The sequence below is a fragment of the Roseibium algae genome (assembly GCF_037783265.1).
Taxonomy (GTDB): Bacteria; Pseudomonadota; Alphaproteobacteria; order Rhizobiales; family Stappiaceae; genus Roseibium; species Roseibium algae.
Genome location: NZ_JBAKIA010000004.1, coordinates 402,228 through 515,496 on the forward strand (window position 1 = coordinate 402,228; position 113,269 = coordinate 515,496).

The following is a 113,269-nucleotide window of genomic DNA, read 5'->3' on the forward strand; positions in this document are numbered from 1 at the left end:
ACGGAAGTTCTGATGACGATCATCGGGTTTATGGTGCTCTATTCGGTGCTTCTGGTGATCGAAGTCAAACTGATGCTTAAGTATATTCGAAAAGGCCCTGATGACGGAGAGCTGCCAGGAAACGCTTCGGCGCAGACTGTTGCTCCAGTAGCCATCGCAGCGGAGTAGCCTGATGATCCTCCATGAACTGATCGATTATTCCACGCTAAAGCTGATCTGGTGGGCCCTTTTGGGCATCATATTGATTGGATTTGCGGTGACTGACGGCTTTGATATGGGTGTTGGTGCCTTGTTGCCTTTTGTCGCTGAAACGGACGTTGAACGGCGTGTTGCCATCAACACAATCGGCGCGACCTGGGAGGGCAACCAAGTTTGGTTCATTCTCGGGGGCGGTGCGATTTTCGCAGCTTGGCCGCCGCTTTATGCCATCAGCTTTTCCGGCTTCTACCTGGCGATGTTTATCGTTCTTGCTGCGATGATCCTGCGGCCGGTTGCGTTTAAATATCGCTCAAAACATCCTGATCCATCCTGGCGGTCCCGCTGGGACTGGGCTCTGTTTACCGGCTCCTTTGTGCCTGCATTGGTTTTCGGTGTTGCGGTCGGCAATGTTCTTCTTGGGGTGCCTTTTAGCCTCGATCAAGATCTGCGCATGACTTATCACGGCTCGTTCTTTGACCTGTTCTCTCCGTTTGCATTGCTGTGCGGACTGTTGTCCGTATCCATGCTGGTGATGCACGGCGGCGCATGGCTTGGAATGCGGGCCGGTGGCATCGTTGCCACGCGGGGGCGTCGATATGGCAGCTTTGCAGCTGTGGCAGCCTTGGTACTGTTCGCTCTGGGCGGCTGGCTTATTGCCAATGGTTTTGTCGAAGGCTATCGGATTACGTCGGAAATAGACCCGAATATGCAGGCCAACCCATTGGCCAAACAGGCCGTGATTGAGGGGGGCGCATGGATGACCAACTACGCGTCTTATCCTTGGATGATGATTGCTCCTGCACTTGGGTTTCTGGGTGCATTTGGGGCATTGATCGGACTGCAGACCCGGTTTGAAGGCCTGACTTTCCTGTGCTCAAAGGCCTCGGTCTTTGGCATCATCTCGACGGTTGGCCTGTCGATGTTTCCATTCTTGTTGCCAAGTTCTGTCCAGCCGGAAGCCAGCCTGACTGTTTGGGATGCACCTTCCAGCCATGCGACACTGTTCAATATGTTGGTGGCTACAGCCATCTTCCTGCCGCTGATCCTCGTTTACACCGCCTGGGTCTATAAGGTGTTGTGGGGCAAGATCGATGAAGAAACAATCGAGCGCGACCATGATACGGCGTACTGAGGAGATATGAGATAATGTGGTATTTTGCCTGGATTCTCGGTATGCCGCTGGCAGTCTGTCTTGCCGTGTTGAACGCCATGTGGCTGGAAATGCGCGAGGATGATCATGAACGGCGCGAGAGGAAAGACGCTGTTTAACGATGCTGTTCAAAGACCCGAATAAGGGGTCTGTTTTTAAAGAAAACCATACAAAAGCGCCTCAATTCGGGGCGCTTTTGTCGTTTCCAAGGCACCTCAGCATCAGCGGTTCATCTTGCCGTCCTCCGGGAAGGTGTGTTGTGTTTTTGCCACAATTCCGAAACGCCTTGTTAATACATGCATTTTTGACTCAACAAATTATATTTATGAGTATAAAACTCACCTTAAATTAGGCCTTGGTTAAGACACAATTACCAGGGCCAGCGGGTTATTTAGAGCTCGTTCGCCAGCCAGTCTGGGGAGGTTGTGCCTTCCTGGTTGCCAGCGTTTTCCCAATTTTATCTACAAACAAGGACTGCCAAATGACGCATCATGCGCGCATGGCGATGCTGCTCGCCAGCACCATCATCGGAACACTCGGAACTGCCAACATCGCTAGCGCCCAAGACACTGCTGTGCTTGAGAAAATCGTAGTAAAGTCTGGTGAAGACGAAGCGGAATTGTCCGGCGCGACAGTGGAGACGATTACGAGTGAGGAACTTCAAGAGCGTCAGATCGAGAGTCTGAGTGACCTGTCCAAACTCGATCCAAGCGTCGACTTCAATGAGGACAACGGCAGTGTCAACATTCGCGGCCTGGACGGATCTCGCGTGTTGACAACTATTGACGGTGTACCTGTGCCGTGGATGAACGAGCCGGTATTTGGCGCCTCGGGCGGTGTCAGCACCTTCGGCTTCGACACCCTGTCTCAGATCGATATTCTGAAGGGGAGCGACTCTTCACGCTACGGCTCTGGTGTGCTTGGCGGTATGCTTGGTCTACGCACAATATCTCCAGACGATATCATCCGGGAAGGAAAAACCTGGGGCGGCCAGAGCAAGCTAACCTACGATTCTTCTGACAATAGTGTCAGCGCAAGCCAGGCGGCTGCAGCGCGGGTCGGCGGTACTTCCATGCTCTTGCAAGGCGGTTACAAGGTCGGTCATGAAACCTCCACCAAGGGAGATATCGGTGGCACCGGAACGACGCGGACCAAGGCTGACCCGGCCGATTACGATCAGTACAACATCCTCGGCAAGATGTTTCATGATTTTGGTGAAGGGCATAGCGTTGGGATTATCGGTGAGCACTTCTATCTTAAGGACGACGTGGATGCGAGGACCTCAATTTCCGCGACCTATCCCGACTATGATTCGGAAGAGACTAGCGAGCGCAGTCGTGTTTCCTTTCAGTATGACTTCAGTTCCCAGACTGATAACGCCTTTGTTGATGAAGCGCATGTGTTGGGTTACTGGCAGTCAATGGAGCTGAACTACGACACCAATGCCACCCGGACGGGAGCGCTGGCCGGGCCTTATAATCGTGGCGACAAAATCAAAAAAGATGGTGTGGGCGCCCACGGTGACTTCAACAAGACCCTTGAGCTCTTTGGCTTGGAAAACCGGTTTCTCTTCGCTGCCGATGGTTATTGGGGCGAGACGTCCCAGTACACTTCAGGAGAGGATGTCTGCGACACTGTCAATAGCTACTCTTGTAATTTCTATCACGTAAACCAGTCCTACCAGCCAGATGTGACCAGCCTTACCTTCGGGGCGTCTCTGGAGGATCGGATAGCGCTCGGTGATAGTGGCTTTTCCATCACGCCAGGTGTTCGTTTTGATTGGTATAGCCATGACCCTAAGGCGACAGCATCGTATGAAGGAAACGATGCTGTAGGCGCTCGAAACCTGACGGAAAATACGGATGCCGCCGTGTCCGGAAAGCTGTTGGCTGAATACAATTGGAGCTTTGGTCGAGTTTACGGTCAGTGGGCGCAAGGGTTTCGTGCCCCGACTGCGGACGAACTCTTCACCACTTATGGCTCTCCGGCTACTTATTTGAGAATCGGGAACCCCAATCTGGAGGCTGAAACCAGCAATGGCTTCGAGTTGGGTATCGAGTTGGGTGACAGTAACTTTGGCGGTGGCGCTGCGACTTTCTTGAATTTGTACAAGAATTTCATTGACACCCGTTCTGTCTCAGCCGCGTCTCTTGGTTTGAATGGCTATCCATTCGGTGTAACCCAGAGCATCAATCGAGACGACGTTCGCATTTATGGTGTTGAGGCCAATGTACATTGGAAATTCCGTCCGAATTGGAAGGTATCAACCAGCATAGCTATGATCGAAGGCCAGGATGAAAATACTGGAGAAACGATAAGCTCCATTCCTCCATTCCGCGGTATTCTTGATCTGGGATATGATAATGGAATTTGGGGTGTAGGAGCTACTTGGACCGTCGCCGGAAGTCGTGACAATGTAGGCCTGTCTGAAGGGTATGCACCAGGTTATGGCTTGCTGGATGTCCGTGCCAGCTGGACGCCGGAACAGGTTGACGGGCTTAGCCTTTCTGCAAGCGTAGGCAACGTCTTTGATCAGACCTATTACAATGCGGTCGGCTTACCAACATCAACCCTGACACAGCCTAATCAGTACTACTCGGAGAGTGGGCGGACGTTTAAAGCCAACCTCATCTATAAATTCTAATCGAGCGCAAAACGCTTTGTATGATTGAAAGCCCGGGCCTCGCGCTCGGGCTTTTTTTTGGGAGGATGGAAGGAGGGGACACGGCGTCAAACCTCAACCGAGACGCTTGTCCGAGAATGAGCTAAGATCACGCGTTAGCACCTATGGGAGCCCTGTCGATGATCCGCGCCTGCCTTATCGCTTCTCTTCTTGCCTGGACTGTTTTGGGGCATTCCGAGCGCGTGCGTGCAGCGGATCTACCTGACAGCATTCTGACCTCCGTCGTCTCGGTGCTCCCGGTCTGGCCGGGTAAACCTCAAGGAGGCGCAGGAACGCCAGCAGGTGCTGCGCCGGAAGGGTCGGGCATTGCGATCCGTCCCGGCGGACTGATCGCAACAGCCTATCATGTCATTGAACCAGCGGAGCGGGTTGATGTTCGTCTATATGATGGGCGGATACTGCCAGCGAAAGTCGTCGGGCAGGATCGGCTTAGTGACATCGCTTTGCTGAAAGTCGATGAAAACCTAACTGTGTTCGACCATGCACCCAAGCCTGCACTGGCAAGTCGTGCCTGTGTGATTTCAAATGCTTATGGTCTGGATCTGTCGGTGACTTGCGGGGTGGTCTCTGCGCGCAATGTGTCAAATGCGGGTTTCAATGCCGTTGAAGATTTCATCCAGACAGACGCTGCAGCAAATCCGGGCAGCTCCGGCGGCGCGCTGGTGGATGAGGGCGGGCGGTTGATCGGAATGGTCTCTGCGATCTTTGCCTCGCGTGGTGAAACCAACATTGGCGTCAACTTTGCGGTTTCGACCTCTTTGCTGGATCGTGTGGTGGATGATCTGCATGCTAAGGGACACGTGTCTTATGTGTCTGCTGGTTGGGGACTGGAGATGCCTACCCGGCAGGATCTGGCGATCAGGGCAGGGGCAAGGGTTGCGTCTCTTGCCAAGGGCGGCACAGCGCAAAAATCAGGTGTTCAAACTGGCGACCTGATCGTGTCTCTAGCGGGCAGAGATATTCGAAAGCCGCGTGATGTTGTGTCTGCCTTGGCGCTTGTGCGTCAAGGCGAGGCGGCGGAGCTTTTGGTTCACCGTGATGGCGTGATGAAAAGCCTGACACTGACTTTCGCCCAAGAGAAAGCTCAAGCTGGAACAGCAGCTGCAAAGGCGCTAACCGAGTTTGATGAGGCATCTTCTGCGATTGGAACGCCTGACTGCCCCTATGCGGCGGCCGTTTGCCTGACGCGACAGGCCGTGTTTCCGGTTGAAAGCTATGACCCACTGGCCAGCGCTGTGCGCATCGGACCGGACTTGCTGGTGACCAATCGTCATGTGGTCGCAGATCGAACACAGGCTGTGGTGTTTACACCGGGAGGCCCATTGAAGGGCAAAGTCATCCCGTCTTCTTACCGCGGGGATCTGGCCTTGATTCAGGTGGCTGGGTTGCCGGACACGGGTTTGATTTTGACGCCAGACATTGAAAGCCCGTTCGACCTTGCAGCCAGTGAACCGCTGCATGCAGTCGGGGCAGATCTCGACCAACGACAAATTCGGGTCTTTCCTCCTGGTCATCTAACTTTGCCTCCCGCAGCAGATGCAGACCTTGGACGGTTGCATGTCACGAGCTACATGCAGCCGGGCGTCAGCGGCGGTGCACTGATTGATGGTGCGGGTGATCTGGTTGGCATCGCAGTCGGAGGCGGTGAGGGGCGCTATGAGGCATTGCCTGCTAGAGACATTGCAGATCTTTTGAATGGACGTTCAGATTTGGACGCAGAGGCTGTTCAGGGGGGGCTTGGACGGTCGCTTGTGCTCTGTCAGGATGCGATGGATTCGGTGGAAGGCCAGCAGGTTGGCGAAGAGGCTATCCAGCTGCTGCAACGGGTGTTTAAAACCTGTTCGCTTGCGAAGAACCAGGGGCATTATCTCAATGCAGGCCGCATTCTGGGAACTACAGGGCGGATTGCTGATGCGATTACCTTGCATGAGCTGGCTGTCGATCAGGTGCCAAATTCGGTAAATGCGCGCTTGTCCTTGCTGACCTCGCTTCAGATTGCCGGGCGCTATGAAGACATGGTGCCACACGTACGGTTTCTGTTGGATGCTCAGACCTCTGATCTGCAGGGTTTGCGCCTGGCAATTCAGTCGGGCACCTTGGGTGGGGAAGCCGAATTGGCAGAACGGGCCTATAAATTGATGGAAAAGGCGTATCCACGAGAGGCCGAAGCCGCCCGACGCTTCATCGACAATTCGCCGCTCAGGCCAAAACAGTGATGATTTATGAATTTGTAAATATATTCTTGGATCGAAGCTCTTTCTGCCGGGATGATAAACTTAAGGAAAACAGTCAGATTGGACGAGTGGATGTGTTCGCAGGAAATGGGATGATAACATCGATGTGAATTGTCTGTGAGAATTTGGTGTTGTGCTTTTTGGAAACATCGCTTATAAAGCGCCCATCGATTTTGTTTGACGAACTTTGTTACCGTGCGACTTGTCGCACTCAGAACGATCTTCCCTATCAACGTCGACCTAACCGTATGTTGTGAAAAACACGCAATATACACTCCACCATGACCGATTGAAAGGAAATCGTTATGACCGTAGGAACAGTTAAGTTTTTCAACACCACTAAAGGCTTCGGCTTCATTCAGCCTGATAACGGCGGCGACGACGTGTTTGTTCACATCTCCGCTGTTGAGCGTGCTGGCATGCACACTCTTGCTGAAGGCCAGAAGGTCAGCTTTGAAGTTGTCAAAGACAACCGCTCTGGCAAGTCTGCTGCGGACAACCTGCAGGAAGCTTAAGTTAATTTCCGATCCAGTGTTCGGTGGCGTATATACGTAACCTGATCTGGATTGTTGAGATTAAGAAAAGGTCGGGCATTGCTCGGCCTTTTTTACGTTTAAGCGGTCCATTACTAAAAGTTGGCGTGCCATCTAGGCATTAAAACCATCCGGGTTGCCATGCTTTTGCGCCTCGGATCCGAGCTGTTCCAGATCGACCAGTACATGCAATTTTATGGGGGCGAACCCTAAGTCAGTGCCTCGGCGAGGGAGTTGGTCTTGTCCAGTCGGTCTCGAAGGTCGAGGCCGGAGTGCAGATCGATGATGTGGCTCTTCTGGATTTCCTCGGCAGCCTCGCCATTGTGTTCAGCAAAGGATTTCAGGAGGGCGTGATGGGAGTGGCTTTCGCAGGCGGTGTCTGCTCGCTTCCAGTATAAGGCAATGATCAGCGATGAGCGGGAAATCAGCGAGCGCACCATATTGGCCAGGATCTGGTGGTTGGCAATATCCGCAATTTCCGTATGAAATTGTCCGGACAGCGACAGCGCCTTGCCCATGTCCCCTGCTGCCAAAGCTTCATGCTCTGCATCTATGTGGGCCTGCAGCCTTACCAGATCAGCTTCGCTGACGGCTTGGGCTGTCATCCGGGCAATGCGCGGCTCGATAAGCGCGCGTGCCTCAAAAACCTCGTGCGCTTCGCGAATGGTCGGGCGCGCGACAAATGCACCCCGGTTCTTCTCTATGGTCACCATGCCCGAATGGGCCAGCGCCTGAAGAGCGGCGCGCACAACCGTGCGACTCACCCCGTAAATCTCACCGACCTCATCTTCTGACAGCTTGATTCCTGGTGCGAGGCGGTGTTCGAGGATTGCTGAGTGAAGCTTCAGACATATGTCCAGCGTTCGCCCGGCAGGCAAAGGAAATATATCGTGCAATCTATCTGCTGCAGCGCTTGTTTGGGAGGTGCGCAGGGGCTGGGTCATGGCAGGGGGGATTGGAGAAAATATGACATGAAGACATCATAAGCTGGTTGGAGAAGGATGCAACCAAGATCGTATACAATAATTGTCCAATTCGTATTCAATGAGGTGAAAAATTGTGCACTTAATCCGACTGTACACGTGGCGAGATCTTGGGGAATTGCCAAATAGTGGCTGATATCTGCCGATAAATTTAGTTGGCACGGCTGTTGCAGAATTGGGTCCGACGAAAAACCGGCGACCCGAAAGCCATATCAAATGATCAAGACCCTGAACTTAGAACTTGTTGCCACAGTGAAACGATATGGTGACACAGTTGCTGTCGATGCGATCAACCACAAGTTCAAGTCAGGCACTTATTCTTGCCTGCTCGGCCCCTCCGGCTGCGGAAAGTCTTCGACCCTGCGCATGATCGCGGGGCATGAACAGGTCAGCGAGGGTGATATATTGCTCGGCGGTGCGAACATCACCGACCTGCCGCCAGCAAGCCGTGGCACAGCCATGATGTTCCAGAATTATGCGCTGTTTCCCCATATCAGCGTTGCGGACAATGTGGCCTTTTCCCAGAAGATGCAGGGCATCGCCAAGCCTGCGCGCCTCAAGCGCGCCATGGAGCTGCTGGAGCTGGTCGATATGGTGTCCTATGCGGATCGGCTTCCCGATCAGCTTTCCGGTGGCCAGCAGCAGCGCGTTGCCTTGGCGCGCGCCTTGATTACCGAGCCTTCTGTTCTTTTGCTGGATGAGCCTCTGTCTGCGCTGGATCCGTTCCTGCGGATCAAGATGCGCCTTGAACTCAAGCGGCTACAGCGCGAACTAGGCATTTCCTTTATTCACGTCACCCATTCACAGGATGAAGCCCTGGCGCTGGCCGACGATATCATCGTCATGAACGGCGGAAAAATTGAGCAGGCAGGCTCACCGCGCAGTGTCTTCAATGCGCCCAAGACCGAATTCGTCGCCAAATTCATCGGCGGCCACAATGTTCTGCAGGTCAAGGGTGCTCCAGTGGCAGTCAGAGCTGACAGATTGGAAGTTAGCCGCACGACGGGAGACGGCGGGGCCAGGCTTACTGCCGCCGTCAGGGATGTTGAATACCTCGGATCTACCGTCAATTTGGCCTTGGAAGCAGGCAGTGCAGGCGATTTGACCGCTGCCATGTCTGATGAGGCCTTTTTTGCAGATCCGATAGAAATTGGCACGACCGTTTTCCTGAACTGGAAACCGGAAGATGCCCACAGCTTGGCGGCTTAGGTCGCTGAAACCCGGCCCGGGAAGCCGGAGCAAGAACCTCCAAAGGGGAACAGGAACAGATACTATGACAAAGCAGCTCGACACTAAGGGCCTTAGCCGCCGTAGCATCCTGAAGGGTGGCGCAGCCGCTGCAGGTGCCGCCATCGGTTCTGGTGCAATCACCGGATTTCCAACTATCTGGGCGCAGAACATCAAGGATGTCACCTTGCGCCAGTTTGGCACAGGCGTCTCCAACATCAATGAAGTTGCCGCCAAAGTGAAGGAAGACCTCGGCTTTACCCTGGAAATGACGGCGCTCGACAGCGACAGCGTGACCCAGCGTGCAGCTACCCAGCCTAAGTCCTTCGACATTGCAGACATCGAGTACTGGATCTGCAAAAAGGTCTGGGGCGCTGGCAACATGCAGGCGATGGACACCTCCAAGATCAAGAACTACGACAAGATTGTCGGCATTTTCAAAAGCGGCAAGCTGACGCCTGAAAGCACCATTGCACAGGGCACTGCGCCGAGCACGGTCGGCTTTACCTCCGGACCAGATGGCAAAGACTTCGTTCAGGAAGAATCCGGCTGGATGACCCTGATCCCGACCATCTACAACGCGGACACACTGGGCATTCGCCCGGATCTCATTGGTCGTCCGATCAACTCATGGGCCGAGCTGCTGAACCCTGAATTCAAGGGCAAAGCCTCCATTCTAGACATCTCCTCCATTGGTATCATGGATATGGCGATGGTCGTTGAGGCTATGGGTGAGCACAAGTACCCGGACAAGGGGAACATGACCAAGGACGAAATCGACCTGACGCTTGGCATCTTCACCGAAGCCAAGAAGAACGGCCAGTTCCGTGCCTTCTGGAAGTCTTTTGACGAGAGCGTCAACCTGATGGCGTCTGGTGAAGTTGTCATCCAGTCCATGTGGTCACCGGCAATCACGGCCGTTCGTTCTAAGGGCATTCCTTGTGTCTATCAGCCGCTAAAGGAAGGCTATCGCTCCTGGGGCGGTGGTCTTGGTCTGTCCAAGAACCTGTCCGGTCTCGAGCTGGAAGCTGCCTATGAGTACATCAACTGGTATCTCGACGGCTGGGTCGGAGGCTTCCTGATGCGCCAAGGGTATTATTCTGCTGTTCCGGAAACTTCCAAGAATTTCATGACCGAAGACGAGTGGGGCTTCTGGTTTGAAGGCAAGCCTGCCGAGGGTGATATCAAGAACCCGTTTGGCGATGTCATGGAAAAAGCTGGCGCCGTGCGCGATGGCGGATCCTTCTATGACCGCATGGGCGCTGTGGCTTGCTGGAATGCCGTCATGGATGAGAATCGCTACATGGTTCGCAAGTGGAACGAGTTTATCGCTGCCTAAGGGCTGCGGTGACATAAAATTTCCCTGTCCGGCACATCGCCGGGCAGGGGTCCATATCTGGCCGGGCAGACATCACCATATGAAAATGACCAAAAAGATCGATCCGTCGAAACGCGCCGAGCGCATCAGCTGGCTGCTGGTGACGCCGCTCGCCTGCGTGCTCGGGTTTTTCCTGCTGCTGCCGATCCTGACCATCGTCACGGTCAGTTTCTGGGACTACAATGACTGGTCGTTCTTTCCCGACTTCATTCTTGACAATTACATATACAATCTGACCTCTGCGGTCACTTGGGCGACTTATCTCAAGACCATGAAATTCATGGTACTGACCTGGATCTTCTGTGCGGGTATCGGGTTCACAGTTGCTTACTTTCTAGCGTTCCACGTGCGCACCCTTCCAGCTCAGGTGGCGTTGTTTCTGATCTGCACGATACCGTTCTGGACCTCGAACATCATCCGGATGATTTCCTGGATCCCGTTTCTGGGTCGCAATGGCATCGCCAATTCCAGCCTCATGCATTTGGGCATCATTGATGAGCCACTGGAATGGTTGCTTTATTCCGATTTTTCCGTGGTGCTGGCATTCGTTCATCTCTACGCCTTGTTCATGGTCGTGCCGATCTTCAACACCATGATGCGCATCGACAAATCCCTGATTGAGGCCGCGCGAGACGCCGGGGCCAGTGGCTACCAGATCCTGACCAACGTTATCATTCCGCTGGCCAAGCCGGGCATCATGATCGGGTCGATCTTCGTTGTGACTCTGGTGATGGGCGACTTCATCACAGTGCGCCACATGTCTGGTGGCCAAAGTGCATCGGTCGGCCGGATCATCTCCAACGAGATTGCTTTGCTGCAATATCCTGCTGCGGCTGCTTCCTCTGTGGTGCTGCTGTGCACCGTTCTTCTAATGATCGGCGTGATGATGCGCTTTGTCGACATTCGCAAGGAGCTTTGATCGATGGAGCCGCGTTCCCGTTCCTTCTATTTTCTTGCCGCGTTTTTCACGCTGTTCGTCATCTTCTTGTACGGGCCGGTCTTCACCATCGGTATCCTGTCCTTCCAGGGGCCGAAAGGTGGTCTGACCTTCCCGATGAACGGCGTGTCGCTGCATTGGTTCTATGACCTGTTCGAGCAGCAGGCCGTTGGCGACATCTGGGGCTCGTTCCGCCGCTCCTTTGCACTGGGGCTGATGGTCATGAGTGTGACCGTGGTGCTGTCTGTCATGGGCGGTATGGCGTTCCGTCAGAAGTTCCGTGGCTCCACGGTGCTGTTCTATCTGATCATCGCCAGTCTCATCGTGCCGTCGATCCTGGTGTCACTGGGCGTGGGCCTGATCTTCAATATTCTCGACATGGAAGTGCATTGGTCAACGTCCGGCTTTGGCTCACAGCTGACTTGGACATTACCGTTCGGCCTTTTGATCATGTTTGCGGTCTTTAATCGGTTCGACAAGTCCTATGAGGAGGCAGCTCGTGATCTGGGAGCATCACCCTGGCAAACCGTGCGCCATGTGGTGTTGCCGATCATTGCGCCAATGCTGATCGGCGTTGCCCTGTTTGGCTTCACGCTGTCCTATGACGAGTTCGCCAGAACCTTGCTGACCTCCGGCTCCTACAACACATTGCCGCTGGAAATCTTCGGCATGACCACGAATGTGACCTCGCCAGTGCTTTATGCGCTCGGAACGCTGACCACAGTGTTCTCCTTCTTCATCATCGGTACGTTCCTGTTGATCGTGGTGGTGATGCGCAAGAGGCAGAAAAACCGGGGATCCGACGCTGGTCAGGGGTTGATGTGAGGATTGCCCGATGACGACCTCGGTTCGACATATTCTGATCATCAACCCGAACAGAACAGCCTCGATGACAGCCAAAATTGGTGATGCTGCGAAGGCCGCTGCGGGGCCTGGTATCAACATAACTGCTGTGAACCCACAGACAGGCCCAGCCTCTATTCAAGGACCGGAAGATGGCATGGCTGCGCTGCCGGGGTTGTTTGCCCTGGTTGATGAGTGGTTGGCAGGGTCGAAGCCCGTTGATGCCATCATCATTGCCTGTTTCGATGATACGGGGCTTTGGGATTTAAAGCAGCGCTGCAAGATACCCGTGCTGGGCATTGGCGAAGCGGCCTATCACATGGCAGCGCTTGCAGCCGTTCATTTCTCAGTGGTGACAACGCTGTCTGTCTCGGTGCCGGTTCTGGAAGAAAACCTCAGGCAGACGGGCTTTGACCGTCGGTGTGCGAAAGTCCGAGCTTCCGAAGTGCCAGTACTTGCGCTGGAAGAAGAGGGCGGCGAAGCTCGGGGCAAGATCGAAGCTGAAATCGCCTTGGCGTTGAAGGAAGATGACATCGGCGCAATTGCGCTTGGTTGCGCTGGGATGGCGGATCTGGCTGAAGTCTTGACCACCCAATTCGGCGTCCCCGTGATTGATGGCGTGGCCGCAGCAGTCAAACTTGTCCGGCTTCTTGTTGGCCGGTAAGCGTGCCTGGACTGCTCTTGAAGCTTCTTGTTTAAGGCACCGAACCATCCAACATTATCAGCCATATGAGCAGATATCTGAGATATGCTTGGACCTCAGGCACGTGATCTGAGGCGGGGTGAAATCATGCATACCATATTGGTGCCGGTTGATGGGTCAGAGCACGCGAACAAGGCAATTAGCATCGCGTGCGATCTTGCACAAAAATACAATGGCCGGATTGCACTGCTCCATATTCTGGCGGACGGAAAAAACGCTGCAGATTTGCTTGAACTCTCGGTGGCAAAATCCTTTTCGCCCAAACTAACACAACAGTTGAAGCTGGCTGCGAGCAATTCATCGCAGCCAGCTCCTGAAAATGTTCTGCGCTTCATTGGCGAAAAAATACTGGAACAAGCGAAGGCAAAGGTCATCAGGCGAGGCGTCGAAGTTGAAGTTTTGCCAATTTGTTCTGGTGACCCTGCTGAGACGATTTTGATGACACAAGGCAAGGTCGGCGCAAGTACGATTGTTATGGGGTGTAGGGGTGTCTCCGACACCAAACAATCATCTCACGGAAGCGTCTCAAATGCAGTGTTTTCAAAAGCGACGTGTACTTGCCTTTCAGTAAAATAGGGCGGCGCTTTTGATTGATTAACACCGCCCGAACATATCCTATTCTCCCGGTTGCATCACGTTCTGCTTAAATTTAGGCAGCAGGGGCCAGCCCATCGACACGCCAGCCGCAGCCAGAATGATCGCGGCAGATCCGGCAATCTGGATCGGCTGCAGCGCCGTGCCAAAGGCAACCATGTCAACCAGGATTGCGGCAATCGGATAGATGTAGGACAGCGCGGCGACCATGGACGTTGGCAGTTTCTGGATTGCGCCGTAGAGGAGCACATACATCACCCCGGTGTGAATCACGCCTAGGGCGACAAGACTTGCCCAAGCGCCAGTCGTCTGTGGCAATTGTGCGAAAGAGGTGAAGGGTGCCAGCATGATGACCCCGACAGACACCTGAACCAGTGCGATCAGATGCGGGGGTACGCCCTTCAGCTTTTTCGTGATCGCTGCAGCGACGGCGTAGAGTGCAGCGGCTCCCAAGGCGAGAGCGACACCAATGCCATAGTCAGCTCCGATATAGTTGCTGCCCGGTTTTGTGCTGATAATCATAACAACACCGGCAAAAGCTATGGCGAGCCAGCCGAGCTTGCGCAGACCTGGGCGCTCACCAAATGCCAGCATACCGATGGCCGTGAGCATGAAGGGTTGGGTGTTGTAGACCACGGTGGCGACCGAAATGCTGGCCCTGGAAAAGGCTGCAAACAACAAAGCCCAATTCAGCACGATGGCAACACCGCCAAGAGCAGCCCAAAGGAAGATGCGCGGCGTGAGATGGCGGGTTCCCAGAACGCCAAAGGCCTTACAGATAAAGAGAAGAGCGACAGCCCCGAAAGCACAGCGCCAAAAGACAACCTGCAGCGCAGGTTCGCCTGACTGCAGGACAAACCAGCCGATTGTGCCGGAGATCAGCATGGCGGCTGTCATTTCAAAGCCGCCGCGAAGGTTGTTGGTTTCCATATTGTGTACCCCTGTTCAAGATGTACCAAGCTTGGCGCAGGCAACAATCCGTCGCCATGGGGTAAATCAGGTAATTTCAGAAATATGACTAATTATGATAGGTCTTTTTTCAGGAGGGCCTAATTAATGAAAACTGATGATATTGATCGCCAATTGTTGGACGCGTTGTTGGACGATGCCCGTTTGCCGCTGAAGGAACTGGCGAGGCGAGTCGGCTTGTCGTCTCCCAGCGTGTCGGAGCGCTTACGAAGGTTGGAAGAAGGCGGCGTGATCAAGGGGTTCACCATTGATGTGGATCCGAAAGCCGTTGGCTATCTATTTCAGACCATGGTCCGGGTTAGGCCACTTCCAGGCACTTTGCATGTGGTGCAAAAGCTCTTGCAGGATATTTCGCAAATTACCGAATGCGACAAGGTTACGGGCGAAGACTGCTTCATTGCCCGCTTGCATGTACGCTCTATGGAAGAGCTGGATGAAATCCTCGACAAGGTGTCCGAAAAAGCAGAGACCAGCACCGCCGTTGTCAAATCCCAACCAGTCACGAGACGCTTGCCGCCGATTGAGTGATGGGGCTGATGAAGAGCACAATGCATGTCGTGATGATAGATCTTGCGCCAAGCAGAGTGGCCTCTACATCACAGGATACTCTGCTTCCCAGTTTAGACCGATTGCTTGACAAGCATAGTTATCGGTAACATGGTATCGGTAACAACTTAAGGCGTTCCGACCTTGCCAAGATTGCCACACTTTAGAGTGACGGTATCACAGTCGCATTTGCAGATGTGCTGGTTTGGGCAAAGGAATGCGGATGTGGAGGAGATGACAATATGGGCGAACGCATAGCCTTGATCGGGGCAGGGGCCATGGGCGGTGCGATTGGCGCACGCTTTTTGGAAACCGGCAATAGCCTGACAGTTTTTGATCTGGATGAGGCCCGGGTCGCAGCCTTGGTGGCTAAGGGTGCGGTTTCAGCACCATCGGCTGCTGCGGCTAGCAAAGAGGCTGACTTTGTCATCACCAGCCTTAATGCTTCGCGGATTGTGGAGCTTGCGGCTTTCGGCAAGGACGGCATTGCGGATGGCGCCAAGCCGGGCACGGTCATCATCGATATGTCCTCAATAGAGCCGGACGCCACGCGCAAATTTGCCAAGATGGCGTCTGACAAAGGCTTGGCCTGGGTCGACAGCCCATTGTCAGGTGGCGCGCCCAAAGCCTTGATCGGCCAGTTGACGCTTATGGCGGGCGGTGAAGCTGCCGACGTGGAGCGCGCTCACATAGCGCTACGTCATGTGGCCTCTAATTACACGCACATGGGCCCATCCGGGGCTGGCCAGACGACCAAACTGATCAATCAGGTGTTGTGCGGGCTCGGTTTTCTGGCTGTGGCGGAAGCCACTCAACTGGCGCTTGATGCCGGTGTTGATGCTGCGAAAATCCCGCAGGCGCTCAAAGGCGGACGGGCTGACAGTGCCTTGTTGCAGGAGTATCTGCCGCGCTTTGCCGAGAAGGATTACCGCAGGACGGGCCGGATCGACAATATGGTCAAGGATTTGAATGCAGTGAACGATCTGGCCCGGCAAACCGGGACATCGATGCCGATGACGGCCTTATGTGCTGAGATCCACCGGATGCTGACAGCTGCAGGCCTTGGCGGAGAAGATCAGGCTGCGGTCATGGAATATTTTAAAGGTGCGAAAGAGGATTTTGGGGCATGATCACACGCTTTGCAATGTTTGAAGGCACGGTCAAGGAAGGCTGTGTCGAGGCGTTTCGTGCAGCGGTTAAAGAGCGGCTCATCCCGCTGTGGACCAAATTCCCCGGCACTGTTGACGTCAGGGTGATGTTTTCAGATGACCGCGATGAAGGCGCTCCAGAGTTTCCGTTGATCCTGGCGATTACCTATCCGGACGCGGCTGCGATGGACGCAGCGCTCGAAGCGCCGGTCCGGTTTCAGTCCAAGGAAGTCACCGGTGAGGTTGTGACCGAGTTTTTTGAAGGCCGCATTCATCACCACGTTACCCAACTGTATGACTTCAAGTCCTGACGTGAGCCGTCGTGTGACCATGCGCGACGTGGCCCGCGCTGTTGAAATGTCGCCCATGACGGTTAGCCGTGCGTTGCGCGGCGATGAGACAGTCAACGAGAAAACCCGCGACCGCATCAGGCGGGTCGCGGCGGACTTGGGCTATGTGTATGACAGTACGGCGCAAGCGTTTCGCACACAAAAAAGTGGCTTTGTCGCGGTTGTGCTGCCCTCGATCAACAATGCAAACTTCGCCGAAACCTTTCGGGGCTTGTCAGATGCACTGACTGGCAGCGGGGTTCAATTGCTTTTGGGCAGCACCAATTACCGGCTAGAAAAAGAAGAGGAGCTGGTTGGCCAGCTTCTCACGCGAAACCCCGAAGCCATTGTTCTGACCGGCGGTCACCACACGGATGTGACGCGCAAGCTTCTGGAAAACGCAAAGATCCCTGTCATTGAGATTTGGGACCTGCCACCTGATCCGGTTGGGCATGTGGTCGGCTTTTCAAACGCAGATGCCATGTCGCTGATTGTGCAACATCTGGTCAGGCAGGGACGGCGCAAGCTGGCATTTGTCGGAGCCGCTGCGGGCAGCGATATGCGCGGTGTTGCACGGCGCGACGGTGTGATTGCGGCCGCCACGGCTTTGGACTTGACACAGGTCGCGCAGATAGATGCCGGGCCTGCGCCTGTTTCTATGCGCCATGGGGCAGAGGTCGTCGTGAAGTTGGGTCCGGCGATCGCGACTTATGACGCGCTGGTGTGCGTATCGGATCCTGTTGCATTCGGCGTGCTGAATGAATGCCGACGTCTAGGGATCAAGATCCCAGATGATGTTGCGATTACCGGTTTTGGTCACTTTGAAATCGCAGCGGTCTCAAGCCCGCGTCTGACCACAGCCGGTGTTCACGCCAATAAAATTGGTCGCAAGGTCGCTGGTGTTTTGCAGGATATTTTCGCAGGTGAAACCTCTGCGCAATGGATCGATGTCGGCTCTGAACTGGTTCTAGGCGAGACCAGCTAGGTTTCGCACAGTGCTGCCGGGGATCAGTTTGAAACCGATGTCGCGCACATCGGTGACCGGTTCACCGGACAAGCGGGCGATCATCATTTCAGCGGCTGCCTGGCCCAGTTTCAGGTGCGGAACATGCATGGATGTCAAACGCTGAGGCAAGACGGCAGCGACCGGCAGATCGCCCCAGCCTGCAATACCTATGTCTACTGGAACGTCCATGCCGTTGGCCTTGCAATATTGCAACCCGCCGAAGGCCATGGCGTCGTTTTGATAAAAAATACACTCAATATACGGGGAAGAGGCCAGCAATTGCTCGGTTCCGTAGTAGCCCGGATAATAAGCTGCCGTGTCGTGCAGGCAGAGCTGCTTAGTGACTTGTCCCGAGCCGCCTTCGACTGCTTTGGTGAAGCCGGCAAGGCGCGTTGTGGCGGCATTTGCCGTGTCGTGCGAGGTGCCGACATAGGCGATGTTGCGATAGCCAAGCCCAACCAGATACCGGCCCATATCAAAACCTGCATCAAAGTGATTGATGCCAACGCTCATGTCGAGTGGGCTGGAATTCAAATCCCAGATTTCAATAATGGGAATGCCAGCATTGCGCAGCATGTCGGTGGCGCGCGGTGCGTGAAAGCGGCCAGTCAGGATCAACCCGGCGGGTTGCCATGACAGCACCGTGCGGATCCAGTTTGCTTCTTCCTCAGGGGTATGTTGGGTCAGGCCCAGTACGGTCTGGTGGCCAAATGCACCGAGCTTCCGGTCAATGCCTTCGAGGACTTGGGAGAACACTTCGTTCCCAAGATCCGGGATAGAGACGCCGACAAAGGTGGATATCTGGTCGCCGGCAAAAACAGTTGCAAGCCGGTTCGGCAAATAGCCAAGCAAGTCGACTTTTTCCATGACCAGGTCTCTGGTTTTTTCCGAGTATCCACCTTCTCCTCGCAGCACACGGCTTGCGGTCATCTTGGAAACGCCAGCAGCCTTGGCGACTTGAGAAAGGCTCACCTTATTGATTTTATTGTTTTTTTCTACCATATTTGCAAATTTAAGTTACCGGTAACTTATCTCTTGACAGGAAGGTGAACTTGGCAAACCATAGCGCAACGTTACGGGTAACTCAACGGGAGGGTTGAGGCGTGACGTTTGGGAGGATACGCAATGCAGAACCTGCAATCAGGTCTGTTTTTTGACGGCATCGACAAACATTTTGGCGGAACATATGCGCTGAAAGACGTGTCACTGTCAGTCGGTCGGGGTGAAATCGTTGCTTTGCTCGGCGAAAACGGGGCTGGCAAATCGACACTGATTAAAGTGCTCGGAGGCATTCACCAGCCCGATGGCGGGCGTGTGTTGATTGACGGCGTGCCGTATCAGCATAGGCCCGCAGGCTTCGGTGAACGCCAGAAGGTTGCCTTCATTCACCAGGATCTGGGTCTGATCGAATGGATGACCGTCGCTGAGAACATCTCGCTTGCATTGGGCTTTGCTCGCAAGAACGGCTTGATCCGCTGGGGTGAGGTTGAGGCCTTCGCCGCTGAAGCTCTCAAAAAAGTTGATTGTGATTTCGATCCCACCATGCGGGTTGAGGATCTGTCGCGCACGGAAAAGTCGCTTGTGGCTATCGCCCGGGCTTTGGCCGTCGACAGTGAATTCCTGGTGCTGGATGAACCAACAGCTTCACTGCCCGCTGATGAAGTCGAGCGACTTTTTTCAGCGCTCCGCCCACTGCGCGAACGCGGCGTTGGCATGATTTACGTTAGCCACCGATTGGACGAGATCTTTCAAATTGCTGACCGCGTGGCTGTATTGCGCGATGGGGTGATGGTTGGAATGCGTGACATCGCGCACACCACCCCGGAGGAACTGGTGCAGAAAATTGTCGGCCGCAAAACCCGCCAGACAGTCAAGAGCACGGATGCGCCGGGTGCACATGTTTTGAAGCTGGATGCCTTCGAAGTCGGCGGCGTCGGACCGTTGAATTTTGATTTGGCAGAAAATGAGATCGTGGGTCTTGTCGGTTTGCGCGGCGCAGGCCACGAGGTGATCAGTCGGGCGTTGTTCGGGTTGGAGCCTTATGAGGGGACTGTGACGCTGAAGGGGACTGAACCAGACCTTTCGAGCCCGCAACGAGCCTTGAACGCAGGCGTCGGTCTGGTTGCCAAAGACCGTACAGAAGAATCTGTGGCGATGAACCTGACCATTCGGGAAAACACGTTCTTGAACCCGGACAGCATCGGCCGCAAGGTATTAAACATCCTCTCGCCCAGAGCCGAGGCCGAACAGGCGAGCGTCATTGGCGCTGAACTGGGTCTGTCGCCCAACGACCCAACGCTGGCGATCGAAGCGCTGTCGGGCGGCAACCAGCAGAAGGTCGTGATTGGCCGCTGGCTTGCCACCAAACGCAAGTTATTGATCTGCGAAGATCCGACTGCTGGTGTTGATGTCGGTGCCAAGGCTGAGATTTACGCGCTGCTCAACCGCGCTCTGGCCGAAGGGGTGGGCATCATCGTGGTGTCGACGGACTTTGAGGAGATCGCCATGATCTGCCACCGGGCGATTGTCTTCAGTCAAGGCGCCATCGTTGATGAGCTGAGCGGCACCCGGCTGACAACTGAAAACCTGATTCAATCGGCGTCTGCTGGAAATATCGCAAAGGGAAGGGAAACTGCACATGCAATCGCTTGAATCAAGCGCGCTCGAGCCGACGAAAGCTGATCTGAAGGGCTTGCCATTGGGAAAACGCGTCGCTCGGTTTCTACCGGTCTACGGTCTGGTGATCCTGACGGTTTTTTTGATTGTTTTGTTCTCGATCCTGCTGCCGAACACCTTCCCCACGATGCTCAATCTCAGGGCGATTGTCTCGGACAAGGCGATCATTGCGCTGCTGTCACTTGGAGCGATGATCCCAATGGCCGCCGGCCGCATTGACTTGACGGTCGGCTATGGCATCGTGTTGTGGCACATCCTGGCCATCAGCTTGCAGACCATCTACGGACTGCCCTGGCCTGTGACGGTCGCCATTGTTCTGGCGTTGGGGGCGGTGTCCGGGTTTCTCAATGGTCTGCTGGTGGAAGTCGCCAAGATTGACAGTTTCATCGCGACCCTTGGCACAGGTACGGTGCTCTATGCGTTGGCGCTGTGGCACACGGGCGGACGCCAGATGGTTGGTGTGTTGCCGGATGGCTTTCTGGCAATCAACGGCACCTTTATTGGCGGTTTGCCGATCACCGGCTTTTATGTTCTGGCGATTACCATCGCGATGTGGGTGATCCTCGAATACACACCTGTCGGCCGATATCTTTATGCAATTGGCGCGAACCAGCGCGCCGCGCAATTGAACGGCATTCCAACGCGAAAATATGTCATCGGCGCCTTCTTGTGCTCAGGCACGATCACGGCTCTGGCGGGGGTCATTCTGGCGTCCAAGCTGCGCATTGGTCAGGCCTCGGTCGGACTGGAGTTTCTGCTGCCCGCCCTTGTCGGCGCTTTCCTCGGATCAACCACAATCAAGCCGGGTCGGGTCAATGTCTGGGGCACCATTGTGGGTGTTGCCATTCTGGCCGTCGGCATCTCCGGCATTCAGCAATTCGGTGGCTCCTTCTGGGTCGAGCCGCTGTTTAATGGTGTCACTTTGCTGATCGCGATAGGCATCGCAGGGTACGCTCAGCGTAGAAAAGGCGCAGAGAAAAAGCGTTAGACTACAATCATCTAAAGGGAGGAATACCATGAAAAAGAGAACATTTCTAAGCACCGTAATGGTCGGCGGCATTGTTGCTGGGCTCGGCTTTCCGGCCTTCGCCGAAGTCCCATTTGACGGACCAACGACTGGCCCGAAAGCCGCTGAGGGCAAATCCATTGTTGTTCTGGCCGGCGATCTGAAGAACGGTGGCATTCTTGGCGTGACCAACGGCGTGGAAGAAGCGGCGAAAGTCATCGGTTGGGATGTGCGCGTTCTGGACGGAGGCGGATCCATCCAGGGTCGGACAGCGGCGATTGGTCAGGCGATGGCGTTGCAGCCGGATGGCATCATCGTCAACGGCTTTGACGCGGTTGAGCAGCAGGCAGCTCTTGAAGGCGTTGTAAAAGCAAATATTCCAATGGTTGCCTGGCACTCAGGCCCCAAGATTGGTTGTGATGCGCCCGGTGGTATCTTTGCCAATGTGTCGACAGATGCGATGTCCGTATCTGAAGTGGCAGCCAAATGGGCCATGGAAGACGGCGGTGATAATGTCGGAGCGGTGATCTTTACCGACAGCACCTATCAGATCGCGATTGATAAGGCTGACCGCATCAAGGAAACCATCGAAGCAATGGGCGGCAAGGTTCTTGAATATGTTGATACGCCAATTGCCGACACATCCAGCCGGATGGGGCCTTTGACCACAAGCCTTCTGCAGAAGTATGGCGCAAGCTGGACCCATGCATTAGCGATCAACGACCTGTATTTTGACTTCATGGGCCCTGCATTGGCTGCCGCTGGCATTCCAGGTGATGGCGCTCCGTACGCCGGGTCTGCCGGTGACGGCTCTGAAGCGGCGTTCCAGCGTATTCGCAGTGGACAGTATCAGGCAATCACAGTGGCTGAGCCTTTGAACCTGCAGGGCTGGCAGCTTGTGGATGAGCTGAACCGTGCTGTGCAGGGCGAAGCCTGTTCGGGCTATGTCACAGCGCCTGCGCTTGTGACCAAGGAAGGTCTTGCGAAAATGGGCGATAGCAACCAGTTCGACCCGGATTCTCCTTACCGCGCTGCTTACACGGCGATCTGGGGAAAATAAGCGTTTCTCCCGTGATACTTCGGCATGAGAGTGCCGGGGTATTCCGGGACAAAAGGTGCAGCGGCACATATTTTGTGATGACGCCGCTTCGGCCCCTACAAGCTTTTGATGTAGACCAAAAATATAGGCAATCAATCTGGTTTGAAGGGCTTTTCCTCTAACTATTCACGGATCGCGAATGATAGCGGGGTCTCTGGGGAACGCCCTGGAGAGAAAAATATGGAGAATATCATGTTCGGTGTGATCGACGGGACGGGTTTTGAGGCAATTCAGCCTGAGTTCAACGACTGCTTCATTGGCCATGCGCGGGTGGAACGGTTGTGGACCGGTGCGCGGTGGTCTGAAGGTCCGGTCTGGTTCGCCGCCGGACGCTATTTGTTGTGGTCCGACATTCCCAACAACCGGATTATGCGCTTCGATGAAACCGATGGCAGCGTGTCTGTGTTTCGCTATCCCTCCAACAACAGCAACGGCCATACGGTTGATCGCCAGGGTCGTCTGATCAGCTGTGAGCATCTGACCCGGCGTGTGACGCGGACCGAACATGACGGCTCCATCACGGTGATCGCCGACAGTTACAACGGCAAGCGGCTGAACTCTCCAAATGATGTTGTGGTCAAATCAGATGGCACGGTTTGGTTCACCGATCCGTCCTACGGCATCTTGATGGACTATGAAGGGGAGCGGGCGACGAGTGAGATTGGCGCTTGTTATGTCTATCGGGTCGATCCGGCTACCGGCGCGGTGCAAATTGTCGCCGATGATTATGTCAAGCCGAACGGTCTGGCGTTCTCGCCGGACGAAAGCCTTCTTTATATCGCTGATACCGGCGTTACCCACACGCCCGGCGGACCGGCGCATATCCGACGCCACAGCGTCGACCCCGATGGCAAATTGGCCGGTGGCGAGGTGCTGGCAACCTGCAGTCAGGGCATATTCGATGGCTTCCGGGTGGATCGCGCGGGGCGTATCTGGAGTTCAGCAGCTGATGGTGTGCATTGTCTGTCGCAGAATGGTGACCTCATCGGCAAAATCCGGATCCCCGAAATGGTCGGTAATGTCTGTTTTGGGGGCCCAAAGCTGAACCGCTTGTTCATCTGCGGCACCGCATCGCTCTATGCTGTCTATCTGAATGTGAATGGCGTTTCTCCGGTTTAAGTCCGTGGGGCATGTCGCGCCTGAAGATGTTTTTTGTCTTTTAACTTATTGATAAAATTAACGGGACCATCTGTCATGAGTTATTTTCGAGAGACCATGGAATTGACCCATGAAGCCGTGCTGGAAATGCTTCGTGCAGCCGTTGCGTCTGCAGATGAATTGGGCCAGCCGCAGTGCATTGTCATTGTCGACAAGAGTGGTGAAGTCCTGGGATCTTTGCGAATGACCGGTTCGAAGTATCTCAGTTTGCTGAGTGCTCGCACCAAAGCCCGTACAGCTGCTTCGATCGGCATGGAATCCAGCAAAATTCCATCTGAAGTGGCCCCCTTGATCGCTGCTGCCACACAGGATGCTGTCACCGGCCTTGATGGCGGGGTGCCTATCTATATGAAGGGCATATTGCTAGGCGGTATCGGCGTTGGTTCCGGTTCGCCTGATCAAGATCGCACCGTTGCAATAGATGCGCTCCGCGCTGTCGGGGCAGAAATTAAAGCAAATTCCTAGTGGCAAGTCAGTCGATTACCCATGAGAAGGGTTACATGTCCAAGGGCGCATGCATTTTTATGGTTCCGAGCCCTAGAGATCCGGTCCTTCAAGTAATTCTTTGATCAGTCCTGGAAATAGAACTCGATCCCGGCCTCACCGTAATTGACCCAGCGAATCTGGCCGTAGAGACAGCGTTTTGGCGAGGAGACGACGATGGAGACATCCATATCGGTCGCTATGCTTCTGGTGTTCATGGCAACCCGGCATCCACTAGCGCTGATGTCTTCTATAATACACGCATAGTTCCGGTTCTTTACTTTCATGATTGCAGGTTCTCGGCAATGGTTGCGCGAGAAGTGTCTCGAACCATCAGAAGTCTTGAAGCTTTTGACCGTTGTCATGGGCCATCCTGATAAAATCTATGATTCGTGCAATGAAAACACGGTGACGCGTAACATGAAGCCAAGTCCAGTTGGTGGATTTGACGTTACGTAGTCTTGCCTTAAGATATTGTAAATTCGTGTGATCTTCCGTTCAGTCCATGAAATGGAATTCTATTCCCGCCTCACCGAAGCGAACCCAGCGAATTTCGCCATGGAAGTTGAGTTTTTTGGAAGGCACCACCAGTGTAATCACAATCCCAACCGGAATGCCTGAGGTGTTGAGCGCAATCCTGCAGCCTCCGGCACTGATGTCTTCCAGAACGCACGAATAATGGCGATCCGGTGCTTTCATGACAGCTGGCCAACGGCAATTCTTGCGGGGGAAGAGCCTTAGATCTTCAAATAATTTTAAATTTGGGGCGGCTGCCATGGGCCATCCTTGTAAAATGCTCTGAACTAAAAATTGAATATCCGCACAATGAGTGTGGTGAAATATACGGTGTTTTAGTAAAAATTACCCTGCGTAGTTTTCATTAAAATAAAATGAATACAGTCAACTCCACCGTAGGGAAAATCTTGATTGATGTTTTATATGTCCTGACAATATCAGTTTCTTGATTGGGTTTTACATAAAAGGGATCACGTCCTTTGTCTGGAATGACCTCATGTATTCAAAGGCCCTGGACTGCGTCCTTCATATGCCCTGGATGTGCTTGATGTGCTTGAACCTATCGAGAACTCGCTGAATTTTAGCGAGCAAAACGACCAGATAATAAATACGCACCCGCTCTGTACATCTTCATGAATGACTGGGAACTTTCAGGAGTATTCAGGTTTTTGTCGCACTTTTGGCTGAAACATGATTAGAACGGTCGCTTAAATAGAATGCTGAAAATGCAGGGATCTGCCAAGTGCGCGGCGTGACGGAAGACTATAAAAACAAGAAAGTAAAACTGGCAGTCGCCCCGATGATGGACTGGACTGACAGGCATTGTCGGGCCTTTCATCGGCATTTGAGCCGCAATGCGTTGCTCTATACGGAGATGGTGACGACGGGCGCGGTCATTCATGGGGACCGGGATCATCTGTTGGGATTTTCCGACATTGAGCATCCGGTCGCCTTTCAGCTCGGCGGGTCTGATCCAGCTGATATGGTGGCGGCTTCGAAGATCGTTGAGGATTATGGCTACGACGAAGTCAACATCAACGTTGGTTGTCCATCGGATCGCGTTCAATCCGGGAGCTTCGGCGCATGCCTGATGCAAGAACCGCAGCTGGTCGCAGATTGTGTTGCCGCGATGAAAGCCGCTGTTGAGATCCCGGTCACGGTGAAATGTCGCCTTGCCGTTGATGATCAGGATCCTGAAGAAGCGCTGGACGTTATGGCTGATGCGGTGTTTTCTGAGGGGACAGATGCGCTTTGGGTCCATGCCCGCAAGGCTTGGCTGAAAGGCCTGAGCCCGAAGGAAAACCGGGATATTCCACCGCTCGATTATGACCGTGTACGTCGGTTGAAAGCTCGATTTCCAGATCGTTTCATCGGTATCAATGGCGGCATCACGACCCTTGACGAGACTGAAGGGCTTCTGGCGGATCTGGATGGCGTGATGTTGGGCCGAGCCGCTTATCATACGCCTGAGATCCTGGGGGAAGTGGATCGCAGGGTCTATGGCGAAGTGTGTGATGACATTTCGCCTTGGAAGGCTGTTGAAGCCTATTTACCCTATTTGCAGTCCCGGATGGAGCAGGGCGTCAAGCTGCCCCACATGACACGCCATATGCTTGGATTGTTCCATGGACGTCCGGGCGCGCGGTCCTGGCGGCGGATCCTGACAGTCGAGACCATCAAGCCGGGCGCTGGCCTGGATGTGGTCTATCAAGCTCTTGAGGCAGTGCGCCCGAGAGATGTGTCCGACGAAGACATTGCTCCCGATATTGCCGAAAAGACGGCTGAGGAAACGGCTGCCTGACAGAAAATGCACAGAAAACGGCCCTGGTCGAGGCATCTTGCTGCGCCGGTCCGATCCGCATCATAGGTGGCCTTGGCAGCTTTGGCGGAACCTGATTGATTGATCCTTTCAGATCTCAACGGCACCGAGTCGATGCAGTTCTGTGTTTGGTTTCTTGACGTCGAGGCGGCTTTCTCATGGATTTAAATGCAATTTCTGGTGATGGCCAGCTCATGAGTGTCATAGGTCTTGGGCTTGCCTTGGCGGCCTCAGGCCTTGTCGCAGGTTTTCTGGCAGGTCTGTTCGGCATTGGCGGAGGCGCGGTACTGGTGCCTGTACTCTATCAGTTTCTGACAGTCCTTGGTGTTGATGAGGGCGTGCGGATGCATGTCTCTGTGGCCACGTCGCTCGGGATCATCGTGCCGACATCCATCCGCTCGTTTATGGCACACAATAAACGAGGGGCAGCCGACCTGGAACTTCTGAAGTCCTGGCTAATCCCGCTGCCTTTGGGGGTGATCGGGGCGTCTTTGGTGGCAGCTTATGTTTCTGGCAATGAGCTGAAGGCCATATTTGCGGTGATTGCGCTGGTGCTAGGGCTGCGGATGTTGCTCGATAAGCCAAGCTGGCGTCTGGGAACCGACATTCCTGGTTTCCCGATCCGCCCGATATGCGGCGCGGCGATTGGATTTTTCTCAACTCTGATGGGCATTGGCGGTGGCGTCATGAACAACACCTTCATGACGCTCTATGGCAGACCGATTCATCAGGCCGTCGCGACCTCGTCCGGAACAGGTTTGATGATCTCCGTGCCGGGGACGATTGGTCTCATTTGGGCCGGTTGGGGCGCTGCAGATCTGCCACCGTTTTCCGCAGGCTATGTCAATATGCTTGGTGTGGCCCTGATTATTCCAGTCACAACCTTTGCAGCTCCTTATGGGGTTAGAGTTGCGCATGTGCTGCCCCGCCGGAAAATGGAAGTTCTGTTCGGCTGTTTTCTGCTCGTGGTGGCCGTGCGTTTTCTGTTCAGTTTGAACGGCTACTGATCCGTTGGCTTGATGATCTTCTTCTGATCAGGGAACCAGAACCAGCTTGTCACCTTCAATGCGCCAGCTGGACAGACGGTCCAGCGCACTCATGCCAAGCAGGCTTGTGCCCAGTGCGCCGTCGCGAGATACAAATGCCCTGACATTGGTCAAACGGAAATTGCTCACAGACAGCGTTTTAATGCGCACAGGCGCGACAAGAGCACTGCCGTTAGCCGTTTGAACCGGAACAGTGAATAACAGATTGGCTGGGTCCAGGCCCGCGTTCAAGGCATCCTGATAGGTTAGCACGACAGAGCTGGCCCCCGTATCGAGCAGCATCTGGGTCTTGGTGCCGTTCAAAAGAGTATCAAGCCTGAAGTGTCCGGATGCGCCGCGGACCACAAGTATGGTGCCATTGTCTTGCGGTACTGCAAGGCCGGGGGCAAGCGCGCCAAGCACCCGATATCCGCCGTTGATCAGGTCTGAACGGAAGGTATATCCAACGATCAGAAGTACAAATAGCCCGCCCCAGAATATTGTGCCCTGCACGATATCGCGAATTCTGGGTTGGCCAAATATCAGGCTTGCCAGAAAGACAAAGGCGATGATTGACAAGGTGACAAGCCGTGGGCCTGTCTGGTCCAAGTCGATGTCCTGCGGGAGAACGTTAGCTCCGAAGTAGGAATACAAACTTCCGCCAACGATCCCGGCAATTACCAGCCCGAGAGCAATTCCGCGCAGTCCCCGCATCACAGACTGGCCTTTGTCTGTTGGCTCTCATGGGCCAGTCGACGCGGTTCCATGTCGGCCATGATGGCATCCCGTTCTCTGTCGGACAGGCGGCTCCAGGTCGCAATTTCATCCAAGGTACGATAGCAGCCGAGGCAAAGGTGACTTCGCTGGTCGATTTGGCAGATTTTGATGCAGGGCGACTTCATGAGCGTCGATATAGGGCGTTGTACCCCGCCTCGCCAGCCCTGATTTGGATCACCGCCCGCCCGTTGCCAGAGAAATAGGGGCGGTGATGATGGCAATTGGCAAACTGACCGCTGCCTGCGCCGTGCTGGACACCACAGAGCCAAGGTCTTGCCCCGCATTGCTCAAACGGCTTCCCTGGTTCGGGACATTCTGAGTCAGGCTGCTTTGTGTCAGCGTGCGGCTCAACTCCGGGCCGAATTGAGCCAGTTGGGCGAATTTCGAATGGTGGGCACCATCGGCCGATTCAACCTCTGTCAAATCAACGACGATTGCTCCCAGTTCTGCCAATTCCAAGTCGTTCGAATATGCTCCAACCCGTTCCTTGTCTCCTGCGATTTTGCGAGAGGCTTTCAAGGCGCGGTCATCCTTTGAAACCATAATCACAAACGGGTTTTTGGGTTTTCCCATATGGCGCAACTGTTCCTTGAATACGTCGATATCAATGTCAGGTGCTGCCAGAATGACTTGCTGGACTTTGCTTTGGAACTTTTTCGCGGCGGCCGGCGTCAGTTGTCTTGCTGTCTCCATGAGAAGATAGGTTCCCATCGAATGCGCTAGGATCACAATTTTCTCTGCCTTACTGTCGACGAGATCCTTGACCGTGCTTGCCAGGGCAGTTCGGGCAACCATTGCGCTGTTCAGGTCGTAGACATAATCAGTTAACTGACCACGCGAGGCCCAGCTGAAGTATACTGGGACATTGGTTGTTTTGGAATCGTGGATGATCTGGGTGAACCGGAAAAGCCCTTCGACGAACTTGGTATTGTAGCCATGTATAAACAGAAAGACTGTACGCTCACCTTTAGGAAGTTTCATTAGTCGTTTGTTCAAGTCCTTCAGCATGGCCGCCCTATCGGGAATATAGGACGCTGAGCGGGCTACGAAATCCGTGTTGGGATCTCCGGGAATGATTGAACCCCATTGGACCTGACCGGGAATATGAGGCGGTGATGGCGGGACAGAGATCGTTGCCTTGGCGTAATTGATGCCATCTTTGCGCTCCCCGTTGAAAAGGGTGCCTGGTTGGGTGTCTCGTTCACGGGTGGTGACGACGAGAATGTCATGCGTCGTCGCACCAGGGGCGGAGGCCGTGCTGACAGAAAGCGAGCCAACGCCCGGGCGATTTGCACATGCAGCCAGTGCAAGGCACATGACTAATACAGCAGTCTGAACAAGGACTTTGCCACAGGTAGTGCGACTGGGAGCGATTGTCCGCTCAGATCGTGCTTGCATTCTGTTTACCCGCATTGGTACCAGTTTCGTGGTGTCTGCACCCGCATAGACCACGGTTTGAAAAGTGAATTCGACTTGGCAGTTGAAATGCACAAGGTGCGAATGAAACTGTGTGAAAACAGCAAGCTGCACCGTGAAACTTACTCATCTGATCAGATCCGCTTCTGCCAATTCAAGTTCCCTGATGAGTTAATAAATCATTTAGATCCATGACATCCCTGTCCCCGTCCTGCAACCAATATCTAACCGAAAGGATTTTCTTGGGTCTGAACCCTAAGGAATTGAGAGGCAGCCAATGAGGAAGGCAAGGCTGCTGACTTGTTGAACAGCTCCGAGGACGTCTCCCGTAAACCCACCGATTTTAATTTTTGCAAGGATCCCGATGCCATAGGCGGATGCTGTTGCCAACAGCAGCGCGAGAGACAAGGCGGTGATCGAAAGGCTGGTGGTATATAGGGTGGGGACCACCGGCAGGAGGCAAATCGCTCCGATCACACAGGCCTGGGGTCCGGCAGAGCGTCCAGGTTGCCCGAACTTGTTGCCAAGTCCGTCTGGTCTGGCTGATGGAAGAATAGTCCACTGCCACACGATCAGCATTCTGCTGAAGCTCTCGGCGCCAAGCAAAAGCGTCATAGCCTCTAGCGGGCTGAACCGATCAAGCAGAGCAGCAATCAGGCTTGCTCTTACGCCTGTCGAAATCACCAGAGCGATGGCTCCGAAGGCCCCGATCCGGCTGTCTTTCATGATTTCAAGTCGGCGTACGGGCGTATGGCCGCCAAAAAAACCATCAACAAGATCGCTGAGGCCGTCTTCATGCAAGGCTCCGGTCACTGCTGCCAGCGCTCCGGCGACCAGAAATCCGGTCACCAGAGGTGGAAGGGCGGTGAAGCCAAGCACAAGACCGAGCAGGACTGCGGGCAGGGCCACAATCCAACCTGCCAGAGGGATGGCGCGACTGATTTTTGCAAAGTCGGGCAGTCGGGCAGGGTCATCCGCCCGGCACAGCGCGGGCAGGGGCAGGCGTGAAAAAAAACGCACGCAGGCAGCTGTATCGGCGACAAGCTCTGTGATCGCTGCCCAAAAGCCATTTGCCCGCGGCTCTTCTTGTCGGTCCATGCCCACTCCCAACCTTGTTTTTTGTCCGATGCCGGTTATAGATCGGCCCAACATCAAGACCAAGGCCTCGATGGATTCGTACTGGCGAATTCGATCAGGCCTCCTCAAGGCCATTGCCCGGAGCGCAACACATGTCCCTATCTGATACCGCTTTGCCATTCGATGATTTTCGCAATCTGGTGAAGTCGATGCCGGGACCAGACGAAGATGCCTTGGCTGCGGTACGCGCACGCGATGCAGAACTGACCAAACCAGCGGGCTCACTCGGCAAGCTGGAAGAGATCGTCGAATGGCTGGCGGCATGGTCTGGAAATGCAAAGCCGAAGATCTCCCGTCCGTTGGTCGCAGTCTTTGCGACAGCCCATGGTGTCGCAGATCAGGGCGTTTCGGCGTTCCCAAGCTCTGTAAACCAACAGATGGTGGAGAACTTCTCAGCAGGCGGTGCCGCGATCAATCAGATCTGCAGCGCAAATGACCTGGGGCTGAAGATTTTTGATCTGGCTGTCGAAATCCCGACACCCAGTATCACCGAAGAAGATGCGCTGGACGAATCCAACTGCGCGGCCACCATGGCCTATGGCATGGAAGCACTGGCTGGCGGCATTGATCTGGCTTGCCTTGGCGAAATGGGCATTGGCAACACAACGGTCGCCGCGGCCGTTTTCAACGGTCTGTTCGGCGGCTCTGCGGAAGACTGGATCGGTCGTGGCACGGGCGTTGACGATGAGGGTCTTGCGCGCAAGCGGGCCGCTGTTGAGACAGCCGTCGCACGGTTGAACGGGGAAAAGGATCCACTCGAGATCCTGCGCAAGGTTGGTGGCCGAGAAATAGCTGCCATGGTGGGGCTGATTATTGCCGGAAGGCTGCAGCGCGTTCCGGTGATTGTCGATGGGTTCGTCACGACGGCGGCAGCGGCTGTTGTCTATGCCATGGACCCAAAAGGACTGGATCACTGCCTTTTTGCGCATGTGTCAGCGGAAGCGGCCCACATTCGTGCCTTGAACATCATGGAAAAGACCGCACTGCTTGATTTCGGCATGCGTCTTGGGGAAGGCTCAGGTGCTGCGATTGCTGCCGGTATCGTCAAGACTGCCGCCGAAACCCATAACGGCATGGCAACATTCGAGACAGCAGGCGTTTCCAACAAGGAAAGCTAGGGCCCCGAGCCTATAAGGCTGAGCAGACCGGCGTGGGCTTGGCTTGATGATCAAGCCCGTCTGCGGTCTGATGTGGCTTGTGTACCCGGCGTTTGATAGGCGGGCATGCTTTCCATGACACGACCTTTCGGTAGGGTGATGATCACCTCCGTGCCCTCGCGCAATTTGGAGCGCAGATCAAAGCTTCCTCCATGCATGGCAATCAGAGCCTGAACAATGGAAAGGCCCAGGCCGGTTCCCGGTTCTGCGCTTTGGATGGCCACCGATCCTTGTCCAAAGGCTTGCAAGACGACTGGGATTTCTTCTTCGGGAATACCAGGGCCATTGTCGCGAATTGATACAAATTGCCCGCCGTCGTGGGTCCGTCCAAGGCTGATCTGGACCTTGCCGTTGACCGGCGTGAACTTTGTGGCGTTGGACAACAGGTTCAAGATCACCTGGCGCAAGGCACGCTCATCGCCCCAGACTCTCGGCAAATCGCCTTCATGGGTTTCTTCAATGTTGATTTCCTTGGCCTTGGCGCGGATCTGCATCATGTTGCAGCATTCCTCGATAATGTCCTCCAGGTGAACAGCTTCTTCCTGAAGTTCATGGCGTCCGGCCTCAATGCGGGACAGGTCCAATATCTCATTGATAAGGTGCAAGAGATGTGCGCCAGATGCGTGAATGTCCCCTGCATAGCCTTTGTAGGTGCCATTGTTCATCGGGCCGAGGATTTCATCCTTCATGACTTCCGAAAAGCCCAAGATGGCATTAAGCGGTGTGCGCAGTTCATGACTCATCGTGGCCAGGAACCGGGATTTGGCCAGGTTGGCTTCTTCCGCACGGCGGCGAGATTCGTCGGAGAGGGCGTTGGCGGTTTCCAACTCGGCGATCAGGTGATCCTTCTCGGCCCTGTATTCGAGCATTGTATTGGCGTTCTTGATCAGCTGGTTGCCCAGGATTAAGAAGAAACCCTGCGCTCCGATTGCCATGGCGGCCAGAGTGTAATGGATGGGCTCTGGCTGCTGTAGGAATGCCGCCGTAACAGTCAGCGATACCGGCAGTGTTCCAGCCAGAAGAGCTCGCGGCAGGGTGGCAGACTGCATGGTGTTGATTGCGACGACGATCAGCATCGTGGCAAACTGAAATACCAGAAAACCATCGCCAGTCTGATTTTGCTTTGGCAGCAAGAAGAACAATCCCCAGCTGCAGCCATAAAGCAGATCGCTCATGGTGAAGCGCCGCAGCCATATCGCGGTCTGCCGTTTGCCTGATGGCGAAGCCTCATAAGAGCGGCAAGTGGCAACCGTCAGCAAGTGCATGCAGAAGGTGAAGATAAACCAGCAACTGACCAGGATCGGATTGACCCAGAGAGATGAAATTGCTGCAACGATCAGGAGCAGAATGGGGACGGCGAAGGCTGAGTTTATCCGAGTGTCGGCAAAGAGGTGCTGCCGCTCTTGTTCGAAGTCGTTCTGAATGCCTTCCTTGGACCCAATGCGGCTGCGCACATCACGAATTGTGCGTGCAACTTCGCGCCGTCGTATCGCCCGTTTCCGGTTGATGACGGTTTTTTGGTCGCGTTTTGGGCCAGCATCATGTCCCATTTGACGTGGGGTACCTCTTTCAGAGTTGTTGCAGGCAAAACGCTGCTTAATCCTTTTTGGCCCATGACCTCTTAAGATTGAACTCAGGGATGTGGTAAATGAAAGGTAAGCGAGATCAGATCTTTGGAGAGAGCAGGCGTGGCACGGACGGGCGAAACAGGGGAACAACTGGCCGATTTGCGTGCAGATATCGCAGCGTGTCGCATCTGTGTCGAAACACCGCGAAAAGCGGCCTTGCCCCATGAGCCAAGGCCTGTTGTCCAATTGTCGCAGACCGCGCGGATCTGCATCTGCGGGCAGGCTCCAGGAACCCGGGTTCACCAAAGCGGCAAGCCCTTCACGGATCCCTCAGGAGACCGCTTGCGGTCCTGGATGGGCGTTGAACCGGAGGTCTTTTATGACACAGCCAGGATATCAATCGTGCCGATGGGGCTGTGCTTTCCGGGATTGGATGCGAAAGGTGGAGACCTGCCGCCGCGACCTGAATGCCGGGCCCAGTGGCATGACCGTATTTTTGCTGTCATGCCTCAGGTTGAGCTGATCCTGGTGATCGGACAATATGCACAGGCGTATCATCTGGGTGGCGAGAAGAAGAAAACCCTGACCGAGACGGTCGCCAATTGGAGCGAGTATCTTGGCAGCGAACGCACTCCGGCCATTCTGCCTATGCCGCACCCGTCCTGGCGCAACAACAGTTGGCTCAAAAAGAATCCGTGGTTTGAAGCAGAGCTTTTGCCGGTGCTCAAACAAAAAATCGCCCAGCTTGTTTAAGCCGGGCGATTTTTTGTTCTTCATTCAGCTGTTCGTAAAGATCAGTTGGTCTTCACTTTTCCAGCAGCCGGCTTGTCTGGTGCAGCGGTTGCAACGATTGGCAGGGAGTTGTCGCGGCTCCAGCCGACCATGCTGTCATCATAAACGCTGACATTTTTCTTGCCGAGCAGTTGGGTCAGCACGAACCAGTTGGTCGCAGCCCAGTGGCCGGTGTTGCAGTAGGACACGACCTTGCTTGAGCTGTCTGTTACATTTGCTGGCAGCAAGGAGGCCAGGTCTTCCTTGTTCATCAGGCGGTTTGTCGATTTGTCGTAAAACTTGGCCTGATCGAAGCTGACCGCACCTGGAATGTGGCCGAAGCGGGTTGCCTTCGTGTGCTTTTGCTTGCCGACGAATTGTGCAGCCGGACGGCCATCAAGCAGGATGGTTTCTGTGCCCATGGCTTCGGCCATTTCTGGCGTTGAGACAAGAAGGTCATCCTGAACGTCGGCGACAAAAAGATCACCTTCCGGTGTGATATTGCCGGTCTCAATGGCTTTGCCTTCCTTGACCCATGCAGCATGTCCACCATCAAGGATGGAGACCGCATCGTGGCCCAGGTACTTCAAGGTCCAGTAGATACGGGCAGCAGCGCTGAATTCGAGGCTGGAAGTTCCGGCAGGCACGATAACCAGAGCTTTATCTTCTGACAGTCCAAGCTCGGACAGGGACGCTTCGAGCTTTTCGATGGAAGGCAGAACGCCAACGATACTGTCGCGCTCGGTGCGCCAGTATCCTGGGTATTCCGACCAGACAGCACCGGGGATATGGCCCTTCAGATAGGCGTCCTTGCCTGATTTGGATATCTTCGAGCGTGTGTCGATGATGACGACCGCATCATTATCGAGATTGTCGGCCAACCAGTCTGTCGAGACTAGGGGGGTGACCTGAGGCGCGGCAGCGGCCGGCATCGCGAGAAGGGCGACCGCAGCCAGGGCGCCTGCAAGCGGGCGTGTCAGTGTTTTGAAGTTTCCAAACATACGGATCTCTCCAAGGTGTGATGGCGTTAAGAAAAATTTTCTCTTGTAGCCGGTGAATTGGCATTCTAAATGAGTGTCATCAAGCGTAATCGCGGCATAAATTAGAAGAAAAATCTCAAATTCTGCGCGTATTCGCTTTGTTGGAAAATTATTCTACGAGGGCCGTGGCGCTTAGAAACCTAATCTCGGGCTTGGGGCGCTGTGTTCCACCAGGAAGGCACAGTGGCCTCCTGTATGAGGCTGTGACCTGGACGCAAGACGAATTCGAAAACAATTGGATAGCAGACAATGATTGACCGTATCGACCGCCGTATCTTGTCTATTCTTCAAGAGGACTGCACTGTGCCGGTTGCTGAAATCGGGCGTCGCGTCGGGCTGTCCACGACGCCATGCTGGCGCAGAATTCAGAAGATGGAAGAAGAAGGCGTCATTACCGGACGGGTGGCGCTGCTGGACCCAAGCAAGGTCAACGCCAAGGTCACGGCCTTCGTGGCGATCACAACCAGCCAGCACTCGGAAGACTGGCTGAAGAAATTTGCTGATGTGATCAGCGAATTCCCCGAAGTGGTGGAATTTTATCGTATGGCTGGTCAGGTGGATTACCTGCTGCGGGTCGCGGTTCCTGATATCGAGGCCTATGACGGCTTCTATAAGAGGCTGATTGCCAAGATCGATATTTCGAACGTCTCGACCACATTTGCCATGGAACAGATCAAATACACCACCGAACTGCCGCTCGGCTATCTGGCAACAGAAAAGCCAAAGCCTGAATAAGCTTGGCCGGGTTGGCAAGGTGAGGGATCGCCACAACCGCCGTGATGAAATATTCAGTTGTTGCGATGTATCAAATTGCTGCCATTGTGTTTCGCCTAAGCTAAGTCATGGACACATGCCGGGAGGAAAGACAATGAACTCTTTGATTAAAGCATCTGTGGTCGCAGCAAGCCTGTCGCTTTGGATGGCCGGGGTGGCAAGTGCGGCTGATTTGGCAACGGATATGGTTCCCGATGGTGTCACCGCCTACAAGGTTGTTGGCGATTTTGATGACGTCCATTTCGGTCTGGAAAGCGCCATCGTCAACCGTGGTCTGGTTATAGATCACACCTCCCATGTCGGCGAGATGCTGGCTCGCACCAAGGATGATGTCGGCGGAACCAAGGACATTTTCGTCAAGGCTGAAGCCCTGATGTTTTGTTCGGCCAATCTGTCGCGCAAGGTGATGGAAGAGGATCCGTCCAACATCGCCTTTTGCCCCTATGTGGTCTTTGCCTATGAGGCAGCGGACAATCCGGGAACGACGCTTGTCGGGTTTCGACAGTTGCCAGAAACCGGATCAGACGCCTCGAAGCAGGCGATTGGCGCGGTTAATGCCCTGCTGGACGATATCGTAACAGAGGCAGCCGGCGAATAACCGGCTGCCTCAAGGTGGTCGATAGCAGCTCTAGCGGCTTACTTGTCTGCAGGCTTGTCAGCGTTTTCAAGGCGGGCAACCAGGCTGGAGGTGTCCCAGCGATTGCCACCCATGGCCTGCACTTCAGAATAAAACTGATCCACAAGAGCGGTCACCGGTAGACGTGCACCTGTGTCATTGGCTGTCTTGAGGCAGATGCCCAGATCCTTGCGCATCCAGTCGACGGCAAATCCATAATCGAATTTGCCAGTCAGCATGGTTTCCCAGCGATTTTCCATCTGCCAGGACTGCGCCGCGCCGCCTTTGATCGCAGAAATCACGGCTGGAACGTCGAGGTCGGCTTTCTTGGCGAAGTGGATCGCCTCGCTGAGACCCTGCACCAGACCGGCAATACAGATCTGATTGCACATTTTGGTCAGCTGTCCCGCGCCGCTTTCGCCCATCAGGCCGACAAACTTTGCAAAGCACTCGATTACAGGTTGGGCTTTTTCAAAAGTCGCCGCATCACCGCCACACATGACGGTCAGCGCACCATTTTCAGCGCCCGCCTGGCCGCCAGACACAGGCGCGTCAATAAAGCCGCAGCCTTTTGCTTTGGCCGCAGCATTCAGTTCTCGAGCGACTTCTGCAGATGCTGTGGTGTTGTCGACAACAATTGCGCCGTCTTTCAGGCCATGGAATGCGCCATTTTCGCCAGTCATGACTGAGCGCAGGTCGTCGTCATTGCCAACGCAGGCAAAGACGAAGTCGCAGCCTTCAGCCGCTTCTTTTGGTGTTTTGGCGAAAGAACCGCCGTATTCGTTTGCCCATTTTTCGGCCTTGGCCGTGGTGCGATTGTAGACGGTGACGTCGTGGCCACCTTTTGTTTTCAGGTATCCGGCCATCGGATAGCCCATGACCCCAAGTCCGATAAAAGCAACCTTTGCCATGTCCCTGGATTCCCTCCGCTGCAGCATAAAAGGCCCGGCGGGTGGCCGGGCCTGTCAAATATGTCGATAGATCATTTAGCTTATCCGTTCGGCTTTGTCAGGATCTTGATCAAAGCCAAAATGCAGGACGAAAAAGCTTGGTGAATTGAGTGGAGCGCTTCTGGGGCTGCTTTGCAAGTGTGTTGCCGGGAGTGTGAACCGGGCCGGTGAATGGTGTGAAGCGGCTTGCTGTCTGTAGGCTCTGTGCGTAGATGTTTAACATGGTGCTCATCCCTGTGTGTGTTTCGATGCTTGGAATGTGTGCGTTTCGGTGCTTTATTGCGAGTCAGGAAAAAAGTGAACATGTAAGGTGGAGTTACATATGGATTGGCGAAACCTTCCGTCCTTGGCTGCGCTTCGGGCGTATTGTGCTGTTGCCGAGCACAAGAGCTTTTCCGCAGCGGGCAGGGATCTCAATGTCACTCATGCTGCCGTCAGTCAGCAGGTACGTGCTCTTGAAACGCAAATTGGAACCCAATTGGTGGTACGCGAAGGCCGGGGTCTGCGTCTGACGCCGGATGGCGAGCACTTGGCTTCCGGCCTGCGCGATGCCTTTTCCCGTATCATTGAAACAGTGGATGTCCTGCGCCTCAATGATCAGCAGCGCCCTCTCAATATCACTATGACACCCGCTTTTGCAGTCAGTTGGCTGATGCCGAGGATCTCTGATTTCAGGCAGGAGCAGCCAGATATCGAGCTGATGCTCAATCCAACCGGAGATGTGGTGGAGTTCGTTCCAGGTGGTGTGGATCTCGCGATTCGTTTCGGCGATGGCAATTGGCCGGGATTTGAAACCGAGCTTTTGATGAAGACAAACTATGTGGTTGTCGGCGCGCAAAAGTTGATTGGAGATCGGGTGTTGACCGACCCCTCGGACATTCTGGACTATCCCTGGCTGCAGGAGTTGGGCACGAATGAATTGTCCATCTGGCTGGAGAACCAAGGCGTTGTGCCAAGCGCAAAGCTTAACATCACCCATTTGCCCGGGTTCATGGTTCTGGACGGCCTGCGCAGGGGCGACGGAATTTCCGCCACAGCGAGGATCTTTCTTGAACCCGATATCATTGCCGGCAGCATAAAAGTCCTGTTTGAGGATCTGAGGCCGAATAACTCGGGCTACTATCTTGTTAGCCGACCAGGCATGATGCGCGCGCCGGTCAAGGCTTTCGTCAGCTGGATCAAAAAACGGGCTAAGGAAACCTGTATCGAATGCGGCATTTAAGCGATGTGAATTGCGGTCAGCACCAGATCAACTCTGATCAATCACCATTCTGAATACATGGTTTTTGCTAAATCACTTCAGGCTCTAGCGCTGGAGATGCCGGGTCAGGCGCTTTTCAAAGCGTTCCCAGACCCGGCGGATGGCTTCAACCGCGATCAGGTAAAAGACTGCGGCCCAGATGTAGGCCTGAAAGTCATAGGAGCGTGAGAAAGCGCGCCTGGTCTCGCCCATCAGATCATAGACCGTAACAATGGATGCAATGGCTGAGCCCTTGAGCAGAAGCACGAGTTCGTTGCCATAAGGGCGCAAGGCGACCATCAGCGCCTGCGGCAGGATGATCTTGAGAAAGATGACTGGCCTGGACAGTCCAAGTGCTTGACCACCTTCCCATTGTCCTTGAGCGACATTCAGAACAGACCCACGCAGGATCTCAGCCTGATAGGCTGCAGTGTTCAGGGAAAAGGCGAAGATGATGCAGTACCAAGCCTCGCGGAACAGCCACCAAACGCCCATCTCTGTCAATTCCGGGCGGAATGAGCCGGCACCATAGTAAATCAGGAATGTCTGTGCGAGCAGCGGCGTGCCACGGAAGAAATACACATAGGCATAGGCGGGCCAGCGCAGCAGTGCGAATCTGGAAGTTCTCGCAATTGCAATAGGCAGAGACAACATGGCCCCGATCGCCATTGAGACAACCACTATTTCCAGCGTGACGATGAAGCCATCGATGTATTTCAGCCAATATTTCGCAGCAAAGGGACTGAGGATGCTCACACTGAGATAATAGAGGAGATAGGCTCCTGCGACGATCCAGAGGGTCATCAGGAGGTGACCGAAAATCCGCGTTTTGGTCCAGGGCCTGCTGGCGACTGCTGGAGCAGGGCGCGCTTCTGCATAGCTCATGATGATGCTCATCGGGCCACTTCTCCCCGTTTGGACCAGCGCTCTACACGCTCGATACCGACAGAAGAAATTATGGCAAGGATCAGGTAGATGCCACAGGCGATGCCGAAGAACAGGAAGGGCTCTTTGGTGACACGGGCGGCAATGCCAGCCTGACGGATCAGGTCAGCCAGGCCGATAACGGAGACGAGGGACGTTTCCTTGAGCAGGATAAGCCAGAGGTTTCCAAGGGCAGGAAGTGCAAGCCGGATCAGTTGCGGCAGGATGATCAATCGCATGGTCTTGCCACGCGGCAGACCGAGTGCATATCCGCCCTCATATTGTCCTTTGGGAATGCCGCTGAAGGCAGACAGAAAAGCCTCTGAAGCGTAGGCAGAGAACACACAGGCCAGTGCCACCATGCCTGCAACGAAGGAATTTACTTCAATGTGAAATTCAAAACCTGCGAGCTGAATGAGTTTTTGGAGACCTATCTGGACGCCGTAATAGACGAGAAACAGCGTCAGAAGCTCCGGCAATCCGCGAAAGATCGTTGTGTAGACATTCGCAGCCATGCGTAGGGAGGGTTCAGTTGATCTCTTGGCCAATGCGAGAATGAACCCGAGCAAAAGGCCGAAGGGCAGGGTCGCCAGTGCGAGCGTGACGGTTATGAGGACGCCTCTCGCAATTTCATCGCCCCAACCAGCATCGCCGAAGGACAGGAGGGTCAGGGTTTCATTCATGCGGGCGGCGCTGCTTTCTTGAGGTTGAAAGACTTGTCAAAGCAGGAGCGCGGCGATGAACCACGCCCCTGTTTTGCAATTCTGGACAGCTTATCCGCCGTAAACGTCGAACTCAAAGTTCTTGTCGTTGATTTCTTTGTATTTCCCGCTTGCGAGGATGCCTGCAATTGCTTCGTTGAACATGGCTTTCAGCTCATCTTCATTCTTGCGGATTGCAATGCCTGCGCCTTCGCCGTTGATCTTCAGATCTGGCTTCAGGCTACCGAGCAGCTTACAACATGCGCCATCGTCGGACTTGAGCCAATCAGACAGGACGACGACATCGTCAATCGCGGCATCGATACGGCCGTTTTCCAGGTCGAGCTTGTACTCATCCGGTGTTGGGTAAAGCTTCAATTCCGCGGACGGGAACTTTTCTTCGGCGTAGTTGGAGTGTGTTGTCGAGGATTGTGCGCCCAAGACAACGCCTTTGAGGTCTTCGTCCGTCATGCCAGTCAGCGGGCTGTCCTTAGGGACCATGATCGCTGGGCCAGTGTTGTAGTATTTGTTGGTGAAATCAACCTGTTCAAGGCGCTCAGGTGTGATCGACATGGAGGCGATTACAGCGTCGAACTTACCAGCCTTGAGCGCCGGGATCATTCCATCCCAGTCTTGCACGACGAATTCGCACTCGACCTTCATCTGTTCGCAAAGGGCGTTTGCAATGTCGATGTCAAAGCCGACCAACTTGCCGTCAGATGTGAGTGAGTTGAAAGGGGGGTAGGCGCCTTCCGTTCCGATCCGGATTTTGGACCAGTCCTTGGCCTGAGCACCGCCGACAGCGGCAAGAACGAGTGCTGCAGCTGCAGCCAAACGAATGATACGCATATGAAATTCCCCTGTTTATCTCTGCAAGGACTGAGGCAGGTTCACTCTGCCATTCTTGTCCTGAAGGCCCATTCCATACACTTCCGCCTGAAATTCAAGCATGCCTATTAAAAAAACACAGAAAGCGATCTGCTTCCCTGATTTATATTGTTATTTTTACCTATTTATATTTTCAGGTCTGACAATTCAGGATTGAACAGGATCTCTCCAATCCCGCGCTACTTGTTGATCGAAGAACGCCGTAAACTCATCAACGAACCGGCGTACTTTCAGTGGGATATACCGGTTGGAAGGATAGACGGCATGGAGTGGCTGGGGATCATACAGCCATTTCGGCAGCACGTGCTCCAGCTTGCCCTCGCGCATGAGCGGGTAAAGCATCCAACTGTGCATGACGCTTATGCCCAATCCGGCCAAGGCTGCATGCCTGAGCATGGCCGAATTGTTGGAGCGCATGGTTGGGGTAATTCTGGTTATCCTGCGCTCGCCGCCGGGGCCTGTCAGCGGAATTTCCCGTTGGTTAAGGAAATTCGAATAAAGCAGATAACGGTGCTCGGACAGATCTTCCGGCGTCTGTGGCCTACCGTGAGTGTCCAGATACTCTGGTGAGGCGGTCAAACATCGCTCCGCTGTTCCCAGTTTTCGTACGATCAGCCTGTCATCGTGAAGGTCGCCAAAACGGATTGCAACATCCAGGCCTTCGGCTTGAAGATCCTGAAAGTGATCATGCAGGGATAGGTTGAGGCACAGTTTCGGGTAGCGTTTTTGAAAGGCTGTGAAAAAATCTGCGAATGCTCCAACGGTAAAGCCCTGCGCCGCGCCGATGCTAAGGCAACCGGTCATCTGTTCGTCCAAGCTGCGCACAGACCTGTCTGCTTCTTGCAGCTTTTCTAGAATATCGCGCGCATAGGCATAGTAGCGGTCGCCCGCTTCCGTGGTGCCCAGCTGGCGGGTGGTTCGATTGAGCAATCGTGTGGCCAATTCCTGCTCCAGACTGCGAACATGTTGGCTCACGGCTGGCTGTGAAATTCCAAGAGTATTGGCCGCCGCAGAAAAGCTGCCCATGTCCACGGCGGTGACGAAACTGGTAAGTGCTACGATTTTATCCATCCATCATATATAAGCCAGACGAATAAGAAATATAAGAATAGGCTCACTTCAAAATTTGACGTAATAGCTCATCTATCTCTTGCAAGGACGTATTTGGCGATTGGAGTGCTCCCACTCCGGTCTCACTGCAAGAAGGGTTACAAGATGACTGAACAAACAAATTTCCTGAGCCGCCGTGGCTTTTTGAGTGCTGGCACCACTGCTGTTGCTGGCGTGTCAGTATTGGCCGCAAGCGGTCTGTCCATCCCCTCCGCCCAAGCAGCGGCTCCGCTTGTTGGTCACCCAATGGCTGGCGCGATCCGCCGCAAGGTCGGCGCTTTTGAAATCACTGCGTTGCTGGATGGTTACCTCGATATCTCCGGTGAAATGGTGATTGGCTATGACGAGGCGGCGGCAGCCAGGTTGCGGCAGGACAACTTTGTTCAGGTCGATGGCTATCGACTGCCAATCAATGCGTTTCTGTTGAATACAGGAGACAAGCTCATCCTGATTGATGCTGGCACGTCAGACAAAATGGGGCCGACCCTCGGAAAGCTTGATCAGGCTCTTGCTGCAGCAGGCGTGACGGCGAGCCAGATTGATGCGGTTTTGATCACGCATATGCATCCGGACCATCTTTTCGGTGTACTGAGGTCTGATGGCAGCAAGGCATTTCCAAATGCCGAGTTGATCCTGCCAGAAGTCGATCATGCGTTCTGGTTTGATGATGCCGCGATGACTGCTGCGCCTGATGCCATGAGAGAGTTTTTTCAGGGCGCACGTCAGGCGGCGAATGCCTATCAGGGGTCTCAGACGCGCTTTTCCAGTGGTAAGGAAATACTTCCAGGGATTACCAGTGTGGCGCTGCCCGGTCATACACCCGGACACACGGGCTTCCGCATTGAGAGCGGCAATGAGGGGCTCTTTATGATCGCCGATTCGGTTCATGTCAGCAGCCTGCAGTTTGCAAAGCCAGACTGGGGCATTGCCTTTGACATCGATCCGGCCCAGGCCGTCATCAGCCGCAAGAAGGTCCTGGATCAGGTCGCCAGCGATGGACTTCTGGTGGCAGGATCACACCTGCCATTCCCGGGCTTTGGTCATGTGGCCAAAGCCGGAGATGGATACCGCTTCGCGCCAGCAGACTGGCAATACGATTAAAGCTATTGGCAACACATCAAAGTGAGACGAGAATTGAGGCGGCGGCTTTGCGGGCCGTCGCCTCGAGCAGAGCTTATGAAATCCCGACTTATCCGATCAGGCCGCTGGTACCCTGAACTTGTTGCGCTTCTTCTTCCGTTACTTGCCCAAGCTGCAAAATGGCCTTGAGCGTGAGAACCGGGCTGCTGAGCGTATCGCCCTTTGCATCATTTGCAACGGCAAGGCTGATCTGTGTTTGATCGCTTAGTTCAGCGATTTTTTCCTCGTGAAGGGCCTTGTCTGCTGGGGGGAGTGCGTCAAGCTTTGACTCGCTCAGGCCGTGGCTGCTCAGGTAATTCTGCCGCAGTCTGGCATCGTCCGGCATTTGCACAAACTCTTGATAGCGCTTCATGAGTTCCCTCCGGAAGAAGCCTGTATCAAATTTAGGGCTGCTCTCCTTCGGCGAAGGTGCTTCGCTGTCGGTCTTTGCTGCTGGGGTCGCCGATGTAGCAGGCCGCGCAGAACCTATGGTCATCTTTTTGAACCTCTGCTTGCGCTGGGCGCATAGTGTTGACCTGGCTTTTCAAGCAAACTTCATGCCTTTTGGATTGATGAAACATTTTCATTCAAAACATGAACTTGTTGAATTGGAAGTTTGCTGAATTGCCATTTAAACACAGGCAAGATTAGCCAAGTGGGACATTTCTGCCGGTTTGAAATTCCAACGCCTTTAAATCAGGAGCATGTAATGCGCGAATTTGAATTGTTTATCGGGAACAAGAATTATTCATCCTGGTCATTCCGCCCCTGGATCGGATTGAAGCACAAGAATATTCCGTTCAAGGAGGAGTTGGTGCCGTTTGATTTCGAGAATGGCAATCCCAAGTTCAAAGCGTTTTCGCCGACAGTCAAAGTGCCAGTCCTCAAGGACAATGATTTGACTGTCTGGGAATCCCTGGCAATTCTGGAGTATGCCGCTGACGCCTATCCGGGGGCGGGACTTTGGCCTACGGATATCGCAATGCGTGCCAAGGCGCGGTCAGCGTGCTCTGAAATGGTGTCCGGCTTTTCAGCCCTGCGCAACGCCTGTCCGATGAACATGCGGCGAGAGCCGATGCCATTGGCGGTTGATGCCGCCGTTCGCAAGGATGTCGCGCGGATTGTATCGCTTTGGCGCGAATGCCTTGAGGCTTCCGGCGGGCCATTCCTGTTTGGCGACTTTACAATTGCCGATGCCATGTATGCGCCTGTGGTTAGCCGGTTCGAGACATTCATGCTCACGGATGATAAAGTCGCGCTGGCCTATATGGATCGTATGATCGCATTGCCCGCATGGCAGGAGTGGCGTGCTGCAGCTCTTCAGGAGAGCTGGATCGTTGCTGAAGATGAAGTCTGATTTTTCCATCGGCCCCAAGGTCTATCTGCGGACTTCAGAAGGGCAGGAAGTCAACCAGGCTTCCATGTTCGACGGATGTGGCCTCTTCGGGGATCTCGATCAAGCCATCTGCTTCCCGAAGTCCTGTGATTAGCCCTGAACCATCGCGTTCAAATTTGCGCGCGACGGTTCGGCCCGTCTCATCCGTCGCCAGAATACCGCGATAGAATTCTCTGCGATCCGGCTTCTTGCGGGCAACCGAAAAATCGGCTGGGACTTGAAACCGGCGTGGTTCGAGAAACGGCCCACCGCCCAGAACACTCAGTACGGGCTTGGCATACAGCACAAAGCAGACCATCGCGGCGACCGGGTTGCCGGGCAGGCCGAGAAAGACGCAAGAGCCTATCTGCCCGAACATCATTGGTCGTCCGGGTTTGATCGCCAATTGCCACATGTGCCGGCTGCCCAGCTTGTCGAGGGTTGCAAGCACGTGGTCTTCCTCGCCCCGGCTGGCGCCGCCAGTTGTCAGAAGCACATCACATCGTTGGCTGGCGGCCTGCAAAGTGCGTTCGATGACATCGGCCTGATCGGGCAGGACCCCAAGGTCCTCGATCTGTGCCTCCATGGTCTCGGATAATGCGCGCAGCAGAAAGTGGTTGGAATCATAGACATTGCCGGATCCAAGATCCGATCCCGGTCGGCGGATTTCATCTCCGGTCGAGACAATGCCGATCCGCAATTTTTCATGCACCAGAACGCTTGCCTTGCCCGTTGAAGCAATGGCCGCAAGGTCTTGAGGGCGTAGATGTTTGCCTGGTGACAGTAGTGCCGTCCCCTTGGTGACGTCCTCACCAGCCCTTCTGCGGTTTGCACCGGCCTTCAGCCCTGTCGGTACGATGACGAAAGCCTTGCCATCCTGATCATGCAACTCGCAGTCTTCCTGCATGGCAATCGTGTCAGCGCCAGGAGGCATGGCTGCACCGGTGAAGATGCGGGCAGCGCCCCAGGGGCCGAGCGTCTTTTCGCTTGGGTGGCCAGCGGCAATGCGTTGTTCCAGCCGAAAGAACCCGCCAGCAGCATCATGATCGGAAAAACGGAATGCGTAGCCGTCGACTGCCGAATTGTCGTTCTGCGGAATATTCCGGTCGGCAATGATGCCTTCGGCAAGTGTCCGGCCATGGGCCTCATGCAGCGCAACGGTTTGTGTTCCAGCAATGCAAGACATGCGTTCTTTGAGAATGCGCAACGCCTCATGATGACGCAGCCGCTCCTTGTCATGCAGGAAACAATCGTCCAGCAGCGTGCGGGTCTCAACCATGTGTTTCTTTCAGGCCTGTATGGGCGGCGATGAAGTCTGCAACTGCGGGGATGTCATTCAGATCGAACACAGGCAGGCTTTCATTGGCAAGCGCATGATCGCTGGCGATGGCTATGATGGCCGGGTCTGTGGCAGCCAGCGGCTCGGATTTCGCGCTGTCGGTGCGCCGGGCCTCGATCTTCGGGTGCCCTTCGCGCTTGTAGCCTTCGATGATGACCAGGTCACAGGGCGCGAGGCGGTCCAAAATGGCCTCCAGGGGCGGTTCGTCTTCGCCGCGCAGCTCATGCATCAGCGCCCAGCGGCGACCGGATACGAGTGCCACTTCACCAGCCCCTGCCTGACGGTGCCGATAGCTGTCGGCACCTTCCTTGTCGATGTCGAAGTTATGATGCGCATGTTTCACGGTCGAGACGGTGAAACCGCGCCGTGTGAACTCCTCCACCAACCTGACCACAAGCAGGGTCTTGCCGGAGTTTTTCCATCCGGTGACACCGAAAACACGGTTCTTGCTCATGCCGTCAGTTTCTCCAGCGCGCTGCGCGCCACGTCGATGTCTTCCGGGCGGTTTGCATTGAAGAAGGGGTCTAGGCCCGTTTCAATATCGTTTTCAAAACTGACTTCGATACTGTCATGGCAGTTAACCCAAGCCAGTACCTTGCCGCTCTTGCCTGCCGCAAGCCAGTCTGTCAGGTCATCGGCAAGCGCAACGGGCCAGAGACCGAACACCGGATGCAGTTTGTCATACGATGTGGCCAGTGCAATGACCGGTTTGCTCGCCGGAACTGCTGTGCATAGCCGGTCGATCAGGTCTCTCGGGAAAAAAGGCGTGTCGCCAGCCACGGACACAACATGGGTAACTGTTGGCATATGCTGCTTAGCGTGGTTCAGACCTGCTAAAATGCCAGCAAGAGGTCCGGCAAAGTCTCCAACCGTATCGGGCACGACAGGTAGTTGGTAATCAGAGAACCGTTCAGGATCACCGTTAGCGTTCAGGATGATCTGAGCGCTTTGTGGCCGCAGCCGGTCGATAATGCATGCCAGCATCGGCTTCTTGCCAATATCAAGCAAGGTCTTGTCACCGCCGCCCATCCGGCGTGACTGGCCGCCCGCCAGGATGCAAGCTAGAACGTGATCAGGCGAAAGGCTATGGGCTGAGGTGAGGGTCATCCGGCCGCAAGGCTCCCTTTTCGTCGACTGCGTTCCGGCTCATCGTCAGCGCTGTCAGGAGCCGCATCAAAGGTAATCCGCTCCTGTCCTGCAAGTGCCACGAAGCGCTTGCCTCGGGCGCGCCCGATCAGGGTCAGGCCAGCTTTCTTGGCAAGCTCCACACCCCAGGCTGTGAAGCCGGAGCGCGACACCAGGATAGGGATGCCCATCATCACAGTCTTGATCACCATTTCCGAGGTCAGTCGTCCGGTTGTGTAGAACATTTTGTCGTCGGGAGAAACATTGTTCAGCGTCATCCAGCCTGCAATCTTGTCGACCGCATTGTGACGCCCGACGTCCTCCATATAGACCAGTGGTGTGTCTCCCTGGCACAGCACGCAGCCGTGAATTGCACCAGCTTCTAGATAGAGAGATGGGGTGGTATTGATCGATTTGGTCAGCGCATACAGCCAGGATGTTTTGAGCTCGGCGCCTTTGGGCAGCTCGATACCGTCGAAACTCTCCATCACATCGCCGAAGATGGTGCCTTGGGCACAGCCGGACGTGCGGACCTTTTTCTTGAGCTTTTCCTCGTAGTTGGTCTCGTGCTCGGTGCGCACAATAACCACTTCCAGATCATCATCATAATCGATTCCGGTGATGACATCGTCAGGCTTGAGCATATTCTGGTTTTTCAGATAGCCGACAGCCAACAGGTCAGGATGATCACCAATGGTCATCATCGTGACCACTTCCTGAGAGTTCAAGAAAAGGGTGAGCGCCTTTTCGGTCACCACCTTGGTGGTCACTGGTTCGCCGTTCTGGTCAATGCCCTCCACAGATGTGGAAAGGCCTGCGGCCAGAGGATCAGGGCGCAGAAGATAACTGTCGGTCAAGAAACGACTCCATTGGTTCTGGGGGCCAGATTAGGGGAGCCGTCAATTGTTGCGCAAGAGCGCAGGCGCAGGTGTGGAGATCAAAGACGATCAAATCGTACTTTGGTGTCCGGTCAACGTTGGGCAATTTCTAGAAATCCCAACTCTTGAGATGCGGTTTAGCCTGCCGCTGCTGCCTGCCCGTTTCCTCTCGGCGCCATCAGGGTCGCAACATTGCTCAACACCACCATTGTATCAGCATAGGTTAAATTGCCTCCGGCATCGGCAATTGCCGAGCCGATCTCACTGAAAAGGGTGTCATGGGAAACCGCATGTTCAGAAAAGCCCATCCAGCTATTTGGAAACTTTCTGCTGTCCAGTTCACCTTCGCTGAGAATCTGGATGTCCTGATGTCGTGTATCCTGACGGATCCGGTCGAATGTCGCTCGAACGGTTTCCTCAGTGCCTTCCAGCACCTGAAAGAAATAGTCCTTGGTGAACAACAGGCATCCGGTCACGTTCTCGGCACTGTTTTTGCGGCGCGCCGTCTCCACGATATTGCTGACCTTGTCATCATGGGATTCAAAGTCGCTTGATATTGAAATCGTGCTTTTATAGCAGAGATAAAAAAGGTCGCTCATTTCATCACCTCCTTCGTTCAAAAGCTCCCAAAGTAGGGTTCTTTTTGACTGTGAATCGAATGAAAGGTGTGGGGCGTAAATATATTCTGAATGTACACTTATGAAATTTCAATATTTCTAAGTTTTTTAGATTATTAGTGTCCAATTGCGGTAATTTAATTGTTTGGAAATGTTATTTTTTACAGTTATTTTGCTATAGTGCCTGCTGCGGTTTAACCGCGGGGTTTTGCAAGTTGCCATTCCAGGTGGTTTTTTATCGACGGCCATTCGCAGGCAATGATCGAATAAACCACCGTGTCGCGCAGAGAGCCGTCTGCCATCTTCTGATGCGAGCGCAATATACCATCAAGCTTTGCACCAAGTCGCTCGATTGCGCCGCGGCTTTGCTGGTTCATGAAGTGGGTGCGGAATTCAACGGCAATGCAATTCAATTCCTCGAACGCATGGGTCAGAAGTAACAGCTTGCATTCCGTGTTGAAGGGGGAGCGCTGCACGGCTTTGCGGTACCATGTTGATCCAATTTCAACCCGGCGGTTCAGTGCATCAATGTTCATGTAGGTTGTCATGCCTACAGCTTTGCCGCTGATCTTGTCCAAAATGGCGAAGGGCAGCATGGAACCCGCTTTCTGGAGGGCGAGACGACGATCAATCTCTGCGGGGACTGCATCGGGAGCTGGAATGCTGGTGTACCAGAGCTTGTACACTTCACCATCATTGGCTGCTTCTGTCAGATCCGCTGCGTGGTCCTGGGATAGTGGTGCCAGTACGACAAAGTCACCCTGCAGGGAAATTGGATCAGGCCAGCTCATGGAAAAACTCTCTAAGTTGAATCGGTATGTCTTGAGAAGAGTTTAGAATGGGCGTTCATCACCCGTCCACTTAAAGAATTTGCCCGTACCGGATATTGTCAGTGTGTCGGCAATCGCAATGATTCCTTTGGCGACATCAGAGGCGGGGTTATCCGCCTCTGCACCGCCCATGTCGGTTTGAACCCAGCCCGGATCGATCAGGCAGACGGAGACGCTATCAGCTTCCAGATCTGCAGACAGCCCCTGCATGACTTTGTTTACTGCGGATTTTGATGCTCGATAAGCAATCCTGTCAGACTTGGAATAACCCATCCATGCCATCTGGCTGGACACCGTCAGGATCCGCGCAGCCGCTGATTTTTTGAGGTGAGGCAGAAAGGCTTGCGCCACTGCCAGAGGCGCAAGCGTATTGACGGCGAGAGTCTGGGCAAAGCCATCGAAGTCCATATCCAGTGTGGACTGTCGGTCCGGCCCAATGATGCCGGCATTGTTGATCAGGATATCAATCGGCTCTTCCAGGCATGCAGCTGCTTCTGCAATTGCTGCTCGGTCGGTCACGTCAAAGATGAGAGGGAGAATGCCGGGGTGATAGCGTGCCATCTCATCGCCCTGTTCCGCCGTGCGGGCGGATCCGTACACAGTCCAGCCCTTGTCCAATGCGGACTTGGCAAGTTCCAGCCCGATGCCCCGGTTGGCACCTGTGATGAGAATTGCTGTCATGGAAAGGTCCCGTGTGAAGAGAGCTCGGAAGTTGAAACTAGCTGACTTTTGGTTTGTGACTCAAGCCCTTGGCCATTTGAAAAACAATTGCCTTGTGAAATGGCATGATGGCAGTTAGGTAAATTCTGCCCATCAGGTTGTTTCGATGAACCCAGGTCGCTAAGAATATACGACCTGAGGCAGGCTCGGGTTTAAAGAGCGTGATGCGGAAATTCAGATGCCTGTCGTCTTCGCCCAGAATAATTTCGCTCTCGTGGACCTCCTGAACGCGAAAGAAAGACACATAGTCCCCTGATGTGAGGTCTGTGCTCGCTTTGCTTTGACTGGAGTTTGAGAGTGCGGCTTCGCTCGTCAGAATATCTTGTGTCGTTTTGACTCCAAAGGGCGCCACAAGTGCGTCTCTAAGAGCAAGTAATGCCGGCATCCAGCTGGGTTTTGAGGCCATTAATTGGCGTGCCAACGCGCTGATCGACAAATTCGGGTCGATCGGATTGGTTTCGACGCAATCAATGAAGTCGCCAGGTTTCATGTAGCCGTGCAATCGGCTTTCTGGAGGAAGCATCGTAAAACTTGTGGTCATTAGGACTCGCAGGTGTAGGGTTTGTTCGCAGGCAGGTAACTTTGTTGCATGGGCGTGGGGAGTTGAATAGCACCCGCGACGATATGGCCGGGCAAGTCTTCATCTTGTTGTAAGCACTTTTCTCGGGTTCGAATTTTGCTGGTTAAGCCCATTCATCTGCTGGCAAAACCGTTGCCTGTCGGCATGCCCAAGGGACGTCTAGCATTGACGCCATGTTTGATTGATTGACGACGGCGTGATCGTGACTACGTTAAGCGCACATGATTTGGCCTGTGAATAGGTCATGCATCGGACGTGAATTCAGGAAGATTTAATGAGCGAAGCGATCAAGAAGGCGGTTCTGGACCGGCTGTCCAAGGTCAAGGGGCCGGATCTTGAAGGGGACCTGGTGTCCCTTGGTCTGATTTCAGACGTGTTTGTGTCTGATGGCCGGGTGGCCTTTTCCATCACGGTTCCGGCTGAACGGGCCCAGCAATTAGAACCGCTTCGGCAAGCCGCAGAAAAAGTGGTCAAGGAAATTGACGGAGTCGAGGCGGCAATGGTCGCGTTGACCGCTGAAAAGGCGGGGGGCGGCACAAGCGCTTCGGCCCCCGCACCTGTGCGTCCTGCTCCAAGCAAAGCCCAGATGGGCAGCGTTCCACCTCCCATGCAGGCAAAAATCGCGGCAAAAGGTGGAGAAGAGCAGACAGGCCAAAAGCCTGGTGTGCCTGGTGTGAAGACCATTATCGCAGTTGCTTCGGGCAAAGGTGGTGTCGGCAAGTCCACCACAACGGCCAATCTGGCGCTGGGCTTGCAGGCAAACGGCTTCAAGGTCGGCGTGCTTGATGCGGATATATACGGTCCATCCGTGCCTCGGCTGTTTAATGTTACCGGTCGTCCAGAGCCAGTGTCGGGGCGTATTTTGAAGCCGCTGGAAGGCTATGGCATCAAAGTCATGTCCATGGGCTTCATGGTCGAAGAGGAAACGCCGATGATCTGGCGTGGCCCGATGGTCATATCGGCCTTGACCCAGATGCTGCGTGAAGTGGCTTGGGGTGAGCTGGACGTTCTGGTTGTTGATATGCCACCTGGAACAGGTGACGCGCAGCTTACCATGGCCCAGCAAGTTCCTTTGGCGGGAGCTGTGATTGTTTCGACGCCGCAGGACCTAGCACTGATTGATGCGCGCAAGGGACTAAATATGTTCCGCCGTGTTGATGTTCCAGTCCTCGGCATCATCGAGAACATGAGCTACTTCCTCTGCCCTGACTGCGGCGGGCGTCATGACATATTTGGTCATGGCGGTGCGCGTGCGGAAGCTGAAAAGCTCGGCGTGCCGTTTCTCGGGGAGGTGCCACTCGATATGCAAATTCGTGAGACGTCGGATGCCGGAACGCCAGTCGTCGTGTCTGATCCGGACGGGCAACATGCCAAGGTCTATCGCGAGATTGCTGCCCGGGTGACAGCTGAAATCGACAGATACGAAGGTGATGGCAGCCGGGCTGCGCCGAAAATTGTTATCGATTGACCAGTCTGCTCCTGACATTGTTCATCGAAGTCAGCTTACGAGAATACTGAACATCAATCCTCGCTCTATGGCTGCAGTCCGTCGGCCCTTGGGCGGGGATTTTTTGTGACTTCCGGTGAATGGGCCTCCCACGAATTGGGCATGTTGCTGGTGGTCGTCAATTCAGCCCGAAATTGCCAGCTTGAACTCCTTTAACTTGATGTCTTTTTGTAAATGTAATGGAATTTAACTTGAGTATTTGTGGTATCTTTAACTTGAGCGAATAAATCTTTTTCAAAATAAATATTGTGCAATGCAATATTGAGCTTTTGGAGGCGGTTCTGGAGCGGATTAAATATAAAAAGGCGTCTGTTCCTGAATGTGCACGCTGGTGTTGATTTTGAGTGTTTTGTTAAAGATTAAGTGACTGATTTTTATGGATTTATATAGATTTCACTCTTCTTCTGTCAGGCTCTTTGTCCTGGTAGAACAGGTGGTAAATACTCATGTTTTGAGCTATTAACTCTTCAGTTACTGAGTTGCGCCTCTCTTTTCTATCTGAGTCTGTTGATAATGCGGCGCAGCATAAATTGTTGTTTATATGTATTTTTATGTTTAATTTTCCTAATATATAAAAAAATAACGTAAATAGCGTAAAGTAACATCTATAAGTGCGGCGCAAAATTGATTTCATTTGCGACTGTTGGACTTCGGAGCAATTATCGGCGCTGAGGGAGACTGTATAGATGTCGCATTTGACGTCGTTGAGAGAAGTAATCGCGCCCGAGGACGTTGATCGGGCGGTGCTATATGGCTTTATTGGCCGTATGCTTCAGGCTGCGCCGAGCGATGCAGACCTTACAACAATCCGTAATCTTGAGTCCGATGACACAGCTCTTGGCGGGGAACTGGCTGCGCTTTCAAAAGCTGCTGCCGGATCGACGCCAGAAGGTTTGTCGCGGATCTATCAGGATCTTTTCATTGGTGTCGGGCGCGGCGAGCTGCTTCCCTATGGCTCCTATTACCTGACCGGTTTTCTGCATGAAAAGCCGCTTGCCGATCTGCGTGCAAGTATGGCTCGTTTCGGCATTGAGCGCTCTGAGGGTGTTTCCGAACCTGAAGATCATATCGCTGCTCTCATGCAAATGATGGAAGGCTTGATCATGGGTGAATTCGGTCAGGTCGCGACGCTGGAAGAGCAGCGCAAATTTTTCATTGAGCATATTGGTTCGTGGGCGGGGCACTTTTTCAAAGACCTCGCCGCAATCAAGTCTGATCCGTTTTATGCAGCGGTAGGCGTGCTTGGAACTGTTTTCATGGCGGTGGAGGCGGATGCCTTCGCCATGACGGAATAATTCACTCTGAGCGGTGCGTCGCGGTGCTGCTCAAGTCTTTGAAGTCGAGGTCCTGATGCTTGGAGAGGCGGGGACACCGAAACGTTTGAGAGCTGGAGAGCAACGATGACGGATAAGAAAACCCAGGACCCTGCCGATCGGCGCAATTTTCTAAAGCTTGCCGGGCTCGGCACTCTTGCAGGCGGTGCAACCATCGTCAGCGGTGGCGCTCAGGCAGCTGTGTCATCGGATGATGCCGGTGCTGGCTACCGGGAAACCGACCATGTGAAGAAAGCCTACGAAACCGCACGCTTTTAAAGCAAACAGCCAGCTGCTTCGGGACGCGACCAGGCGGCAGGTTCGGGATCAGTAGGGGGCTTTCCCTGCAGTGTCCCGTTTGAGGGAGAAACAAGAATGCTTAGGAAAAAGACAAGTGGAGTCGCTCGGCGCGGCCGACTGTCCTCAGCCTTTGCCGATTTTAGTTCGGCAACAATGGATCGGCGAACCTTTCTGCGACGCTCTGGCGTCGCGGCAGGCGGTCTTGCTGCTGTAACGGCTGCATCTGGTGGCATGGTGCAGAAGGCACAGGCGCAGGCAGCTACGGTTGGTAAAGTCGACATCAAAAAATCGGTCTGCACCCATTGTTCTGTTGGCTGTACGGTTCTGGCCGAAGTCAAGGATGGTGTCTGGGTCGGTCAGGAACCTGGTTTCGACAGCCCGTTCAACCTTGGTTCTCATTGTGCCAAAGGCGCTGCGGTGCGTGAACATGCGCACGGTGAACGTCGGCTGAAGTACCCAACCAAACTGGTTGGCGGCAAATGGGAACGGATCTCCTGGGATCAGGCGATTGACGAACTTGGCGACAAGATGCTCGAAGTGCGTGAGCAGGATGGTCCGGACAGTGTTTACTGGCTCGGTTCCGCCAAGCACAATAATGAGCAGGCGTATCTGATGCGCAAGTTCGCGGCCTTCTTCGGCACGAACAACGTCGATCACCAGGCTCGGATCTGTCATTCGACCACAGTTGCAGGTGTTGCCAACACCTGGGGCTACGGCGCAATGACAAACTCCTACAATGATATTCATAACTCCCGCGCCATCTTCATCATCGGCGGCAACCCGGCTGAAGCTCATCCGGTCTCATTGCTTCATGTGCTGAAGGCGAAGGAAGAGAACAACGCTCCGCTGATCGTTTGTGATCCGCGCTTTACCCGTACGGCGGCTCATGCCACCGAATATGTCCGCTTCCGTCCAGGTTCGGACGTTGCCCTCGTTTGGGGCATCCTGTGGCACATCTTCGAAAATGGCTGGGAAGACAAGGAATTCATCCGCCAGCGTGTCTGGGGCATGGATCAGATCAAGGCTGAAGTTGCCAACTGGAATCCTGAGGAAGTCGAGCGCGTCACTGGCGTTCCCGGTTCCCAGATGAAACGCGTCGCCAAGACGCTTGCGAACAATCGTCCGGGCACCGTGATCTGGTGTATGGGCGGCACGCAGCACTCAAACGGCAACAACAACACCCGCGCTTATTGCGTGTTGCAGCTTGCTCTTGGCAACATGGGCAAGGCGGGCGGCGGCACCAACATCTTCCGCGGCCATGACAATGTTCAGGGCGCGACCGATCTTGGTGTTCTGGCTGATACCCTTCCAGGTTACTACGGCCTGTCCGACGGCGCTTGGGCTCATTGGTCCCGCGTCTGGGACGTGGAAAACAGCTACATCCGGGGTAAATTTGCGACCATGAAGGGCGCTGATGGCAAGGACGTGGCCATGATCAACCAGAAGGGCATTCCCGTGTCCCGCTGGATTGATGGTGTTCTGGAAGACGAAGACAATCTGCAGCAGCCTGCAAACACCAAGGTCATGGTGTTCTGGGGTCATGCCCCGAACTCCCAGACCCGTTTGCCGGACATGAAAGTGGCGATGGAGAAACTCGACACTCTGGTCGTGATCGATCCATATCCAACCATGTCTGCAGTGTTGTCCGACCGTAAGGACGGTGTCTATCTTCTCCCGGCCACGACACAGTTCGAGACCTCTGGTTCGGTCACAGCCTCCAACCGCTCCCTGCAGTGGCGTGAGAAGGTCGTCGAGCCATTGTTCGAAAGCCTTCCTGATCACACCATCATGTACAAGCTGGCAACCAAGCTCGGCTTTGCGGATGAGATGTTCAAGAACATTGAAATCAATGGTGAAGAGCCTTTGATTGAAGATGTGACCCGCGAGTTCAACAAGGGCATGTGGACGATTGGCTATACTGGCCAGTCTCCAGAGCGGATGAAGCTCCACATGGCAAATCAGTACACCTTTGACCGCACCTCGCTGCGGGCGTTGGGTGGACCTTGCGATGGCGAGTTCTACGGAATGCCTTGGCCGTGCTGGGGCACTGCAGAAATGGGCCATCCAGGATCTGCGAACCTGTATGATCCGTCGATGCCTGTTGCTGAAGGCGGCATGCCATTCCGCGCCCGTTTCGGTGTCGAACGCGACGGCGACAATCTCCTTGCAGAGGATTCATGGCCGGTCGATTCTGAAATTCAGGACGGCTATCCAGAGTTCAGCATGGCGATGCTCAAGAGCCTGGGCTGGGATGGCGATCTGACAGACGAAGAACGCTCTGCCATTGAAGCGGTTGCCGGTGATAAGACCAACTGGAAGACCGATCTTTCCGGTGGTATCCAGCGCGTTGCGATCAAACATGGCTGTGCCCCTTACGGCAATGCCAAGGCCCGTGCCGTGGTTTGGACCTTCCCGGATCCGGTCCCTGTCCATCGTGAGCCGCTCTACACAAACCGTCGTGACCTTCTCGACAAGTATGCCACATATGAGGACAAGACCTTCTGGCGTGTCCCGACGGCCTACAAGTCGATCCAGGAGAATGATTTCTCCAAGGACTTCCCGATGATCCTCACATCCGGCCGACTGGTCGAATATGAGGGCGGCGGCGACGAAACACGCTCGAACCCATGGCTGGCTGAGTTGCAGCAGGACATGTTCATCGAGATCAACCCTGCTGATGCGAATGACCTTGGTATTCGTGACGGCGAGATGGTCTGGGTGCATGGCCCTGAAGGCGGAAAGGTCAAGGTCATGGCGATGACGACCCATCGTGTGGGACGTGGTGTGACGTTCATGCCATTCCACTTTGGTGGGCATTATCAGGGCGAAGACCAACGTCACAAGTATCCGGCGGGCTCTGATCCGTATGTCCTTGGGGAGGCGACCAACACGGCGCAGACCTATGGCTACGACAGTGTGACCCAGATGCAGGAAACAAAAGCCACTCTGTGCCGCGTCGAGCGGGCAGCTTAAGGGAGGAAAAACTCATGGCACGTATGAAATTCCTCTGTGACGCTGAACGCTGCATCGAGTGCAACGCCTGCGTTACAGCGTGTAAAAACGAAAACGAGGTGCCTTGGGGCATCAACCGTCGCCGCGTTGTGACGATCAACGACGGTAAGCCGGGTGAGCGTTCGATCTCGGTCGCTTGCATGCACTGTTCCGATGCACCTTGCACGGCTGTTTGTCCGGTGGATTGTTTCTACCAGTCAGATGATGGCGTGGTTTTGCATTCCAAGGATCTATGCATTGGCTGTGGTTACTGCTTCTATGCCTGCCCATTTGGTGCGCCGCAGTATCCGCAAGCGGGCAACTTTGGATCCCGCGGCAAAATGGACAAGTGCACATTCTGTTCCGGTGGTCCGGAAGAGGACAACTCAGCAGCAGAATTCCAGAAGTACGGTCGCAACCGTCTTGCAGAAGGCAAACTGCCACTCTGCGCGGAAATGTGCTCGACCAAGGCGCTCTTGGCTGGTGACGGGGATGTCGTTTCCGCGATCTACCGCGAACGTGTTGTTGCACGTGGGTTCGGATCCGGCGCTTGGGGTTGGGGCACTGCTTATGAGCAGAAAGCCGGCAACTTTTAAGCCGTATTGAGATCCATGGATTTGAGCCCAGGCTCAGGTCGCCCGGAACTAGAAAATAAGGAGGACGGAGGCAGCCATTTGGCAGTCTCCGTCCTCTGCCATGAAATTTCAGGAAAGCATCGAGGACCAGAGATTTGACCAATAGATCCGCAAAACTGCTTTTGGCGGCGACTCTGATCTGTCTGACAGGCTTGGCCGGGTGCCGCGAAGCGGAAGAGAACCGGGTCATTACGCTCGAAAAGGGCGTCTATGCCGGGAGACCTGATACCAAGTTGAGCGAAGAGCAGCGCCATAAGTTGCGCGCTCGTGGGCAGCTGCAGAAATTCTGATCGGTTAAGTGCCGATAACAAGATTGAATGTGGGTTGATACCGGCGATTGTGATGGCTTCCATCGCCGAGACAGCCTCAGCACGAAAAACAGGCTCAGCAGAATTATGACACAGGAGAATCCGATGAACGGCAAGATGAACGGGAACCGGATGATGACAGGTGCAAGAGCTCTTTGGAGCGCGGCCGCGCTGCTTTGCCTGCTGCTGGCATTTGTGGCCATTTTGCCGGGGCAAGCATCCGCCCAAAGCTCAGTGCGCCTTGATCCTGTTCAGACGCAGAGCCCGACTGGCGGTGCTGTTCCAGGTGATGTGCTTGGGGTGACCTCCGATGCTGATTACTGGCGCGCGGTTCGCGGCGGCGTCAACGGCAATGTTTCGATCCCGGACAAGAAGGCCGGGACTTTAATACAGTCTGAGGGCGAGGCCTGGCGGTCATTGCGCAACGGGCCGCTGTCACTCTATGCAAGCTGGGCCATGCTGGCCACAATCGTGCTGCTGGCGCTGTTCTATGCCATTCGTGGGCGCGTTCGGATTGGAGCCGGACCGTCAACGCAAACCATTACGCGCTTCAAGGCGATGGAGCGGTTTGGCCATTGGATGCTTGCCATTTCCTTTGTTGTACTGGGTCTGACAGGTCTCAACGTGCTCTACGGCCGATACGTGTTGAAGCCATTGATCGGCGATGGCGCGTTCGCCTTCATCACACAAATGGGTAAATATCTGCACAACTACCTCGCCTTTGCCTTCATGGCTGGTCTGCTGATGGTCTTTGTCATGTGGGTCAAGCACAATTTGCCGGACCGCACCGACGTCAAGTGGGTCCTGCAAGGCGGCGGTTTGTTTTCGTCAAAATATCATCCGCCTGCCAAGAAGTTCAACGCGGGTCAAAAGGTGATTTTCTGGTTGGTCATCGTCGGCGGTGTGTCTCTGTCAGTTTCTGGGTGGGCACTGATGTTCCCATTCACCACCCATTTCTTCGCGGGCACCTTTGGCAAGATCAACATGATCTTTGGGACTGAGCTTCCAGCCGCCTTGTCGGTTCTGCAAGAGCAGCAACTGAACTCGCTTTGGCACTCCATCATGGCGATCTTCATGGTCTGCGTGATCATGGCGCACATCTACATCGGTTCCATTGGGATGGAAGGTGCCTTTGATGCCATGGGGACCGGAGAAGTGGATTTGAACTGGGCCAAGGAACACCATTCGATTTGGGTCGATGAAGAACAGTCCAAAACGCAAAAGGCCCCGTCAGGTGGCGCGTCGCCGCAGCCCGCCGAATAGGGGCGCTCTCATGGCCCATCTCAGGGCATGTCCCATGGTACATGAGCCGATCCGCCGGTTCTGGCAGCTGATGGCGATCTCCGCCGCCGGTGTCTTGGCGGGCCTTTGCAGCGCTCTTGCCCAGTGGCCGGAACGGCTCGAAGGGCATGGTGGGCCGGTCAAGTCGGTGGTTCTGGATGAGACTGGCGAGCGCCTGTTGTCAACGTCGTTCGACTACACGGCTCTGCTGTGGAACAAGCCGGATGACAACAGCCAGATATCAGCGCCATTGAGACTGACAGGTCACAATGCTGCGGTGAATGACATTCGGTTTTTGCCGGGCAACAGGGCCGCCTCGGTTTCCGATGACAGTGATCTGATCGTGTGGGATCTGGCGACAGGCAACATTTTGCTTCGGTTTCCCGGACTAGGAGAGAAGGTGCTCAGTCTGGAAGTGTCGCCGAACGGTCGTTATGTGGCGGTCGCTTCCTGGGAAAATCAAGCCAGGCTCTATGATCTGGAAGCCGATGATCCCGGATTGATTGCGAGGCTTGATAATCACCGGGGCAACGTCAACGATGTGGCGTTCTCATTGGACAGTGACAAGCTCTTCACGGCCTCCTATGACGGCGGCATTCGTCAGTTTGATGCAGTCAGCGGGGCCATGGAACGTGAGCTGATCAACTTGGGTTGGGGCGTCAATACCCTTAAAGTGCTGCCGGATGGCAAGAGCTTGTTGTTTGGCGTCACGGATGGAAAACTCGGCGTGCTCGATATTGAAAGTGGTCAGGAAACGAAAGTTCTGCCACTGCACAGCAGGCCGGTCTTGTCTCTGGCGATTTCGCCGGATGGCAAGCGTGCGGCGAGCGGCGGAGGAGAAGGAGTAATCCGGGTATTCGACACGGTGTCCTGGGAGCTTCTGGAAGAGTTTCAAAACCCCTATGGTCCGGTCTGGGGCCTTGCTTTCACGGGCAATGGTGACCAGCTCTTCTATGCAGGCCTGGATGACCAGCCACATCTTTGGCAAGTCGCACCGCGCAAACCATTCGAGCCGGTCGACGTGCACTTCCCACGCAGGTTTCAGGTGTCTGATGCGGATGATCCGGGCGAGCTGCAGTTCGCGCGTAAATGTTCGGTCTGTCACACGTTGACACCCAATGGCGGCAACAGGGCAGGGCCAACTTTGTTCGGCGTCTTTGGTCGGCAAGTCGGGACACTCCCGGGCTATCCCTATTCCAAGGCCTTGCTTGATGCTGATTTCGTCTGGAATGCGAAATCCATTGCAGACCTTTTTGATTACGGCCCGGATGTTATCACCCCGGGTTCAAAAATGCCGATCCAGCGCCTGAAATCGGTAGAGGATCGTGATGCTCTTGTGGCATTCTTGAAACATGCAACGAACCCGAACGGTTCGAAAGCAGAACATGGAGGAACCGCCCAATGAAGGCGTTCATTTCTGGCCTTTGCGCCACAGCGGTGATTGGTGTCGGGGCTTGGTTTGTTTTGACACAGGAGCTGGATTATTCATCGATGACGGTGAACACCAGTGATCGGAACGACTCAGTACGCTTGGACCCGGATATGGGTGAGCGTGGCGGGGAACATTGATCCCATATAAAAATCAATAAGTTGTATCTGTGATCTGAATCAGGTTGTCAGCGACTTTAATCAGTTTCTGATTGACTTGAATCGCTTTATCAAAACTGCACGAAATATCGAAATGGACACCTGATCCGAATGGGTCAGTGGGCCATTCCTTGAAAGGATATCAAATGACCAATGACACATTCAACATGTCTATGCGCAAGTTTCTCAAGCAGGTCGGCGTGACCTCCCAGCAGGCGATTGAAGAGCATGTTCGCAAGTCCGGCCTCACCGAAGGTGCTTTAAATGCTAAGGTTACCTTGACCATTGAGGGCGCTGATTTCTCTCACGAAGTCAAAGGCAAAATTGACCTCGGTTAAGTGTTGAGAAGAACGACCGATAGAAAGTGTCCATGTCCGACCCGCTAAATTTTGATCCTTCTTTTCCGCCCTTGCTAAGTGGCAGACCAGTGCTGCCGCCGCTGGATCCGTTTGACACAGCGGTCACAGCTGTGCGCGAAGGTCAGGCAGAGGCGGGGAACGTTTTCTGGTCCTGCGAGACAGAAACGATCTCTTTTGCCGTGGTGTTGGAGCCTGACGTCGAGCGCGCGCGCGTCCAGGAAATGCTGTTCGTGCTGATGGTGTCCTGCGCTGATGCTCTGGGTGCGATTTGCCCGCCGGAAACAGCCATAACCTGGAACTGGCCTCTTGCGGTCTACGCTAATGCTGCCCGTCTGGGAACCATCCGTATGCAAATCAGCGAAGGCGATGACGACAATGGTGCGCCGGACTGGTTGGTTCTGGGGGCGAAATTTGCTTTGAAACCTTTGGGCAACGTGGAGCCTGGAGCTGACAGGGACACAACGACTCTATGGGACGAGGGCGCTATCGACGTCGAGGCGGTGCCTGCGATGGAATCCTTGGCCCGGCATTTCCTCACCTGGGTTCATCGGTGGGAAACCGATGGCTTCAAACCTGTTCATGAGGCCTGGCTGTTCCGCTGCGACGGATACCAGAAGGTAGTGCAGGTCGGTGAGGAGGGCGTTGGTCTTCAGGGGCAATTCATGGGGCTGGACGACACAGGAAACTTGCTCTTGAAAACAGATGGCAGCATCAAAGTGCTTTCGGTTGTCGACCATTTGGCGACGTCTACGCTTGCCAGCCCTTTGCCGGGTACTGGCATTGAAAAGCCTGCCTGACCGGCGCGAAAGGGACACGCTTCATGCCGCGACTATTGCGCGCCATCCGTTTTGACGCTTCCGATAGCCATGTTTTCCCAAGGGCCGCGGGCGAAAACGAGTGGGCTATTCCGGGCAGTTTCATGTTTGCCTCCGGTCGTTTTGGCGATCCTTCGGACCTTGGCGGCAAGGAACGTCAGGCTTTTGTAAGTGGTTTTCTGGCGCTGGGGTCTTTCGGATTCTCGACTGTCGTGAGCGTGGCTGAAGCAACTGAGGAAGATGTCGCTGTGTGCGAGCGGATACTGGCTGACCATCTTGTCGAGCACTATGGCGCGCCCGATTCAAACTCGGCGCTCAATGCTGCGCGCGAGGAAATATCTTTTGGGCGGGAGCTTGCCGAAGGCGTACCGCTCAACACCTTGCTTGCCTTGCAACGCGAAATCAGCGACGAGGGGCAAATTGAGGAACGTTTTCACATTGTGAGCCCTCCTGGAGACAAACCGCATACGCGGGTCTGGGACGTGGTGGAGGAACCCTGATGCGGCCATTTTGGAAATCTGCCGGATATCATCTCGTCGAACGGGAAGCCAATGGCTGGCTGCGGGTGACGCCTGACCTGGTCAAGGCGTATTTGACCCGGCCTGAAATTCATCCTGTCGAAGAATCCTGTCCGGTTGAACATCAGCTGTTCGATCGGCTGATGAGCAATCCCTTCTGCGAGATTAGCGAAGAAGATCTGGAACCCATGATTGACCGCGATACGGCGGACAATTACCGGATTGTATTGGCGTTCCGAGATCACCTGATGGCGCATAAAACCGTGGAGGCGGCCTACGCTGCCTTGTTCAAGGAAGGGGCGATCACGATCCCGCCTGTGTTCATTGGGCAGATGGTGCATCTGATCCTTAGTAACATTCTCAGAACCTGTCAGGATCCACTCCGTCTGCGCGCTGCTGAATTGTTCTTTCGGGAGCAGGTCGTCACCCTCAACGAAGGCATGGTCACAATCGCTGATTCTGAAATCGTTGAGATGATGTCGGAGACCGGAGGGCTTGGTGGCTTGGGGGCATTGTTGATGGAATCAGGCACTCCCATGCGCGAAGTCGCGCTGGATGTGCTGGGCGAAGACAATGCTGAGCTCTATTGGGAGCGGTCTGACCGGTTTGATACGGCATTGGACTTTCGCTTCACGCAACCGGGCCCTGATGCTTTCGCCCGTGTTCTGGAAGACTGGATCCGTCATTTCTCCAAGGTCGATGTTCGCATCCAGCCGGTTCAAAAAATTCGCGATGAACATTGGTCATGGCATATTGGTCTTGACGCGGATAGCACGTCTATTCTCAACGCCCTTTACAATCAGGAAGGGCTGTCTGAGGAGGAAAACATGCGCATTCTTGGACTGTTCCGTTTGGATTTCCAGACCCGGAGTGATATGCGCTCGGACCTTCGTGGCAAGCCGGTCTGGTTGGGGATTGCCATGACCAAAGACAAGAAGATCCGCATGAAGCCACAAAATCTTCTGGTCAATCTGCCGCTGGCCTCTGGCAGCTGATGCAATGGAGCGTGAGAAACCGCGCGATTTTTAAAACGACCTGCAAAGCCATTCGTCCTCGTTGAATAAATCCAAGTCAACCAGGCAGCTTTTGCGCGAGGAGCAGCTTTTGGATTTTCGCGAAAACAGCCGAGCGGTCATGGCCATGCTCGTGGCAAACGCTGGCTTCATCATCAATGATTCTTTGATGAAACTTGTTTCGGGCCATCTCCCGCTCGGTCAGATGATCTTTGTCCGCGGCGTCATCAGTATAGGCCTTCTGTTGGCTATCTGTATGGCCACAGGTGTGTTTCGCAAAGCCCATCTCTTGATGCATCCGAAGGTTCTGATGAGAAGCATTGGTGAGGTCATGGCAACCCTGCTTTATCTGACCGCCTTGATGAAAATGCCCATTGCCAATGCGACGGCTATTTTGCAAGCTCTGCCTCTTGTGGTGACCGCAGGCGCAGCTATCGTGTTCAAGAGTTCTGTCGGATGGCGGCGCTGGACGGCGATTGGTGCAGGCTTCACCGGCGTCATGCTGATCATACGTCCGGGCTTTCAAGGCTTCGATGTTTGGGCCCTGGTCGCACTGGCTGGTGTGTTTTTCATGGCGCTACGGGATCTCAGTACCCGCCAGATGCCTGCGGAAATTCCGACATTTGGCGTGAGCTTGATGACGGCGATAGGTGTTACTGTTCTGGGTGGTGGCCTGTCCTTGTCAGAAACCTGGCAGCCCATGACGACTTATGACCTTATGGGCCTTGCCGGTGCTGCCGGTTTCATTCTGCTCGGTTATGTCTTCATCATCCTGGCTATGCGGTCTGGTGACATCACTCTGGTTGCGCCCTTCCGTTATTCCGCCGTTCTATGGGCCTTGACGCTGGGGTTTCTGATCTGGGGCGATGTCCCCGATGCCATGACGATGCTTGGCACAATGATCATCATCGCGACCGGCCTGTATACATTTTTACGCGAAAGAAAGCTGGCCAATAGCTGAGGGGTGGTTCGCTCAAAGGTTGCACTGTCGGGTGCTTGTTTTTGCGGCTAGGTACTTCTATGGTCCACCTTTAATCCTCGCCCAGAGGTTCCCACCAGGCATATGACAACCGATACATCGTCAGCTTCAGAGACGCTTCCCAAGCGGGTGCCGTCTCTTGCTATTCTCATCGTTATTTCGACCGTTTCTCCGGTCTCGATGAATATCTTTCTGCCATCCCTGTCGGGCATGGTGGATGCATTCTCGACGACAACGGCGAAAGTGCAGCTGACCATGTCGCTCTACTTTGTTGCGATTGCCATCGCTCAGATCTTTCTGGGGCCGCTCTCGGATCGATATGGTCGTCGACCTGTGATTCTGCTGGGAATGGGGCTTTATACGGTTGGCAGTGTAATGTGCCTGTTGGCACCAACGATTGAGGCTTTGATCCTTGCCCGTCTTGTTCAAGCCGTCGGTGGGTGCACTGGCCTGACGCTCGGCCGAGCGATTATTCGCGATCTCCATGAGCGCGACAAGGCCGCCAGCATGATCGGCTATGTCACCATGGGCATGGCAATCGGACCGATGCTAGCCCCTGTTCTAGGCGGGTTTCTGGATGGGTTTTACGGTTGGGTCGGGGGCTTTTACCTGATGGTCTTGTTGGGTGTGGGCGTCTTTGTTGCCGCTATATTCAACCTGCATGAGACCAATCACAGAAAAGCGAAAAATGGCGGGATTTCAGGCCTTTGGCGCAATTATGCTTCTCTGGGATCTCACAAACTGTTCTGGGCCTATTCCCTGACGGCGATGTTTACGTCATCGCTCTTCTTTGCCTATATCGGCGGTGCGCCATTTATTGCAGCCGGTATGCTCGGTATGAGCCCAAAAGAGATGGGGCTCTACTTCATGTTCGTGGCAGCTGGCTATATTATCGGAAATGGCATATCCGGTCGCGTCTCGGGACGTGTCGGTGTTTTGAAAATGGTCCTCGTCGGATCCGTCTTGCCGGCCTTGGCGATAGTCGCGCTCGTCTTTTTGTCCTGGGAGGGGTTCGCCCATCCTTTGGCGCTGTTCGTGCCAATGTTCTTCATCGGCCTAGGCAATGGCATTTGCCTTCCAAGTGCCTTGTCCGGAGCGGTCAGTGTTCAGCCTGAGCTGGCAGGGGCTGCTTCTGGTTTGAGCGGCAGTCTTCAGATTGGGCTTGGGGCTCTGACAAGTGCGCTCGTCGCATGGATGCTGTCTGATTCCATGTGGCCGAACACAGTCTGGCCAATGGTGGCCGTCATGGCCGTTTGCATGGTGGCTGCATGGGTCTGCGTCGGCGCTGCCATGGTTTTTGAACGGCACGATTCAAACTGAGAGTAAATTGCTGTGATCAGCATCCGGAGAGGGGGGTGAGCCTCTCCGGATTTTTCGTTCAGTGCTCTTTCAGGAAGTCTTCGACAGTCAGGCCGCTTTTCTCTGCGTCCAGATAATCATCCGTCGTGCGCAGGCGTGGGCGTTGGCCTGAACCTGGGACAGAGCCTGAGCGCAGTGGACTGTCATCCATGTTCCATTGGGCATTGATGCGGCAATCATCGCACATTTCGATCAGGCCAATCTGAGCCTCAGAGCGGAACATGTGATGCTTGCCTGCGAGTTGGGTCTTGATCCGCTCAATTGAAGACTTGGTGCCGAATTCCTTGCCGCAAGATGTGCAGGCGGCAGGTTCTTCTGAATGCAGAACTTTGGATTGCATCGCGGAGACGTCGATGTTGAACCTTGCCTCCAGCGTAATGACATTTTCCGGACAGGTCGTTTGACACAGACCGCATTGCACGCAGGCCGATTCGGTGAAGCTGACCTGCGGGCGATCCGGATCATCGCTGAGGGCACCTGCCGGACAGGCTGAAACACACGAAAGGCAAAGCGTACACCCTTCACTCGCGATCTTGATCTGGCCGTAAGGCGCAGTCTCGGGCAGGGGCAAAACGATTGGGGCATTGGGCGAAGCATTGTGCAGGGCCGTGATCGCAAGCCGCGCCACGTCGCGCTTTCCGCCAACAGGTGATATTCGTCGCGGTTCTTCGACGATTTTGCCCGGTGTCGCCTGGCAAAGAAGCGCTGACAGATTATGCGGGTCGCTGTCGCTGAGGATATCAATTCGATGTTCTTGGGAATGTCCCATGCCGGAGATCAGCGCCCGGGCAAGCTCTGCTTCGGTTTCCAAAGGCAGCAGCTCGTCGCGCTGCGCCGGGTCGCTCAGAAACACGATCCGCTGTGCCCCGGCCAGAAACGCCGCTATCATCGCCTCGTGCCCAAACCCGGTGATTCCATGAACACCCAGTGGCAGCACATTGTCAGGCAGGCCGTCGCCGAAGCGGGCCAGAGCGCTTATGACAACTGAACCATGCTCATTGCCGTGAACCAGAAGGACCGGCTCAGAGCCGCCTGCATTTTGATAAAGTCCCAACAGCCTCTGCACGCGGTCAAGCAAGTCGGAGCGATAGGGGTACTGATAGCTGATAGCGCCAGTTGGACAGGTTGCCGCGCAACTGCCGCAACCACCGCAGATTCCTGAATCAATAGCGATCTTTTCGCCAGTCGATTGAATGGCTCCAGCCGGGCAGGCATCAAGACAGTTGCTACAGCCGGCTTTTCCCGCATGGCTGTGGGCGCATATGTCGGCTTGATAAGCAACGTAAAGCGGTTTTTCAAACTCGCCGATGAGCTCTTCAGCTTCCCGCAGGATCTTGGCGACCTTGATGGTGTCCGAGGGATCTGCACGCAGATAGCCGTCGCGCTTGTGGGAGGCAGTGATCGGCGCAGTCTCGCCGCTGAGGTCGATGACCAGCGAACATGAGGAGCGCGCACCGTCCCGTGGCATCAGAAATTCAGGCTTGCTACGCGAAGACGGCAGCATCGGCGCATAGCCATTTAATTCCACGTCAAATAAACCAAGCGATCCTTTCAGGCGTTTGATCGTGCCACGGAAAATCGGAAACGGCAGCACGGACGGCAAAAGCACATCGTCGACAGAGGTGAGAACCAAGGTGACGGACAGCTGGTTTTCCAGAGCCAGGGCGGCATCAAGAGCGGTTTGGCCTGCGCCATAAACAAGGCAAAGCCCGTCAGACACCAGCGACTTGACCGGGGTCGGACGAGCATCCGCCAGAAAGTCTGCATCGGCGATCAGTGCCTGAATTTTTGCGGTCGGGTTCGCAGGCTTTCCAGCCCAGCCAGCTGTCTCGCGAATGTTGACGAAGCGAATACGGTCGCCAGCCTCTGCATCTTCTGCGATTTCACGGAAAAGTGGTGCTTCTTGAGTGCAGGCCACAACAAGTTCACAATCGTCCTCAAGAGCGGTTTCAAAAACACCGATTTCGTCCCGGCAAAGCTGGCTGCAAAGCGGGGCTGCCAGGCGATCGCCAAGGCTCTTCGCTGTTTCATCAAGCGCCATTGTCTTGAAGCAGTTGCAGATTAGAATTTTGCTGTCGCTGGCTGGCGTTTGAGCGGTTGACATCTGCTTCCTCCGTCGGGGCTATGCCCGTTTTTATAATTGTTCTAAGTTTAGCTTGCCTTGATGCTTTTGCAAGGTGGAATCGCGTTGGAAATCCTGTAGCTTGCGGCAAATCACCTGATTGCAGAGCGGGTTGCATTCAACGGTTTTTCCAGATCGTTTGATGGGCTAGAATAAGACCTGAAATTGGGAGTTGGACTTTGGAAGCAGAGATCACGCGGCAGGTCGGCATTGTTCTGGAACAACGCATCAGCAAGCATCCGTGGGCAGACCATGTCTGGGTGCCCGTCGCCGTTCTCTCCGATCCGCCAGAGGGCGCGACTTGGATCGAGATGGAACCGGAGGGCGACACTCGTGTGTTCCACTATGGCCCTGTCCCCGTTAATCTGCATCGGCGTATGGGCGAGGCCTATGATGCCAATATAGAGACTGAAGCCCCGGCGCTTTGGGTGCTGCTGGACGATGCGGACACAGATCCGGTCCCGTTTAAGGTGCGGGGTGTAACCGCAGATCCCTATGAGGCGATGGGCGTTCTGGATTCAGGTGAGGGCCTTGTGGAACGGTTGCCTGTGCCGGTGGATGTCCTGCACTGGATGGTCGATTATCTGAAGCAGATGCCCGACCCGGAGAAATTCCGCAAGCGTCGGCGCGTGCCGCACGAGACGGAGCAGCTGAAGTTCGGCAAAGAGCCGATTTTCGCTCCCGGCGGTCGGCGTGAGGAGACATCCCGAGATGACACGTGATGAGGACACATCTGGCGAAGGGTTTCTGCAGCGCTGGTCGAGGCGTAAGAGCGGTACTCTGACGGAAGTTGAAATTGCCGAAGAAGCTGCTGTTCAAGCTGTACAACTGCCGGAAGCAGATGGCGATACGGATGTCGAACCAGAGGAAGATCCGGAATTGGCGGCGAATCGGGAGGCGGCCGAAGCTGTTGATATCGATGCGCTGACTTATGAGTCGGACTTCACTCTCTTCATGAAAAATGGCGTGCCAGAAGCGGTCAAGAATGCTGCCCTCAGAAAGCTTTGGCGCAGCAATCCAGTGTTGGCTGTGCTGGACGGATTGAACGACTACGACGAAGACTTCCGGCTCGCAGAAGGAGCTGTCAATCATTACGCCAGCGCCTGGAAAGTCGGCAGAGGCTATGCGGACAAAGCCGAGCAGGTCACCGCTGACATGGAAGAGAAATCCGCAAGGCTGGCTGCAGAACGTGAACGGCTGGCATCCGGGGACGCTCAGGAGCCGAGCGATGTATCTGTCGAACGGGCAGAAGATCTTCCTGACGCCGATCAGCCGCTGAACGAGATCGCGGACGAAGATGAGCATGCCGAAACGGATGAGCAGTTAGTGTCGGATGACGATATTGCGTCAGAAGCTCAGCCCATGGATGGCGAGCTGGGCGCGGAACTGCAGTCGGAGTTGGCAGAGCTACAGCCAGAGGACACATTGATGGAGACGCCAATTGAGAATAAACGCCCCAGCCAAAACCGCACCAGTCGCAGGCGCATGAGTTTCACGACTGAATAGTCGGCGGCAGTGCTTATTGCCTAGTTGCGATAGGGAAACTGCGTCTCGCAGTAGGATGTGGCGCGGCGGCTGAAAGCAGAATACTGGCTTTCCTTGATCATGCCTTCGGCCAAAAGCTTGTCGATGTCGCCCACCCGTTTGGCAAGACAGGCATCCAATTCCGGATTTCCGGTACTTGCGGCCTCGGGTTCCTGGCCTGTTATGGCGGACAGTGTTGCCCTGACAAAAGGGACGTCCTCGCGACCGAGCCAGACCATCAGTGCAAGACCTGAAACAGCAATCGCCAAGGCCAAAAGACGCCCGTTGCGGCCATCCAGTCGGGATTGTGGTGAGTGCTGAGCGGACACCTGCGCCTAACCGCCCGTGACGCTCATATGGCGGGTGACAGCCGGTTGTTTGGTGCGCCGATCAATAATGAAATCATGGCCCTTTGGCTTGCGCCCGATGGCTTCATCAATGGCAGCGCTGAGCAATTCATTGCCCTCTGACGCCCTCAAGGGAGCGCGCAGATCCGCCATGTCGTCCTGTCCAAGGCACATGTAAAGCTGGCCGGTGCAGGTCGCCCGTACCCGGTTGCAGCTTTCGCAGAAGTTATGGGTCATCGGCGTGATGAAGCCCATCCGTCCGCCGGTTTCCTTGACCTCGACATAGCGGGCAGGGCCGCCAGTCTTGTAAGGAATGTCTTCAAGCGTGAACCGCTCACCAAGACGGCTGCGGACCAACGACAGTGGCAGATACTGATCGGTGCGGTCACCGTCAATTTCGCCCAGCGGCATGGTTTCGATGAGTGTCAGATCATGGCCGTTGGCATGGCACCATTCCATCATGGGAATGATCTCATGTTCGTTGACGCCCTTCAGGGCCACCATGTTGATCTTGATTTGCAAGCCAGCAGCTTTTGCCGTCTGGATGCCGTGGAGCACCTTGTCCAGATCGCCCCAGCGGGTGATCGCCTTGAAGCGTTCAGCATCCAGCGTATCGACGGACACATTGATGCGCCGGACGCCGCAATCATAAAGCTCTGTAGCGAGCTTGCTCAACTGCGAGCCATTGGTGGTGATGGTGAGTTCTTCAAGCGCGCCGCTGTCAATATGGCGGGACAAGCCGCGGATCAGGCTCATGATGTTCTTACGCACCAACGGTTCGCCGCCGGTCAGCCGAAGTCTCCGAACTCCCTTGTCGATAAAGGCGGAGCACAGACGGTCGAGCTCTTCCAGCGACAGAACTTCGCGCTTGGGCAAGAAGGTCATGTCTTCGGCCATGCAATAGACACAGCGGAAGTCGCAGCGGTCTGTCACGGAAACGCGCAGGTAGGAAACCGCCCGACCGAACGGGTCAATCATCTCCGGTCTGGCTAAGCTGCCAGCTGGAGCCAGATTGATCTGTGAGGAGCTGGATTTTGGTCCATCCGTCATGAAAGTCTCCCTCGACTGCGCTTGTCCAATCGCTTGGAGCGCTATTCTCGCCTCTTGCATATCAGCTTAAAGCATATCGCTTTCAAGGCAATAGCGCGTGATGACAAACAATCTTGACTGAAGGGTCAGGAAGAAGGGCTCCAAATTGAGGCCAATAGCGGCATCAGCTGCGTACTCAAGCCTTCAAGTGACGCTCACAACGCAATGGAATGTGATCTGCCGGAGCTAGAAGCCGTATAGGGTAATAGATAATGAAAACAGTACCCCATCAATGATTTGAGCCGTTATACTCGCCCATGACCTCACCAAAAATAACAGTTGTCTGGTTTCGCCAAGACCTCCGCATTGCCGACAATCCTGCGCTGGTTGAAGCTGCCCAACGGGGCAGGGTTCTGCCTGTCTTTGTGCTGGAAGATCCTGAGACAAGCGGCGAAAGCCATCCGCTTGGTGGTGCAAGTCGCTGGTGGCTGCATCACAGCTTGAAAGCGTTGGCCAATGATCTGGGCGAAATGGTCTTTCTGCGTGGTGATGCTCGGATTGCGATCCCCAAACTGGTAGAGAAAAGCGGCGCCAGTGCAGTCTTCTGGAACCGGTGTTATGAACCCCATGCGATTGAGCGGGACAGCAAGATCAAGGTGGACCTGAAGGCCAGTGGCATCGAGGCGCAAAGCTTCAAGGCATCATTGTTGTTCGAACCCTGGGAGCTTGAAACCCAGACAGGCGGGCCTTTCAAGGTTTACTCGCCTTTCTGGCGGGCCGCCCAGAAGCAGATCTCACTCAGCCCATTGCCTCGACCGGAAAAGCTGGACATGGCTTCTGTCTCATTTGGAGAAAGCCTTGATGACCTGGGTCTGTTGCCGACAAAGCCGAACTGGGCCGAGGGCTGGGAAACGCTCTGGTCGCCCGGTGAGAAAGGCGGGTTTGAGCGGTTGACGGCATTTCTGGAGGATGGCCTGAAAGGCTACGGCGACCTGCGCAACCGACCTGATCTGCCCAATGTGTCGCGCCTGTCGCCGCATTTGCACTTTGGCGAGATTTCACCGCTTCAGGTTCAACAGGAAACCCGTGCTCTGTTCGGTGGGGAGGGCGGGCTCGATAAGGACGCTGGTAAATTTATAGGCGAGATCGGCTGGCGAGAGTTCTCTTATCATCTGCTCTATCATTTCCCCACCTTGCCACAGGCAAACTGGAAACCGGCTTTCGATGCCTATCCATGGCGCGACAGCCTGGAAGATCTGGTAGCCTGGCAGAAGGGCCAGACCGGCTATCCGATTGTCGACGCAGGCATGCGCGAGCTCTGGCAGACCGGCGTGATGCACAACCGGGTCCGCATGATCGTCGCAAGCTTCCTGGTCAAACATCTGCGGCTGCATTGGCATCACGGCGAGGCCTGGTTTCGCGATACGCTGGTGGATGCGGATCTGGCAAGCAATTCCGCCAGTTGGCAGTGGGTGACAGGCAGCGGAGCGGATGCTGCGCCGTATTTCCGGATCTTCAACCCGATGACCCAGGGAGCGAAGTTCGATCCCGAGGGCATTTATGTGCGCAAATGGGTTCCGGAGCTCAAGGATCTGGACACTGCTTATTTGAATGCGCCGTTTGATGCGCCAGATGCGGCGCTGGAAAAGGCAGGCGTCAGACTGGGCGAGACCTATCCAAGACCCATCGTGGAACACTTTGCAGCCCGGGACGCTGCGCTGGAAGGTTACAAGGCTGTCAAACAGGCAAAAGAAGACGCCGCTTGATCTTTGTTCGCATCCGATTATCGTCCCGCCAAACTCTTGGAGAAGATGCACGTGAGCGATCAAAAAGCCTGGCCGACGGAAATTCGCCTGAAGAACGACAAAAAGACGCTTTTTGTCTCCTTTGATTCTTGCGAGACACATGAATACAGCGCTGAATACCTGCGAGTCTGTTCCCCCTCTGCCGAAGTGCAGGGCCATAATCCGTCGCAGAAGAAAACGATTCCGGGTAAGATCGACGTTGGCATCATGAAAATCGAGCCGGTCGGCAATTATGCCGTTCGAATCCATTTTGACGACCTGCACAACACCGGCATCTACACATGGAATTACTTCCTGGAATTGGCTCATGACAAGGACAAACACTGGGGTGTCTATGTCAAGGAACTCGAAGAAAAAGGTCTCACCCGCGAAAGGTAAAGCCTGATTTTACGATGTTGAATTGGCTAAGCATTCTTTCAGGCCCGCATTTTCCTGTTCAAGTTCGAAAATGCGGGTGCGCAGAGTGTCAAGCTGAGGTTCGAGTTCCGACAGCGTATAGCGTTGCGGGATGTGCTGCGGGCAATTCCAATCAAGGGCCTCGACAGCGAGAAGCACGGCGCGTTCGGGCAGAGCACGATAACCTCCCGGCTGCAGGCGCTTGATCAGTTCGGGATCGTCTTTCGCAGAAACCTGGGTAGCCCTGGCCCAGATCTTCAGGCGTCTACGGTTTGGGTAATCCATCAGAATCAGACTGACACGGTCATTATCGGTCAAATTGCCAGAGCTGATATATTGACGGTTGCCGCGAAAATCAGCGTAGCCAATGGTTTTGTCGTTCAGCACCTTGAGAAAACCGGCTGGGCCGCCACGAAACTGAACATATGGCCAGCCGGTTTCCGATACAGTTGCCTGAAAAAATCCGTCCCGCGCCTCAATGAATGACACTTCCTCGGGCCCCAGGGTGTTTAACTCTTCAATGTGCGGTTGTTCAAACCGGGCATAGGAGGATCGCGATCCTTCTGCTTCCTGTCTGGCCTGAACAGCTGGTGTGAAGGCGATATCGGCAAAGGCGCGGGCCATGAGAGTTATCCCTTTTGGTGGGCTTAAAGCCCCAGGTCGCTAAGGCCTGGATGGTCATCAGGACGGCGGCCTTGTGGCCAGTGGAATTTGCGCTCGCTTTCGCTGATCGCAAGGTCATTGATGGAGGCAAGGCGCAACTGCATCAGGCCATCAGCATCGAATTCCCAGTTTTCATTGCCATAGGAGCGGAACCAATCTCCAGCGGCATTGTGCCATTCATAGGCAAAGCGGACCGCAATCCTGTTTTCAGTGAAGGCCCAGAGTTCCTTGATCAGGCGATATTCATGCTCTTTCTCCCATTTGGCCGTCAGGAAGGCTTCGACGGCAGTCCGTCCGCTCAGAAAGTCGGACCGGTTCCGCCATTTGGTTTCAGGCGTATAGGCAAGCGCCACTTTCTGCGGATCGCGAGAGTTCCAGCCATCTTCGGCAGACCGTACCTTGGCGGCAGCCGTCGTTGCATCAAAGGGAGGAAGTGGTGGGCGTGACATGATGAGATCCTTGAACTTACAAAATAGAGAAGAATGTTTGGGAGGCGCCGAGTGCCACCAGATAGAGCCCGAGTGCGCATGCCAGCCAGATGAGTGTATTGGGCATGCGGTAGGGTAATGCTGAGGCATGTCTTTCGTTGCGCATCTGGTGATCTCGAACTGTTTGATCGTTGATGAACTGATCGGTTCATTTTGACAATATTTATATGAACCGATCAGTTCATTTATTCAAGGGTTCGCCGTGTTTTTTTCTGCGAATGTTTTCCGAGCGTGTTTGAGACAGAAGTTAATATGTTGTAATTATTGATTTATTCTAGATATCTTGAAGGTTTGTTCGGTATCAGTTAAATTACAGATCGGTACATAAAAGGAAAATTGATGCGTCCGAGCAAGCGGGATGAGTTGGTGCGGGAGGCTTTGAAGGTCTTCTATCAGGGGGGATTTCACGCCACGGGCATGGATGCGCTTGTGGTTGCTACCGGCATTTCAAAGACCACCATGTTCAAACACTTCAGTTCAAAGGAAGAACTGATCCTGGCGGTGCTGCGCCTGCGCGACGAGAACTTCCGAAACTGGATCATTCGCCGTACTTCAGAGCTTGGCCGCACACCACGTGAACAACTTCTGGCGCTTTTCGATGTCCTGGCGGAGTGGTTTGCCGAGCCGGATTTCCGAGGCTGCATGTTCATCAAGGCCTCAGCGGAATATCAGGAGCCGGATCACCCGGTCCATGTTCAGTCAGCTGAGCACAAGCGTTTGTTGTTTAATTATGTCAGATCACTGGCGATTGCTGCCGGTGCATTGAAACCGGACAGTATTGCCCGGCAGCTCCTGCTGTTGAAGGAGGGAGCAATCGTTGCAAAGCATATGGGGTATGAAGATGACCCTGCGAGCGATGCCAAATCTGCCGCACGCATTCTGCTCAGCCAAGCTTTTGGACCACAGGCGGCAGCGGCCTGAAATTGGGGCTTATTCGCTGCGGGGATGCCCAAGGTCTGCGGCCATTCGGTCCACATAAGAGATGATGGCTTCGATGTCGTCCTGGCTCAGGATGACTTCGTGAATGGTGGAGGGCAAGTGCTCGGGCCGCGGCTCGTCATCTTCAAGCCGGATGTGGGCCGGGTGGGGGTTGCGCGCCATGAAACTGTCAAAGCGATCATCCCAGTCTTTTAAAGCCACAATCATGATTTTGAATGAGGGGCTTGCCGAGGTTCCCGTGAAACGGTCCTTTTCGCTCACGATGTGGCAGCGGGCGCAATGAAGCTTCGACAGCTCCAGCCCGCGTTGCTCCAGCTGGTTGAGTGGTTCGCTACTGGCCGTCGTCGCCATCAATGACAGAACGGCAAGTGCGCTTAATCCAAGTGAGACCCTCATGGCGGGCATTGTCTTCACGGATGGCTGACGACTGCTTGTATGTTTCCACAGCATCCGGCTCTCCCTCTTTGGAGGCATTTAGCCAGAGAATTCCGCAGAGTGCCAGCTCGACTTTTCGTCTTTAAAAGCAAAAAGCCGACCCAGGGGCCGGCTTTTCATATTAGCAAATGCGAAGGTTCAGCGTTTGACGACGATCTTCGATCCAACCTTCACGTGGCTATAGAGGTGGGTAATGTCATCGTTGGCAAGCCGAATGCAGCCAGAGGATACGGCGCTGCCGATGGTCCAGGGCTGATTTGTTCCATGAACCCGGTATAAGGTGGAGCCGATGTAGAGGGCGCGTGCACCAAGTGGGTTGTTCGGGCCACCGGGCATATGGGCAGGAAGGATCCGTCCCTTGGCGCGTTCACGAGCGCGCATCTGTGCTGGAGGCGTCCAGCCTGGCCACTCGGCCTTGCGGGTGATGCGGTTCGTTCCAGACCACTGGAATCCGTCTTTGCCGACGCCGATGCCGTATTTCATGGCCTTTCCGCCTGGCAGCACATGATAAAGGCGGCGCTCATCCGTATCAACGACAATCGTTCCAGGGCTATAAGGACCGTCGTAGCTTACCTTTTTGCGCTTGACCGGCGACTTACCACCGTAGGATGGGCCGAATTGAACCCACTGCTTCTTGTCCGGGTCGAAAAACTTTCCGCCGGGTGTTGCCATGGCAATCCCGCTGACCATCGTAAACAGCAGCGTTACAACTGCCAGAATTCCTTTTCCCATGCCAATTCCCCCAGGCGATCTGTATAAACCAATAGATACATAAAACTACCCGAAGCCTAGGGAATAGGACTTTCTGTTGCGTTAACAATAGAATTGACCCGGGGGTATTTTTATGTGGTTAACGGTTTTATGAGGTGCTGGAACCGAGATTCTTGCAAGTGACGTTCGCGGGAAAAAGCCTTGATGGCAGCGCATCATAAGAAAACTGTAGCCTAGCTGTATTTCTCAATAAAAGCGTCGATCTCAAGACTGCGGAAGTCGGGTAGGCGGGCCTTCATGGTCGCATGATCCCAATCACACCATGCAATGTTTTGAATGGCATCGGCCTGGTCTTCTGTGAACTGCCGTTTCAGTTCCGTTGCAGCCACGTCGCCAACGATGGTGTAGGGAGCAACATCCTTGACACCACAGAGCCTGCTGCGACCACTGCGCTTGTGCCAATGGTCACACAGGCCAGGACATTCACACCATGCCCGATCCACACATCATGACCAAAGGTGACCCAGTCTTTCTTCGGCTTTCACCAAGACCTCCAGCCTGTGTACGAGTGTGACTTGCTGGGGAGAAGGAAATAGAGCCATGGACAGAATGATGTCAGAGAGAGAATAGTTTGATGGAATTATTGAAGTATTGAAAATTCAATCATTTAATACAGTGACTGGTAAAATAATAGGCCAGAGATACTGTTGCTTTGTTTTGATTGTGGAGGAAAATCGTTATTTGGAATATTTCTGTTCGGTGTATTGGTGTTTGAGCGAACCTTTTTCTGGATAGCGGGCACTTAAGTCTATCAACGTACCCAGAACCAAGGACTTTTCATGAAGTATTCAAAGCTGCACTCCAAGCTCAACAAGGCGACAATCCTATCGTTCAGAGAGTGGTTGAAAAAAAGGGGAAACGGCAATCAGTTCGATGCTCTTCTTCATGCTGCAAACCCTGAAAAAGTCTTTACTGGCTTTTTGTACGGAGATTCCGCAAAAACGGAGGGGTTTGACCCGGCACAATTGAAATCAATCAACGACATGAGGTTGGTGTCGCTGCAAGCGATTCACACAGAAACAAACAAGTCTCTAGACGACGTGACGGTGAAGGAACTCGTCCAGGATTCCTTTTTGCGCGGTGCCATCATAGATGTTTTGAAGGACTGGGACGAGCGTCTCGGAAACCTACACGGCCAATACAGGGGCAGCGATGACTTCTATAATCTGATGCACAAGAACATAAACGGTTCGAAGCTCGTGCAAGAAATGGATATGCCGAAAAAGTCCGAAAAGAATTTGGTCGCAGCGGCCGCCGCGCTAAAGACTGGAAACACGCAAGCAGCGACGAAAGCTGTGTCGGCAATCGTCAAGGAGCATGGCAAAGAGTTGCCGCCGAAATCGGGAGTTAAGGATCTGGTCGCAGCCATTGAGAAGAAATTGAAGAGTAAGAACGTCCTCAAGGTCCCGAATCTTTAGAATTAATGCTGATCAATAGGTGGGAAGTCCGGATCTGATCCGTAAAGGGTCTTGCTTACCGGTACTTCTCAATGAACGCATCGATGGGCAAATTGCGGAAATCGGGCAAGCGCTCTTTCAAATCCGCATGGCTCCAGTCCCACCAAGCAACATCCATGAGCCCTTGTTCCTGGGCATCGGTAAACCGGCGTTTGATCGGCTTGGCAGCGACGCCGCCAACAATCGTGTAGGGCGGCACGTCCTTGGAGACTACAGCTCCGGCGCCGACAATGGCGCCGGTGCCGATCGTGACACCGGCGAGCACCGTCACATTGTGTCCGATCCATACGTCGTGGCCGATGGTGACCCAGTCATCTTTGCGCCACTGGAAAAACTCTTCGTCGTCAGAGCCAAGGTCATAGGCCGCCGCGCGATAGGTGAAATGATGCTGTGAGGCGCGCCAGGTCGCATGATTGCCGGGGTTGATGCGAACGCGCCGGGCAATTGAGCAGAATTTGCCGATGGTGGACCAGACGACATCACCTTCCTGCACAATGTAGGAATAGTCGCCCATCTTGCTTTCCCGCATTTCCGTATAGGCACCAACTTCAGTCCATTCACCGAGGTCACAATTCAACACAACAGCATCGGGATGAATATTAGGGGTGGATGTCAGAGTGGGTTTGTTGGCAGGGGAGACCATTTCGCACCTTTGTACGGTTTCAAGTTGCGTGTGTTTCTGGTCCTGAATAGGCGCTCACGGTGCGGTCTGTCTTGACGATTAGATGATAGTTTCATGACGATCCTGCGTTTTGGTTTTATTCAAACGGATCTGTGCTGCGAATAATCTTCTGTATTCGCGGTGGAAAAAGGTTTCACGGCTTGTTTTCTACTTCGCGTAAAAATCAGGCTTCATGTCTTCGTCATTTAAAAGTCATTAAAACTTCAAGATCCCAAATCCTGACTGTCATTGGGCTGTAATATAACCGTGGCTCTTGTCGCTTCAGCAAACAACGACAGCGACAGGGCCTGCGGGTGATTCATTTCGAAAACGTCACGAAAACTTTCGGCGATCGCGCAGCGGTCAATAACGTCAGTTTTTCTATTGATAAACCGCAGATGGTTGGCATCATTGGTCGCTCCGGGGCGGGCAAATCAACGCTCTTGCGCATGATAAACCGTCTGACGCCAGCCACTTCGGGTCGCATCCTGTTCAATGGTGAAGATATTCTCAGCCTGAAGGGTGGCTCGATGCGCCGCTGGCAGCGTGATTGCGCCATGGTGTTTCAGCAGTTCAATCTGGTGCCTCGCCTTGATGTTGTGACCAACGTCATGCTCGGTCGGCTCAATGCACAGTCAACCTTCAAGAGCCTCTTCAACATATTTAGCGCCGAAGACGTGAACCGGGCGCTTGCTGCGCTGGATCGTCTCGGCATTGTGCAAGAAGCGACCAAGCGCGCCGAAGAGTTGTCCGGTGGCCAGCAGCAGCGCGTGGCGATTGCCCGGGCATTGACCCAGGAGCCGCATATGGTCCTGGCCGATGAGCCGATTGCCTCCTTGGATCCAATGAATGCGAAGATCGTCATGGACGCCCTTCGTGAGATCCACGAGCGCGATAATAAGGTCGTTATCTGCAATCTGCACACGCTTGATACGGCGCGTCATTACTGTGACCGGGTGATCGGCATGCGGGACGGCGTCATCGTGTTTGATGGCGCGCCTGAACTGCTGACCACAGATGTCGCCCGTGAGATTTACGGTGCAGACGAAAGCTTCAACGAGGCGGCAACATCCACCTCCATAGACACTCCGGGTCTGTCTGCCCGGCCAACAGATCCTGCCGGTGCGGTGACGCCGGTAGCTACGGCTGTGTTGTAAATCCAGTCGCTTTTCCCAGTCATCCATATCCATCCTTTTTGGGAGTGCCCCAGATGAACGTCGTTTCAAAGTTCGCCGCCCTGGCCGCGGTTAGCATGCTTGCCCTGAATGCAACTTCCGCAGTTGCTGCAGACAACATCACTGAATTCCGCATCGGCATCCTCGGCGGTGAAAACGCTTCCGATCGCCTTCGCGCATACACATGTCTTGAAGAGAAGACAGCTGAGCTGCTCGGCGTTCCAGTCAAGCTTTTCGCTCCAGCCGATTATAACGGCGTGATCGAAGGTCTCCTTGGCGGTAACCTCGACATGGCTTGGCTCGGTGCTTCCGGTTATGCCAAGGTATATCTGACAGATCCTGAAGCTGTTGAGCCTGTTCTCGTCAAGGTCAACAACGATGGCGGCTACGGCTACTACTCCATCGGCTTTTCTCGCGTCGACAGCGAAATCAATTCGCTGGAAGACATGAAGGGCAAAGTCTTTGGTTTTGGTGACCCGAACTCCACATCCGGTTACCTGATCCCGTCCATCGAAATTCCTAAGCTTGGCTACTCCATGAAACCGGGCGAATATTTCTCTGACGTCAAGTTTACTGGCGGTCATGAGCAGACCATCGTTGCGGTTGCCAATGGCGACATTGACGGCGGTGTAACCTGGGCCGATGGCCAGGGCGAATGGGAAGACGGCTACAACTCCGGTGCTCTGCGCAAGGCGTCTGATGCTGGCCTCGTTGACATGACTGAAATTCACGAAATCTGGCGTTCGCCAGTAATCCCTGAAGGTCCGGTTGTTCTGTCCAAGAAGCTGCCTGAAGACGTGAAGCTCAAGATGGTCGGTCTTATGGCCAGCCTGAAGTCCATGGACGAAGAGTGCTTCTACGGCGTTGCTGCTGGCGAAGCCAAGGGCTTCATGCCGATCACGCATGCTGCTTACGAAAGCATCGTTGCTGCGCGCGAAGCCAAGAGCAAAAACTAAGGCTAACGCCTGATGTTGAGACGCGGGTCGGTTCTCCGGTCCGCGTCTTGACTTTAAGTACTGCGCTTCGATCCCAACGCTTTTAACAAACGCTTACAAAGGTACTTCGAAATGGCCGTTGCAGCTCTTGAACAGGAAATCCTGTCGATGCGCAAACGGCGTCAGTTGTATTCCATGATCGGAATTTTGCTGCTCGTCGCCGTCCTCGCTTCCGGTTATTCAAAGTCCAACGCGATGAATTCCGGTGGCTTCACGCAAGGGCTGTCCAAGTTTTTCGATTATCCCAGCGAGATCGTTGCGGAAGCCTGGAATGCTGGTCCGGCCTTCTTTGGTCTGATCATCCATTTTCTGCCTTTCATGCTGGAAACCTTGAATATTGCCGGTGTCGCGACGCTGATCGGCGGCGCGCTCGCAGTCGTCCTGGCGATGGCCTCGACCCGTAATGTTGACAGCTACGGCCCCTTGATCCCGGTTGTTCGCCGCATGATGGACATGATGCGGGCGTTCCCGGAACTGATCATCGCCCTGTTCCTGATTTTCGTCCTCGGCTCTAGCCCGATCCCGGCGATGATCGCAGTCGCGTTTCATACAGCCGGTGCGCTGGGCAAACTATTCTCCGAGGTCAACGACAACATTGACCGCAAGCCGATTGAAGGTCTCTCTGCCTGCGGAGCCAGCTGGTTGCAGCGGATACGCTATGCCGTGCTGCCACAGGTTGCGCCGAATTACCTCAGCTATTTTCTGCTGCGCTTTGAAATCAACGTGCGCGCCTCCGCCATTCTCGGCTTTGTCGGGGCAGGGGGCATTGGCGCTGAGCTCCGCCGGACGATTGGGTGGGGCAAGGGCTCTGGTGATGAGACTGCCGCGATTTTCGTTCTACTGTTCGTCACCATCATGATCATCGATCAGACGTCTTCCTATCTGCGCGGCAAGCTTGTCGGCGCAGGCCGGGCACATTGAGGGGCTCTGACATGACCACAGCGACGCTTCAACACAGTATCGACAGCGCTACCGTTCTGGGCCAGATCCGCAAACGGACCGCCTTTGCCATCGGTTTGCCGTTTATTGTCCTAGCCTATTTTGCCTACACTTGGTTTGCCTTTGATGTGCCAACACTGCTGGAACGAGCCCAGCCGAACCGGGCTGTGATCCTGGCGACTGATGCGGTCGCCTATAAGGTTCATGTCACAAAGGACATGCGCCGGGGCGGTCTGTCTGTCGCCATTGAGGGCGAGCGAACCGCAACCTTTCCCGAGGGAACGGCACCTGACTGGGTGGACATTGACGGCGACAACGCTGTCATTGATCTCAGCGATGGTTATCTGATCGAGATCGTCGGCAAGACGATGAATTTCACCGTACCGGATTATGGCATCATCAAGGTGACAGCCACAAAGACCGGCGTTGAGACCGTTCTACCAAGTGGACCAGTGCCTGACTGGGTCAAGGATGATCCGCGCAAGTTCGATGCCCGTCCTACGCTGGATCGTCGTGTCCAGGTGACCAAGACCAAGATCGAAGTGCATAATTATTTCGGCGGATGGGAGAACTTCTGGTTCGCCTTCAATTCACCGCTGCATGGCAAATCCTTCGGCGAGCTTGTCAGCCTTGCCATGAGCAGTAACCGCATTGAAGCGGACCGGTCCAACCTCTCGTTCATTGTCCATGAGTTTCTGTCCAACACGGACTGGCAGCATGGCGAGGTTTTCACGGCTCTGTTCGAAACCATCATGATGGCTGTGCTAGGAACCTTCACGGCGGCTCTGGTCGGTTTGCCGCTGGCCTTTCTGGCAGCTCGCAACTTCACGCCGTCTTTCTTGGTACGCTTTGGCATTCGGCGCGTGTTCGATTTCCTACGCGGTATCGACATGCTGATTTGGTCGCTGATTTTCATCCGGGCGTTCGGTCTTGGACCTTTGACTGGTGCGCTGGCAATCGCCTTCACGGACACCGGAACGCTTGGCAAGCTATTTTCCGAAGCGCTTGAAAACATTGATAATCGACAAGTTGAAGGCATCCGGGCGACAGGTGCCAACCAGTTGCAGCGCTATCGCTTCGGCGTGATCCCACAGATCTTGCCGGTCTTCGTGTCCCAGGTGCTGTATTATCTGGAATCCAACACCCGCTCAGCAACCGTCATCGGTGCTCTTGGTGCTGGCGGCATTGGCTTGATGCTGGTGGAAACCATGCGGACCTCCCGCGATTGGGAAAACACCACCTACATCATTTTCCTGACCATCATCGTGGTCATTGCAATGGATCAGGCATCCAGCTGGCTGCGCCGCAAGCTGATCGAGGGCTAAGAGTTTAATCGCCGAGAGTTGCCGTGATCATGGCGCATTCGTGATCCAGTTCGAGAGTGCCGTTGGTATTCTTGAATGTCTGGGAGACATGACTTGGTACAGAGCGGATTTGCGTGTCCGTCGGAGACCAGACCTCTGTCATGGATCCGAGGAAATTGACGACGTCCTCCTGGCTGGAAACCCGGTAGACATCGACAAAAAGCTCTTTGTCGACGGTTTGGAAATGAGGCGATAGCAACGTCTTGGCAGTATCAGGATCGAAAGCGTGTGCACCCGGATCGACACGGACACCGGATTGGCCGAAGGCCTGATAGGCGGTCTCGAAAATCGGCTTCATGTTGCGGGTGGTGTTGCTGGTTAGGTAGAGCTTGCCGTTTGGTCGCAACACACGGGCAAATTCGGCAACGGCTTTGGGCTGGTCCTTAACGTGATAAAGCATGTGCAATGCGAGCACCGTGTCGAAGCTGTTGTCCTCGAACGGTAAATCCTCCGCATCGCCAACCAGGCTGGTAAGTGCGCTTTTGGCTTGCATGAACTTCAGCACTTCAGTGCTTTTCGACAGCATCGCGGGGGATTTGTCGTAAAGGGTGAGGGTGCCGGGATATTTCTCATGGTGTGACAACACCAACCAGATGTTTCCGGTCCCGCATCCCACATCGAGGACTTTGTCCGAGGATGTGATCGGCAGTCGTTCCGCCAACCAGCCCAGCCAGTTCTTGGTGCTGTACTTCTTGGCGAAATTGACACGAATGTCGAAATTGCTGCTTGTGGCATATTGTGAGGTCATAGTGCGGCACACGAGAGTTCACCAAGCAGCAGGGCCGATAGGCGGTTTGTACAGTTCAAGATACAATTTACCTATGCCTGATTGCAAGAAAAGCAGGGACAAGGTTCTCTTTGCGTCAGTTTTGCCTCATTCTTTGCAATTCCATCGGGCATCCTTAAATTTCGACTGATGATTCTTTGAGGCTATACATGCTGCTGTTCGCAAACTTCTATCGCTTCACGCTTTCCGGTATCGTCTTGGCTGCTCTTTTTGCCGCCATGTCTCATGCCGAGGCCGCGTCCCTAGAGAGTTGCGTGTCGGGTCTGAAGGCTCAGGCGATAAAAGCAGGCGTGCGCTCCGAAGTGGCCAACCAGATGCTGTCCGGCGTAAAATACGACGAGAAGGTCATTCGGTTCTCGACCTCTCAGCCGGAATACAAGACGCAGATCTGGGACTATATGGCGTTTCTGGTCGACGCCCAGCGGATCAAGGACGGCAAGGCGCTGTTGAAGAAGCACAAATCCACATTGTCCTCAGTCGAAAAACGCTATGGCGTAGACCGGCATGTGGTTCTGGCAGTCTGGGGCATTGAGAGCGATTACGGACAATTCCGGGGCGATTTTTATACGCCTCATGCCTTGGCGAATCTCGTCTGTGCAGGCGGGCGCAGAACGAAGTATTTTCGTGGTGAGCTGATCAAAACCTTGCAAATTGCCTCGCGCGGCGATGTGCCGATCAAGTCTTTTCAAGGCTCCTGGGCCGGTGCTTTCGGCCAGACCCAGTTCATGCCGACCACCTACACCCGCCTTGCTGTGGATTTCGACGGCGACGGTCACAAGGATCTGGTGAATTCCATCCCCGATGCCTTGGCTTCAACCGCGAATTTTCTGAAGGACGCAGGCTGGAGAAATTCACGTCCCTGGGGCTATGAAGTCAAATTACCGAAGGGCTATAACGGCCCAACCGGCCGGAAAAAACGCTCGGCCCTGTCCACTTGGTCCAAGCGTGGGCTGACCCATGTCGACGGAAAACGTCTGTCCGGCAAGCTTGAGGCCGGTTTGATTTTACCCGCTGGCCGCAGCGGTCCAGCCTTTTTGGTGACGCGCAATTTTGATGCGCTACGCTCCTACAACGCCTCTCAGTCTTATGGTCTGGCGATTGCTTTGCTGTCCGAGCTGGTATCAGACGGCAAGCCGTTCATAACGCCCTGGCCAACCAATGATCCGGGGCTGTCCCGCGCGCAAAGGCTTCATTTGCAGAAGCTGTTGAACAAGGCCGGGTTCCACGTTGGCGAACCGGATGGCAAGGTTGGCCCGGCCACCCGTAAAGGCATTAAACAGGCTGAAGCCCATCACGGCCTGCCAGTGACAGGCCGTCCTGGCTATTCGGTTTATCTGAAGGTCGGCGGACAGTAGAGTTTACTGCTCCTCGAACCGGTCATTGGCTGGAGGTGGGGTGCGCGAGAGAGCGGCAATCTCGTGGCGCAGTTCAGCGCTCATGTCGATGTCGACGGATTTCAGTGCTGCTGCCAATTGGTCCGTGTTGCGAGCGCCGATGATCGGCGCGGTGATGCCATTATGCCCGCCAACCCAGGCAACGGCGAGAGACACGGGGTGAACCCCCATTTTATCTGCGAAGACGCTGAACTTCTCGGCAACATCATAGACCCAGGCTTCGCCGTAGCGTGCCGCATACATGGCGTTTTGAGCCAGGCGTGTTCCGTCGGGTTTGACGCCTGGCCGGAATTTTCCGGAAAGAAGCCCACCGCCCACTGGGCTATAGGAGATGACGCCGAGGCCCTCTGACAGGGCCAGCGGCAGAATTTCGGTCTCGGCCTGACGTTTTACCAGATTATACATTGGCTGCAGTACATCAAACTTGGACCAGCCTTCGCGTTGGCTGATGCCAAGTGCCTTGGCGACCTGCCAGGCCGCATAATTGCTGGCACCAATGTAAAGCACCTTGCCTGCCCGAACGACATCTTCCAAGCCGCGCAAGGTTTCCTCAAGCGGTGTTGCATGATCAAACTGATGGACGAAATAAACGTCGAGGCGGTCTGTTCCCAGGCGGCTCAGGCTTGCATCAATCGCCCGCGCCACATGTCGGCGGTTGGTGCCACCGGAATTCACGTCGTCGCCCATTTTCCCCTGAACCTTGGAGGTGATCACCAGTTCGTCGCGCTCATGAGCAACCAGGCGCCCCAGAATTTCCTCCGAAACGCCATTTGAATAGACATCGGCACAATCGAAAAAGTTGATCCCGGCCTCGCGGCAATTGGCATAAAGCGCAGCGGACGTCGCCTCATCGGCATCGCCGCCAAAGGACATCGTGCCAAAGCAGAGTTCGGACACCTTCGTTCCGGTACGTCCAAGTGGTACGAGTTTCATGGCGGATCTCCCAATTTGGTTTATTAGTAATTTTGCGAGGTGATTAAAACCAAACCTCTACAGGTGGTCCAGTGGTTGTCTGAAAGAAACTCCTTTGTCGAAAGATGCCTCTGACGCGACCTGTATGGCGTTTTTTCGGATTTTTGCCTTTGCATGGACATGTTCACGTGTACCTTTACCCATCGGCAGGTTTGAAAGTGCCAATGGGGTGGGGAAGTCACGATGTTTCGGCGCAGTACATTGGGTTTGGCAAGTTTTCTTTCAAAGAGGGTGATCGCAGGAGCGATGCGAGCAGCAGCTGTAGGGGCATTCGCTGGCTTTTTTGCCGTCTCGCCGCTGAGTCTGCAAGTCAAAGCGCAAAGCGCTACTCAGGACAAGCGGATCGTGACCATTGAGGACGCCGATTTCTTTGGCTCCGATTATCGCACAGTTAAAGACGTCGACCTTGAGGGTTGTAAATCGGTTTGCCTCGCCGACAATATCTGCCGTGCCTTCACCTTCAACACATCTGCCAACTGGTGTTTTCTGAAGTCTGACTTTGGTCAGCTGCAGAGCTTTCAAGGTGCTGTTGCCGGACGAGTCGTGGCGGTTCAGGCTCCGAGCGAAGACCAACAGGCCGACCGCAAGGCAGAACTCGTATTTCTGGATCGCAGTCTGCTTGATACTGCTGAGACATATGCTGCACGTTTGCAGCAACGCTCAACTTCAATCAATTCGACTGCAGATCAGCTGCGCCGCAATGGGCGTCAGGCGATTGCCAATAAGAGGGGTGAATTGGCTGAGGCGGACTTCGGCGCTCTCATTGCCTTGATGCCAGGTGATGTTGAAGCTTGGGCGCGCCTGTCTGTGGCACAGATGATGCAAAACCCAGAGGACTGGCAGAAGCGCCAGACCAAGCAGGAGAATGCGACATCGTCTGCAATCAATGCGTATTTGCGTTCATCCGGTCAAATCGATAGAGCCCGCGCGCTTGATCTCATCGGCACCTCCCTTGCCAACAGGCAGCAATGGAAACCGGCGATCAAGGCTCTGCGCGCAGCGCTTGCGTTGGATGAAACACCAGACCTGCGCCGACGGTATGATCAGATGGTGGCCGAGCACGGCTTCCGGATTGTCAGTAACACCGTGTCTGCTGATGCCGCATCACCGCAGATTTGCGTTGTGTTTTCCGAGGGCTTGGAAAAGGGAATAGACGTCTCTCCCTATGTAATTGTGACCGGAAATGGATCAACTTCGGTTGAGGTTGAAAGTGCGCAGGTCTGTGTCGACGGGGTTGCTCATGGCGAGCGTTATCAGCTGACAGTGCGAAGTGGCCTTCCATCCGCAGATGGCGAGAAGTTGGAAAAATCTGCAAATTTGAACGTTTACGTCCGGGATCGGGCTCCGGCAGTTCATTTTCTGGGCCGTGCCTATGTCTTGCCAGCTGGTGGGGATCCGACCATTCCGGTCGTATCGGTCAACAGTTCCGAAATTGAGGCACAGATTTTCCGCATTGGCGACCGTGGGCTTGCGAGCGCCGTGCGAGAGGGCAAGTTCCTGCGCCAACTCGGCTCCTATCAGGCCGATGAGATCGCCGATAATCTGGGCGAAAAGGTTTGGTCAGGAACCGTGGAAACGGAAAACACCCTCAATCAGGATGTCGTCACGGCGATTCCCTTGAATGACATCGGCCTTGAAGTCAGGCCTGGCGTCTATGCGATGACGGCCAGATCGAAACTGGACACGAAAAACCAGTGGGGCCCTCTGGCAACGCAGTGGTTCATTGTATCTGATCTGGGTCTGAGTGCCCTGAGTGGCACAAGCGGTATTGCCGTCAATGTGCGCTCGCTGACCAGTGCAGAGGCTCTGTCCGGTGTGGCGCTCAAGCTTTTGGCGGTCAACAATGAAGTGCTCGGCGAGGCGATCAGCGATGACGCTGGGTTCGCTCAATTCGCGCCCGGTCTTGGACGGGGCCACGGCGGAATGGCTCCCGGACTGGTCATCGCGGAAACGGACGCCGGGGATTATTCCTTTCTGGATCTCAGAAAGCCCGCGTTTGATCTGAGTGATCGCGGCGTCGAAGGGCGTCCGGCTCCGGGACCCCTTGACGTTTTTGCCTGGACGGATCGCGGAATTTACAAGGCTGGGGAAACTGTCCACGCGCAGGCTCTGATCCGCACGGCAAAGGCCGTTGCGCAGGAAGGCCTGCCGCTGACCTTCATTCTGGAACGTCCCGATGGTGTTGAGCAATCCCGTGTGCTGGTTCAGGACGGCGGGCTTGGCGGTCATCTGCATGATTTTGACCTTGATCAGGGCGCGCAGCAGGGTGTTTGGTCCTGGCAGGTCTTCATCGATCCAAAAGGCGATGCCCTGTCCCAATCGACATTCCTGGTTGAGGACTATCAGCCGGAACGGGTGGATTTCAGCCTCGATACCGCAGCAACAGTTTTTGAGCGGGATGTCGCGACGGATGTTTCCCTAACAGCACGATATCTCTATGGCTCACCCGCCAGCGGCCAGTCGCTTGAGGGCGACATCATTGTCACCCTGGCTCGTAAACTGGTAGGACAGCCCGGCTATGAATTCGGATTGCTCAGTGACAGTTCCTATCCGACCCGCGAAGCGTTGCCGTCCGGGCTAAAGACCGATTCTAGCGGCAAAATGTCGTTTCAGGTCTCGTTGCCCGAGATCGCCAGCACCACCGGCCTTCATAAGGGCGAACTCGTTGCCCGGTTGGTGGAAGCAGGTGGTCGCTATGTCGAACGCCGCCTGAAACTCCCTGTTGCCGTGGATCGCGAGAAAATCGGCATCAAACCTCTGTTTGACAGTGGCGTCGATGAGGGCGGTCCGGCTGAATTCAATGTGATTTTGCTGGGAGCTGACGGTTCGCTTCAATCTGCGGACGGTCTGTCTTGGACCTTGTCCAAGATCGATCGGCGCTATCAATGGTACCGCGCTGACGGAACATGGCGTTATGAGCCGATCACGACGACCAAACGTGTGTCCAATGGTGAGCTGAATTTCTCAGCCGATCAACCAGGCAGCCTTTCCGTGCCGGTTGACTGGGGCAGATACCGTCTTGAAATTCAGTCAAGTGGCCCCGGCGCAACGGCGACCAGCCTCGAGTTCTCTGCCGGTTGGTACATGGCAGACGCAACCTCGGAAACACCGGATTATCTGGATGTTGGCCTGGACAAGAAAAGCTACCGCCCTGGGGACACGGCAGTTCTGCGCCTGATATCACAGGCTGACGGCATTGCCGTTGTGAATGTCGTTTCCGGCGGGCTTGTCAGCACGCAAACTTTGGAAGTTGTTGGTGGGCAAGCAGAAATTTCCTTGCCTGTGACCGGAGAGTGGGGGGCAGGGGCTTATGTGACCGCCAGCTTGTTCCGCCCAATGGATCTGGCCAACAACCGGATGCCATCACGCTCCATTGGTCTGTCCTGGCTTCAAGTTGATCCGGGTAAGCGCAAGCTGGATGTTGACCTGTCCGCGCCAACGCCCCTTCGGCCTTCCACGACACTGAGTGTTCCAATCGCCATTGCAGGCCTGCAATCTGGAGAAGGTGCCTATGTCACCTTGGCAGCTGTAGACCTCGGCATTCTCAATCTGACCGGCTTCAAGACGCCTGCGCCAGAGGATTGGTACTTTGGTCAGCGTCGGCTGGGCGCGGAAATGAGAGATCTTTATGGCCAGCTCATTGACCGGACAGCCGGAACACGGGGCCGTATCCGCTCTGGCGGTGATGCCATGGCCATGCGTTTGAATGCGCCGCCGCCCGACGAGGAGCCAGTCGCGCTGTTCTCAGGGTTGGTGAAGCTGGATGATGAGGGCAAGGCCGTTGTCGACTTCGAGGTGCCTGAGTTCAATGGCACGCTTCGGCTGATGGCGGTTGCGTGGACCCAAGAAGGCGTTGGGCACGGCACACAGGATGTTGAAGTCCGTGCGCCGATGGTCTTGAGCGCAAGTCTTCCCGGTTTCCTGGCTCCAGGCGACGCATCTCGTTTGAGGCTGGATATCGACAATGTCGAAGGGCCTGCCGGCCTGTATGATCTGACGATCTCTTCGGAAGGGCCGTTGGACTTGTTTGGTCGCGTTCAGACACAGCAGATTACGCTGGAGCTGGGCCAGAAGGCTGACGTTCTTGTCCCGTTGCAAGCGATGAACCGCACCGGAAAAGGCCGGATCTATGCCGCTCTGACTGCGCCTGATGGCACTGAAGTTGTCAAACAGATGTCGCTGGATGTCCGTGATACCCAGCCCAATGCCGTGCGCCGGTCGTCTTTTGCTCTTGGAACAGGTGAAAGCCTGACCCTTGATACGAACAGTTTCGCCGGACTTCGTGCCGAGACCGTGTCTGTCACGGTGACAGCAGGCGGCGCTGCGCGGATTGATGTTGCCGGACTGCTGGATGAGCTCGACCGCTATCCGTTCGGATGCACGGAGCAGACCACCAGCAGGGCATTGCCGCTGCTTTATCTCAACCAGGTCGCACGTGCTGCCGGTCTTGGCGATGATCCTGCGATTCGCGATCGGGTAGTGAAAGCAATCAGAGGCATTCTGGCCAATCAATCGGCGGACGGGTCTTTCGGTCTCTGGAACAGTTACAGCAGTTTTGACCCGTGGCTCGATGCCTATGTGGCTGATTTCCTGACCCGCGCCCGCGAGGAAGGCTATGTCGTGCCGGATCGTGCTTTCGATATGGCCCTGAGCAATCTTGAGAATCGTCTGGCCTATGTGTCTGATTTCACTGAGGGCGGCGAAGAGATCGCCTACGGTCTCTATGTCCTGGCGCGCAATGGTCGCGCCTCCATGGGAGACCTGAGGTATTATCTTGATGCCAAGCTGAACGCCTTTTCGACGCCACTTGCAAAAGCGCAACTTGCGGCAAGCTTGGCTCTTTACGGAGAGACCGAACGCGCAGAAGAAGGCTTCCGGGCGGCCGTCCTTGCGCTGGGCAATAGGCAGACCGCAAGTTCTGCTAGCGGGTATCGGGCGGACTACGGTTCATCGTTACGCGACGGCGCAGGCGTCTTGTCCTATGTGTCAGCTTCTGGTGGCAGCAATCAGCTGGAAACTGAGGCGAGTGATTTTGTCCGGACCGCACAGGACAGCCGAACTCATTATTCCACGCAGGATATGGCATGGCTGCTCATGGCAGCGCGTGAGTTGAACGAGCAGGCCAGAACATCCCGCATTGTCGTCAATGGTGAGGAAATACCGGGACGACTGGTATGGGCGTTTGATGGCGGCGACCTGGAGCGGGAAATGGCGCGTGTTGAGAATCGCAGCGCTGAGAACACAGAGCTTCTGGTGTCCGTGATCGGTCAACCCATTCAGCCTGAGCCTGCTGGCGGAACAGATTATGCCATTGAGCGGCAGATGTTTGATCTTGATGGCAATCTGTTGGTTCCGCAGGCCATCCCCGTGAATACACGGGTTGCTGTCGTTGTCACGGTTCGGACGCTGAGCGACACAACCGGTCGGTTGATAGTGGTCGACCGCCTTCCGGCAGGCTTTGCCATCGACAATCCTCGGCTTGTCCGCTCGGGAGATCTTGGCGGCTTGAAATGGTTGAAGACGGTCGATCAGACTGATTTTGTTCAGTTTCATTCAGATCGGTTTGAAGTGTCAGTCGATCAATCGCGCAGCGGCGGCTCCGAGTTGACTTTCGTCTATCTGGCGCGTGCGGCAACGCCTGGTGATTATGCCCATCCACCAGCATCTGTCGAAGATGCCTATCGTCCTGAGCGGCGGGCGATCACAGCCACAAGCCGGGTCAGCGTGCTCGGTCCGGTTCGCTAGGCCGTTATCTTGGCAACCTCGGCGAAAGGACGTTTCTCATTCATGCGGTTCTCCGCTAAGGGGATCCTGCCGTTTGCTTTCGCCGGGGTGATGGGCTTTATGATTGTTGCTGCCGTTGGCGGCATTACCGTCTGGTCGGACTATGCGAATTTACCTCGGGCGGAGCGTCCTGAGGCTCTTTCCCTGTCCCACGTCGTGCTTGATCGGCATGGCCAGTTGCTCAGGGCCTTCACCAGCGCGGATGACAAATGGCGCTTGCCGGTCAAGCTGGGGGACATCGATCCGCTCTATCTGCAAATGCTGCTGGCCTATGAGGACAAGCGATTTAAGACACACAGTGGTGTCGATTGGTCGGCGATGGCCCGTGCATCCTTGCAGATGCTGTCCTCCGGGCAGATCGTCTCGGGAGGATCAACTCTGACCATGCAGGTCGCAAGGCTTCTGGAAGAGCGACCAACGCGCAGTCTTTCAGCCAAATATCAGCAGATACTGGAAGCGTTTCGCCTTGAAGAGGATCTGACCAAAGACGAGATCCTGACTCTATATGCCTTGCGCGCGCCCTTCGGCGGCAATCTGGAAGGCATTCGCGCCGCAAGCCTTGTCTGGTTTGGCAAGGAGCCCAAGCGACTGACGCCCGCGGAGGTCGCGCTGCTTGTCGCTTTGCCACAATCGCCTGAATCGCGACGCCCGGATAGACATCCGGCGTCGGCGGAGCGCGCACGCAACCGTGTTTTGGCCCGCGCTGTGAGCGCCGGGGTTCTGAGCGAAGACGATGCGCGGGGCGCGCGGTTGGAGAAAATACCGGAAATCAGGCGAGATATGCCGTTTCTGGCCGCTCATGCGGCGCGGCAGGCGGTGACTGACGATGCCGATCAGTCGATCCATTCGCTCACGCTTGACCATGATCTTCAGGCGGCTCTTGAGCAGTTGGTGCGTGAACGAACTCCGGCGATCGGACTTCGAGCTTCCGCAGCTATCATTGTGGCTGATCATCAGAGCGGTGAAATTCTGGCGTCTGTCGGATCTACCGGGCTGATGGACGAGGCGCGATTCGGTCATCTCGACATGACCAAGGCGACGCGCTCTCCCGGCTCGACGTTAAAGCCGCTGATTTATGGTCTGGCGTTTGAGCAGGGTATCGCGCATCCGGAAAGCTTCATTGATGACCGGCCGATAGATATCGGTGGCTACAAGCCAACGAACTTTGATCGTGCCTATCAGGGGCGGGTCAGCGTTCGTGATGCATTGCAACTGTCTTTGAACACACCAGCGATCCAGCTGCTGGAAGCTGTGGGTCCAGCCAAACTCGTTGCGCGGCTGAAGCGATCCGGGGGGAGGCCTGTTTTTTCGGGGCATCAGGCAGCTGGCCTTGCCATCGGCTTGGGAGGTCTAGGCCTCAGTCTGCTCGATCTGACACAGCTTTATGCAGGCCTCGCCAATCAGGGGAGGGCGGTTCATCTTTATATAAAAGGGCCGGATGGAGAGCTTCGCAGTGACCTATCTATGGGCAAAAGCGTTGGCTTGCGTTCTAGCTCAAAGGTTCTCGATGAAATCGCAGCCTGGCATGTCAGTGACATTCTATCTGGACTGCCGCAGCCGCAATCGGCTGGTACGGCCCATATCGCTTATAAAACCGGAACGGCCTATGGCTATCGCGATGCTTGGGCGATCGGCTTTGACGGTCGCCATGTTATTGGTGTCTGGACAGGCCGGGCCGATGGAACGCCGGTTCCCGGAATGACGGGTACCAAAACTGCGGTTCCGATTCTGTTTGAAGCTTTCCAACGTCTGAAACAGGCTCCCGATCCATTGCCATCAAGCCCAAAGGGCACCTTGAAGGTTTCCGGAGCGGAGTTGCCCTTGCCGCTTCGGGCCGCGCGCGTGTCTGATGGCGGCGGTGAAAACGGCCAGATGCCCTTGTCGATCATTTATCCGCCGCAAGATGGCATTGTTGAACTCGGGTTTTCAGAAGAGGGCGCATTGCAGCCGCTAGTGGTCAAACTTCAAGGCGGACAAAGGCCCTATTCCTGGTTCGTCAACGGTACACCGGAGCAGAGCAGTACATTTGCCATGCAGCTCCATTGGCAACCCGACGGACCTGGCATGGCGCAGGTGACCGTGGTTGATTCGGTTGGCGAATCCCAAAGCGTCGAACTTTTCCTGCGCTAGAGCTGATTTGTTTGAGCTAAATCTCCTGAAATAAGCTTTTTCGACTAAAATCCAAGCTTTCACAGGTGTTCATGCAGCACTGAGAGCTTGGCGGTCTCTCTGTGAGTGACGACTTGTCCAACCCTTGGGTTTTTGAGGAAGCCGCCGTGGAAATTATAAATTGGCACTCCATGGACTATGGCCCAATGTATTATTTTTCGCGGGAAGATTAATTTCTTTTTTCTGAATGTAAGCTGGTGAGTAGAATAATTTTTATAATTAGAATGTAAACTAACTAGTGTAATTTCGACTGTTTTTATAGTGCAAATGTCAAAGTAGACTTTTGTTTTATTGGCTTGCGAGCTTGATGCATAGGTTGAGGGTGCATGTTGATAATATTGAAGGGATTTTTTGAGGGGTGGATTTTAATTAATACTATAAAACAATGACTTGCAAAAATGTCACACTACACTGTTTAGTTCACTTATTGAGCGTTTGAGCCTTGAATGAGTAGGGCGTATCTGCTTTTTCTGCTCGTGCTTGTAGACAAGCCGGGTCTGTAAAACAACGAACGGTTATCGAAAACCCAAGTTTTTTGGCGATGCGAATGAGTGCCCTCTCCATGCGTGGTGGGCGGTGTTACCTAAAATATTCAGGAGTTCATAATGAACCTTAAGAGCCTTATGCTCGGCGCTGCGACTGCTGCAGCTGCTGCCACCGGCGCCCAGGCTGCCGATCTTCCGGTTGCTCCGGAGCCAGTAGATTACGTACGCGTTTGCGATGCATACGGCGCGCGCTTCTTCTATATCCCTGGCACAGAAACATGCCTCCGCGTTGGTGGCCGTGTTCGTGTTCAGTATGTTGCCAACAACTTCGCTGACAATGGCAACTGGAGTAAACGTGAAGACAATGGTTATGATTTCTTCGCGCGTGGCTACCTGTATCTCGACAGCCGCACGAACACCGAATTTGGTCTTCTGCGCACATACACAGAGATCTACGGCACAAACCAGACAAGCAAAGACTCTGAGGCTTTCTCTCTCGGCAAAGCCTACGTTCAGTGGGGCGGCCTGACATTCGGTCATGCAACATCGTTCTTCGATTACTTCACTGGTCAGACTTTCATCGGCGTAGTTGATCGTAACTGGTCTGATACGACGGTAAACCTCGCTGCTTATACAGCTGCGTTCGGTAACGGCTTCTCGGCCACTGTCTCTGTAGAAGATGCGACTTTCCGCGAGTCTGGTGACTACGCTGGCACACGCTATCCCGATCTCGTTGCAAACCTGCGCGTAGATCAGGCTTGGGGTAATGCCCAGGTGATGGCTGCTCTGCATGATGTTCGCCCTAAAGAAGCTGCGGTTGACGGCTCCGTTGGTTTTGCAATCGGTGGCGGTGTAACGATTGATCTGCCAATGCTTGCTTCCGGCTCCAACGTTGCTTTCCAGGCGACTTATGTTGACGGTGCTCTGGCATACCTCGGAACGACTGATTATTCCGACTATGCAGACAACGGCAACACATCAACCGGTTATTCCCTTGCAGCTGGTCTGTATCATCAGGCAACAGACACAATCGGCCTTGCTCTCGACGGTACCTATATGGACCTCGATCTGGCGGGTTCCGAAGCAGATGTAACTCGCTATGCTATTGACGGTTCTGTTCAGTGGGCTCCAATTTCCGGTTTCGCACTTGGTGTTGATGTTGGTTACGCCAACACAGACGTCGATGGATCTGCCGATCAGGACGAAATCTTGGCTGGTTTCCGCGTACAGCGTACATTCTGATCTTCAGAATCGATAAAATTCTGACGTGACGATCTTCTGATCTTCAAGTCAGTCATGCGGCCCGGCGGCTTCCAACCCGCCGGGTCGTCCCTGTTTTAAGCGCATAAGATTCGGTTTTGATCTTTTCTGAACGGTCGTTTAGGCGTTCATTTGGCTCTATCTATTACCGAAGTCTTAAAGCTGACCCTGATTTTGTGTCATTCAAGCAACACCCCATTTCAAACAAAGCCTTGAAGGTCCCCGGCGAGTGTTTCCTGGTTGCGTCAGAAATGCTGATGGGTATGTTCACTTTGCGAGTGGCTTTCGGGCCGCACTGATTTGCCTCCCAGACATCCAACACCTGGGCAAGGCGCATCAAGAGATTTTCGCGGGGATTTGGATGACAATGCGGCACCCGTCGCGCCTCACGTGAGGTGGTCATCTTCAACATGACTGTATTTGGAGGTCAGAAATGAACTTTAAGAGCCTTATGCTCGGCGCTGCGACTGCTGCAGCTGCTGCCACCGGCGCCCAGGCTGCCGATCTTCCGGTTGCTCCGGAGCCAGTAGATTACGTACGCGTTTGCGATGCATACGGCGCGCGCTTCTTCTACATCCCTGGCACAGAAACATGCCTCCGCGTTGGCGGCCGTGTTCGTGTTCAGTATGTTGCTAATAACTTCGGCGACAACGGCAACTGGGGCGACCGTGCTGAAGATGGTTACTCCTTCCTTGCACGTGGTTACCTCTACCTCGACAGCCGCACGAACACAGAGTTCGGCCTTCTGCGTACTTACACAGAAATCTACGGCACAAACTCAACAAGCAATAGCGAAGGCTTCTCTCTCGGCAAAGCCTACGTTCAGTGGGGCGGCCTGACATTCGGTCATGCAACATCGTTCTTCGATTACTTCACTGGTCAGGCATTCGTCGGTGTTGTTGGTCGTAACTGGTCCGACACAACATCGAACGTAGCAGCCTACACAGCTGCATTCGGTAACGGCTTCTCTGCTACGATTTCGATCGAAGATGGCAGTATCCGTGAAAGCGTTTCTGCTGATTACGCCGGTACACGCTACCCAGATCTCGTTGCAAACCTGCGCGTTGATCAGGGTTGGGGTAACGCACAGATCATGGGTGCATTGCATGATGCTCGTCCTTCAACAGCTGGCGTAGACGGAAATGTTGGTTGGGCAATTGGTGGTGGTGTTACCATCGATCTTCCGATGCTTGCTTCCGGTTCCAACATCGTGTTCCAGGCACAGTATGCTGATGGCGCACTTTCTTACATCGGCGCTGGTGCTTACAAAGACTTCAGCACTGTAAGCAGCACAACATCTTCTGGTTATTCCCTTTCCGGTGGTCTGTATCATCAGGCAACTTCGACAATCGGTCTGGCTCTCGATGGTTCCTACATGGACCTTGATCTTGTTGGCGCAACAGACGTAACTCGTTATGCAATCGATGGTTCCGTACAGTGGGCACCAGTTTCCGGTCTCGCGATTGGTGCTGACCTTGGTTACGCTAACACAGATACAACGGGTTCTGCTGATCAGGACAACATCTCCTTCGGTGTACGTGTACAGCGCACATTCTAAGTCAATCCTTCATCTGATGGTTTGAAGAAAAGCCCGGCGGTAACGCCGGGCTTTTTGCATGTATAGAGCTTTCTAGCTTTAAAGCCGTTTGCATTCGAGTTTTAATTCTTCCGCAAGAAGTGTGTGTTTCAGCGCCTGGCTTGCAGACGGGTTGCATATAACGATGCGATGCCCGGTTTTCGCAAAATTATGGCTTGAGAAACAGGCCGACTTTTTCCTGAACCGGTAGATCCCACAAGAGTGGGGCATGGCCTTCTCCGGGCACGGTCATGAGATCAGCGCGCGGATGAAGAGCAAGCATCTTCTTGCATGTCTCCTTGCTCAGAAGATCAGAGTGCTCCCCGCGTAGGATCAGCAGCGGGATTGGCAACATGGTTTCAAACAATGGCCAGAGATCCGGCAACTCTGCACCTTCGTCCATCACAGCGAGCGTTTTTCCAAGCTCAGGATCATAATCGAGGGTGAAGCCTTTAGGTGATGCACTATCTTGAGAGGCTGAGCCAAGCTGACCGGCAAACCGGACCCAGTCTTCACCCTTTAGTGCCGGAAATTGTCGCCCAAGGCCTGCCTTCAGATGTTCTGCACATGCACCTTTATCCGCGAAGTGCATTGTTTTGCCGATTGTTGCGGCAAGGCGGCCAATCGAATCGATCTCGATATGCGGCCCGATGTCATTCAAGACAATCCCTGAGATCCGCTCTGAGCCAAACCGCGCGGCCATTGCCATGGCATGCAGTCCGCCGCGTGAGGTTCCAAGGATCGAAAACCGATCGATTTCGAGTTGCTCCAGGGCATCATCAATATCTTGCCCTTCAACAGGAATAGAATAATTCTGCCAGTCTGCATCCCAGTCACTCTGCCCACGACCACGGTAGTCGAGCGCGATGACGCGTTGGCCCCTGGCTTGAAGATAGTCTGCAATGCTGTTGAAATCCCTTGAGTTTCGAGACAATCCAGCCAGGCAGAGGACGGGTGGAAACTCTGGCTTGCTCATGCTTGCCGGAGGGCACCACTCGGTTCCCGAGAGGGTTAATCCATTCCGGCTGATCCAGGTGAAGCGGCTTGCGCAGCCAGGAAGATGTGCGTCAGCAGGAGGAGAAGTTGGCCCGCTTGGCTGGTTCATGAAATCTATTCCTTGAGTGATATGCGTAGCATGAAGCAAATCGTAGGAGACCTGAACGCCATTGGCTACCGCCAGATCGACATCCGGGCCACAGATTGCCTAAGAACTCAGAGGGCTAAAGGGTTTGGCATTGCCCCGGCGCGGGCAGGCTATTATGGTGCCGGTCCGTCTGGGCGTTCGCTCAGGCGTTGTCATTACATCGATTGAGGAAACCGGAAATGTTCAAGGGATCGATTCCAGCGCTGATTACCCCGTTCTCAAACGGAGCGCTTGATGAGAAACGGTTTCAGGACTTTGTTGACTGGCAGATAAAACAGGGCAGCAATGGCCTTGTTCCTGTTGGCACGACCGGTGAAAGCCCGACCTTGTCTCATGATGAGCACAAGCGCATTGTCGAACTCTGCGTTGAAGCTGCGGGCGGGCGGGTTCCCGTCATGGCAGGGGCAGGCTCCAACAACACGGTTGAAGCCATTGATCTGGCAAAATTCGCCGAGAAGGCAGGGGCGGATGCGATCCTTGTGGTAACGCCTTATTACAATAAGCCAAATCAGGCTGGTTTGAAAGCACATTACCGTGCGATTGATGAGGCCGTTGGAATTCCGATTTACATCTACAATATTCCAGGCCGATCCATCATCGACATGACACCGGAGACGATGGCCGAGCTCTACAAGACATGCAAGAATGTAGTTGGCGTGAAGGATGCGACCGCCAACCTTGCAAAGGCGAGCCTACAACGCCATCTGTGTGGTCCTGATTTTGTGCAGTTGTCCGGTGAGGACATCACCGCTCTTGGGTTCAATGCGCATGGCGGCACGGGGTGTATTTCTGTCACGGCGAATGTGGCGCCTAAATTGTGTGCTGAGTTCCAGGCTGCTTGTCAGGCTGGTGATTTCGTAAAGGCCCTGACCATTCAGGACCGGCTGACACCCCTGCATCAGGCGCTGTTCATCGAACCGAACCCGGCTGGATCGAAATACGCGCTGTCGCTGCTCGGCAAGCTGGACAATGAAGTCCGTTTGCCAATGGTACCGGTGTCTGAACCAACGCAAGGCCTCATCAAGGCGGCCATGGTACATGCTGGCCTGATCAACTGATCGCGGGAATTTATTTGAACGAATAGATTGGCCCCGGTGATATTGCCGGGGCCAGCCTTATAAGGATTAGGAATATGGCTCCCAAACGCGGAGGGATACCAGGTCAGAAGATTATCTCCGACAATCGGAAGGCCCGTTTCAATTTCGAGATTGAAGACACGCTGGAAGCGGGTATCGAGCTAAAGGGAACAGAGGTGAAATCCTTGCGCACCGGCAAGGCCAACATCGGTGACTCTTATGCAGCCGAGCACAACGGCGAGATCTGGATCTACAACGTCTATATTCCAGAATACCTGCAGGCCAATCGGTTCAACCATGAGACGCGTCGTCCGCGGAAAGTCCTTCTGCATAAGCGTGAAATTGGCAAGTTTGCCAGCGCTATTCAAAAAGACGGTAAGACAATTGTTCCGCTGAAGCTCTATTTTAACGACAAGGGCAGGGCGAAGCTTGAGTTGGCTGTCGCCCGGGGTAAGAAGCTGCACGACAAGCGCAATACCGAGAAAAAACGGGACTGGGATCGCGAGAAATCCCGGATCATGAAGAACCAAGGATAAGCTGTGTGTCGTCTGTGGGGAGTTTGTGGATAGATTTGCTGGGAAACCAGATCTATCCACAGGCAGAGCTTCGAGTATTTTCAGCTGATTTTGATTGTCTTGTGGTCAGTCTGAACGGGCGAAATTAGCCTATCGCATTCATATATCGAATGAATTTATCAGTCTCAGCTGAAGTAGGGCCATTCAACTGGGATTAATTTAGCTTCAAGTTATCAACAGCTCCAGGGCTGCGCACATTTCAGCGCTTAGCTGTACAGGTCGGCGTGTGGTCCTGTCAGTCAAAACATGCACGAAACGTCCTTGAGCGGCGGCGCTCTCCATACCTGGTTTGAACAACCCAATTTCATAAACAACCGAAGATGAGCCAATTTTCGAGATTGATAAGCCGACATCTATGGTCTCTGGAAAGACAAGTTCAGCAAAATAATGGCACCCTGTCTCCACCACCAGGAAGATCTCACTTGAGGTTGCTGAGTCGAGTAGACCCTTCTCGATATTCCAAGCGTTCACGGCCGTATCAAAGAAGCTGAGGTAATGAACGTTGTTGACGTGTCCATAGACGTCTACATCCATCCAACGCGTGGCGATTTGACGGAAGGCTGGGAATGCATCACGGTTTTTTGGAACAGGCCTTATTGAGGCTTGGCTTTCAGAAATCTCGTCCGTCATAGAGCTGCCTGATAGATTGCCAGAGCATCGTCTTCACAAATGGGTCTTGGGTTGTTCACCAGCAGTCTGGTTTGCTTCATCGCATCGCGGGCCATCTTAGGCAGATCATCGGCCGTAATCCCCACTTCCCGAAGGGTTGTTTGAAGGCCCAGGCGTTCAGTCAAGCGACCAAGTTCGTCAGCAAGAGCAGCAGCCCGATCCGGTTTGTCTTTGAACATGGCCAGTTCCGGGAATATCTGGGGGGCAAGCTCTGCATAGACAGATGTGGCCTCGATTGCATTAAAACGTAGAACATGTGGGAGAACCAATGCATTGGACAGCCCATGTGGTACATGAAACGTGCCGCCAATCGGGTAGGCGAGTGCATGAACAGCCGCAACCGGTGAGTTGGCGAAAGCCATGCCAGCCAGCATGGAACCAAGCAGCATAGCACCGCGCGCTGCCTCATTTCTCGGTTCGAAAACGGCGGTCTCGATATTCGTGCCGATGAGTTTCAGCGCTTCAACAGCGAGTGTCCGGGACACAGGATTGTTGTTGGTACTCTTTGAGGCATAGGCCTCTATGGCATGCACCATGGCGTCAACGCCAGTCGCCGCAGTGACATGGGCCGGCAGGCCGAGGGTGAGCTTGGGGTCAAGAACTGCCAGATCGGGCAGGAGAAATGGAGATACGACGCCGCGTTTTTCATCCTCTCCAACGGTTATGATTGAAATTGGTGTGACTTCTGATCCGGTGCCTGAGGTGGTGGGGACGAGAATGAGCGGCAATCTTGGGCCCTTGGCATTGCCGATACCCCATGCGCCTTCAAGGTCTTCATTGCTGCCAAGCAGAAGTGCAACAATCTTGGCAACATCAAGTGAAGAGCCGCCACCAAACCCGAGCACGGACGAGGCACCATGTTGCCTGGCTGCATCGACAGCTTCCTGAACGAGGGCGAGAGGCGGATCAGCGGTCACATTAGAGAACAGATCGATCTCATGGCCGTTTTTCTTGATGTCTGTCAGGCAGTTATCCAGGAGGCCGGCGTTGATAATACCCTTGTCTGTGACAACGAATGGTCGGGCCCCAAGAAATGGCGCACCTGATGTGCTGATGCGTTCTGCAGCTCCGTTTTCAAAAAGGATCCTGCCGCTGGTATTAAACGCAAAATTGCCGATCATTGATTCCCCCGAAGTCTTTGGAAAGCTTTCTGAGCAGAATGGACAAGACGGGCTCTAACGTCGAGTGAAAAGAATGGATTATGTATCAGGCGTGCATACGCGCGCCTTTGCTTATCTTGTCAGCAATTTTCCTGTCTGTATGAAAAGCAAGCCCGACGACTTTGGCGTCATCCGGTGTGAACCTTGAAAAGACAGCACGGTTTGCCTCATCATGTCCAGTTGAGAACATCTCCTCAATATACAGCGAGGTTTGAACATCGCGCTCTAGCGCCCGCCGGTGGATGCTCGCCAGTTTCTCACTGGTGGCACTCAGGATGATGATGGGTTGAACGCTCATCGGATGGTAGACATGGCCAGAGGCGTTGCGGTAGGTCTCGCCGATGATATCCGGTTTACTGGCGGCGATCCCGGTTGAGAGAAAGGCTGTGACATTCAGTTTCTGCCAAGTGGCAAGATCTTCTCGAACAACAATGACAAATTTGGTTTCGAACATGAGTGATAATTCCATGCGTGGGTTGCAGGTGGTTGAGAACAACCGGACCCTAAGGTCGAAGGCAGATGACTGTCTTGAATGTTCGTGCAGTGCTCAGAGCGACGGGATCCGCTTTGCGCCGCCAGAAACCGGTGTCGAGCGGATCGAAGCTCAGTTCCACGGCAATGGATTTGCCCCGCATCGCCACGACACTTACGCAATCGGTCTGACCCTTGGCGGGGTTCAAACCTTCAGCTATCGAGGGGAAACGCGGTTCTCTATGCCCGGACAAATCATCGTGCTACATCCAGATGAGGTGCATGATGGAGGTGCTGGAACGGACCTTGGGTTGCGATATCGGATGATTTACATTCAGCCCGAACAGATTACGCAATCATGTGGGCGACCTGGCTCAGGCCTGCCGTTTGTCCCGACACCTGTTGTGGAGGATTCGTATTTCCAGCGCTGCCTCATCGATGTCTTTGAGGATCTTGATCAGGAAATAGGCGCGCTCAAGCTGGATAGTTTTCTCAGCGACTTGGCCTGCGGCCTGAAACGTCATTCTGATATTCCAGAAAGAGGCGCTGTTGGGGACACACTCGATTGGAAAGCCGTGACTGCTTGTCGAGAATATTTACGAGAGAACGCAGAAGATGCCGTGTCTTCAGTTCAATTGGAAGCCATTGCAAACATGGACCGCTTTTCGCTTGCACGGCAGTTCCGACAAGCATTCGGAACGAGCCCGCATAGGTATCAGGTGATGCGGCGGCTGGACCGGGTGAAACTTGCAATCGTAGACGGAGAGTGTTTGGCATCCGCAGCCGCAACCGGTGGATTTGCCGATCAAAGCCACATGACACGGCATTTCAAACGGACCTATGGCATGACACCCGGAAATTGGCAGCGTCTGTGTTCAAAAGGACGCTTGCTATCTTAAATATTTATCATGAGACTCGCTTGAGGTTCATGATCTAAAGCGCTTTTTTTCCAAATTTATTGGTCCGGGGGAAGCCGGTTGGTGGCAGGCGTCCGGCCTGACCGCGCTCGCCGCACCATTCTGCCAGATCTGCCATCGAGCGGTTGAACGTGCGTCCGGAACTATCAGTCCAGGTCAGGCCTTCTTCGCCGTTGAATATGCTGATATCGGACAGATCACCGTCTTTATACCGCTGAAGGCGTACGCCGGTTCCTCGGGTCATTTTGGTGATTTGCGCGCGTGGGAAAACCAGAAGCTTGCGATTCTGGCCAATTACAGCGACCTGGTTACCGGATGCTTCAACACACAATGTCGCTTCAGCTGGGGCTGACAGGTTGAGCACCTGCTTGCCTTTTCGCGTGTTGGCGATCACGTCATTTTCACTTACGATAAAGCCACGTGCTTCATTGCTGGCGACCAGCAGCTCCCGTCCAGGTTTGTGGACGAAGGCGCTGACAATATCCTGGGATTCATCCAATTCCACCATGAGACGGACAGGCTCGCCATGGCCACGCCCACCCGGTAGCCGGTCGGCAGCCAGCGTGAAGAACTTGCCACCTGTCGTGAACAACAGGACCTTGTCTGTTGTCTCTGCATGGAAGGAGAATTTGAGCTTGTCATCCTGCTTAAAGGTCAGGTTGTTAAGCTCAGCCTGATGCCCTTTCAGTGTACGGATCCAGCCCTTGTCGGAGACGATGACCGTGATCGGTTCTTTTTCAATCATGGCCTGTTGGATATCTAAGATGTCATGGGCAGGAGCATCGGCAAATCCGGTTCGGCGCTTGCCAATCTCGGTATCTGGTCCGTAAGCCTTGGCGATTTCGCCGACTTCCTTGTTGATCCTCGTCCACTGACGCGTATCCGACCCTAGCAGTTTGAGCAGCGCGTCTTTTTCCAAAGTCAGCTTTTCATGCTCTTTGCGGATTTCCAGTTCTTCCAGCTTGCGCAAGGAGCGCAAACGCATGTTCAAGATGGCTTCAGCTTGAACATCTGTCAGTTCGAACGTGCGGATCAACTCCGCCTTCGCATTGTCTTCCTCGCGGATGATGCGGATCACTTCATCCAGATTGAGGTAGGCGACCAGATAGCCGGCAAGAACTTCAAGTCGGTGGTTGATCTGGCCAAGCCGGAATTCTGATCGCCGAACCAGAACTTCCTTACGGTGATCAAGCCACTCGCGCAGCACCTGCTTGACGCCCATCACCATGGGCACCTTGCCCTTGGACAAGACGTTCATATTCAGGGAAAAGCGATTTTCCAGATCTGTCAGCTTGAACAGGCTTTCCATCAGGATCGCCGGGTCAACATTGCGGGAGCGCGGGATCAGAACAACGCGTACGTCTTCTGCGCTCTCATCGCGAATATCGTCCAACAGAGGCAACTTCTTGGCAATCAGAAGCTCTGCTATTTTCTCAATCAGGCGCGATTTTTGAACCTGATAGGGAATTTCTGTGATGACGATCTGCCACTGACCACGGTCCAGATCTTCGCGTTCCCATCGGGAGCGAACTCGGAAGCTGCCACGCCCAGCCAGATAAGCTTCGCGGGTCGCGCCTTTGTCCGTCACCAAAATGCCGCCAGTTGGGAAATCCGGCCCTTTGATGAATTGCAGCAGCTCTTCAGCATCGCAATCCGGGTTCTTGATCATGTGCTGGGAAGCTTCGCACAGCTCAAAGGCATTGTGCGGCGGGATCGAAGTCGCCATGCCAACGGCAATGCCCGCGGACCCATTGGCCAGCAGGTTTGGAAAGCCTGAAGGCAGAACGATGGGCTCCTTGTCCTCACCGTCATAAGTCTCGCGAAAATCGACGGAATCCTCGTCCAATCCGTCGAGCAGCCGCTTGGCCGTGTCTGTCATGCGCGATTCAGTATAACGCATGGCAGCTGCGCCATCGCCATCGACATTACCGAAGTTGCCCTGACCGTCAATTAGCGGATAGCGTTGCGCGAAATCCTGGGCGAGGCGCACCAAGGCGTCGTAGACAGACTGATCACCGTGTGGGTGATACTTACCAATCACGTCGCCGACGACACGGGCACATTTCTTGAACCCGGAACCCGGGTCGAGTTTCAGCAGGCGCATGGCATAGAGCAATCGGCGATGAACCGGCTTTAGCCCATCGCGAACATCGGGCAGCGCGCGGTGCATGATGGTCGACAGCGCATAGGCCAGATAGCGCTCTTCCAGCGCTTCACGAAGATCAATGCCTTCAATTTCACTCGGCGGTATCAACTCTTTTCCCATGTAACAGGAGGTAACCCGTCTTGAGCGACAACACAATCTTCACAGTTGGATATGTCTTGTGAAGTCGCAGGTTTTCCCCGTTTTGCAAGTCTTCCAGACGCGGGAGTGCGGCCTGTATATGAAGTGATGCGGCTTTGGTGCAGTGGCGCAGCATGCTTGTTTTCGTGTGTGGGAATTTTTTGCCGGTCGCATGCCTCAATTTAATTTTAAATAAATTACCTTAAGTCAAATTGGCATTGTTGCAGAAATATCATTCGAATTTAGGCTCATGAATTGAAGTGAAATTCAGTGAAGATTTTACACAGTTTAACCATTCCAAAAGATAATCCAGATCTGCTTGTGGCTCAGCATAGGGCCAGCGCAAGACAAATACCGCTATTGTATTTCGTGACACTTATTAATGCCTGGGCGTTGGCGCTTTCATTCTTTGACACTGCACCAGTTTATTTGACCATATATCTTCCGATCGTGCTCACAGTCGTTGCGATAATACGCATGTATGGCTGGTGGAATCTACGGGATGCTAACCCGTCGCTGCAGCACATTATAAGGGACCTGGGAAGAACCAATCTTGTTGCGGTTCTGTTGGCTGGTTGCTTCGCGTGCTGGGCTGTTGTGCTCTTTCCCTATGGAAATGCTTATGCACAGGGGCATGTCGTCTTTTTTTTAGGGATCACCTTAACCGGCTGCATGTTCTGCCTCATGCATGTCCGCTTTGCCGCATTGGGCGTTACAGTCATTGCCAACATTGCATTGCTTTTTGTTGTGGTGACATCCGGCAACACGGTTCTTGCTGCCAAGGCTCTCAATGTTCTGCTTGTTTCTTCGGCCATCCTTGTGATCCTCTGGGTAAGTTACCGCGATTTTGAAGATCTGATTGCCTCGAGAAAGACACTCTTGCAGCAGCAAAAAGAACTGGTCAAAAAACAGGAAGAGACGCAACGGCTGAGTGATGACAATTTCCAGTTGGCCAATCTGGATAGCCTGACCGACTTGCCCAATCGGCGCAGTTTCTATGCAAAGCTTGAAGAGTTTCTGGCTGAAGATGCGTCTCAATGCGGCACTGTCACCGTTGGGCTGCTTGATCTGGATGGCTTTAAGGCCGTGAATGACATCTATGGGCACAGTGTGGGGGATCAACTGCTCAGGGAAGTTGGGACCAGGCTCGCATCAGTTTGTGCCGATGAGGTCTATCTGGCTAGGCTCGGCGGAGATGAATTCGGCCTCCTGTTGCGCAATGCAGAGAACGATCAGAGGGTACAGGACCTCGGAGATAAGATCTGCTCCATGTTGCAGGTTCCCTTTGAATATCTTGAAACGGTTCTCGTGATCGGTGGATCAATCGGTTTTGCCAGCAAACCTGAGGAATGTTGCACTGGCAACAAACTCTATGAGATGGCCGATTATGCGTTGTACCGGGCCAAGAAAAACAATCCGGGAACGGCTCAGTTGTACGGTGCCGAGCATGAAAGCGAAATATGGCGAACTCGTAAGATTGAACAAGGCTTCTACGCTTCTGATTTTGCCAGTCAGATTTCCGTTCACTTTCAACCCGTTGTGAGTGTTGAAACAAATAGAATATTGGCCTGCGAAGCCCTGGCACGATGGGATCACCCGAGTCTTGGTTCTTTGTCACCTGAGGTCTTTATTGGCGTTGCCGAACGCTGCGGTTTCATCGAAAAACTGACCGAAATCCTTTTCAAGAAAGCTCTGGCCCATGCTGAGCTCTGGCCAAAAGACATCCGTTTGTCCTTCAATCTGTCGGCCAAGAATGTAGGGTCCCTGCAATATGCATCGCGCTTGGCTGGTTTGATAAGAGAAAGTGGTTTCGACCCTGCACGGATTGATTTCGAAATTACGGAAACGGCAATGATCCGTGACTTCGATATGGTTCTGACCGTCATCTTCGCGTTGAAAAAGATTGGTGCACGGATTTCTCTTGATGACTTCGGTACAGGGTTTTCCAGCCTCAAGTATCTTCACAACATTCCACTCGACAAGATCAAGATTGACCGCTCCTTTGTCACGGGCATTCAAAAGGGAACCACGGGCTATGGCATCGTAAAATCCCTGATCAAGCTTAGTCGGGACATGGGCATCGGGTGCATCATCGAAGGCGTCGAGACAGAAGATGAATTCAAGGTCGTTCGAAACCTCGGGGCATCCATGGTTCAGGGCTATTATTGCTATAAGCCAATGCCTGCGGAGCAGGCCCGAGAACGGCTCAACAGTCAAAAGTCGACGGCAATGGCCAATTTCGGTTGAGTGCTGGTATCTGATCCATCACCCTGACAGAGGCGGGTCGTCAAAAAAGTCCCATGGCTGGGTCGTGCGATAGCTCTTTTCAAGCGCAGCAATCATGGAGGATCTGAGATCCAGTGTAGATGCATTGTTCGTGGGGCCATTGCGTTCCAAAAAGAACGCGGTTAGCTGAAAGCCGTCCTGAATGTCCTTGTAGCTGATCTCGCTGCCACGCTGCCGTTGCCCGTTTACCAGAAATGATGGTAGGGGCAGAAGCTTGTCATGATAGGGAAGCCCGGCCTCACGGCTGACGGCGCGTGCTGACTTCGGCGATACATAGGCAAGATCGTCCGTTGAACCGGTGGCAGCGCATTTGGCCAAGTCCAGCCCAAAGCCGAGTTCAGCCAGCATTTCAAGTTCGAAGCGAACCAGCAGCGGTGCGGCGATCGCAGGGTCATCCAGATGGTCAAGAAGCAGTTCTAATGCGTTGTGAACACTCTGATGTGCATCGCGCTCAGGCAACAGCCTGACCAGGCTGGCAAGATGCTGAACACCATGCAGCCCGAGGGCCGACGTCATGAGGTTTGCAGCCCTGGCCTTGGCTAATTCAACCGCAAACACGCCCAGATGATCAGCGAGGCGCGCGCGCCAGCTGAGATAAACTTCATTTCCAGGTTGGAGCACGGGCTGCCGGCGGCGGGAACGACCGCCACGCACCAGACCAAGGTGACGACCGTGCTTTGCGGTCATCACCTCAAGGATCACATCAGCTTCGCCGTGTTTGCGTGTGCTCAATACGACGCCGGTCTCAGTCCATTCCATGGCGACAATCTAGCTGATTCCGTAGGCTGACGAGGAGTTAAAGCTCGCACATCTGAAATTGTCTTACTTGTGGAATTCAAGACCCATTTCGCGGTAGCGCTCCGGATCATCGGCCCAGTTTTCACGTACCTTCACAAAGAGAAAGAGGTGCACGGGAGTTTCGATGATTTCAGCAATTTCCTGCCTTGCCGATTGGGAGATCTGCTTGATGGTCGCGCCACGTTTACCCAGCACAATGCTCTTCTGGCTGTCCCGCTCCACATAGATGGTCTGTTCGATGCGGGCCGAGCCATCCTTGCGCGTCTCCCAGCGTTCGGTCTCGACAGTTGAGATGTAAGGCAGCTCTTGGTGCAGCCGTTCGAACAGCTTTTCGCGGGTGATTTCAGACGCCAGGATCCGTAGGGGAAGATCAGACGGCTGGTCTTCAGGATACAGCCAAGGGCCTTCAGGAACCTGCTTGGAGAAATAATCCAAAATGGTATCGATGCCATCGCCATTGACGGCAGATACCATGAATGTCTCGTCGAACCTGATCATCTCGTTGGCCTTTTGGGCCAGCTTGAGAAGCTTTTCGCGATTGGCCACATCGGTCTTGTTCAGGATCAGGACTTTGGGGGTTTTGATCCCTTCCAGCTTTTGCAGGATTGCCTCTGATTCCTCGGTCAAACCTTTGCGTGCGTCTATGAGAAGGGCGATCACATCTGCGTCACGCGCTCCGCTCCAGGCAGTGCTGACCATGGCGCGGTCCAAACGTCGCTTGGGCTCGAAAATGCCAGGCGTGTCAACGAAAACCAGCTGTGACTTTCCATGCATAGCGATCCCGCGAACGATTGTGCGGGTGGTCTGAACCTTGTGGGTGACGATAGAGACCTTTGTGCCCACCACCTGGTTGATCAACGTGGATTTACCGGCATTGGGCGCCCCAATCAGGGCAACGAAGCCCGCGCGCGCATCACTCGGCACGACAGATTGGTCAAGATCTGGAAGGGGCATGTCGAAGCGAGGTGCCTTTTGCGGCAGGTCGTCGTCGTCGAAATTCCCATCATCTGGGTCGATATGATCGTTCAAGTCAGGTCCTATTCGTTCCAAACGCCTTCACGGCGTAATACGGCTTCTGCCGCGCTTTGTTCTGCAATGCGTTTCGATCCGCCGCGCCCTTGTCCCTGGGCCAGCCCCTGAACGGTCACGCCGACAACAAACATCGGCGCGTGATCGGGGCCATCTCGGGTGATGACGTCGTAGCGAGGTGTCGGCAGTCCTTTTGACTGCGCCCACTCCTGCAGGGTTGTCTTCGCATCACGCAAGGGGCCGCTTAAGGATACCATACGTGACTGCCAAAGGCGTCCTATGAACTGCTCGGCAGCTTCAAAACCTCCATCGAGGTAAATAGCAGCGATGACGGCCTCACATATATCGGCCAAAAGAGCTGTCTTTTTACGGCCACCCGTCTGGGCTTCACTCGGTCCAATGCGCATGGCTGAGCCGATATTCAGCTCAATTGCAATCTCTGCGCAAGTTTCGCGCTTGACCATATGATTGAAGCGCCTGGCAAGTTCACCCTCATCAGCTGCCGGAAAGTGCCGGTGTAGCATGGTGGCAACGACAAGCCCAAGAACACGATCGCCCAGGAACTCAAGACGCTGGTAACTGCCTGCAACGCTTTCTGAAGGATCCAGTGCACTTGCATGTGTCAGAGCGACGTCCAAAAGGCTGTCGTCGGAAAAGTCATGCCCGAGGCGCTTCTTGAGCTCGCTCAGGGCATTGCCGTTTTGATTGCGCCGCATAGCTGCGTCCTTGGTGTGGTCATGACCTGTATCAAAGCCTTGTCCTTATGGGCACAAGCTGAAACAGGTTATACTGGATGCTCTAGAGCGTTCTGAAAATACGGTCCCAGCGAACGCTCCATGGCCATGTCCAGACCATCCACGCAGGTTGGCCGCCCTTGATAGAGAAAAATAGGATCTCAGCGCGGCCGACCAGATTTTCATAAGGCACATAGCCAACATTGGACAAGACCCGGCTGTCGCTGGAATTATCACGGTTGTCGCCCATCATGAAATAGTGGTTTTCAGGTACTTCATAGACGCGCGTGTTGTCGAGGGTGCCGGTTTCGGTCAAATCAAGCGTTTCATAGCTGACGCCGTTTGGCAGTGTTTCCTTGTAGCGAGCCACCCTGCGGACGCCAAAACCTGTGTCTTCGATATAGTCATCAATCCGCTCGCGTTCGACGGCGACGTCGTTGATGTAGACAATGCCATCGCGAACCTGAATGCGGTCACCAGGCAGACCAATCACACGCTTGATGTAATCGGTCGAATTGTCCTTGGGCAGCTTGAAGACAGTAACATCACCGCGCTCAGGCTCTGATCCCATAATCCGGCCAGAAAAAGGGCCAAGACCAAAGGGGAATGAAAAGCGGGAGTAGCCGTAACTGAACTTGGAGACGAACAGATAATCGCCGATCAGGAGCGTATCTTTCATTGACCCGGATGGGATGTTGAATGGCTGGAACAGAAAAGTTCTCACCACCAACGCAAGCAGAAGAGCCTGTACGATGATCTTGACCGTTTCAAACAGGCCACCGTCATTGTCCGTCTTGCTTTTCGTCACGCTCTTGTCGTCCCTTGGTTGATGGCTGCTGGCAGTTCTGCCTACAGCTTAAGTCACTTCCACGATGCCCCGCGAAACTCTTATCCGCTTGGAACCGCAGTGGCAATGCACCAGCTTATCCTGATCAGTCCAGCTTGGGCGCTTCTGGCCAATCGGCTGGCCAGGCTGTGATCACCACAAAAGCTTGTGCCAGCGGATAGTCATCAGTGATCGTGAGGTCGATGCGGGCTTTGAACCCATCGGGGGTCATTGCAATCAACCGCTTTGCGGCGCCCCCGGTCAAAGCGACGGTTGGCTGACCTGAAGGTAGGTTTTTAACCCCCATCTCACGCCATGCGACCCCCATCCTGAGACCTGTTCCCAATGCTTTGGAGCAGGCTTCCTTGGCTGCAAAGCGCTTGGCATAGGAGGCTGCACGCTCTGCGCGCCGGTCGGACCGTGCTCGTTCAACTTCCGTAAAAACCCGATTGGTGAAGCGATCTCCGAAACGCAACAAGGTCTTTTCGATCCGACGAATATCAATCAGGTCACTGCCAATACCGATAATCATAAGCCGTCCAGTCGTTGTCTCAGAGCGTTGTTAGATTGCGTCGAATTATATTGCAGTCGGGCAAGGAAAAATTGCCGTTACTCGTCTAAGAAATAGAGGAAACCTTGGGAACCTTTGGGTTTAGGTGTCCACCGCGGCCTGAATGCATCTTTCATACGATCCGGATTGAGCTGGCAATACTCTAATCTCCGGCTGTTCCGGGTGTATCATTTCCAGAATTAGGCGTTGCCCTGCGCCTTTTAGCCAGCGTCATGCGTCGGCGAAGTTGATAAACCTCAACGCTTTTTAAAACAACAAAGTAACTCACCGTTGCAACGATCAGGCCCAGAGGGATTGCTCCAACGAGCATCGGTTTGAGCATTGGCAGCAGAGCGTCAATGGATTTGGTCAGGAGGCGTGCTTGAAACTGCGCATGGACCTGATGGGTGCTTGCAGCGGGTTCTGAATGCAAAACCCAGCTGCCAATTTCATAGGTCGCGGCCCAAATAAATGGAAAGGTCAGCGGATTGCCTATCGAGGTTCCAAGTGCCGAGGCTATGAGATTGCCGCGCACGAGGTAGGCAAGGCCAAAAGCGATCAGAAAATGAAAGCCTATCAACGGGGTAAAAGAAGCAAAAGTTCCGGCTGCAAAGCCAATTGCAATGGCATGAGGTGTGGCTGTAAGTCGCAGGACCCGTTTGCTATAGTAGCGGCTAGATCGAAGCCAACCTTTGCGCGGCCAGACGGCAATACGCAAACGCTCTATCCTTGTTGGCTTAATTCTGCGGCGAAACAGCATCTGCTACTCTCAGAAACTCGTGCTCAGCGTCACCCGTTGACACGCGTAACGCTCGAAACATTGGGCCTGGATCGAAGTTGATTGATGATTCGATTCAGGTGCTTCAGATCCCATACCTCAAGATCAATGATCATCTGGTGAAAATCAGATGCTTTTCTCCCCATTTTTACATTATCTATGTTTCCACTGTTCTCACCGATGGTCTGGGCAATGGCTGCCAGTGACCCTGGTTCATTAACAGCGGAAATAGACAACTTGGCTGGGAAGCGTTCTTGGTTATCTACATCAATATCCCAGCGTACGTCGATCCAGCGCTCGTTATCATCGTCGAATTCCTGAAGAGCAGGCGACTGGATTGGGTAGATCGTCAGGCCATCTGACGTGGTCAGGATCCCGACAATCCGGTCGCCAGGAACTGCACCACCGTTGGGGGCGAGCGTCACAGGGATATCCCCAGAGAGCCCGCGAATGGGCAAGGCCGGACCATGTTGTTCATCATCAGCAGACATTTCCGCCTTGACCGAAGCGTTGAGTTCGTTGGCAGGAATGCGGAATTTGAGGCCTGCGCCTTTTTCCAGTTTGAACCAGCCATC

The 113,269-nt window shown here is 54.4% G+C and carries 114 protein-coding genes (2 of these 114 only partly in view); 65 read left to right on the forward strand and 49 right to left on the reverse strand.

Translation table 11 applies throughout. The features are described 5' to 3' along the window. The 6 genes from V6575_RS08190 to V6575_RS08215 form a co-directional block, all read left to right on the forward strand. Positions 1-168: the final stretch of a cytochrome ubiquinol oxidase subunit I gene (locus tag V6575_RS08190; RefSeq protein WP_340273775.1), read on the forward strand. 1,422 nt of this gene lie to the left of the window's left edge; only the last 168 of its 1,590 coding nucleotides appear in the window; its start codon lies off the left edge, out of view; the stop codon is at positions 166-168. 4 nt (positions 169-172) lie between these two features. Beyond that, positions 173-1,330, forward strand: a complete 1,158-nt coding sequence (gene cydB, locus V6575_RS08195; RefSeq protein WP_340273776.1) for a cytochrome d ubiquinol oxidase subunit II — start codon at positions 173-175, stop codon at positions 1,328-1,330. 14 nt (positions 1,331-1,344) lie between these two features. Then, positions 1,345-1,467 carry a cytochrome bd-I oxidase subunit CydX gene (cydX, locus tag V6575_RS08200; RefSeq protein WP_340273777.1) on the forward strand — a complete coding sequence of 41 codons (123 nt, stop codon included), beginning with the start codon at positions 1,345-1,347 and terminating at the stop codon, positions 1,465-1,467. Between the two features lie 362 nt (positions 1,468-1,829). Beyond that, positions 1,830-3,992 carry a TonB-dependent hemoglobin/transferrin/lactoferrin family receptor gene (locus tag V6575_RS08205; RefSeq protein ID WP_340273778.1) on the forward strand — a complete coding sequence of 721 codons (2,163 nt, stop codon included), beginning with the start codon at positions 1,830-1,832 and terminating at the stop codon, positions 3,990-3,992. Between the two features lie 158 nt (positions 3,993-4,150). Beyond that, positions 4,151-6,247, forward strand: coding sequence for a serine protease (locus V6575_RS08210; RefSeq protein WP_340273779.1), 2,097 nt, complete (start codon positions 4,151-4,153; stop codon positions 6,245-6,247). 323 nt (positions 6,248-6,570) lie between these two features. Then, entirely contained in the window at positions 6,571-6,780 is a 210-nt protein-coding gene (locus V6575_RS08215; RefSeq protein ID WP_340273780.1) for a cold-shock protein, read from the forward strand. A gap of 227 nt (positions 6,781-7,007) precedes the next feature. Here the strand turns inward: V6575_RS08215 and V6575_RS08220 are convergent, their stop codons facing one another. After that, entirely contained in the window at positions 7,008-7,694 is a 687-nt protein-coding gene (locus V6575_RS08220; RefSeq protein WP_340273781.1) for a GntR family transcriptional regulator, read from the reverse strand. A 303-nt stretch (positions 7,695-7,997) separates the two neighbouring features. Between V6575_RS08220 and V6575_RS08225 the strand changes: the two genes are divergently transcribed. The 6 genes from V6575_RS08225 to V6575_RS08250 all read left to right on the forward strand — a co-directional run bounded on the left by V6575_RS08225 (position 7,998) and on the right by V6575_RS08250 (position 13,445). Then, positions 7,998-8,990: an ABC transporter ATP-binding protein gene (locus tag V6575_RS08225; protein WP_340273782.1), complete on the forward strand. Its 993-nt coding sequence runs from the start codon at positions 7,998-8,000 to the stop codon at positions 8,988-8,990. 64 nt (positions 8,991-9,054) lie between these two features. Further along, on the forward strand, positions 9,055-10,347 hold the full coding sequence (locus tag V6575_RS08230; RefSeq protein WP_340273783.1) for an ABC transporter substrate-binding protein: 1,293 nt from the start codon (positions 9,055-9,057) through the stop codon (positions 10,345-10,347). A gap of 85 nt (positions 10,348-10,432) precedes the next feature. Next, complete coding sequence (locus tag V6575_RS08235; RefSeq protein ID WP_340273948.1) at positions 10,433-11,305, forward strand: ABC transporter permease; 873 nt, start codon at positions 10,433-10,435, stop codon at positions 11,303-11,305. A gap of 3 nt (positions 11,306-11,308) precedes the next feature. Further along, on the forward strand, positions 11,309-12,148 hold the full coding sequence (locus V6575_RS08240; RefSeq protein WP_340273784.1) for an ABC transporter permease: 840 nt from the start codon (positions 11,309-11,311) through the stop codon (positions 12,146-12,148). A gap of 10 nt (positions 12,149-12,158) precedes the next feature. After that, positions 12,159-12,830 (forward strand): aspartate/glutamate racemase family protein, encoded by a 672-nt coding sequence (locus V6575_RS08245; protein ID WP_340273785.1) that lies wholly within the window; start codon positions 12,159-12,161, stop codon positions 12,828-12,830. 126 nt (positions 12,831-12,956) lie between these two features. Then, a complete protein-coding gene (locus tag V6575_RS08250) occupies positions 12,957-13,445 on the forward strand; it encodes a universal stress protein (RefSeq protein ID WP_340273786.1) in 489 nt (162 codons plus the stop codon). Between the two features lie 39 nt (positions 13,446-13,484). Here the strand turns inward: V6575_RS08250 and V6575_RS08255 are convergent, their stop codons facing one another. Continuing rightward, the gene (locus tag V6575_RS08255; RefSeq protein ID WP_340273787.1) at positions 13,485-14,393 is read right to left on the reverse strand and encodes a DMT family transporter; all 909 of its coding nucleotides are present in this window, start codon (positions 14,391-14,393) and stop codon (positions 13,485-13,487) included. A 126-nt stretch (positions 14,394-14,519) separates the two neighbouring features. Here V6575_RS08255 and V6575_RS08260 point away from each other — a divergent pair, with 126 nt between their 5' ends. The 4 genes from V6575_RS08260 to V6575_RS08275 all read left to right on the forward strand — a co-directional run bounded on the left by V6575_RS08260 (position 14,520) and on the right by V6575_RS08275 (position 17,440). After that, positions 14,520-14,960, forward strand: a complete 441-nt coding sequence (locus V6575_RS08260) for an Lrp/AsnC family transcriptional regulator (protein WP_340273788.1) — start codon at positions 14,520-14,522, stop codon at positions 14,958-14,960. A gap of 260 nt (positions 14,961-15,220) precedes the next feature. Continuing rightward, complete coding sequence (locus tag V6575_RS08265; RefSeq protein WP_340273789.1) at positions 15,221-16,108, forward strand: NAD(P)-dependent oxidoreductase; 888 nt, start codon at positions 15,221-15,223, stop codon at positions 16,106-16,108. Then, a complete protein-coding gene (locus tag V6575_RS08270) occupies positions 16,105-16,437 on the forward strand; it encodes a hypothetical protein (protein ID WP_340273790.1) in 333 nt (110 codons plus the stop codon). Before V6575_RS08265 ends, V6575_RS08270 begins: the two co-directional genes overlap by 4 nt. A gap of 19 nt (positions 16,438-16,456) precedes the next feature. Beyond that, positions 16,457-17,440: a LacI family DNA-binding transcriptional regulator gene (locus V6575_RS08275; protein WP_340273949.1), complete on the forward strand. Its 984-nt coding sequence runs from the start codon at positions 16,457-16,459 to the stop codon at positions 17,438-17,440. On the opposite strand, the gene V6575_RS08280 is transcribed toward V6575_RS08275, so the two are convergent. Next, positions 17,423-18,433 carry a LacI family DNA-binding transcriptional regulator gene (locus V6575_RS08280; RefSeq protein WP_340273791.1) on the reverse strand — a complete coding sequence of 337 codons (1,011 nt, stop codon included), beginning with the start codon at positions 18,431-18,433 and terminating at the stop codon, positions 17,423-17,425. The genes V6575_RS08275 and V6575_RS08280 overlap by 18 nt on opposite strands. 153 nt (positions 18,434-18,586) lie before the next feature. Here V6575_RS08280 and V6575_RS08285 point away from each other — a divergent pair, with 153 nt between their 5' ends. The 5 genes from V6575_RS08285 (at position 18,587) to V6575_RS08305 (ending at position 23,865) form a co-directional block, all read left to right on the forward strand. Further along, positions 18,587-20,113: a sugar ABC transporter ATP-binding protein gene (locus V6575_RS08285; protein ID WP_340273793.1), complete on the forward strand. Its 1,527-nt coding sequence runs from the start codon at positions 18,587-18,589 to the stop codon at positions 20,111-20,113. Continuing rightward, the gene (locus V6575_RS08290; protein ID WP_340273794.1) at positions 20,100-21,125 is read left to right on the forward strand and encodes an ABC transporter permease; all 1,026 of its coding nucleotides are present in this window, start codon (positions 20,100-20,102) and stop codon (positions 21,123-21,125) included. The genes V6575_RS08285 and V6575_RS08290 overlap by 14 nt, the downstream gene beginning before the upstream one ends. 28 nt (positions 21,126-21,153) lie before the next feature. Further along, positions 21,154-22,203, forward strand: a complete 1,050-nt coding sequence (locus V6575_RS08295; protein WP_422785540.1) for a substrate-binding domain-containing protein — start codon at positions 21,154-21,156, stop codon at positions 22,201-22,203. A 231-nt stretch (positions 22,204-22,434) separates the two neighbouring features. Next, positions 22,435-23,361: an SMP-30/gluconolactonase/LRE family protein gene (locus tag V6575_RS08300; protein WP_340273951.1), complete on the forward strand. Its 927-nt coding sequence runs from the start codon at positions 22,435-22,437 to the stop codon at positions 23,359-23,361. 75 nt (positions 23,362-23,436) lie between these two features. Continuing rightward, complete coding sequence (locus V6575_RS08305; RefSeq protein WP_340273795.1) at positions 23,437-23,865, forward strand: GlcG/HbpS family heme-binding protein; 429 nt, start codon at positions 23,437-23,439, stop codon at positions 23,863-23,865. Between the two features lie 104 nt (positions 23,866-23,969). Here the strand turns inward: V6575_RS08305 and V6575_RS08310 are convergent, their stop codons facing one another. Together V6575_RS08310 and V6575_RS08315 are read right to left on the reverse strand one after the other, a co-directional pair. Continuing rightward, a complete protein-coding gene (locus tag V6575_RS08310; RefSeq protein ID WP_340273796.1) occupies positions 23,970-24,248 on the reverse strand; it encodes a PilZ domain-containing protein in 279 nt (92 codons plus the stop codon). A 133-nt stretch (positions 24,249-24,381) separates the two neighbouring features. After that, positions 24,382-24,660, reverse strand: a complete 279-nt coding sequence (locus V6575_RS08315; protein ID WP_340273797.1) for a PilZ domain-containing protein — start codon at positions 24,658-24,660, stop codon at positions 24,382-24,384. 472 nt (positions 24,661-25,132) lie between these two features. On the opposite strand from V6575_RS08315, the gene dusA reads away from it, so the two are divergent. Both dusA and V6575_RS08325 read left to right on the forward strand, forming a co-directional pair. After that, on the forward strand, positions 25,133-26,200 hold the full coding sequence (gene dusA / locus V6575_RS08320; protein WP_340273953.1) for a tRNA dihydrouridine(20/20a) synthase DusA: 1,068 nt from the start codon (positions 25,133-25,135) through the stop codon (positions 26,198-26,200). A gap of 176 nt (positions 26,201-26,376) precedes the next feature. After that, positions 26,377-27,225 (forward strand): sulfite exporter TauE/SafE family protein, encoded by an 849-nt coding sequence (locus V6575_RS08325; RefSeq protein ID WP_340273798.1) that lies wholly within the window; start codon positions 26,377-26,379, stop codon positions 27,223-27,225. 27 nt (positions 27,226-27,252) lie between these two features. Here V6575_RS08325 and V6575_RS08330 read toward each other — a convergent pair whose 3' ends face one another. The 4 genes from V6575_RS08330 to V6575_RS08345 form a co-directional block, all read right to left on the reverse strand. Continuing rightward, positions 27,253-27,957, reverse strand: a complete 705-nt coding sequence (locus V6575_RS08330) for a retropepsin-like aspartic protease family protein (RefSeq protein WP_340273799.1) — start codon at positions 27,955-27,957, stop codon at positions 27,253-27,255. Continuing rightward, on the reverse strand, positions 27,957-28,304 hold the full coding sequence (locus tag V6575_RS08335) for a DUF1289 domain-containing protein (protein WP_340273800.1): 348 nt from the start codon (positions 28,302-28,304) through the stop codon (positions 27,957-27,959). The genes V6575_RS08330 and V6575_RS08335 overlap by 1 nt, the downstream gene beginning before the upstream one ends. Then, positions 28,195-29,418 carry an alpha/beta hydrolase gene (locus V6575_RS08340; protein ID WP_340273801.1) on the reverse strand — a complete coding sequence of 408 codons (1,224 nt, stop codon included), beginning with the start codon at positions 29,416-29,418 and terminating at the stop codon, positions 28,195-28,197. Before V6575_RS08340 ends, V6575_RS08335 begins: the two co-directional genes overlap by 110 nt. A gap of 273 nt (positions 29,419-29,691) precedes the next feature. Beyond that, positions 29,692-30,534: an adenosylcobinamide-GDP ribazoletransferase gene (locus tag V6575_RS08345; protein WP_340273802.1), complete on the reverse strand. Its 843-nt coding sequence runs from the start codon at positions 30,532-30,534 to the stop codon at positions 29,692-29,694. 131 nt (positions 30,535-30,665) lie between these two features. Between V6575_RS08345 and cobT the strand changes: the two genes are divergently transcribed. Next, positions 30,666-31,691: a nicotinate-nucleotide--dimethylbenzimidazole phosphoribosyltransferase gene (gene cobT, locus V6575_RS08350; protein ID WP_340273803.1), complete on the forward strand. Its 1,026-nt coding sequence runs from the start codon at positions 30,666-30,668 to the stop codon at positions 31,689-31,691. 50 nt (positions 31,692-31,741) lie between these two features. Here the strand turns inward: cobT and V6575_RS08355 are convergent, their stop codons facing one another. Continuing rightward, the gene (locus V6575_RS08355) at positions 31,742-33,280 is read right to left on the reverse strand and encodes a sensor histidine kinase (protein WP_340273804.1); all 1,539 of its coding nucleotides are present in this window, start codon (positions 33,278-33,280) and stop codon (positions 31,742-31,744) included. Between the two features lie 138 nt (positions 33,281-33,418). Here V6575_RS08355 and V6575_RS08360 point away from each other — a divergent pair, with 138 nt between their 5' ends. Beyond that, entirely contained in the window at positions 33,419-34,051 is a 633-nt protein-coding gene (locus V6575_RS08360; protein WP_340273805.1) for a uracil-DNA glycosylase family protein, read from the forward strand. 41 nt (positions 34,052-34,092) lie between these two features. Here V6575_RS08360 and V6575_RS08365 read toward each other — a convergent pair whose 3' ends face one another. Continuing rightward, a complete protein-coding gene (locus V6575_RS08365; protein WP_340273807.1) occupies positions 34,093-35,070 on the reverse strand; it encodes a sulfurtransferase in 978 nt (325 codons plus the stop codon). Positions 35,071-35,361: 291 nt separating this feature from the next. Between V6575_RS08365 and V6575_RS08370 the strand changes: the two genes are divergently transcribed. Both V6575_RS08370 and V6575_RS08375 read left to right on the forward strand, forming a co-directional pair. Beyond that, the gene (locus V6575_RS08370; RefSeq protein WP_340273954.1) at positions 35,362-35,844 is read left to right on the forward strand and encodes an Lrp/AsnC family transcriptional regulator; all 483 of its coding nucleotides are present in this window, start codon (positions 35,362-35,364) and stop codon (positions 35,842-35,844) included. A 133-nt stretch (positions 35,845-35,977) separates the two neighbouring features. Next, entirely contained in the window at positions 35,978-36,481 is a 504-nt protein-coding gene (locus V6575_RS08375) for a DUF302 domain-containing protein (protein WP_340273808.1), read from the forward strand. Positions 36,482-36,519: 38 nt separating this feature from the next. Here V6575_RS08375 and V6575_RS08380 read toward each other — a convergent pair whose 3' ends face one another. Then, on the reverse strand, positions 36,520-37,410 hold the full coding sequence (locus V6575_RS08380) for an NAD(P)-dependent oxidoreductase (RefSeq protein ID WP_340273809.1): 891 nt from the start codon (positions 37,408-37,410) through the stop codon (positions 36,520-36,522). A 361-nt stretch (positions 37,411-37,771) separates the two neighbouring features. On the opposite strand from V6575_RS08380, the gene V6575_RS08385 reads away from it, so the two are divergent. Beyond that, positions 37,772-38,671, forward strand: coding sequence for a LysR family transcriptional regulator (locus tag V6575_RS08385; protein ID WP_340273810.1), 900 nt, complete (start codon positions 37,772-37,774; stop codon positions 38,669-38,671). Between the two features lie 84 nt (positions 38,672-38,755). On the opposite strand, the gene V6575_RS08390 is transcribed toward V6575_RS08385, so the two are convergent. The 4 genes from V6575_RS08390 to V6575_RS08405 form a co-directional block, all read right to left on the reverse strand. Next, positions 38,756-39,574, reverse strand: a complete 819-nt coding sequence (locus V6575_RS08390; protein WP_422785547.1) for an ABC transporter permease — start codon at positions 39,572-39,574, stop codon at positions 38,756-38,758. An 8-nt stretch (positions 39,575-39,582) separates the two neighbouring features. Next, a complete protein-coding gene (locus tag V6575_RS08395) occupies positions 39,583-40,296 on the reverse strand; it encodes an ABC transporter permease (protein ID WP_340273813.1) in 714 nt (237 codons plus the stop codon). 90 nt (positions 40,297-40,386) lie between these two features. Continuing rightward, positions 40,387-41,163, reverse strand: coding sequence for an ABC transporter substrate-binding protein (locus V6575_RS08400; RefSeq protein WP_340273814.1), 777 nt, complete (start codon positions 41,161-41,163; stop codon positions 40,387-40,389). A 186-nt stretch (positions 41,164-41,349) separates the two neighbouring features. Continuing rightward, a complete protein-coding gene (locus V6575_RS08405; RefSeq protein ID WP_340273815.1) occupies positions 41,350-42,273 on the reverse strand; it encodes a LysR family transcriptional regulator in 924 nt (307 codons plus the stop codon). A gap of 144 nt (positions 42,274-42,417) precedes the next feature. On the opposite strand from V6575_RS08405, the gene V6575_RS08410 reads away from it, so the two are divergent. Continuing rightward, entirely contained in the window at positions 42,418-43,413 is a 996-nt protein-coding gene (locus V6575_RS08410) for an MBL fold metallo-hydrolase (RefSeq protein WP_340273816.1), read from the forward strand. Positions 43,414-43,501: 88 nt separating this feature from the next. Here V6575_RS08410 and V6575_RS08415 read toward each other — a convergent pair whose 3' ends face one another. Next, the gene (locus V6575_RS08415) at positions 43,502-43,804 is read right to left on the reverse strand and encodes a hypothetical protein (protein ID WP_340273817.1); all 303 of its coding nucleotides are present in this window, start codon (positions 43,802-43,804) and stop codon (positions 43,502-43,504) included. A 336-nt stretch (positions 43,805-44,140) separates the two neighbouring features. Between V6575_RS08415 and V6575_RS08420 the strand changes: the two genes are divergently transcribed. After that, a complete protein-coding gene (locus tag V6575_RS08420; RefSeq protein WP_340273818.1) occupies positions 44,141-44,788 on the forward strand; it encodes a glutathione S-transferase family protein in 648 nt (215 codons plus the stop codon). Between the two features lie 34 nt (positions 44,789-44,822). On the opposite strand, the gene V6575_RS08425 is transcribed toward V6575_RS08420, so the two are convergent. The 8 genes from V6575_RS08425 to V6575_RS08460 all read right to left on the reverse strand — a co-directional run bounded on the left by V6575_RS08425 (position 44,823) and on the right by V6575_RS08460 (position 50,856). Then, on the reverse strand, positions 44,823-46,085 hold the full coding sequence (locus V6575_RS08425) for a molybdopterin molybdotransferase MoeA (RefSeq protein ID WP_340273819.1): 1,263 nt from the start codon (positions 46,083-46,085) through the stop codon (positions 44,823-44,825). Next, complete coding sequence (gene mobB / locus V6575_RS08430; protein WP_340273820.1) at positions 46,078-46,599, reverse strand: molybdopterin-guanine dinucleotide biosynthesis protein B; 522 nt, start codon at positions 46,597-46,599, stop codon at positions 46,078-46,080. The genes V6575_RS08425 and mobB overlap by 8 nt, the downstream gene beginning before the upstream one ends. Further along, positions 46,596-47,252: a molybdenum cofactor guanylyltransferase MobA gene (gene mobA, locus V6575_RS08435; RefSeq protein WP_340273821.1), complete on the reverse strand. Its 657-nt coding sequence runs from the start codon at positions 47,250-47,252 to the stop codon at positions 46,596-46,598. Before mobA ends, mobB begins: the two co-directional genes overlap by 4 nt. Then, the gene (fdhD, locus tag V6575_RS08440) at positions 47,249-48,127 is read right to left on the reverse strand and encodes a formate dehydrogenase accessory sulfurtransferase FdhD (RefSeq protein WP_340273822.1); all 879 of its coding nucleotides are present in this window, start codon (positions 48,125-48,127) and stop codon (positions 47,249-47,251) included. The genes mobA and fdhD overlap by 4 nt, the downstream gene beginning before the upstream one ends. 158 nt (positions 48,128-48,285) lie before the next feature. After that, positions 48,286-48,747: a BLUF domain-containing protein gene (locus V6575_RS08445; RefSeq protein WP_340273824.1), complete on the reverse strand. Its 462-nt coding sequence runs from the start codon at positions 48,745-48,747 to the stop codon at positions 48,286-48,288. Between the two features lie 212 nt (positions 48,748-48,959). After that, positions 48,960-49,556 carry a GNAT family N-acetyltransferase gene (locus V6575_RS08450; protein ID WP_340273826.1) on the reverse strand — a complete coding sequence of 199 codons (597 nt, stop codon included), beginning with the start codon at positions 49,554-49,556 and terminating at the stop codon, positions 48,960-48,962. A 42-nt stretch (positions 49,557-49,598) separates the two neighbouring features. Further along, positions 49,599-50,276 carry an SDR family NAD(P)-dependent oxidoreductase gene (locus V6575_RS08455; RefSeq protein WP_340273827.1) on the reverse strand — a complete coding sequence of 226 codons (678 nt, stop codon included), beginning with the start codon at positions 50,274-50,276 and terminating at the stop codon, positions 49,599-49,601. A 37-nt stretch (positions 50,277-50,313) separates the two neighbouring features. After that, positions 50,314-50,856: a DUF2867 domain-containing protein gene (locus V6575_RS08460; protein WP_340273828.1), complete on the reverse strand. Its 543-nt coding sequence runs from the start codon at positions 50,854-50,856 to the stop codon at positions 50,314-50,316. A 313-nt stretch (positions 50,857-51,169) separates the two neighbouring features. Between V6575_RS08460 and apbC the strand changes: the two genes are divergently transcribed. The 15 genes from apbC (at position 51,170) to V6575_RS08535 (ending at position 65,821) form a co-directional block, all read left to right on the forward strand. Further along, positions 51,170-52,363 (forward strand): iron-sulfur cluster carrier protein ApbC, encoded by a 1,194-nt coding sequence (gene apbC / locus V6575_RS08465; RefSeq protein ID WP_340273829.1) that lies wholly within the window; start codon positions 51,170-51,172, stop codon positions 52,361-52,363. A gap of 725 nt (positions 52,364-53,088) precedes the next feature. Then, complete coding sequence (locus tag V6575_RS08470; RefSeq protein WP_340273830.1) at positions 53,089-53,697, forward strand: TorD/DmsD family molecular chaperone; 609 nt, start codon at positions 53,089-53,091, stop codon at positions 53,695-53,697. 105 nt (positions 53,698-53,802) lie between these two features. Then, a complete protein-coding gene (locus V6575_RS08475) occupies positions 53,803-53,994 on the forward strand; it encodes a twin-arginine translocation signal domain-containing protein (protein ID WP_340273831.1) in 192 nt (63 codons plus the stop codon). 96 nt (positions 53,995-54,090) lie between these two features. Next, complete coding sequence (locus V6575_RS08480; protein WP_340273832.1) at positions 54,091-56,988, forward strand: formate dehydrogenase subunit alpha; 2,898 nt, start codon at positions 54,091-54,093, stop codon at positions 56,986-56,988. A 14-nt stretch (positions 56,989-57,002) separates the two neighbouring features. Beyond that, on the forward strand, positions 57,003-57,602 hold the full coding sequence (gene fdh3B / locus V6575_RS08485; protein WP_340273833.1) for a formate dehydrogenase FDH3 subunit beta: 600 nt from the start codon (positions 57,003-57,005) through the stop codon (positions 57,600-57,602). 134 nt (positions 57,603-57,736) lie between these two features. After that, positions 57,737-57,931 carry a hypothetical protein gene (locus V6575_RS08490; RefSeq protein ID WP_340273834.1) on the forward strand — a complete coding sequence of 65 codons (195 nt, stop codon included), beginning with the start codon at positions 57,737-57,739 and terminating at the stop codon, positions 57,929-57,931. Positions 57,932-58,054: 123 nt separating this feature from the next. After that, positions 58,055-59,212 (forward strand): formate dehydrogenase subunit gamma, encoded by a 1,158-nt coding sequence (locus V6575_RS08495; RefSeq protein WP_340273835.1) that lies wholly within the window; start codon positions 58,055-58,057, stop codon positions 59,210-59,212. A gap of 10 nt (positions 59,213-59,222) precedes the next feature. Next, the gene (locus V6575_RS08500; protein ID WP_340273836.1) at positions 59,223-60,635 is read left to right on the forward strand and encodes a c-type cytochrome; all 1,413 of its coding nucleotides are present in this window, start codon (positions 59,223-59,225) and stop codon (positions 60,633-60,635) included. Beyond that, complete coding sequence (locus V6575_RS08505; protein ID WP_340273837.1) at positions 60,632-60,799, forward strand: hypothetical protein; 168 nt, start codon at positions 60,632-60,634, stop codon at positions 60,797-60,799. Before V6575_RS08500 ends, V6575_RS08505 begins: the two co-directional genes overlap by 4 nt. A gap of 164 nt (positions 60,800-60,963) precedes the next feature. Then, the gene (locus tag V6575_RS08510; RefSeq protein ID WP_340273838.1) at positions 60,964-61,155 is read left to right on the forward strand and encodes a DUF6494 family protein; all 192 of its coding nucleotides are present in this window, start codon (positions 60,964-60,966) and stop codon (positions 61,153-61,155) included. A gap of 32 nt (positions 61,156-61,187) precedes the next feature. Next, the gene (locus V6575_RS08515) at positions 61,188-61,973 is read left to right on the forward strand and encodes a biotin/lipoate--protein ligase family protein (protein WP_340273839.1); all 786 of its coding nucleotides are present in this window, start codon (positions 61,188-61,190) and stop codon (positions 61,971-61,973) included. 23 nt (positions 61,974-61,996) lie between these two features. After that, positions 61,997-62,491 (forward strand): DUF6505 family protein, encoded by a 495-nt coding sequence (locus V6575_RS08520; RefSeq protein ID WP_340273840.1) that lies wholly within the window; start codon positions 61,997-61,999, stop codon positions 62,489-62,491. Beyond that, on the forward strand, positions 62,491-63,504 hold the full coding sequence (locus V6575_RS08525; RefSeq protein ID WP_340273841.1) for a DUF6352 family protein: 1,014 nt from the start codon (positions 62,491-62,493) through the stop codon (positions 63,502-63,504). The genes V6575_RS08520 and V6575_RS08525 overlap by 1 nt, the downstream gene beginning before the upstream one ends. Before the next feature lie 109 nt (positions 63,505-63,613). Further along, a complete protein-coding gene (locus V6575_RS08530; RefSeq protein WP_340273843.1) occupies positions 63,614-64,483 on the forward strand; it encodes a DMT family transporter in 870 nt (289 codons plus the stop codon). Between the two features lie 102 nt (positions 64,484-64,585). After that, a complete protein-coding gene (locus V6575_RS08535) occupies positions 64,586-65,821 on the forward strand; it encodes a multidrug effflux MFS transporter (RefSeq protein ID WP_340273844.1) in 1,236 nt (411 codons plus the stop codon). A gap of 58 nt (positions 65,822-65,879) precedes the next feature. Here V6575_RS08535 and V6575_RS08540 read toward each other — a convergent pair whose 3' ends face one another. Next, a complete protein-coding gene (locus tag V6575_RS08540) occupies positions 65,880-67,964 on the reverse strand; it encodes a 4Fe-4S dicluster domain-containing protein (protein ID WP_340273845.1) in 2,085 nt (694 codons plus the stop codon). 197 nt (positions 67,965-68,161) lie between these two features. Here V6575_RS08540 and V6575_RS08545 point away from each other — a divergent pair, with 197 nt between their 5' ends. Further along, positions 68,162-68,704: a DUF3305 domain-containing protein gene (locus V6575_RS08545; protein ID WP_340273846.1), complete on the forward strand. Its 543-nt coding sequence runs from the start codon at positions 68,162-68,164 to the stop codon at positions 68,702-68,704. Then, a complete protein-coding gene (locus V6575_RS08550; protein WP_340273847.1) occupies positions 68,694-69,488 on the forward strand; it encodes a DUF3306 domain-containing protein in 795 nt (264 codons plus the stop codon). Before V6575_RS08545 ends, V6575_RS08550 begins: the two co-directional genes overlap by 11 nt. 20 nt (positions 69,489-69,508) lie before the next feature. On the opposite strand, the gene V6575_RS08555 is transcribed toward V6575_RS08550, so the two are convergent. Both V6575_RS08555 and moaA read right to left on the reverse strand, forming a co-directional pair. Next, positions 69,509-69,835: a hypothetical protein gene (locus V6575_RS08555; RefSeq protein ID WP_340273848.1), complete on the reverse strand. Its 327-nt coding sequence runs from the start codon at positions 69,833-69,835 to the stop codon at positions 69,509-69,511. A gap of 6 nt (positions 69,836-69,841) precedes the next feature. Further along, positions 69,842-70,831, reverse strand: a complete 990-nt coding sequence (moaA, locus tag V6575_RS08560) for a GTP 3',8-cyclase MoaA (RefSeq protein WP_340273955.1) — start codon at positions 70,829-70,831, stop codon at positions 69,842-69,844. Positions 70,832-71,199: 368 nt separating this feature from the next. Here moaA and V6575_RS08565 point away from each other — a divergent pair, with 368 nt between their 5' ends. Both V6575_RS08565 and V6575_RS08570 read left to right on the forward strand, forming a co-directional pair. Continuing rightward, complete coding sequence (locus V6575_RS08565) at positions 71,200-72,648, forward strand: cryptochrome/photolyase family protein (RefSeq protein ID WP_340273849.1); 1,449 nt, start codon at positions 71,200-71,202, stop codon at positions 72,646-72,648. Between the two features lie 51 nt (positions 72,649-72,699). Beyond that, the gene (locus V6575_RS08570) at positions 72,700-73,065 is read left to right on the forward strand and encodes a gamma-butyrobetaine hydroxylase family protein (protein WP_422785541.1); all 366 of its coding nucleotides are present in this window, start codon (positions 72,700-72,702) and stop codon (positions 73,063-73,065) included. A 9-nt stretch (positions 73,066-73,074) separates the two neighbouring features. Here the strand turns inward: V6575_RS08570 and V6575_RS08575 are convergent, their stop codons facing one another. Beyond that, positions 73,075-73,707, reverse strand: coding sequence for a pyridoxamine 5'-phosphate oxidase family protein (locus tag V6575_RS08575; RefSeq protein WP_340273851.1), 633 nt, complete (start codon positions 73,705-73,707; stop codon positions 73,075-73,077). Between the two features lie 23 nt (positions 73,708-73,730). Further along, positions 73,731-74,195, reverse strand: a complete 465-nt coding sequence (locus V6575_RS08580) for a nuclear transport factor 2 family protein (protein WP_340273852.1) — start codon at positions 74,193-74,195, stop codon at positions 73,731-73,733. Between the two features lie 378 nt (positions 74,196-74,573). On the opposite strand from V6575_RS08580, the gene V6575_RS08585 reads away from it, so the two are divergent. Continuing rightward, positions 74,574-75,155, forward strand: coding sequence for a TetR/AcrR family transcriptional regulator (locus V6575_RS08585; RefSeq protein ID WP_340273853.1), 582 nt, complete (start codon positions 74,574-74,576; stop codon positions 75,153-75,155). A 9-nt stretch (positions 75,156-75,164) separates the two neighbouring features. Here the strand turns inward: V6575_RS08585 and V6575_RS08590 are convergent, their stop codons facing one another. From V6575_RS08590 to V6575_RS23320, 4 genes are all read right to left on the reverse strand, one after another. Then, positions 75,165-75,623 (reverse strand): hypothetical protein, encoded by a 459-nt coding sequence (locus V6575_RS08590; RefSeq protein WP_340273854.1) that lies wholly within the window; start codon positions 75,621-75,623, stop codon positions 75,165-75,167. A gap of 123 nt (positions 75,624-75,746) precedes the next feature. After that, positions 75,747-76,340, reverse strand: coding sequence for a L,D-transpeptidase (locus tag V6575_RS08595; protein ID WP_340273855.1), 594 nt, complete (start codon positions 76,338-76,340; stop codon positions 75,747-75,749). Between the two features lie 212 nt (positions 76,341-76,552). Further along, on the reverse strand, positions 76,553-76,708 hold the full coding sequence (locus V6575_RS23315; RefSeq protein WP_422785542.1) for an LbetaH domain-containing protein: 156 nt from the start codon (positions 76,706-76,708) through the stop codon (positions 76,553-76,555). Continuing rightward, positions 76,690-76,824: a hypothetical protein gene (locus tag V6575_RS23320; protein ID WP_422785543.1), complete on the reverse strand. Its 135-nt coding sequence runs from the start codon at positions 76,822-76,824 to the stop codon at positions 76,690-76,692. Before V6575_RS23320 ends, V6575_RS23315 begins: the two co-directional genes overlap by 19 nt. A gap of 334 nt (positions 76,825-77,158) precedes the next feature. Here V6575_RS23320 and V6575_RS08605 point away from each other — a divergent pair, with 334 nt between their 5' ends. Then, positions 77,159-77,797, forward strand: a complete 639-nt coding sequence (locus V6575_RS08605; protein WP_340273857.1) for a hypothetical protein — start codon at positions 77,159-77,161, stop codon at positions 77,795-77,797. A 55-nt stretch (positions 77,798-77,852) separates the two neighbouring features. On the opposite strand, the gene V6575_RS08610 is transcribed toward V6575_RS08605, so the two are convergent. Beyond that, a complete protein-coding gene (locus tag V6575_RS08610) occupies positions 77,853-78,479 on the reverse strand; it encodes a DapH/DapD/GlmU-related protein (RefSeq protein ID WP_340273859.1) in 627 nt (208 codons plus the stop codon). Between the two features lie 332 nt (positions 78,480-78,811). On the opposite strand from V6575_RS08610, the gene phnC reads away from it, so the two are divergent. The 4 genes from phnC (at position 78,812) to phnE (V6575_RS08630) (ending at position 82,931) form a co-directional block, all read left to right on the forward strand. Then, positions 78,812-79,654 (forward strand): phosphonate ABC transporter ATP-binding protein, encoded by an 843-nt coding sequence (phnC, locus tag V6575_RS08615; protein WP_340273860.1) that lies wholly within the window; start codon positions 78,812-78,814, stop codon positions 79,652-79,654. Positions 79,655-79,707: 53 nt separating this feature from the next. Further along, the gene (gene phnD / locus V6575_RS08620) at positions 79,708-80,628 is read left to right on the forward strand and encodes a phosphonate ABC transporter substrate-binding protein (protein ID WP_340273861.1); all 921 of its coding nucleotides are present in this window, start codon (positions 79,708-79,710) and stop codon (positions 80,626-80,628) included. Positions 80,629-80,739: 111 nt separating this feature from the next. Next, entirely contained in the window at positions 80,740-81,588 is an 849-nt protein-coding gene (phnE, locus tag V6575_RS08625; RefSeq protein ID WP_340273862.1) for a phosphonate ABC transporter, permease protein PhnE, read from the forward strand. Between the two features lie 11 nt (positions 81,589-81,599). Continuing rightward, on the forward strand, positions 81,600-82,931 hold the full coding sequence (phnE, locus tag V6575_RS08630) for a phosphonate ABC transporter, permease protein PhnE (RefSeq protein WP_340273863.1): 1,332 nt from the start codon (positions 81,600-81,602) through the stop codon (positions 82,929-82,931). Between the two features lie 4 nt (positions 82,932-82,935). On the opposite strand, the gene V6575_RS08635 is transcribed toward phnE (V6575_RS08630), so the two are convergent. Further along, positions 82,936-83,718, reverse strand: a complete 783-nt coding sequence (locus tag V6575_RS08635; protein ID WP_340273864.1) for a class I SAM-dependent methyltransferase — start codon at positions 83,716-83,718, stop codon at positions 82,936-82,938. Between the two features lie 188 nt (positions 83,719-83,906). Between V6575_RS08635 and V6575_RS08640 the strand changes: the two genes are divergently transcribed. Continuing rightward, positions 83,907-85,112: a lytic murein transglycosylase gene (locus V6575_RS08640; RefSeq protein ID WP_340273865.1), complete on the forward strand. Its 1,206-nt coding sequence runs from the start codon at positions 83,907-83,909 to the stop codon at positions 85,110-85,112. Between the two features lie 3 nt (positions 85,113-85,115). Here V6575_RS08640 and V6575_RS08645 read toward each other — a convergent pair whose 3' ends face one another. Then, a complete protein-coding gene (locus V6575_RS08645) occupies positions 85,116-86,084 on the reverse strand; it encodes an aldo/keto reductase (RefSeq protein WP_340273866.1) in 969 nt (322 codons plus the stop codon). A 222-nt stretch (positions 86,085-86,306) separates the two neighbouring features. Here V6575_RS08645 and V6575_RS08650 point away from each other — a divergent pair, with 222 nt between their 5' ends. The 4 genes from V6575_RS08650 to V6575_RS08665 all read left to right on the forward strand — a co-directional run bounded on the left by V6575_RS08650 (position 86,307) and on the right by V6575_RS08665 (position 97,379). Next, a complete protein-coding gene (locus V6575_RS08650; protein WP_340273867.1) occupies positions 86,307-91,868 on the forward strand; it encodes an MG2 domain-containing protein in 5,562 nt (1,853 codons plus the stop codon). A gap of 42 nt (positions 91,869-91,910) precedes the next feature. Beyond that, a complete protein-coding gene (pbpC, locus tag V6575_RS08655; RefSeq protein ID WP_340273868.1) occupies positions 91,911-94,037 on the forward strand; it encodes a penicillin-binding protein 1C in 2,127 nt (708 codons plus the stop codon). Between the two features lie 644 nt (positions 94,038-94,681). Continuing rightward, positions 94,682-95,803 (forward strand): porin, encoded by a 1,122-nt coding sequence (locus V6575_RS08660; RefSeq protein WP_340273869.1) that lies wholly within the window; start codon positions 94,682-94,684, stop codon positions 95,801-95,803. A 451-nt stretch (positions 95,804-96,254) separates the two neighbouring features. Beyond that, the gene (locus tag V6575_RS08665) at positions 96,255-97,379 is read left to right on the forward strand and encodes a porin (RefSeq protein ID WP_340273870.1); all 1,125 of its coding nucleotides are present in this window, start codon (positions 96,255-96,257) and stop codon (positions 97,377-97,379) included. Positions 97,380-97,566: 187 nt separating this feature from the next. Here the strand turns inward: V6575_RS08665 and V6575_RS08670 are convergent, their stop codons facing one another. Next, positions 97,567-98,502, reverse strand: coding sequence for an alpha/beta fold hydrolase (locus V6575_RS08670; protein ID WP_340273871.1), 936 nt, complete (start codon positions 98,500-98,502; stop codon positions 97,567-97,569). A 30-nt stretch (positions 98,503-98,532) separates the two neighbouring features. Here V6575_RS08670 and V6575_RS08675 point away from each other — a divergent pair, with 30 nt between their 5' ends. The 3 genes from V6575_RS08675 to smpB all read left to right on the forward strand — a co-directional run bounded on the left by V6575_RS08675 (position 98,533) and on the right by smpB (position 100,153). Then, a complete protein-coding gene (locus V6575_RS08675; RefSeq protein ID WP_340273872.1) occupies positions 98,533-98,709 on the forward strand; it encodes a hypothetical protein in 177 nt (58 codons plus the stop codon). 11 nt (positions 98,710-98,720) lie between these two features. After that, positions 98,721-99,599 carry a 4-hydroxy-tetrahydrodipicolinate synthase gene (dapA, locus tag V6575_RS08680; RefSeq protein ID WP_340273873.1) on the forward strand — a complete coding sequence of 293 codons (879 nt, stop codon included), beginning with the start codon at positions 98,721-98,723 and terminating at the stop codon, positions 99,597-99,599. A gap of 74 nt (positions 99,600-99,673) precedes the next feature. Beyond that, positions 99,674-100,153: an SsrA-binding protein SmpB gene (gene smpB, locus V6575_RS08685; RefSeq protein WP_340273874.1), complete on the forward strand. Its 480-nt coding sequence runs from the start codon at positions 99,674-99,676 to the stop codon at positions 100,151-100,153. A 204-nt stretch (positions 100,154-100,357) separates the two neighbouring features. On the opposite strand, the gene V6575_RS08690 is transcribed toward smpB, so the two are convergent. The 3 genes from V6575_RS08690 to V6575_RS08700 all read right to left on the reverse strand — a co-directional run bounded on the left by V6575_RS08690 (position 100,358) and on the right by V6575_RS08700 (position 102,475). Then, positions 100,358-100,822 (reverse strand): acyl-CoA thioesterase, encoded by a 465-nt coding sequence (locus tag V6575_RS08690; RefSeq protein WP_340273875.1) that lies wholly within the window; start codon positions 100,820-100,822, stop codon positions 100,358-100,360. Continuing rightward, positions 100,819-101,982, reverse strand: coding sequence for an iron-containing alcohol dehydrogenase (locus tag V6575_RS08695; protein ID WP_340273876.1), 1,164 nt, complete (start codon positions 101,980-101,982; stop codon positions 100,819-100,821). The genes V6575_RS08690 and V6575_RS08695 overlap by 4 nt, the downstream gene beginning before the upstream one ends. Before the next feature lie 85 nt (positions 101,983-102,067). Further along, positions 102,068-102,475, reverse strand: coding sequence for a DUF2000 family protein (locus V6575_RS08700; protein WP_340273877.1), 408 nt, complete (start codon positions 102,473-102,475; stop codon positions 102,068-102,070). Here V6575_RS08700 and V6575_RS08705 point away from each other — a divergent pair. Beyond that, positions 102,474-103,391 carry an AraC family transcriptional regulator gene (locus tag V6575_RS08705; protein ID WP_340273878.1) on the forward strand — a complete coding sequence of 306 codons (918 nt, stop codon included), beginning with the start codon at positions 102,474-102,476 and terminating at the stop codon, positions 103,389-103,391. The genes V6575_RS08700 and V6575_RS08705 overlap by 2 nt on opposite strands. Positions 103,392-103,425: 34 nt before the next feature. Here the strand turns inward: V6575_RS08705 and parC are convergent, their stop codons facing one another. Continuing rightward, complete coding sequence (parC, locus tag V6575_RS08710) at positions 103,426-105,675, reverse strand: DNA topoisomerase IV subunit A (RefSeq protein WP_340273879.1); 2,250 nt, start codon at positions 105,673-105,675, stop codon at positions 103,426-103,428. 447 nt (positions 105,676-106,122) lie between these two features. Between parC and V6575_RS08715 the strand changes: the two genes are divergently transcribed. Then, positions 106,123-107,940, forward strand: coding sequence for a putative bifunctional diguanylate cyclase/phosphodiesterase (locus V6575_RS08715; protein ID WP_340273880.1), 1,818 nt, complete (start codon positions 106,123-106,125; stop codon positions 107,938-107,940). Between the two features lie 18 nt (positions 107,941-107,958). Here the strand turns inward: V6575_RS08715 and recO are convergent, their stop codons facing one another. From recO to V6575_RS08750, 7 genes are all read right to left on the reverse strand, one after another. After that, positions 107,959-108,738: a DNA repair protein RecO gene (gene recO / locus V6575_RS08720; RefSeq protein ID WP_340273881.1), complete on the reverse strand. Its 780-nt coding sequence runs from the start codon at positions 108,736-108,738 to the stop codon at positions 107,959-107,961. A 63-nt stretch (positions 108,739-108,801) separates the two neighbouring features. Then, complete coding sequence (era, locus tag V6575_RS08725) at positions 108,802-109,731, reverse strand: GTPase Era (RefSeq protein ID WP_340273956.1); 930 nt, start codon at positions 109,729-109,731, stop codon at positions 108,802-108,804. An 83-nt stretch (positions 109,732-109,814) separates the two neighbouring features. Then, positions 109,815-110,522, reverse strand: coding sequence for a ribonuclease III (gene rnc, locus V6575_RS08730; protein ID WP_340273882.1), 708 nt, complete (start codon positions 110,520-110,522; stop codon positions 109,815-109,817). Between the two features lie 82 nt (positions 110,523-110,604). Continuing rightward, entirely contained in the window at positions 110,605-111,348 is a 744-nt protein-coding gene (lepB, locus tag V6575_RS08735; RefSeq protein WP_340273883.1) for a signal peptidase I, read from the reverse strand. Between the two features lie 124 nt (positions 111,349-111,472). Continuing rightward, positions 111,473-111,898 (reverse strand): holo-ACP synthase, encoded by a 426-nt coding sequence (gene acpS / locus V6575_RS08740; protein ID WP_340273884.1) that lies wholly within the window; start codon positions 111,896-111,898, stop codon positions 111,473-111,475. Between the two features lie 181 nt (positions 111,899-112,079). Beyond that, entirely contained in the window at positions 112,080-112,676 is a 597-nt protein-coding gene (locus tag V6575_RS08745; RefSeq protein WP_422785544.1) for a DUF2062 domain-containing protein, read from the reverse strand. A 29-nt stretch (positions 112,677-112,705) separates the two neighbouring features. Further along, positions 112,706-113,269, reverse strand: the 3' end of a protein-coding gene (locus V6575_RS08750; protein ID WP_340273886.1) for a RelA/SpoT family protein. 1,683 nt of this gene lie beyond the right edge of the window; only the last 564 of its 2,247 coding nucleotides appear in the window; its start codon lies beyond the right edge, outside the window; the stop codon is at positions 112,706-112,708.

Excerpts from the sequence above, each read along its gene's own strand:
- cobT (WP_340273803.1), top strand. The coding sequence starts at position 30,666 with ATGTCCCTATCTGATACCGCTTTGCCATTCGATGATTTTCGCAATCTG.
- mobB (WP_340273820.1), bottom strand. The coding sequence starts at position 46,599 with ATGAGCAAGAACCGTGTTTTCGGTGTCACCGGATGGAAAAACTCCGGC.
- V6575_RS08510 (WP_340273838.1), top strand. The coding sequence starts at position 60,964 with ATGACCAATGACACATTCAACATGTCTATGCGCAAGTTTCTCAAGCAG.
- acpS (WP_340273884.1), bottom strand. The coding sequence starts at position 111,898 with ATGATTATCGGTATTGGCAGTGACCTGATTGATATTCGTCGGATCGAA.
- V6575_RS08260 (WP_340273788.1), top strand. The coding sequence starts at position 14,520 with ATGAAAACTGATGATATTGATCGCCAATTGTTGGACGCGTTGTTGGAC.
- V6575_RS08355 (WP_340273804.1), bottom strand. The coding sequence starts at position 33,280 with ATGGGACATGATGCTGGCCCAAAACGCGACCAAAAAACCGTCATCAAC.
- phnE (WP_340273862.1), top strand. The coding sequence starts at position 80,740 with ATGGCCGTTGCAGCTCTTGAACAGGAAATCCTGTCGATGCGCAAACGG.
- rnc (WP_340273882.1), bottom strand. The coding sequence starts at position 110,522 with ATGCGGCGCAATCAAAACGGCAATGCCCTGAGCGAGCTCAAGAAGCGC.
- V6575_RS08670 (WP_340273871.1), bottom strand. The coding sequence starts at position 98,502 with ATGAACCAGCCAAGCGGGCCAACTTCTCCTCCTGCTGACGCACATCTT.
- V6575_RS08410 (WP_340273816.1), top strand. The coding sequence starts at position 42,418 with ATGACTGAACAAACAAATTTCCTGAGCCGCCGTGGCTTTTTGAGTGCT.
- V6575_RS08395 (WP_340273813.1), bottom strand. The coding sequence starts at position 40,296 with ATGAATGAAACCCTGACCCTCCTGTCCTTCGGCGATGCTGGTTGGGGC.
- V6575_RS08405 (WP_340273815.1), bottom strand. The coding sequence starts at position 42,273 with ATGGATAAAATCGTAGCACTTACCAGTTTCGTCACCGCCGTGGACATG.
- V6575_RS08505 (WP_340273837.1), top strand. The coding sequence starts at position 60,632 with ATGAAGGCGTTCATTTCTGGCCTTTGCGCCACAGCGGTGATTGGTGTC.
- V6575_RS08690 (WP_340273875.1), bottom strand. The coding sequence starts at position 100,822 with ATGACGGACGAGATTTCTGAAAGCCAAGCCTCAATAAGGCCTGTTCCA.
- V6575_RS08700 (WP_340273877.1), bottom strand. The coding sequence starts at position 102,475 with ATGTTCGAAACCAAATTTGTCATTGTTGTTCGAGAAGATCTTGCCACT.
- smpB (WP_340273874.1), top strand. The coding sequence starts at position 99,674 with ATGGCTCCCAAACGCGGAGGGATACCAGGTCAGAAGATTATCTCCGAC.
- V6575_RS08290 (WP_340273794.1), top strand. The coding sequence starts at position 20,100 with ATGCAATCGCTTGAATCAAGCGCGCTCGAGCCGACGAAAGCTGATCTG.
- recO (WP_340273881.1), bottom strand. The coding sequence starts at position 108,738 with ATGGAATGGACTGAGACCGGCGTCGTATTGAGCACACGCAAACACGGC.
- V6575_RS08585 (WP_340273853.1), top strand. The coding sequence starts at position 74,574 with ATGCGTCCGAGCAAGCGGGATGAGTTGGTGCGGGAGGCTTTGAAGGTC.
- V6575_RS08675 (WP_340273872.1), top strand. The coding sequence starts at position 98,533 with ATGAAGCAAATCGTAGGAGACCTGAACGCCATTGGCTACCGCCAGATC.
- era (WP_340273956.1), bottom strand. The coding sequence starts at position 109,731 with ATGCCCCTTCCAGATCTTGACCAATCTGTCGTGCCGAGTGATGCGCGC.
- apbC (WP_340273829.1), top strand. The coding sequence starts at position 51,170 with ATGAGCGAAGCGATCAAGAAGGCGGTTCTGGACCGGCTGTCCAAGGTC.
- phnD (WP_340273861.1), top strand. The coding sequence starts at position 79,708 with ATGAACGTCGTTTCAAAGTTCGCCGCCCTGGCCGCGGTTAGCATGCTT.
- V6575_RS08480 (WP_340273832.1), top strand. The coding sequence starts at position 54,091 with ATGCTTAGGAAAAAGACAAGTGGAGTCGCTCGGCGCGGCCGACTGTCC.
- V6575_RS08745 (WP_422785544.1), bottom strand. The coding sequence starts at position 112,676 with ATGCTGTTTCGCCGCAGAATTAAGCCAACAAGGATAGAGCGTTTGCGT.
- V6575_RS08420 (WP_340273818.1), top strand. The coding sequence starts at position 44,141 with ATGCGCGAATTTGAATTGTTTATCGGGAACAAGAATTATTCATCCTGG.
- V6575_RS08340 (WP_340273801.1), bottom strand. The coding sequence starts at position 29,418 with ATGCAAGCACGATCTGAGCGGACAATCGCTCCCAGTCGCACTACCTGT.
- V6575_RS08550 (WP_340273847.1), top strand. The coding sequence starts at position 68,694 with ATGACACGTGATGAGGACACATCTGGCGAAGGGTTTCTGCAGCGCTGG.
- V6575_RS08225 (WP_340273782.1), top strand. The coding sequence starts at position 7,998 with ATGATCAAGACCCTGAACTTAGAACTTGTTGCCACAGTGAAACGATAT.
- V6575_RS08210 (WP_340273779.1), top strand. The coding sequence starts at position 4,151 with ATGATCCGCGCCTGCCTTATCGCTTCTCTTCTTGCCTGGACTGTTTTG.
- V6575_RS08325 (WP_340273798.1), top strand. The coding sequence starts at position 26,377 with ATGGATTTAAATGCAATTTCTGGTGATGGCCAGCTCATGAGTGTCATA.
- V6575_RS08520 (WP_340273840.1), top strand. The coding sequence starts at position 61,997 with ATGCCGCGACTATTGCGCGCCATCCGTTTTGACGCTTCCGATAGCCAT.
- V6575_RS08500 (WP_340273836.1), top strand. The coding sequence starts at position 59,223 with ATGGCCCATCTCAGGGCATGTCCCATGGTACATGAGCCGATCCGCCGG.
- V6575_RS08495 (WP_340273835.1), top strand. The coding sequence starts at position 58,055 with ATGAACGGCAAGATGAACGGGAACCGGATGATGACAGGTGCAAGAGCT.
- V6575_RS08580 (WP_340273852.1), bottom strand. The coding sequence starts at position 74,195 with ATGTCACGCCCACCACTTCCTCCCTTTGATGCAACGACGGCTGCCGCC.
- V6575_RS08645 (WP_340273866.1), bottom strand. The coding sequence starts at position 86,084 with ATGAAACTCGTACCACTTGGACGTACCGGAACGAAGGTGTCCGAACTC.
- V6575_RS08640 (WP_340273865.1), top strand. The coding sequence starts at position 83,907 with ATGCTGCTGTTCGCAAACTTCTATCGCTTCACGCTTTCCGGTATCGTC.
- V6575_RS08300 (WP_340273951.1), top strand. The coding sequence starts at position 22,435 with ATGTTCGGTGTGATCGACGGGACGGGTTTTGAGGCAATTCAGCCTGAG.
- parC (WP_340273879.1), bottom strand. The coding sequence starts at position 105,675 with ATGGGAAAAGAGTTGATACCGCCGAGTGAAATTGAAGGCATTGATCTT.
- V6575_RS08575 (WP_340273851.1), bottom strand. The coding sequence starts at position 73,707 with ATGGCCCGCGCCTTTGCCGATATCGCCTTCACACCAGCTGTTCAGGCC.
- V6575_RS08525 (WP_340273841.1), top strand. The coding sequence starts at position 62,491 with ATGCGGCCATTTTGGAAATCTGCCGGATATCATCTCGTCGAACGGGAA.
- V6575_RS08315 (WP_340273797.1), bottom strand. The coding sequence starts at position 24,660 with ATGGCAGCCGCCCCAAATTTAAAATTATTTGAAGATCTAAGGCTCTTC.
- V6575_RS08270 (WP_340273790.1), top strand. The coding sequence starts at position 16,105 with ATGATCACACGCTTTGCAATGTTTGAAGGCACGGTCAAGGAAGGCTGT.
- V6575_RS08380 (WP_340273809.1), bottom strand. The coding sequence starts at position 37,410 with ATGGCAAAGGTTGCTTTTATCGGACTTGGGGTCATGGGCTATCCGATG.
- V6575_RS08565 (WP_340273849.1), top strand. The coding sequence starts at position 71,200 with ATGACCTCACCAAAAATAACAGTTGTCTGGTTTCGCCAAGACCTCCGC.
- V6575_RS08610 (WP_340273859.1), bottom strand. The coding sequence starts at position 78,479 with ATGGTCTCCCCTGCCAACAAACCCACTCTGACATCCACCCCTAATATT.
- V6575_RS08245 (WP_340273785.1), top strand. The coding sequence starts at position 12,159 with ATGACGACCTCGGTTCGACATATTCTGATCATCAACCCGAACAGAACA.
- V6575_RS08605 (WP_340273857.1), top strand. The coding sequence starts at position 77,159 with ATGAAGTATTCAAAGCTGCACTCCAAGCTCAACAAGGCGACAATCCTA.
- V6575_RS08475 (WP_340273831.1), top strand. The coding sequence starts at position 53,803 with ATGACGGATAAGAAAACCCAGGACCCTGCCGATCGGCGCAATTTTCTA.
- mobA (WP_340273821.1), bottom strand. The coding sequence starts at position 47,252 with ATGACCCTCACCTCAGCCCATAGCCTTTCGCCTGATCACGTTCTAGCT.
- V6575_RS08230 (WP_340273783.1), top strand. The coding sequence starts at position 9,055 with ATGACAAAGCAGCTCGACACTAAGGGCCTTAGCCGCCGTAGCATCCTG.
- V6575_RS08660 (WP_340273869.1), top strand. The coding sequence starts at position 94,682 with ATGAACCTTAAGAGCCTTATGCTCGGCGCTGCGACTGCTGCAGCTGCT.
- cydB (WP_340273776.1), top strand. The coding sequence starts at position 173 with ATGATCCTCCATGAACTGATCGATTATTCCACGCTAAAGCTGATCTGG.
- V6575_RS08285 (WP_340273793.1), top strand. The coding sequence starts at position 18,587 with ATGCAGAACCTGCAATCAGGTCTGTTTTTTGACGGCATCGACAAACAT.
- V6575_RS08330 (WP_340273799.1), bottom strand. The coding sequence starts at position 27,957 with ATGCGGGGACTGCGCGGAATTGCTCTCGGGCTGGTAATTGCCGGGATC.
- V6575_RS08650 (WP_340273867.1), top strand. The coding sequence starts at position 86,307 with ATGTTTCGGCGCAGTACATTGGGTTTGGCAAGTTTTCTTTCAAAGAGG.
- V6575_RS08345 (WP_340273802.1), bottom strand. The coding sequence starts at position 30,534 with ATGGACCGACAAGAAGAGCCGCGGGCAAATGGCTTTTGGGCAGCGATC.
- V6575_RS08240 (WP_340273784.1), top strand. The coding sequence starts at position 11,309 with ATGGAGCCGCGTTCCCGTTCCTTCTATTTTCTTGCCGCGTTTTTCACG.
- V6575_RS08385 (WP_340273810.1), top strand. The coding sequence starts at position 37,772 with ATGGATTGGCGAAACCTTCCGTCCTTGGCTGCGCTTCGGGCGTATTGT.
- V6575_RS08265 (WP_340273789.1), top strand. The coding sequence starts at position 15,221 with ATGGGCGAACGCATAGCCTTGATCGGGGCAGGGGCCATGGGCGGTGCG.
- V6575_RS08365 (WP_340273807.1), bottom strand. The coding sequence starts at position 35,070 with ATGTTTGGAAACTTCAAAACACTGACACGCCCGCTTGCAGGCGCCCTG.
- V6575_RS08450 (WP_340273826.1), bottom strand. The coding sequence starts at position 49,556 with ATGAGCTGGCCTGATCCAATTTCCCTGCAGGGTGACTTTGTCGTACTG.
- V6575_RS08705 (WP_340273878.1), top strand. The coding sequence starts at position 102,474 with ATGAGTGATAATTCCATGCGTGGGTTGCAGGTGGTTGAGAACAACCGG.
- V6575_RS08460 (WP_340273828.1), bottom strand. The coding sequence starts at position 50,856 with ATGACCACAAGTTTTACGATGCTTCCTCCAGAAAGCCGATTGCACGGC.
- V6575_RS08215 (WP_340273780.1), top strand. The coding sequence starts at position 6,571 with ATGACCGTAGGAACAGTTAAGTTTTTCAACACCACTAAAGGCTTCGGC.
- V6575_RS08535 (WP_340273844.1), top strand. The coding sequence starts at position 64,586 with ATGACAACCGATACATCGTCAGCTTCAGAGACGCTTCCCAAGCGGGTG.
- V6575_RS08540 (WP_340273845.1), bottom strand. The coding sequence starts at position 67,964 with ATGTCAACCGCTCAAACGCCAGCCAGCGACAGCAAAATTCTAATCTGC.
- V6575_RS08205 (WP_340273778.1), top strand. The coding sequence starts at position 1,830 with ATGACGCATCATGCGCGCATGGCGATGCTGCTCGCCAGCACCATCATC.
- V6575_RS08390 (WP_422785547.1), bottom strand. The coding sequence starts at position 39,574 with ATGAGCTATGCAGAAGCGCGCCCTGCTCCAGCAGTCGCCAGCAGGCCC.
- V6575_RS08310 (WP_340273796.1), bottom strand. The coding sequence starts at position 24,248 with ATGACAACGGTCAAAAGCTTCAAGACTTCTGATGGTTCGAGACACTTC.
- fdh3B (WP_340273833.1), top strand. The coding sequence starts at position 57,003 with ATGGCACGTATGAAATTCCTCTGTGACGCTGAACGCTGCATCGAGTGC.
- V6575_RS08400 (WP_340273814.1), bottom strand. The coding sequence starts at position 41,163 with ATGCGTATCATTCGTTTGGCTGCAGCTGCAGCACTCGTTCTTGCCGCT.
- V6575_RS08635 (WP_340273864.1), bottom strand. The coding sequence starts at position 83,718 with ATGACCTCACAATATGCCACAAGCAGCAATTTCGACATTCGTGTCAAT.
- V6575_RS08295 (WP_422785540.1), top strand. The coding sequence starts at position 21,154 with ATGAAAAAGAGAACATTTCTAAGCACCGTAATGGTCGGCGGCATTGTT.
- phnE (WP_340273863.1), top strand. The coding sequence starts at position 81,600 with ATGACCACAGCGACGCTTCAACACAGTATCGACAGCGCTACCGTTCTG.
- V6575_RS08590 (WP_340273854.1), bottom strand. The coding sequence starts at position 75,623 with ATGCTGTGGAAACATACAAGCAGTCGTCAGCCATCCGTGAAGACAATG.
- V6575_RS08665 (WP_340273870.1), top strand. The coding sequence starts at position 96,255 with ATGAACTTTAAGAGCCTTATGCTCGGCGCTGCGACTGCTGCAGCTGCT.
- V6575_RS08250 (WP_340273786.1), top strand. The coding sequence starts at position 12,957 with ATGCATACCATATTGGTGCCGGTTGATGGGTCAGAGCACGCGAACAAG.
- V6575_RS08375 (WP_340273808.1), top strand. The coding sequence starts at position 35,978 with ATGAACTCTTTGATTAAAGCATCTGTGGTCGCAGCAAGCCTGTCGCTT.
- V6575_RS08425 (WP_340273819.1), bottom strand. The coding sequence starts at position 46,085 with ATGGTTGAGACCCGCACGCTGCTGGACGATTGTTTCCTGCATGACAAG.
- V6575_RS08595 (WP_340273855.1), bottom strand. The coding sequence starts at position 76,340 with ATGGGAAAAGGAATTCTGGCAGTTGTAACGCTGCTGTTTACGATGGTC.
- V6575_RS08255 (WP_340273787.1), bottom strand. The coding sequence starts at position 14,393 with ATGGAAACCAACAACCTTCGCGGCGGCTTTGAAATGACAGCCGCCATG.
- V6575_RS08455 (WP_340273827.1), bottom strand. The coding sequence starts at position 50,276 with ATGACAGCAATTCTCATCACAGGTGCCAACCGGGGCATCGGGCTGGAA.
- moaA (WP_340273955.1), bottom strand. The coding sequence starts at position 70,831 with ATGATTGACCCGTTCGGTCGGGCGGTTTCCTACCTGCGCGTTTCCGTG.
- pbpC (WP_340273868.1), top strand. The coding sequence starts at position 91,911 with ATGCGGTTCTCCGCTAAGGGGATCCTGCCGTTTGCTTTCGCCGGGGTG.
- V6575_RS08515 (WP_340273839.1), top strand. The coding sequence starts at position 61,188 with ATGTCCGACCCGCTAAATTTTGATCCTTCTTTTCCGCCCTTGCTAAGT.
- V6575_RS08235 (WP_340273948.1), top strand. The coding sequence starts at position 10,433 with ATGACCAAAAAGATCGATCCGTCGAAACGCGCCGAGCGCATCAGCTGG.
- V6575_RS08305 (WP_340273795.1), top strand. The coding sequence starts at position 23,437 with ATGAGTTATTTTCGAGAGACCATGGAATTGACCCATGAAGCCGTGCTG.
- V6575_RS08470 (WP_340273830.1), top strand. The coding sequence starts at position 53,089 with ATGTCGCATTTGACGTCGTTGAGAGAAGTAATCGCGCCCGAGGACGTT.
- dapA (WP_340273873.1), top strand. The coding sequence starts at position 98,721 with ATGTTCAAGGGATCGATTCCAGCGCTGATTACCCCGTTCTCAAACGGA.
- V6575_RS08335 (WP_340273800.1), bottom strand. The coding sequence starts at position 28,304 with ATGCGGGGCAAGACCTTGGCTCTGTGGTGTCCAGCACGGCGCAGGCAG.
- V6575_RS08415 (WP_340273817.1), bottom strand. The coding sequence starts at position 43,804 with ATGAAGCGCTATCAAGAGTTTGTGCAAATGCCGGACGATGCCAGACTG.
- V6575_RS08445 (WP_340273824.1), bottom strand. The coding sequence starts at position 48,747 with ATGAGCGACCTTTTTTATCTCTGCTATAAAAGCACGATTTCAATATCA.
- cydX (WP_340273777.1), top strand. The coding sequence starts at position 1,345 with ATGTGGTATTTTGCCTGGATTCTCGGTATGCCGCTGGCAGTCTGTCTT.
- V6575_RS08275 (WP_340273949.1), top strand. The coding sequence starts at position 16,457 with ATGCGCGACGTGGCCCGCGCTGTTGAAATGTCGCCCATGACGGTTAGC.
- V6575_RS08695 (WP_340273876.1), bottom strand. The coding sequence starts at position 101,982 with ATGATCGGCAATTTTGCGTTTAATACCAGCGGCAGGATCCTTTTTGAA.